The organism is Massilia sp. Dwa41.01b, from assembly GCF_014171775.1.
Classification (GTDB): domain Bacteria; phylum Pseudomonadota; class Gammaproteobacteria; order Burkholderiales; family Burkholderiaceae_D; genus Telluria.
The window spans coordinates 5,069,919-5,182,226 of the sequence record NZ_CP050454.1; the positions used below are offsets into that span (position 1 = coordinate 5,069,919).

Below are 112,308 nucleotides of genomic sequence, written 5' to 3' on the forward strand. Positions count from 1 at the left end.
CGCCGTACTCTTCGTACTTGGCGGCGTAATCGTCTTCCGACATGATCTGGCACTTCTTCAGCGGGGTCATGCCAGGATCGGTGACCACATATGCTTCGAAGTACAACACGCGTTCGATATCGCGCAGCGTCATGTCCAGGACCATGCCCAGGCGCGACGGCAGCGACTTCAGGAACCAGATGTGCGCGGTTGGCGAAGCCAGTTCGATGTGGCCCATGCGCTCACGGCGCACCTTGGCCAGCGTGACTTCGACGCCGCACTTTTCGCAAATGACGCCGCGGTGCTTCAGGCGCTTGTATTTACCGCACAGGCATTCGTAATCCTTGATCGGGCCAAAGATCTTGGCGCAGAACAGGCCGTCACGCTCCGGCTTGAAGGTACGGTAGTTGATGGTCTCGGGCTTCTTGACTTCACCGAACGACCACGAACGAATTTTTTCGGGCGACGCCAGGCCAATCTTGATGGCGTCGAAACTCTCATTTTGCTGTACTTGCTTGAATAGATCGAGCAGTGCTTTCATGTATCACTCCAGAGGTGACTAAATTTCTATTTCGGGTTGCAATTGTCGAAATTGCAGCCCAAACCAAGCGGCATTTCGAAAGGCGGATAGGAGTACTTTGGGACTCCTACCCGGAAAGCAAGGCACATTTTTCGTGTGCCCTGCTCCTTCCTTCTGCTTCTTAGTTACGCTCGAGGTCGATATCGATACCCAGCGAGCGGATTTCCTTGACCAGCACGTTGAACGATTCAGGCATGCCAGCGTCGATCACATGGTCGCCTTTGACCAGGTTTTCGTACACTTTGGTACGGCCATTCACGTCATCCGACTTCACAGTCAGCATTTCCTGCAGCACGTACGATGCGCCGTACGCTTCCAGTGCCCACACCTCCATCTCACCGAAGCGCTGGCCACCGAACTGGGCTTTACCGCCCAGCGGCTGCTGCGTCACCAGCGAGTAAGGACCGGTCGAACGCGCGTGCATCTTGTCGTCGACCAGGTGGTGCAGCTTGAGCATGTGCATGTAGCCAACCGTCACCTTGCGCTCGAAAGCTTCGCCGGTGCGGCCGTCGTACATGGTGACCTGGTTCTTCGACGGGGTCATGCCCAGGTGGGCCGCGATCTCGTCCGGGAAAGCCAGGTCCAGCATGCGATGGATTTCCGACTCGTGGGCGCCATCGAAGACCGGCGTCGCGAACGGCACGCCCTTCTTGAGGTTACCCGCCAGGGCCATGATTTCGCCATCGCTGAAGGCGTCGATGTCTTCCTTCTTGCCAGTTTCGTTGTAAATCTGGCCCAGGAAACCACGGACTTCTTCGACCGCCGACTGACGCTGCAGCATTTCGCCGATACGCAGGCCCAGGCCCTTCGCCGCCCAACCGAGGTGGGTTTCGAGGATCTGGCCGACGTTCATACGCGACGGAACGCCCAGCGGGTTCAGCACGACGTCGGCTGGGGTGCCGTCCGCCATGAACGGCATGTCTTCCACTGGCACAATACGCGAGACCACACCCTTGTTACCGTGGCGGCCTGCCATCTTGTCGCCCGACTGCAGGCGGCGCTTGACGGCCAGGTAGACCTTGACCATCTTCTGCACGCCAGGCTGCAGCTCGTCGCCTTGCGTCAGCTTCTTGCGCTTCTCTTCGAAGGCCAGGTCGTACTGGTGGCGCTTCTCGTTGATCGACTCCTTGATCGCTTCCAGTGCGTTGGCGGTCTCGTCGTCGGCCGGGCGGATGTCGAACCAGTGGAACTTGTCCAGGTCAGCCAGGTATTCGGACGTGATGACCGCGCCCTTCGCCAGCTTCTTCGGACCACCGTTGACCACTTTACCGACCAGCATGCGCTCCAGACGCTGGAAGGCATCGCCCTCCACGATACGCATCTGGTCGTTCAGGTCGAGGCGGAAGCGCTTGAGTTCATCGTCGATGATCTGCTGGGCGCGCTTGTCGCGCTGGATGCCTTCGCGGGTGAACACTTGCACGTCGATGACGGTGCCGACCATGCCCGAAGGCACGCGCAGCGAGGTGTCTTTCACGTCGGATGCTTTTTCGCCGAAGATCGCGCGCAGCAGCTTTTCTTCCGGCGTCAATTGCGTCTCGCCCTTCGGCGTGACTTTACCGACCAGCACGTCGCCGGCGGTCACTTCCGCGCCGATGTAGACGATGCCGGACTCATCCAGACGGGCCAGCTGGTTCTCGGCCAGGTTCGAGATGTCGCGCGTGATCTCTTCCGCACCGAGCTTGGTGTCGCGGGCGACAACCGACAGCTCTTCGATGTGGATCGAGGTGTAGCGGTCGTCCTTGACGACGTTCTCCGAGATCAGGATCGAATCTTCGAAGTTCAGGCCGTTCCACGGCATGAACGCGACCAGCATGTTCTGGCCCAGGGCCAGCTCGCCCAGGTCGGTCGATGCGCCGTCGGCAATCACGTCGCCACGGGCAACGCGGTCGCCAACCTGCACGATCGGACGCTGGTTGATGTTGGTGTTCTGGTTCGAACGGGTGTACTTGATCAGGTTGTAGATATCCACACCGACTTCGCCGGCTTGCGCCTCGTCGTCGTTGACGCGGATAACCACGCGGCCCGCATCGATGTAGTCGACCACGCCGCCACGCACCGCTTGCACGGTGGTGCCCGAGTCGACGGCGACAGTGCGCTCGATACCGGTACCGACCAGCGCCTTTTCAGGACGCAGGCAGGGAACGGCCTGACGCTGCATGTTGGCGCCCATCAGTGCACGGTTCGCGTCATCGTGCTCGAGGAACGGAATCAGCGAAGCTGCGACCGAAACGATCTGGCCAGGAGCGACGTCCATGTACTGGATGCGCTCTGGCGACACCAGGATGGTTTCGCCTGCTTCACGTGCCGAGACCAGTTCGTCGACCAGCTGGCCTTCTTCGTTGATCGCCGCATTCGCCTGGGCGATGATGTAGCGACCTTCTTCGATGGCGGACAGGTAATCGATCTTGTCGGTGACCTTCGAACCTTCGACCTTGCGGTACGGGGTTTCCAGGAAGCCGTATTCGTTCAGGCGGGCGTACAGGGCCAGCGAGTTGATCAGGCCGATGTTCGGGCCTTCAGGCGTTTCGATCGGGCAGACGCGGCCGTAGTGGGTCGGGTGCACGTCGCGCACCTCGAAGCCGGCGCGTTCGCGGGTCAGGCCGCCCGGTCCCAGTGCGGAAACACGACGCTTGTGCGTGATTTCCGACAGCGGGTTAGTTTGGTCCATGAACTGCGACAGCTGCGACGAACCGAAGAATTCGCGGATAGCCGCAGAGATGGGCTTCGAATTGATCAAATCGTGCGGCATCAGGTTGTCCGCTTCGGCCTGGCCGAGGCGCTCTTTCACTGCGCGCTCGACGCGGACGAGGCCTGCGCGGAACTGGTTTTCGGCCAGTTCGCCCACGCAACGCACGCGGCGGTTACCCAGGTGATCGATATCGTCGACTTCGCCGCGGCCATTGCGCAGCTCGACCAGGATCTTGATCACGGCCAGGATGTCGTCGTTCGACAGCGTCATCGCGCCGACGAGTTCGTCGCGGCCGATACGGCGGTTGAACTTCATGCGGCCGACAGCCGACAGGTCGTAGCGCTCAGGGCTGTAGAACAGGCCGTTGAACAGGGCTTCGACCGACTCTTCGGTTGGCGGTTCGCCAGGACGCATCATGCGGTAGATCGCCACGCGCGCGGCCATCTGGTCGGCGGTGTCGTCGGTGCGCAGGGTCTGCGAGATGTAGCCGCCCTGGTCCAGGTCGTTCGTGTACAGGGTCTGGATGGCGTCGACGTTGGCGTCGCGCAGTTTGCCCAGCAGCTCGTCGGTCAGCTCGTCGTTGGCGTTGGCGATGATTTCGCCGGTGTCCGCGTCAACGATGTTGCGGGCCAGGATACGGCCGATCAGGTAGTCTTCCGGCACCGAGATCGACTTGATGCCGGCCGCTTCGATGTCGCGCACATGCTTGGCATTGATGCGCTTGTCCTTCGTCACGATGGTCTTGCCGGTCTTCGGATCGACGATGTCGAAGCGCGCGACTTCGCCGCGCAGTCGCTCGGACACGAATTCGATTTCCCCGCCTTCCGAGCGCAGGGTGAAGTTGTCGAACACGAAGAAGTTCGCCAGGATCTGTTCCGGCGTCATGCCGATGGCCTTCAGCAGGATCGTCACCGGCATCTTGCGGCGGCGGTCGACGCGGAAGAACAGGATGTCCTTCGGATCGAACTCGAAGTCCAGCCACGAGCCACGGTAAGGGATGATGCGAGCCGAGAACAGCAGTTTGCCCGACGAGTGCGTCTTGCCGCGGTCGTGCTCGAAGAACACGCCTGGCGAGCGGTGCAGCTGCGAGACGATCACGCGCTCGGTGCCGTTGATGACGAACGAACCGTTGGCGGTCATGAGCGGCAATTCGCCCATGTACACTTCCTGTTCCTTCATTTCCTTGACGACCGGCTTGGTCGGCGATTCCTTGTCCAGGATCACCAGGCGCACTTTGGCGCGCAGTGGCGAGGCAAAGGTCAGGCCGCGCTGCTGGCATTCCTTGACGTCAAACGCGGGGTCGCCCAGCACGTAGGACAGGAATTCCAGACGCGCGAAGCCGTTGTGCGACACGATCGGGAAAATCGAGGTGAATGCCGATTGCAGGCCTTCGTTCTTGCGTGCCGACGGCACGCCGTCCGCTTGCAGGAAATTCTCGTAGGATTCAAGCTGGGTAGCCAGAAGATATGGAACGTTGTGAACGTTGGCGCGCTTCGCGAACGACTTGCGAATGCGTTTCTTCTCAGTAAATGAGTAGTGCATGGACACTCCGTGAGTGACAGAAAGGATGAGAATTCAGGGATTGCCAGTGGTGGAACGACCACATACAAGGCCTCAAGTCTCTTGCTGTTCTGCCAGATGAAAAGGACAAGCTACTGCTGTGTTACGATTTATTGCGGTGTTACGATGCTGCCGAACTGACGAACGACTGCGCGTATTGACGGCGCATATTTGTCGCAGGGACGACAAAAGAGCCAAAGCCGCAGCCCCCGCCTTCCGGCAGGGGTTTGCAAGCTTTGACTCCGGCTCAGGGCGCCGCGATGGCGCCCTTTGCTTTTGATTACTTCAGATCTGCTTTCGCGCCAGCATCTTCCAGCTTTTTCTTGGCTGCTTCTGCGTCGGCCTTCGGCATGGCTTCTTTCACGGTCTTCGGAGCGCCGTCGACGACGTCTTTGGCTTCCTTCAGGCCCAGGCCGGTGATTTCGCGGACGGCTTTGATGACGCCGACCTTGTTTGCGCCGACTTCGGTCAGAACGACGTTGAATTCGGTCTGCTCTTCGACAGCTGCTGCAGCAGCGCCGCCGCCAGCTGCCGGTGCTGCCATTGCAGCTGCCGACACGCCGAACTTCTCTTCGAATGCCTTGACCAGGTCGTTCAGGTCCATGACGGACATTTCGCTCACTGCGTTCAGGATATCGTCTTTGCTAATTGCCATTTGAAACTCCAGATGTATTTGTGTTTGTAGTACAGATTAGTTACTTGAGAAAAAAGGCTGCGCTTACGCTGCAGCGGTTTCTTCGGCTGCAGGAGCAGCTTCCGAACCTTCGCCTTTTTTCGCTGCCAGTGCAGCCAGGCCACGTGCAAAGCCCGACACAGGAGCCAGCATCACGCCCAACAGCTGCGAGATGAGGACTTCACGCGACGGAATGCTTGCCAACGCGGTAACGCCAGCTACGTCGAGCTGCTTACCTGCGTAGTTACCGGCTTTCACGACCAGCTTGTCGTTGGTTTTGGCGAAGTCATTGATGACTTTCGCTGCTGCAACGGCGTCGTCCGAGATCGAGTAGATCAGCGGACCGGTCATGGCGTCAGCCAGCGGGGCAAACTGCGTGCCTTCGACAGAGCGGCGCGCCAGCGTGTTCTTCAGAACACGCAGGTACACACCCTGGGCACGTGCGGATGCACGGAGCTTGGTCAAGTGACTAACCTGGATGCCACGGTACTCGGCCACGACGATCGTTTGCGCGGATGCTACTTTCGCGCTCACTTCTTCGACGACGGCCTTTTTGTCATTCAGATTAAGACCCACGGTCAATCTCCTTAATTAATGCAAACAAAAGCGTTTGCATCGGTTCGAACACGGCGTCCGAAGTTAAGAAGTCAAACTAACGCGGATGAATTCACGCAGCATGGACTACAAAACTTGTTCGGGTACACCATCTGCGTTGGGTGGCCTATTAACCTCCTGCCTGCCTGCTGCATTCGGCCCAACGGTCTTTGATTGCCTGCCGGAGCGGTGTTCATGCTCCGACAGCCCAAAGATGCGCCCCGCTGATGCTTTGCGGGGACTTGATTCTGTTATTGCTCAGCTACTAAATTAAGCAGCGGCGATCGAAGCGTGATCGACACGGACGCCAGCGCCCATGGTCGACGAGATCGCGACCTTGCGCAGGTACACGCCCTTCGAGGTGGCCGGCTTGGCCTTGTTCAGTGCTTCGATCAGGGCGCTCAGGTTCGACTTCAGTTGCTCATCGCTGAACGACTTGCGGCCGATGGTCGCGTGGACGATACCTGCCTTGTCGGTACGGTACTGGACCTGACCGGCTTTGGCGTTCTTCACCGCGCCAGCGACGTCAGGGGTGACGGTGCCGACTTTCGGGTTAGGCATCAGGCCACGTGGGCCCAGGATCTGGCCCAGGGTACCGACGATACGCATGGTGTCAGGCGAGGCGATGACGACGTCGAACGGCATGTTGCCCGCTTTGACCATCTCTGCCAGGTCTTCCATACCGACGATGTCGGCGCCGGCGGCTTTAGCAGCCTCGGCCTTGTCGCCCGAAGCGAACACGGCGACGCGCACGGTCTTGCCGGTGCCTGCTGGCAGGACGACCGAACCACGAACGACCTGGTCCGATTTCTTCGGATCCACGCCCAGCTGAACGGCGACATCGATCGACTCGTTGAACTTGGCGGTTGCGAATTCCTTGACGATCGACACTGCGTTGTCGAAGGCGTAGACCTTGTTACGGTCGACTTTCGCTTTCATTTCTTTGACGCGCTTGGAGATCTTAGCCATTACACACCCTCTACCGTGATGCCCATCGAACGTGCCGAGCCGGCGATGATACGCACTGCGGCGTCCATGTCGGCGGCGGTCAGGTCCGGCTGCTTGGTTTTTGCGATTTCTTCAGCCTGGGCACGGGTCAGCGTGCCAACCTTGTCGGTATGTGGCTTCGGCGAACCCTTGGTGATGCCAGCGGCTTTCTTGATCAGGTAGGTTGCCGGTGGGGTCTTCATCACGAAGGTGAAGGACTTGTCGGCGAACGCGGTGATCACGACCGGGATCGGCATGCCTGGCTCGACACCCTGGGTCTGGGCGTTGAACGCCTTGCAGAATTCCATGATGTTCAGGCCGCGCTGACCGAGTGCAGGACCGATCGGTGGGGATGGGTTTGCCTTACCAGCTGGGACTTGCAGCTTGATAAAGCCAATAATTTTCTTTGCCATGAATGGCTCCTAGATTGGCATTGAGTAGTAGCGCCCCACCGCGACTACTCGCTCGGCGGGGCTCCTCTTACCGGATTCCGCCTAGCTGCTGCGACGCTCCGATTTCAGCGTTTAGACTTTCTCTACCTGCCCGAACTCCAGTTCCACCGGAGTTGCGCGGCCGAAGATGGTGACAGTGACACGCACCTTCGATTTTTCGTAGTTGACTTCCTCGACATTGCCGTTGAAGTCGGTGAACGGGCCTTCCTTGATGCGGACTTGCTCGCCCACTTCGTACAGCACTTTCGGCCGTGGCTTCTCGACGCCTTCCTGGACCTGCTGCATGATCTTGTCGATCTCGCGCGCGGGGATTGGGGTTGGCTTGTTCGATTTGCCGCCGATGAAGCCGGTGACCTTGCTCGTGTTCTTGACCAGGTGCCAGGTCTCGTCGGTCATTTCCATCTCGACCAGGACGTAGCCAGGGAAGAAGCGGCGCTCGGTAACCGATTTGCTGCCATTCTTGACTTCCACGACTTCTTCGGTCGGCACCAGGATCTGGCCGAACTGCTCTTGCATGCCGGCGCGCTCGATGCGCTCGGTGAGCGCACGCATGACGCTCTTTTCCATGCCCGAGTAGACATGAACGACGTACCAGCGCTTGTTGCTGACCGGGACACTCACCGGGGCGCCGGCCGCCGGTGCGGCACCAGCGTCTTGCGCCGGGGTGTCGCCCGGCACCGATTCGCCGGCCGCGTTGTCTACGTTATCGTTCATCATTGCTTCCATTTCAGGATCACGTCGTACAACAGGAATTCCAACAGCTTATCCGTGCCCCACAGGAAAATCGCCATCACGACGACAAAGGCGAAGACGATCATGGTGATCGTGCGTGCTTCCTTGCCGGTTGGCCAGACGACTTTCTTGGTTTCGCGAACGGACTCTTTGGCGAAATTCAGGAAATCGCGGCCGGTGGCGGCGGTCGACAAAAGCAGGACGGCAAAAACTAAACCAGCCACGAGGGCGCCGGCGGCGACCAAGGCTGGTTTGTTTTGGCCCTTCAGGTAAAAGAACCCGATGACGCCTGCAATCGCGGCTACCACCGCCAGGATCACCTTAAACTTGTCATTCGAGGTGCTAACGGTTTGCACGGATTGATTAGACATTCTTCTTTACTTTCGGTGCTGCGCACCAGAATTCGGTGGCAGGGGCGGAGGGAATCGAACCCGCGACCTTCGGTTTTGGAGACCGACGCTCTGCCAATTGAGCTACACCCCTACGAAGACTTCAGCTGAATCGCGCATTCTACACCATGCGCGCGCATGGTGGGAATGTTTTTTCTGGGGAAGGAAATCAATTTCCCTCCCCGGAAGGTCTTGCTTACTACTTACTACAGACTACTTATTGCTTAGGCAATGATCTTGGCAACGACGCCGGCGCCGACGGTACGGCCGCCTTCGCGGATTGCGAAGCGCAGGCCTTCTTCCATCGCGATCGGGTTGATCAGCTTGACGGTGATCGACACGTTGTCGCCTGGCATGACCATTTCCTTGTCCGCTGGCAGCTCGATCGAGCCGGTCACGTCGGTGGTACGGAAGTAGAACTGCGGACGGTAGTTGTTGAAGAACGGGGTGTGACGGCCGCCTTCATCTTTCGACAGAACGTAGATCTCGCCGGTGAAGTGGTTGTGCGGCTTGATCGAGCCTGGCTTTGCCAGAACCTGACCACGCTGGACGTCTTCACGCTTGGTACCGCGCAGCAGCAGGCCGACGTTGTCGCCAGCTTGACCTTGATCCAGCAGCTTGCGGAACATTTCCACGCCGGTGCAGGTGGTCTTGACGGTATCGATGATGCCGACGATTTCGATTTCTTCGCCGACCTTGATGATGCCGCGCTCGACACGACCGGTGACGACAGTACCGCGACCCGAGATCGAGAACACGTCTTCGACTGGCATCAGGAAGGCGCCGTCGACTGCGCGCTCTGGCGTCGGGATGTAGGTGTCCAGGGCTTCAGCGAGCTTGACGATGCAATCTTCGCCCAGTTCGCCTGGCTGGCCTTCCAGCGCCATACGTGCCGAACCCTTGATGATTGGCAGGTCGTCGCCTGGGAACTCGTACTTCGAGAGGAGCTCACGCACTTCCATTTCGACCAGTTCCAGCAGTTCCGCGTCGTCGACCAGGTCGCACTTGTTCAGGAACACGATGATGTAAGGAACGCCAACCTGACGCGCCAGCAGGATGTGCTCGCGGGTCTGTGGCATCGGGCCGTCAGCGGCCGAGCACACCAGGATCGCGCCGTCCATCTGGGCAGCACCGGTAATCATGTTCTTGATGTAGTCGGCGTGGCCTGGGCAGTCGACGTGCGCGTAGTGACGATTCGCGGTTTCGTATTCGACGTGCGCGGTGTTGATGGTAATACCACGTGCCTTCTCTTCCGGAGCCGCATCGATCTGGTCGTATGCCTTGGCTTCGCCGCCGAACTTCTTCGACAGAACGGTTGCGATTGCAGCCGTCAGGGTGGTTTTGCCGTGGTCAACGTGACCGATGGTGCCGACGTTGACGTGCGGCTTGGTCCGTTCGAATTTACCTTTTGCCATTTGAGACTCCTAACGATTTTTTGAGAATTACAGGCACACCTGACGGACGAGTACTACGGACTGCCGCTTAGCTTAAATTCTGGTGCCCTTGACGTGGATTGAACACGTGGCCTCTCCCTTACCAAGGGAGTGCTCTACCACTGAGCTACAAGGGCTGATGTTTGCGCCGCACAGATTGCGGACACAGTACTGGAGCGGGTGAAGGGAATCGAACCCTCGTCGTAAGCTTGGAAGGCTTCTGCTCTACCATTGAGCTACACCCGCGAGGCACAACTTCAATTCGACTTCACGACTTCTTCATTTGGTGGTGGGGGCTGGATTCGAACCAGCGTACTCAGAGAGGGCAGATTTACAGTCTGCTGCCTTTAACCACTCGGCCACCCCACCGCGAAGAACCGCAGAGTATGAAGCAAGCTCAACATGCTGTCAACTATTTTTGCCAACCTTCCTGGCCTGGCTCAATAGCAGCGTTGCTTCGGGGCGTGATTGTAACCGGGGGGAGAACAAAACTGCAAGGGCTGTTTTGCGAGCGGTGCGCTGCGCTGGCGCGCCCTGCGGTACTGTACGGTTTCGGCCATGTAAATACTTCCACCCATGGATAACAAGGCGCCGCTTTATCCTCACTGGACGCGCACCCACGTGCTCGCGGCCAGCGTGTCGATTATTGCCGTGTATCTCGGCATGCGGTTGCTCAACAATCTGCTGGCCCTGCCCGCCGGCTATGCACTGCCCTTGTTCCCGCCCGCGGGCGTCGGCCTGGTTCTGGCCGCCGCCGGGGCATGCGCGTGCTGCCAGCGGTGGCCATCGGCGCGGCGCTGGCCGCCTTTCCCCTGCACCTGAACAATCCCGCCCTCTCCGCCGCGGGCGTGACCATTGCCACGCTGACGGGCATGCTGGGCGCTTCGCTGCAGGCCTGGCTGGGGGCGGACCAGTTCCGCCGCCACATGCGCCCGTGGATCGACACGGGACGCGACGTCGTCGCCTTCCCCGGTGCTTACCCCGCTGGTCTGCCTGACCAGCGCGTCGATCTCGATACCGACACTGTATGCGCTGGACGCGTTCGACAAGGTAACGCCGCTGCGCTTCTGGTTTACCTGGTGGGCGGGCGATACGCTCGGCGTGCTGCTGTTCGCGCCGCTGTGCTGGATCATCAGCGGCTCGCCGCGGCGCCTGTGGCGGCGGCGCGCGCCGCTGGTCGCGCTGCCGCTCCTGATCACCACGGGCGCCGTGGTGGCCATCTACCGGCTTGCGCTCGGCTGGGAGCACCAGCAGCACCTGCAGCCCTACCGCCTGAAGGCCCAGCAGACGGCCGACATGCTGCAAGCCGAGTTCAACGAACACGTGCGCTTTGTCGGCACCTTCGCGCGCACGCTGGGCGACACCGAACACATCCTCGACCGCGACAAGTTCATCCGCATCGCCGGCGGCTACGTCGACCACCGCGTCGAGATCCGGGGGTGAACTGGGCGGTACCAGTGTTCGATGGCGAGCGCGCCGGCTTCGAGGACTGGGTGCGGCGCACGCTCGACCCGGCCTTCCCGGCATCCTCGACGTCGACGGCAGCCGACGCATGACGCCGGCGGGCCAGCGCGAGCGCTACCTGCCGATGGTCTACGCCTGGCCGCGCTCGAGTTCGGTCATGCGCGGAGTCGATTTCCTGACCGCCCCGGGACGCGCCGCCGCCGCCGCGCAGGCGCTGGCCTCGCGACGCCCCGTCGCCACCGAGCCCTTCCAGCTGATGATGACCGACGACACGGGCATCAGCCTGTTCCGCGCCGTCGGGCCCGACGGCGCCGCCGCCGTGGGCATGGTCGGCTTCGTCCTGAACGCCGATCGCCTGGTGGAAGGGGCGATCGCCCGCTCCGGCTTCGACGGCTTTTCCGCCGCCCTGGTCGACGTTACCGACGGCAGCGCCTTGCCCGTGGTCGGTGCGCTCGGCAGGCCCGAGCGCGACGACTACCGCATCGGCCTGGCGTTTGCCGGGCGCGCCTACCAGCTGACCTTCCGTCCGACGCCGGCCTACATGAAGACGGAAACGGGCGCGGCCAGCTGGAGCGTGCTGTCGGCCGGGCTGCTGCTGACCGGCCTGCTCGGCGCGCTGATGCTGCTCATCAGCGGCGAACGCGCCGTGATCGAGGAGCAAGTCGCCGACCGCACGGCGCGCCTGCGCGACCGCGAAGCGCGCCTCGAGGCCATCCTCGACAACGCCGCCGACGCCATCGTCACGGTCGACGCGAGCGGCGTGGTGGTATCGGCCAATGCCGCCACCGCGCGCCTGTTCGGCTATCCCCCCGCCCACCTGAGCGGCCTGGCCTTCGCCACCCTGGTGCCGGCGGGTGCCGACAGCGATGCCGCGGCCCAGCTGGCGCGGCTGTCGACCGCGCCACCCGAGGAATGCGTGCTCGAGGGTCGCAATGCGCGCGCCGAACCGTTTCCCCTGTCGATTTCGGTGGCGCCCGTGCAGCTCGGACGCGAGGAGATCTTCGTCTGCATCCTGCGCGACCTGACGGAACAGCAGCGGGCCCAGGAACGCATCTACCGCCTGGCCCACCACGACGTGCTGACCGGCCTGGAAAACCGCTTCGCGCTCAACGTGCGCCTGGAACAGCAGCTGGCCATGGCACGGCGCCAGAACCAGCCGGCGGCAGTGCTGTTCATCGACCTCGACCACTTCAAGAAGATCAACGATTCGCTCGGCCACGCCGCCGGCGACCGCCTGCTGGTGGGCGCGGCCGAGCGCATGAAAGATTTATTGCGCGACGTCGACACCCTGGCGCGCCTGGGCGGCGACGAATTCATCATCGTGCTGGCAGGCCCCCTGACGCCCGACAGCGTGACCGGAGTGGCGGTGCGCGTGGTGGAAGCGCTGTCGCAGCCTTATCAACTGGGCGGCGCGACCGCACACAGCGGCTGCAGCGTGGGCGTGGCGCTGTTCCCCGACGACGGCGAAGACGCCTCCACCCTGATCCGCCACGCCGACATGGCGATGTACGCGGCCAAACGCGAGGGACGGGGCAACTTCCAGTTCTTCTCGCCGGCGATGAACGCCGCCACCCACGAACACCTGCTGCTGGAAAACCGCATGTGGGGCGCCCTCAATACGAACGGCTTCAAGCTGCACCTGCAGGCGCAGGTCTCGCTCGAGACCGGCCGCGTGATCGGCGCCGAGGTGCTGCTGCGCTGGCACGACCAGGAACTGGGCACGGTCGAACCGAGCCGCTTCATCCCCGTGGCCGAGGAAAGCGGGATGATCGTGCCGCTGGGCGACTGGGTGCTGGGACAGGCAATGGCCCTGCTGGCCGAGTGGCGGCGCGAAGGCCTGGACGACATCCGCCTGGCCGTGAACCTGTCGGCGCGCCAGTTTTCGGGCGCGTCACTGCTGAGCCGGCTCGACGAACTGGTGGCCTACCACGGCATCGATCCGGCGATGATGGAACTGGAAATCACGGAAACGGCCGCCATGCGCGACCCGGAAAGCACGCGCGAACAGCTGCGCCAGCTGCGCGCACGTGGCTTCAAACTGGCGATCGACGATTTCGGTACCGGCTACTCGTCGCTCGCCTACCTCAAATTGTTCGCGATCGACCGCATCAAGATCGACCGCGGCTTCGTGAAAGACATCGAACACAATCCGAACGACGCGGTGATCGTCGCCGCCACCATCGGTCTCGCCCATTCGCTGGGCCTGGCGGTGGTGGCCGAAGGGGTCGAAACCCACGCGCAATGGGGCTTCTTACGCGACAAGCACGGCGACGAGGCGCAGGGCTACCTGTTCGCGCGGCCGATGCCGGTTGCCGACTTCCGCGAATTCATCCGGCATCAAGAGCAGCCAGTACCTGGCGCTTGAGGGCGCGGATCAGGGCCGTCTCATCCGGCGGCACGCCTTCGGGCGCGGGCAGGGCGCGGTCGGCATAGAAAAAGCCCAGCCGCGCCTGGCCGACGGTCAGCGGCAACACGATGAAACTCTTCGCGTCCGGCAGCAGGCTGCGGTGCCAGCCTGGTAACAACTCGCGGATCTTCGGGGTGGCGGCGTCGGCAATCATGAGGTCGGCGTCGTTCTCCATCGCCAGCAGGAACAGGTCGCGCGCGGACGGCGTCGCGGCGGGGAAGGCAAAGCCGGCCTGCAGGCGCGCCTGCTCGGCACCAAACGAGACGCGGGCGCGGTACTGGCCCAGGCGCGCATCTTTCAGGCAGACGGTGGCGAAGCGAAAGCCAAGCGCCTGGTACAGCGTCTCGAGCACCGCCAGGGATCACCTCGTTGACGCGCGCGCGGCCGCCGGCGCGCAGCTGGGTGACATCCTGCACCCCGGCCAGCAGCAGTTCGCGCGCGTTCTTCGGTTTGCCGCTAGGGTGCACGCCGTCCTCGTCCCCGCCGCCCAGCGCGGCCAGCAGCAGCACGTCCGGCAGGCCGGTGCCCTCCTCGGCCGCGGGCGGAGGCAGGGGCCGCAGGTTCATGCTCTCCATCAGCGCCTGCATGCCAGCGGCCACGTTGTCGAAAATGCGTTCCAGGCCCGCCTGGTCGAGTTCGAACGCGGCGCCGTAGCGCGCCAGCAGCGCACGCGCCTCGGGCGTGGCACTGGGCGCCACCCCAGCGGGCGGACGCCCCAGCAGGCGCGCCACTTCGATGCTGAACGAGGCGACCTGGCGCATCCATTCGGCGCGGCTGGCGGCCACCTTCAGCGTACCGGACGGCAGCGTCGCCTGGGCGCGCACGATCACGTCGGGAATCTTCCACTCTCCCAGCACGGCGGCGGCCAGGGTGTCGTAGCTGCAGCCGAGGATGAGCTGCGAGGCCTGGCTGGGCGTGTGCTTGCCGGTGGCGACGAGCTGGCCGATCTCGCGGTAGCGCGCGTGCTCGTGCGAGGCGACCAGCAGCGCACCCAGGTTCTTGAAGAGCGCCCCGATCGCCGCTTCCTCCGCGCCCTGGTAGCACGACAGGCGCGCCATCTCGCGCCCGACCAGGCTGGCGCACAGGGCCGCTTCCAGTTCGACGCGTACGCTGCCGGCGTGCTGGCCGTTGTCGAGCGTATCGACCAGCAGCATCGCCAGCGCCGTGGTTTTCACGTTGTCGAAGCCCAGCAGCGCAATCGCGCGCGACACCGTCGTCACCGTGGTGCCGGAGACGGTGCGGTACTGCACCGTGTTCGACAGGCGCAGGATGCGCTGGGTCAGTGCGACGTCCGACAGCACGTAATAAGCCAGGTCGTGCGGGCCCGGTTCATCCGAGGAAGCCAGTTCGATCACGCGCGCCACCGCGCTGCCGAGGGCAAACATCTCGGCCTCGCCCGTCACCTTCTGCATCAGGGCGGCGCGCACGCGGCGGGTGGTACCCTCGTCGGGCACCGGGGGACTTGCTTCGGCCATCTTTGCTTATGCTTTCGTGGCGCGCGCGCCCTGGGGGTGATCCTTGCGATGTTTCTTCAGCACGCTCTGGTGCAGGGCGTTCAAGGCCGCCAGTTTCGGGTTGCGCGGGTCGAGCCGGCGCACGGCGCCCAGCTGGACCAGGGCCTGCTGGCCGAGCTTGTCGTCCCAGCCGGCATGCTCGAGGCAGCGCAGCAGCGCCAGCGCCGCATTGAAGGCCACCTGCGGGTTGCCGGGCATGCGCTGCGCCGCTTCCTGCATCAGGGTGGCCGCACCAATGTGGTCGCCGCTTCTTGCGCGCTCGGCGCCGCCGGCCACGAGGTCGACCACCTGCTGGTGCGTTTCGCGGGCCAGGGCCGTGCCCAGTTCGGCGTGGCCGGCCTGGGCCATCATGCTCATCGCCCGGTCCATGGCGGTGGCGTCGGCATTGCGCATGACGTCGCGCACCACCTCGGCGGCGCCCTCGGTCATGTCGTGCGCGAGACAGCTGCGCGCCAGTTCCAGTTTCAGGTCCGACGACATGGCAGGCAAGTCGCGGCTCGCTTCCAGCGCCGTGGTCAAGGACTGCAGCAGGCGCTCTTCGTTGCCGGTGTATTCGTGCAGCAGCGCCGAGGAGATGGCGCTGCAGGCATCGGCGTGGTTGCGCCCGCCCATCGAGCGGTCGAGGTCGCGGATGACGGCGGCGGCGGCAACCGGGTCGCCCTTGCGTACCAGCGTGCGCACCAGTTTGACGTGGTCTTCGGGGTCGCGGAACTCCGAATACTTCGCTTTCGCCACCACCTGCTTCATGACCTTTTCGGCGGTGGCGTCGTCGCCCGCCTCGAAGGCGACCTCGCCCAGCGTGCGCAGGCGCCGCACGGCGTGGGGCGAGACAGCCACCGCGCGCGCCAGCACGTCCTGCGATTTCTGCAGCTCGCCCATGGCGCCATGGGTGCGCGCCAGCCAGTCGTAGGCATCGACGAAGTTCGTGTTGGTCTCGACCAGGTCGGTCAGCAAGGCCTCGGCTTCGCCATACTGTTCGCGCAGGTACAGGGTTTTCGCCAGGCCCAGGCGCGCCCAGGCCACCGCCTTGGCCTCGGCCAGCTGGCGGTAGATCGGCTCGGCCTGGTCGGCTTCGCCAAGAAACAGGTGCAGCTCGGCGCGCAGGCGCAGGAAATCGATGGCGTAGCGGGGATGCGCGCTTGCGCCCTCGATGCAGCGGTTGACCGCTTCGTGCTGGGCACCCGCTTCCATCAGCTTGTAGACGGGCAGGAAGACGTTGCGCTTTTCCAATGCACGGGCGATGCGCTCGAGCAGGCGGTCGGCGGTAAAGGGTTTCAGGATGTAGTCCGTCGGCGCCAGCTCGGCGGCGCTGACCACCTTGCCGTAGTCGCCCTCGGCGGTGACCATGAAGAACATGGTCGACAGCGACACCAGCTTGTGGTGGCGCAGGTCCTCGAGCAGCTGCTGGCCATCCTGCCCGCCCTCGAGATCGTATTCGCACAGCACCAGGTCGAAGCTCTTCACGCCCAGCTGCTTGACGGCCTGGTTGGCGCTGCTGGCATGCTCGATGCGGGTCAGGCCGCACATGGTCAGCATGCCGTGGATGTTCGCCCGCATGCCCGCATGGGGCTCGATGAGCAGGGCACTGAGGCCTTCTAGTTCGTTCATGGCGAGTGGTTGTTCCGTACGGGCCCGCGGCAAGCTTCCGGCGCGGCTGCGCTGGCCGCTGCCGTCCGAGTATATTACGTCAGGGGAACAAATTACTTGAATCGACGGGCTTGACGCTCAAAAGCGGCGAGCCGATGGGAAAAAGCAACAGCTTACTGTCGGCGTCAGAAGCCAGCGTCGGCGGAACGCATGGGTGCACCCGGGGTGCAATCGGCACGCGCCGCGCCGCTGATGACGTTCTGGTAACGCACCTCGTACTTGCCGGCCGCGAGCGCATCGATGGTGAAGGTGGCATTCGCCAGCACATAGGCGTGGCGCACGTTGGAGCGGCGGTCGAGGTCGTGGATCTTGACGAACACCGGAGACGGATTGGCGCTGTTGTCGACCACGACCGTCATTTCCTTGCCGAGGTTGCCCATCGGGTAGCCGGAAATATAGCTGGACTCGGTCGGCCAGGGTTCGCCGTTCGGCGCGGCCAGGGTCGTCAGGTCGCTGGCGCAGTCGGGCTGGCGTGCCGGCACCTGCAGCTGCGTCACCGCCAGCGCCTTGACCAGGGGCCGGAGGGCGCTTCGGGCCGACGGCACCGGTCCAGGGGTCGGGATCGGGCGCCGACACCGGTGCCGGCAGGGACAGCGTGGCCTCGGCGGGCGCCGCCCGGTTGAAGGCAAGCGCCGCCGGCAAGAGGCGCGGCGGCTGGACCAGCAGCAGGACGGCGCCCGCGCCGGCGATCGCACCCAGACCGATGCCGAACCACCATTTCGGATCGCGCAGGGCGGAGCGGCGCGGCCGTGCCAGCGAAGGCGGCGCCTCCCAGCCTTCGCCGCGCGGGCGCGCACCCTCTTCGCCCGAACTCTCCAGCCACTCGACTTCCCATTCCTCGGCGGCGATCCACTCGTCATGCTCCTTGCGGCGGACCGGATCGGACAGGATGTTGTAGGCGGTGTTGACGATCGCCATGATGCGGGCGGCCTTTTCGTCGCCCTGGTTCTTGTCGGGATGGTATTTCTGGCTCAGCGCCTTGTAGGCCGCACGGATGACTTCCTGGGGCGCACCGCGCGCCACTTTCAGGTTGTCATAATGGGTGTGGATCTTGGCCATGGATTCGTTTCGGCGGCGCCTGGTGTCTGTTCGGAAAGGTTAGCCGATCCTGGGTGGTTGGCGCACGGGCCAACCGGCACAGCATAGCCGGGTTTGTATCCCCAGCGCAAGATGACAGGAAAGCTATAGCCGCGTGCTGCGATCGGCGCGCACGAATTCATCCGGCAAGTCAACGCCATTGCCCACCACCAGCACCTTGAACAATTCTCCCATCTCGCTGGGAGACACCAGCTTTTGCACGGCTTTCGATTGTGGCAAATAACGCACAACGTCTTCCGGATCGACGCGCAGCAGCAGCTCGCCGATGCCGCAGGCCAGCAGGAAGGAAGCCTGGTTCATGTAGGCCAGCACCTCCAGGCCGGCATCCTGCGCCGCCAGCGCCATCGCCGTGAAATCGACGTGGGCGGTGATGTCCTGCAGGCCCGGCAGGAAGAAGGGTTCCGGATGGGAATGGTGGCGGTAATGGCACATCAAGGTGCCGCCGCTGCGCTGGTCGACATAGAATTCGTGGGCCGGGAAGCCATAGTCGAACAGGAAAGCGGCGCCCTTCCCGCCCTTGAACATCGCTGCGAGCGAGGCCATGAAGCCGCAGGCAACCGGATGGATCTCGGTCAGGTAGCCGACCGGCAGGCTGCCGGCGTCGGGCACCTGGCGCAGCAGCTGCGCCCCCAGGTCCGCGTCCAGTTCGGCCTGTTCATAGGTAAAGCGGCCCTCGGCGATCGTCACCATCTGGCGGCGCCAGCCGTCCTCGGTTTTCACGACCAGCTCGATCGGCATGGCGTCGAGCACTTCGTTGGCCAGCACCACGCCGCTGAACCCCTCGGGGAAGCCGTCGCGCCAGTTCACTTGCGGGAAATCCCGCAGCGCTTCCTGCTGGCGGACGCGCAGTTCTCCCGACAGCTCGATGATGGTGTAGCTGGCCACCTGCACGCCATCAGCCGCCAGCGCGGTCAGCACGTCGCGCGCCAGCTTGCCGGTGCCGGCGCCGAATTCGATGATGTTGGGCGCGCTTTGGGCGATAATAGCGGCTGCCGCGCGCGCCACCGACTCGCCGAACAGCGGCGTGATCTCGGGCGCGGTGGTGAAGTCGCCGGGCGCGCCGAGCTTGGCCGCGCCGCCGCTGTAGTAGCCGAGCCGGGGCGCATACAGCGCCAGCTCCATGAAACGCGAAAACGGAATCGCTCCGCCGGCCGCCTCGATGGCGGCGGCAATCTGCTGTTGCAGGGCGTGGGACGCGGCCAGGGCGTCGCTGTCGGGAAGGGGCAAGGACATCCCGGCATTGTAGCCAGATCGGCACGGATCAACAATTTCAGCCAACGGTCTAAACATGACGCACATCACGCCGCACGCAGGCACGCCGCAGTCCGTCCCGCGATCCGCTCCGCAGTTCGCTCCAGTTGCGCTCGTGACCGGTGCCGGGCGCCGCCTGGGCCGTGCGATCGCGCTCGGCCTGGCTGCCGCCGGCTGGGATGTCGCGGTTCACTACCGCCATTCCGAACGCGAGGCGCAAGAGACCGCCGAGGCGATCCGGCAGCTGGGCCGGCGCGCCGCGCTGCTGTCCTGCGACCTGACCGACGAGGCGGCCGTGCGCCTGCTCCCCGGTCGCGTGGCCGATGCCCTCGGCCGGGCCACTTGCATTGTCAACAATGCTTCGTTGTTCGAATACGACAGCGCCACCACGTTTTCGCCGGCCCTGCTGGCCCGGCACATGAGCGCGAACGTCGCCGCGCCGCTCTTGCTGGCGCAGGCCCTGCATGCCGCTACCCCGGCCGGCAGCCAGGCCGTGGTGATCAACCTGCTGGACCAGAAACTGTACAATCTGAACCCGGATTTTTTGTCGTACACGCTGTCGAAAGCGGCACTCGACGCCGCCACCAAAATGCTGGCCCAGGCGCTGGCGCCGACGCTGCGCATCGTCGGCGTCGCGCCCGGCATCACGCTGGTGTCGGGCGACCAGAGCGAGGAAGGTTTTAGTAAAGCCCACACGGCCACGCCCCTGCAGCGCTCGTCGACCCCGCAGGACATCGCCGACGCCGTCGTCGTATGCGGCCTCGGCGCGCGCCCTGACCGGCACCACGCTGGTGGTCGACGGCGGCCAGCACCTGGTGCCCTTGACGCGCGACGTGATGTTCCTGACCTGATTTTCCCCATTTATCCTCAACCAATCACTTATCAAGGCTTGTTATGCTGTCCGCCCTGTCCCACCCGAGCTTGCGCGATTGCCGCCGGCTGTTCCTGCGCAATTACGAAGTGATGATCAACATCGGCGTGCACGATTTCGAGAAGAAGGGCGAGCAGCGCGTCTTGATCAATGTCGATTTATATATTCCACTGGCCGCATCGACCCCGAAGGCCGACCAGCTCGATGAAGTCGTCGACTACGATTTCATGCGCGAGACCATTGCCCAGCGCATGGCGCAAGGCCACGTGCACCTGCAGGAAACCCTGTGCGACGACGTCGTGCGTGCGATGCTGGCCCACCCGCGGGTGCGCGCGGCGCGCGTGTCGACGATGAAGCCGGACGTGTATCCCGACTGCGAAGGCGTCGGTGTGGAAGTGTTTCAAATTAAGGAAGAAGCATGAGTGCTGTACTGAACGACACTGTGGACGTCGACGCCAGGAAGCTGGAAAAGATCGCCCACGAGAACAACAAGCTCCATAAACGCCTGTGCCGCCTGGTCGGCCAGGCGATTGGCGACTTCAACATGATCGAAGACGGCGACAAGGTAATGGTCTGCCTGTCCGGCGGCAAGGACAGCTATGCCCTGCTCGACATCCTGATGACGCTGCGAGAGCGCGCGCCGATCCACTTCGATATCGTCGCGGTCAATCTCGACCAGAAGCAGCCGAACTTCCCGGCCGAGGTGCTGCCGGCCTACCTGGATAAACTCGGCGTGCCGTACCACATCGAAAACCAGGACACGTATTCGATCGTCAAGCGCCTGGTCCCGGAAGGGAAAACCACCTGCTCGCTGTGCTCGCGCCTGCGCCGCGGCATCCTGTACCGCGTCGCCGACGAACTCGGCTGCAACAAGATCGCCCTCGGCCACCACCGCGACGACATCCTCGAGACCTTCTTCCTCAACATGTTTTTCGGCGGGAAGCTGAAAGGCATGCCGGCGAAACTGGTGTCGGATGATGGCAAGCACATGGTGATCCGCCCGCTGGCCTATGTAAAGGAAGCCGATACCGAGCGCTATGCGGAAGTCAAAGGCTTCCCGATCATCCCGTGCGATTTGTGCGGCTCGCAGGAAAACCTGCAGAGGAAGCAGATCAAGGCGATGCTGCGCGGCTGGGAGAAAACGCATCCGGGACGCGTGGAAAACGTGTTCTCGTCGCTGTCGACGGTCGTGCCCTCGCACCTGCAGGACCGCAACCTGTTCGGCTTCATGGACCTGAAAACGGATGGCGTGGCCAATCCGAATGGCGATATCGCCTTCGACGAAGAGCCGTGCGGGGCGCCGGTGACGAACACGATTTCGCTCACCCAGCTTTAACTGCAGCTGTCAGCACCACCGGGCTGGTTGCGGGGCCTTGCAAGGCGGATAAGCCCTACACACCGGCCCGGCGCATCACCGCCAGACGAGCTGGCGCCCGCAGGTGGACGCGCCTGCTTCCCTGCCCTTAATCACCATGCCGGCGCAGCGGCGTCAGGCGGGGCAGGCGTGCCGAAAAGACCACGCCGTCGTCCTTGCTCGAGGTCACCGACACCTCGCCCTCGTGCGCGGTGACGATCTGTTTGACGACATACCGTCCCAATCCCAGATCGGGCGTCTTCGACACGACACGTTCGCTTGGCGGACGTATTGCGAAACGTTTGACAGGGTCAAACAGCGTGCGAAGCTTGGTCGACGGGATGACGTCGGCGTCGTTTCGGACTTCATGGATCACCTCAGCCGGGAAACCACGCATCGACACCTTGATCACGCTTTCCGGCTTGCCGTGCTGGATCGCGTTGGAAATCAGGTTGGAAAACACCTGGGCCATCCTCGCGCCCAGGCCCCGCTCGAATTGCCTTCCGCGATCAGCTCGATTTTACGGTCGGGATGGAAGGTTTTTGCTTCTTCGACGACGCCCTGGCATATTTCCAGGAGGTCGACCGTGTCAGGATCCACCGGTATGCCATCGCCCAGGTGCGAGGTCGAAAAATCGAGCAAATCCCGTACGATCCCATCCATGCGTTTCGAGCCACCGGGCCTGGCATGGTCTACGCTGCCGGGTTAGCGCTGCGGCAGGACAACGATCGTGTCGCCCGTGCGGCCTTTGTCGCCTTGTGCGCCATCGTCGCCGGTAGCACCAGTCGCACCCGTGTCGCCCGTTGCGCCGGTGTCGCCCGTGGCACCGTCATAGCCGGTCGCCCCGGTGACGCCGGTTTCGCCTTTGGCACCGTCATAGCCAGGGGCACCCGTAGCGCCGCTGCGGCCGGCCTGGCCTGTCGCACCGGTGGCGCCGGTAGCACCGGCAGCCGCCTGGGCGCCTGCTGCACCGGTAGCACCGGTGGCGCCCGGCGCGCCGGCTGGACCGGCGACGACCTGCACCATCGGTGGCGCGGACTCCGGCTGGCAAGCCGCGAGGGTGACGCTGGTGGCAAAGGCGAGCAAGATCAGGGTATATTTCATGGGGAATCCTTGTGTTGGGCGTACGCCGCTGGCGCAGAACAGCTCGACGGCGTCGGGCACGCGTCCTGCGTAGCGGGGAAATCGGTGGGCGCCGGCGCCAATTCAGAAGAGCGGGCGGGGGCAGAATCGAAGAGTGATCCCATCATGGTCTGCCGCTAGACCCAGTTCCGTTCGGAACCGAACACTCGGCACTACGCGTCGATGGTTTCTTCAGGGTGTCGCGTCGAGCCCCGCTATGGCATTGCGCCGACGCTGGCCCTGGTCCGGGATGGAACACCCGGGATGCGCAATGCCGCGCTGTCGCGCACGGTGCAGGCGCGGGCGCGGGCGCGGGCGTCCATGACGGCGCAGAGCAGCGTCCTCATGGAAGAGACTTCGGGGAATAATGAAGAAATGGAGCGGGGCCGAGACAGTTGCGCGTCCTGGTCTGTCCTGTCTGGATCAGAGTATCTTGCGCCCGCCGATCACGCGCAGCAGAACGGCAATCACCGCAATGACCAGCAGAATGTGGATCAGTCCACCGGCGGCCACCGAGGTGACCATTCCGAGCAGCCATAAGATGATGAGGACAACAGCGATGGTATATAGCATGAGTGACTTTCTGGTGTTGGTTGAAGCGTGAATCAGAGGACGCGGAGGATATTCCGCGCTGTCCCGATAACCCATCTTCTTCCTTTCCCTACGTCACTTCCGTTCGGTTCCGAACCAAACGTTTATTTTCTGGCAACGAACGCGTGATTGCCTCAGGCCCGCCGCATGCGTTCGCTCACATCCAGCCCGATGCCGCGATAGCCGGAAAAGGCGCTGGCGGTGTCGAACATGGGCTCGCCGCTGACCTGGAGATACTGGACGCGCGTATCGGCCAGGGTCCTGCTGTAGACAAAATCTAGAAACGGTTGCCGGTTCGCGATTTTTGCCTGGAGCGTTGCACGCTCCTCCATGTTCCAGCCGGCTGCGGCGAGTTCGTCGTTGCTGGCCTTGTCGCCGAGACCCAGCATTTCTTCCACCGGACCGGAAAACTGCGTCAGGCTGCCATTCGCATCCTGCTCCCAGTACCAGTCGGACGACAGTTCGGTGAAGCGCTGAAAACGCGCCTCGCTCTGACGCAACTCGGCGGTGCGCGCGAGTACGGCCTGCTCCAGCAAACGGTTCTGGTCGTTCAGCCTGCGATACAGCAGGCGTACTTCCAGCATGTTGTGGATGCGTGTCTGTACCTCGATGAAATCGAAAGGCTTGCTGACAAAATCCTTCGCCCCCGCCTTCAGGGCACGCAGTTTATGCGCCGGCTGCGCAGTAATGACCAGCACGGGCAGATAGCTGCCGTGCTCGATCTTCTTGAGCGCTTCGATCACCTCGAATCCATCCATCTCCGGCATCTGCAAATCCAGCAGGATCAGGTCGAAGCGGTGTTCCTTGTGCAGGTCGTACACCGCGCGTGGGGACTGGGTGGTGGTGATGTTCGTATAGCCCTCGTTGAGCAACATCTGCTCGAGCAGCATGACGTTCGCTTCCTGGTCATCGACGATCAGGATCGTCGCGTTCAGGATCTCACTGGATTCAAGCATGGCACTTCCTCGGAATATGCATCGACATCTTGTTATGGGCCGTGTTCGGCCGGCTGGACCAGGCTGGCTGAATGCAGCAAGGCTACGTCGAGCGCATTCATGAATTCGTGAACGCGGATCGGTTTTGTTAGATAACGGAAGAACCCTGCTTCCAGTCCCTTTTCGATGTCGCGGGGGACCGCATTCGCCGACAGCGCCAGCACCGGGATATGCGCGGTGGCCGGATCGTCGCGCAGGCATTTGAGTGCACCATAGCCGCTGATGCCGGGCAGGTTGATGTCCATCAGGATCACGTCCGGCAGGTAAGTGCGCGCCAGTTCGATGCCGAGTTGGCCGTCGATTGCAGTGAGCAGCTTCAAGTCGCCGCGGCGCGCGATCAGCTGCTCGACCAATGCGAGATTGGCGGGATTGTCTTCGACATACAGGAGTGTCGGCTGGTCGCCCGACCCAGGCGCCGCTGCGTGCCGGCGCACGAGCGATACTTCGTCGATATTGTCGAGTGCCAGCACTGGCGGAGTCGATGCAGCGAACTCGACCCAGAACACCGTCCCCACGCCGACCGTGCTTTCGACCCCGATCTGCCCGCCCATCAGCTCGACGAGCTGCTTGGTGACCACGAGACCGATGCCGGTGCCTTCTTCGACACTGTCGTGCTGGCCCAGGCGGTTAAATGGCTGGAACAACTGCGCCAGTTGGTCGGCCGGCAAGCCGGCGCCGGTGTCCTTGATGCTGATGCGTACCCGGCCGTTGCCGCTTTCGGTGCACGCGACCGTCACCGTGCCCGCCGCGCCGTTGTACTTGATCGCGTTCGAGAGCAGATTGATCATCACCTGCTTGATGCGGGTGCGATCGGCGTGCACATAGTAGACGTTGTCGAGCTCGGGGAAGGTCATGGCGATGCCGCGCTTGCTGGCCTGCGGCTCGATCATGCCCTTGCAGTCCTGCAGCACGTCGTTGATCGACATCGATTCCTGCGACATCGTCACCTTGCCGGCCTCGATCATGGACAGGTCGAGGATCTCGTTAATCAGGCGCAGCAGGTACCAGCCGCCCTTGAGGATCTGGTCGATGGAACGCTGCTGGCGCAGGCTCGGCGGCGGCAGTTCCGAAGCCATCAGCTGGGCAAAGCCGAGCACCGCATTGAGCGGAGTACGCAGTTCGTGGCTCATGCTCGACAGGAACTCGGATTTCGCGCGGTTGGCCTTTTCGGCCGCTTCCCTGGCCAGCTGCAGCGCGACGTTGGTCTCCTGCAGGGCGTCCTCGAAGTGCTTGCGCTCGGTGATGTCGCGCGCGGCGGCAAACACGCCCTGCAGGTTGCGGTCGCGGTCATGGAAGGTCGTGGCGTTGAACGAGACCACTGTCCTGGCGCCGTCGCAGGCCAGCGCCGTCAATTCATAATTGGTGACCTTGCCTTCCTGGAGCACCCGCGTGATCGCCTGCTCGGCGCGCTGCGGCTCGGTGAAGCAGCTCTTGAACGGCGCACCGATCAGCTCATCGCGGGTGCGGCCGGTCAGCAGTTCCATCTGCTGGTTGACGTCGCTGATCATGCCGCCCGGGTCGGTGGTGATCAGGGGGTCGATGTTCGATTCGATCAGCGAACGCGTATAAAAATGCTGGTCGCGCAGGCGCTGGTCGAGCAGGGCCTGTTCGGCCTCGACCCGCTTGCGCGCCGTGTTGTCGGTGCCGATCAGCAGGAAGCCGATCACCTCGTCCTCGGCGCCACGTAAGGCAGTGACCGACACGAGGGCCGGGAACGAGCTGCCGTCGGCACGGACATAGGTCAGTTCATAGATGTCTTCGATGCCACGCGAGGCCTTGTAGACGAGCGCATCGAAGCCAGGCTGGATCGTCGTGTCGAACTCGCTGCTGAGCGAGGCCGCACGTTCGATCAGCTCCTGCGCATCGGAAATGCTTGCCGGCGTCAGTTTGTCGACGACGTCTTCCGGTCCATAGCCGAGCATGCGTTGCGCGCCCACGTTGAACACCTGGATGACGCCATCGGCATCGGTGGCGATGCTGGAAAAATTGGCGCTGTTGAAAATGGCATCCTGCAGCGCGCCCGCTTTCAGCAAGGGCGCCGAGCGCAGCTTCGCCTGCGTGGCCTTGCGCAGGCGGGACTGGCGCCGTGCCAGCCACAGCAGGCCGCCAAGGAAAGCGAGCAGCAGCGCAATGATCAGCTTGATATGCATCGCCGCCGTGCCCCGGCCTAGCTGCTCGAGCGCGATGGCGGTCGTCAGCAGCACGGCAGCGAGCGTTGCGGCAAAGCCGATTGCCATCAGGCGCTCGAGAGAAGAATGTTTGATGTGTTGCATAGTGAGCGGTGCCCGGCCCTTGAGCCCAGGTCAAGGGCCGGCGGTAATGGAGGGTTGACGGCAGGCCGTGTCAGGCAGCGCGTTTCGACAAGCCCGCAGGCTGGCGCTGGCGTACGTCCGACAACAGCCGGGCGAATTCCTTTTTGACGACGTCGTAGCATTCGCAGACGTCCTGCTCGAGGCCGATGCGATCGAGCACGGTGATGTGGCCGCGCCGGTAACTGATGTGGCCGCGCCCCTGCAGCCGGCCAGCCGCTTCCGTCACCCCTTCGCGGCGCACGCCGAGCATGTTGGAAATGAGCTCCTGCGTCATCGTCAGTTCGCCCTCGCCCAGGCGGTCGAGCGTCAGCAGCAGCCAGCGGCACAGTTGCTGCTCCACGCTGTGGTGACGGTTGCAGACCGAGGTCTGCGACATATGGGTGAGCAGGGCCTGGGTGTAACGCAAGAGCAGGCGCATGACAGGGCCGGCCCGGTTGAATTCTTCCATCAGGATCCGCACGGGCAAGCGATAACCATGGCCGCCCGTCTGGATCACGGCCCGGCTCGGCGTACTGCCGCCGCCCATGAAGAGCGATACCCCGAGCATGCCTTCATTGCCGACGCCGGCGATTTCGGAGGAGCCGCCGTTTTCGAGCAAATAGTGGAGCGAGATGATCGCGGTTGTCGGGAAGTAGACGTAATCGAGCGTGTCACCGGACTCGCACAACACGTCGCCGAGGCGCAGCGCTACCGATTCGAGATGGGGGGACAAGCGGTCGAATTCCGCGTCCAGCATGGCAGCGAGCAGGTAGTTCTGGTTCGGGTCTTGCATACAGGTGCGCTGTAAATTGTTTCGTGATAAGTCAAAGCTAAGACAAACAAGCCTAACATGGGGACTTCATAACGCCTAGAAATATTGCAATTTTTTATTTTTTGTTACTGCTGTGCGTGCCACCGAACGGAGCGGGCTCCCGGACGGCGCAACAGTGCTGCATGGTGGCGCGGCAAACGTGCCACCCGGATTCCACCGTGCGCCCAGCCGGCAGGAATGCATCCCACAGAAAGTAACAATATGAATGTTGCACAGGATTATGCGAGCCTGATGGCCAGCTCGACGGGGTGGATCGGCATCCTCACCTCCCCCATCGCAGCGCTCAGCGTGGCCAAGCTTGCCACCCTGTTGTGGACCTTGCTGAGCCATGGTTGACTGCCGCCGCGTGCTCGCCCAGGCGCCCCGATGATGTACCTCCGTCCGATCCCGGGACCAGGCCGGCACCCCTACGGCGCAATGCGTGCATTCGCCCTGTGCCTGCTGTTGGGTTTGCTTGCCGGCTGCACCACCCTGCCCTCCCTCGACAACCGGCCTGCCTCGACAGCGGATGCGCATACGGGTAGCACCGGGCTGGGGCGCGCCGTTTCCGCAGGGGTAGCGGCGCATCCGGGAAAATCCGGCATTTACCCGCTTGCCGATGGACGCAATGCCTTCGCCGCGCGCGTGCTGCTGGCGCAGGCCGCCGAGCGCACGCTCGACGTTCAGTACTACATCTGGCACCAGGACATGACGGGCACCCTGTTGTTCGCGGCCCTGCGCGAGGCTGCCGAGCGCGGGGTCAGGGTCAGGCTCCTGCTCGACGATAACAACACGGCCGGACTCGATCCCTTGCTGGCGGCACTCGACGCACACCCGAACCTCGAAGTGCGCCTGTTCAACCCGTTCGTCATGCGCAGGGCTAGGGTGCTCGGCTATCTGAGCGACTTCAGCCGCGCGAACCGGCGCATGCACAACAAGTCCTTTACCGCCGATAACCAGATCACGATTGTCGGCGGCCGCAATGTCGGCGACGAATACTTCGGCGCCGACGACGACCTGCTGTTCGCCGACCTCGACGTGATGGCGATCGGGCCCGTCGTTGCCGATGTGTCGAAGGATTTCGATCGTTACTGGGGGAGCGGATCATCCTATCCGGTCACCGGCCTGCTGGATGAAGTGACTCCCATTGCGCTCGACGCACTGACGGCGGCGGCGCTGGAGATCGAGCGCAGTCCGCGCGCCCTCGCTTATACGCGCGCTCTGCGTGCCTCCACGTTTGCCGGTGACTTCCTGGAAAACCGCCTGGTCTTCGACTGGAGTGTCACGCGCATGGTCAGCGACGACCCTGGCAAAGGACTCGGACTGGAGCAGCCACGCACCCTGGTCGTCCACAAGCTCAAGAAGACGATGGGCGAGCCGGTGTCCGAACTGAACATGGTGTCGCCCTATTTCGTGCCCACGGACGAGGGGACCGCCGCCTTTGTCGAACTGGCCAACAGCGGGATCAAGGTCAGGGTGCTGACCAATTCCCTGGAAACCACCGATGTCGCCGCCGTGCACGCCGGTTACGCCAGACACCGCAAGGCCCTGCTTGCCGCCGGCGTGACGATCTATGAACTGCGCCGCATGACGCAGGCATCCGCGCGGAGAAGGATATTGGGCTTGCGCGGCAGTTCAGCCTCCAGCCTGCACAGCAAAACCTTTTCTGTCGACGATGCCCGCGTCTTCATCGGTTCGTTCAATGTCGACCCGCGCTCGGCCAGGCTGAACACCGAGATGGGCTTTGTGATCGACAGCCCGGTGCTGGCGCGCCGGATCTTCGATGCGTTTGCCCAAAGAATGCCGCTGGAAGCCTACGAAGTGCGCCTGTCGCCGGCAGGACGCTTGTACTGGCTGGAGCGCCGCGGCGCCGCGGTGTTGCGCCATGACGTCGAGCCCGGCACCAGCCCGGGCCTGCGTGCTGGCGTGTGGCTGATGTCGCTGCTGCCGATCGAGTGGTTGTTGTAGCACCCATTCCATGCGTCGGCGGGGCTGGACAGGTATTTCAGAACATTTATCTCGGAATTCAGCAAATAACTGGCGCTGTGCGCGGTACCGAACGGAGTGGAGGGTTCCGAAAGGTAATAGTGCGTTCCGAAGCCTGCATGACTGTCGGCCGCTGCCCCCACCCAGGGGACAGCCAGGCAACAACCTGATCACCACGTAACTCACCACCATAAAGAAAAACAGAACAATGAAAACTTCAAGCACCCTCGCCGCACTGATCGCCCTGGCCTGCGCCACCATGGTCGGCGCGCATGCGGCGCCGGCCGAGGCGGCTGCAGCCGGCTTCGTCAATCCGGATTGGGCCAACAGCGCCTGGTACATGGGAGCAAGCGTGGGACAAGCGCGCGCCGACATCGATGGGGCACGCATGACGCGCAACCTGACGGCCGATGGCTCCAGCCTCACTTCCTTCAGCAAGGACGAACGCGACCTTGGTTTCAAGCTGTTCGGCGGCAAGCAACTGAACCGGTATCTCGCACTCGAAGCCGGTTATTTTGACCTGGGCAAGTTCGATGCCGCGGCCACCACTTCCGGCAATGGCGCACTGCGCGGGGAGACAAGTTTGCGCGGCGTGAACGCCGACCTGGTGGGCCAACTGCCGCTGACGGAGCGCTTGTCGCTGCTGGGCCGCGCGGGCGTGCAATATGCACGTGCAAGCACCCACTACAGCGGCAACCGCCTCGATGCCCTGAGCAACCCGAACCCGCCAAGCGGAGGCCGCCGCGGCGCGAAGCTCGGACTCGGGCTGGAATACAAACTGAGCGAAGCCCTGGCGCTGCGCGCGGAAGTGGAACGCTACCGCGTCAATAACGTGGTCGGCAATCGCGGCGATGTCGACCTCGCTTCGGTCGGCCTGGTCTACAAGTTTGGCCGCCCGGCGGCAAAGGCCATCGTCGCCGCGCCTGTCGCCGCCCCGCAGGAAGAAATGCGCGCCGCCCCGCCGGCACCGGCGCCCGCGCCCGTGTCGGAAAAGGTCTCGTTCGCCGCCGAGGCATTGTTCGATTTCGACAAATCGGTGGTGAAAGCGGACGGCAAAGCCGCACTCGACGACCTGATGGCGAAGCTGCAGGGCATGAATACCGAAGTCATGATCGCAGTCGGCCATACCGACTCGGTCGGCTCGAACGCGTATAACGACAAGCTGTCGCTGCGCCGTGCCGATGCCGTCAAGGCGTATCTGGTATCGCGCGGGCTGGATCCGGCACGGCTGTACACCGAAGGCAAGGGCGAAACCCAAGCCATTGCCGATAATGCGACCGCCGAAGGCCGCGCCAGGAATCGCCGCGTGACCATCGAAGTCGTCGGCACCCGCAGCGTCCCCCGCTAATCCGGGAAGCCGATCGACAAACCGCCTGGCGCAAGCCCAGGCGGTTTTTTTGCGTCCGAACGAAGCAACCCGGCCGTCACGGACCGTTGTGTTCAAGCCCGCGGCACGATCACGGTGAATACGGTGCCCGTGGCATCATCCGACCGGACTTCGATGTCGCCGCCATGGACGACGGCGATTGGCTTTGCAATGAACAAGCCGAGACCAGGACTGCTGCGTGGACGCACGTCGCCATCGTGCTTCGGCAGCTGCACCAACGACGAAAACAGGGTGGGTAGCGCGTCTGCGGGAATGGTCGGGCCTTCGTTGCGCACGCTGATCAGCACGCGCTCCGGCTCGCCCGCAATCTCCACCAGGATCGGTTTTCCGCGCGTGCCGTACTGCGCCGCATTGGTGACCAGATTCGTGAGCAACTGCTGGAGCCGGGGCTGGTCGAATTACCCCATCAACTCATCCGAGCCGCGCCCCCATCTGCTCGACCTGATGCTCGAACGCGCCAGGGCGCCCGAGGTAGGCCCCTGCCGCCATGGTCGCAGCCGGGGACCGCGCAGATCCCAGGATGGCCGGGAACATCTCGCGGGTCTCGTTGAGCCTGTCGGGATAGGCGACCGCTGCTTGCGCGAGGGATTGGTCGATCGCGTCGTTGAAGCGTGTGATGTCGGCCGGCAGGTCGACACAGTGCGCCTCCCACAGCTTGAGCACGCTTGTGCGCAGGGCGCGATACTCGGCGATGAGCTGCAGCAGGGTAAATCCGCTGGCGTACGCAGCCTGCCCTGGGCGGATGACGCGCGCCTCGTCAGACGCGGGCCGTGGACCCAGGCCCTGCGATCTGGCATGTTGTTGCGCGTCGCCCGATCGGTGTAGTCAAGAATGCAATGCCTGTAGAGGCGGGCGTGTGCCCGGCGGCGCATTGGGGCAGGAAGCCTGGCCTCGCCGGCGCTGCTCCAGCCATCAATGGCTGTGGCGCACGTCGAGCTTGTCGGGGTCGACCTCGTTGTCCTGCACGGCCACGCGTTCGGCGCGCATGCTGTCGGAGAGCGAGGTCCCGTCCTCTTCGTCCACTTCCGGCGGGTCCAGCATGTCGGCCAGCATGGCCTGCAGCTCCGACGTTTCCCATGGCAGCCCACAACGTTGCCGGCCGTGGATGTAATGCCGGATCTCGCTGTCCTGTTCGGATGTCAGCGGCAGACCGCGAAAGGTAGTCGACCGTTCGGTTTTCATGATGGTGTCTCCTTTGAGACTTTTCTGGAGTTCCGACGCTACGCGGATTACCCCGACTCAGGCGCACGCGAAGGATCGGGCGACTGGGCTTCCTTCACGTTGCGCTCTCCTGAGATTTCCAGCGCCACGCCGGCCGAGGCTTCGGCGCTCATGCCGCCGGTGCGGCGCATGTATTCGGCCTCGCCGACGATGTCATTGCGGTCGGCGGTAACGTCGTCGGGCTGCGGTGTTTCGCCAGGCAGTCCCATCTTCAGCTCATCGGCCAGCATCAGCAGGGTCGCCGCCAGCGGCAGCGCCAGCAGGGCGCCGGCAATGCCGTACAGGGTGCCGCCGGTAATCAGGGAGAACAGCACCACCGACGAGGGCAAACGCAGCGCACGGCCGTAGATGAGCGGTATCAGGACCCGGCTTTCGAACTGCTCGTAGCACAGCAGAACGACGAACACGACGGTGGCCGCGACACTGCTGACGCCGAGTGCCGCGAGCACGGCCGGGATCATGGTCAGGAAGATGCCCACGAAGGGCAGCACGTCGGCAATGCCGCCGAACGCGGCAATGGCGATGGCGTTGGGCACGCCGCATGCGCTGAGCACGATGAACAGCAGGGTCGCCATCATGGCGCAGGTAACGATCTGGCCGCGGACATAGCCGCCCACGATCGTTTCCAGCTTGAGCATGATGCGCGAGAGCTTCATATGGTGCGCGCGCGGGACCACGGAAAACAGGGCGCCGCGCAGCCGGTCGCGGTCGATCATGATGTACAGGGCGAGGAAAATCGAGCCGGCGCCATAGGCCACGATTTCAAGCACGTCCCGCGAAAACGCGATCGCTTCGGTACTGTAGGACTTGAACAACTGGCCGTACTGCAGGTGGCGCAAGGTCTCGGCCAGCGAGGTGGTGAGCGGATAGGAGGCGAGGAACTTCACGAGCTTTATGCGTAATGCCGGTTCCTGCTCGACCAGGCTGCCGACCTGGACGACAAACGCGGGCACGGTAAACACCGCCAGCGCCCCGACCACCAGCAGCAGGGTCGCAAAGACGAGGGCGATGGCGCTCAGGCGGCCGAGCCGATGGCGCTCCAGCCAGGCGACGGGGGGACTGAGCGTTCCGACCAACATCAACCCAGTGATCAACACCAGGACCACCGGTATCAGATGGGTCAGCAAGGCGATACCGAGCGCAATCGCCACGATGGTAAACATGGTACGCGGCGCGATCTCGATACGGATAGTGCGTCTGCGCACCTGCGGCGGCCGCAGGGCCGCATGGTCACCCAGCCTTGCGACTGTCGGCCCCTCGGTGGGTGCCCGGCCGGCTCGCTCAAGGCAGGGCGATAATGGAGGTGGTTCGTGGGCGTGACAGGTATTCTGGGTCGACATGGCGCGGTGTAATCTGTGTTGGTGGGAGACGCGGGCTGCAAACGACACGGCCGCAGCACACCTCGAGGTGCGCTGCGGCCGTGCGTTACAAGCCGCGGCGCCCTGCTTTGCACAGGCACGCCGCGGCTTGTCATGGGGTGTTAGCCCCGCATCTGCACGATGCCGTTCACGATTTTTACCTGGTCGCCGTCATGCCATTCAGGGCGCACAGTCTGTGCAACCGTGCGCGTCGACCCATTGTTCATGTGGATCGTGGTTTCGTAGCTTTGCGTGGCACGGGCCCGCTTTTCGATCTGGTTCCCGGCAAACGCGCCGCCGATCGCTCCGACGACGGTCATCGCCTCTTTCCCGTGGCCGCCGCCGACCTGGTTGCCCAACAGGCCGCCAACGACGGCGCCGCCGGCCGCACCAAGACCGCTGCCATCGCCGCGGGTGTTGATTTCACGGATCGACGCGACAGTGCCGCAGTTCTGGCATACCGGTGCTTCGGTACGGCGTACAGGCTCCGCACGCGGCTGGCGGTACACGACCGGCGCCGCTGCGAGATGACGGGGTGCGGCATGATCGCCCGCTTGCCTGGCCGGCTTGTCAGGCGACACGGCGGCAGGTTGTGCCAGCGCCAGCGCTGCCTGTTCGGCAGTCGCGCCGGCAGAGGTCGGCAGCCATCCCATGATGGCGGCGGTGCCGACCAGGCACACGAGCACGACGGCGGAACCCGCTGCGAGCACGACCGGGTGGGTGCGGCGCTTGGCATCGTTATTGAGGGGCATGTTCATGATGTTCTTTCAGTGATGGAATCGGATGGTTCAGCGGTGAATACGGCCTGGTCTTGTTTTCTTGACCGCTGTTCTGCGACACGTTTCGTGCCGTCAACACCGTTATCCGCCTTTCGACGCCTGCGCTCTGTGGCTTACCGTACGTAGCGAAAAATAGAGTTGGATGAGCAGGCAACACGATCTCGCGGAGGCAGCCATCCGCCCTGTCCGCCCCGTCAAGCGAATTCCACGGCATACAGGCACAGGTCGGGCGCAGCGGGCATGCGCTCGAGCCTGCGTTCGTAGCGCAGGCCCAGCTTTTCCAGCAGCCTGATCGACGCAGCGTTATCCGGGCGCACCGTGGCGACCACGCGCCGCAAGCCGAGTTGGCGCGCATGCGCCAGCACGGCCTGCGCCGCCTCGTGGGCATATCCGCTTCCCCAATACTGCGGCAAAAAGGCATAGCCGATATCGACGTCGTCGAGGAAATCGCGCTTGGCCAGGCCGCAGACGCCGATCGGGCAGCCACCTCCTGCCAGCTCGACCACATCGAAACCGAAACCCAGGCGCGCCACCATCGCCAGCGGCCCGTTCACGATGTAATCGACCGCGCCCTCCAGGGTGCGTATGCCGCGGTCGCCGATGAAGCGGTGCCAGGACGGATCGTTCAGCAGCGCCAGCATGAAGGGAGCGTCGTCGACGCGCATGCGGCGCAGGCGCAGGCGTGGGGTCGACAGCACGGGTACCACTGGCGCCACTGCTATCGTGTCTTCTTGCCCGTCCGGATTGCGGTTCATATCATTCCCCTGCAGAGATCGTCCCTGTAAAAGGTAGCACAGGTCTGCCGGTGTGCTACCTTGTCGCCCGATGCGCTGCCAACATGACAGCAACCTGGCCACGAACTGGCACCCACCGCGACCGATGAAAGGAACACCATGTCACTGCTGACGCGCCTGTCCGGCGCTTGCGCCCTCGTCCTTGCCGTGCTCGCGCCAGGCGCGGCACTGGCCGAGCCATCGATGATCTACCTCGTGCGCCACGGCGAAAAGGCGCTCGAGGGCAAGGATCCGGAGCTGACGCCCCAGGGCCGGCAGCGCGCGCAGAACATCGCCACCATGCTGGGCAAGGCCGGCATCGCCCACATATTCAGCACGCCGACCAACCGCACGCAGCAGACCGCGCAGCCGCTGGCGCAGCACAGCGGTTTGCCGGTGCAGCTGTACGATCCGAAGACGCCGCAGGCCTTGGTGGCGAAAGTGAAAACCCTGAACGGTGCGGTGCTCGTCGTCGGCCACTCGAACACGCTGTCGGAACTGGTGCGCCTGTTCGGCGGCCAGCCAGGAAGCGACATTGCCGACAACGAATTCGACCGCCTCTACCAGCTGATACCGGGCGCCGGCGGTGCCATCACCACCGTCCTGTTCACGTCGCTGCCGGCCACCGGCGCGGCCCCGTAAGCGCTACAAATTGCGCTCGAGCGCCGCGCGCAGCGTCGCCACGCCATCGGCAGTGACGGCGCGCCGGATCGTGCCGCCATCGGCATCGCGGTAGCGCGACGCGCTGCGCCCGTCGCGGCCCAGCGCATTGGCTACGCTCAGCCGCAGGCGCCAGCCGGCGCCGACAGTGCTCAGCCAATAGGCATCGAGCAGCGCGCGTGCGCCGCGCTCGCCCCGTACGCCCGCGGCCGACACGCTGGCGTCGCTACCCTGATACGCCAGGCTGGTCCCGGCACTCCACAGCTTGCCGCGGTAGTCGATGCCGGCGTTGGCCGTAAAGCCCACCTGTTCGCCCAGCCGGTTGTCGGGACCGGGCACGCTGTCGAGCCAGGACCAGTTGCGGCCGGCGTTCAGGCGCAATTCCAAGGGCACCCCGGCCAGCACGGCCTGCGACTTGATATCGAACTCGATGCCCGCCACCCGGGCGCGGCCGCCATTGACCGGACGCGACACCCAGCTGGCGCCGTCGCGGTACAGCAGCTGCGTGGTCACGTCCTCGACGCGGCGCGCATAGGCCGAGACGCTGGCCACGCCATCCTTGCCGACATAGCGCTCCCAGGCCAGGTCGAGGCCCCAGCTCACTTCCGGGCGCAGGGCCGGGTTGCCTTCGACATCCGGATTGACGGCGCTATTGTTGTTATTGATGGTGTAGCGGCGCGGCACCAGGTCGCGCGTGAGCGGGGCTTTATAGGTGCGTGCCAGCGCCAGGCGCAGCTGGCGCTTTTCCGGCAGCTTCCACAGCAGTTGCAGGATCGGGCTGGCCGCGCCGCTCGAGCCGCTCACCTGTGCCAGGTCGCGTCCTTCGGTGGCGGTGCGCACGCCCTCCCAGCGCATGCCCGGGTAGGCCTGCAATGCGGGCGAGATCTCCCATTCGTCCTGCGCGAACAGCGCCAGGCGCTCGACCTGCGCCGTGTAGTCCTGCAGGCGCTGGGCGGCAGGTGCGCCGTTCACGGTATCGCGCTGGTGGCGCTGCTCGTCGCGCGTCGTATGGGCGGCCTCCCAGCCGAGCGCCAGGCTGTGCGCGCTGCCGAGCGGCGCCGGTATTTGCCGCTGAGGTTAGCGGTACGCTCGTCCGCGCCGGCCGCGACGAAGCGCGCCAGGCCCGCGCTGCCGTCCGGGCGCGCGCCTTCGAACAGGTAGCCGGAGCGGCGCCGGCTGGCGTCGACGCTGCCCTTCAGGGTGAGCTTGCCGGCCTCGCCGACGCGGCGTGCCCAGGGCGAGGTTGCTGCGCAGGCTGGCGGTGTGGGCCGATGGCGGCGACGCTGTCCGGGTAGGCGCTGGGGTCGCCCAGCAAGGCCGCTTCCCGGCTCGCCATGCCGCTGCGGATGCGGGTCGCCTCCAGCAGCGTTTGCCAGGCCAGGGTGTCGCCATCGGCCAGGTCCCAGTTCAGCGTGGGCGCGACATTGAGCCGCTGGATCCGGCCAGCCGCGCGTTCGTCGATCCGGCGCAGCACCAGCGGCCTGCCGTCGGGTCCATCGATGGCCTCGTCGGTGGCATACAGGTCGACCTCCGTGTTTTGTTCCAGCGTCGCTCCGACCGACCACGACAGGCTGCCATCGCGTCCGCCGAAGCGGGTCGAGACGCCGGGATTCCATTCGCTTCTCCGGTAGCCGAGCGTCGCCTTGTCTTCGCGCCCGGGGCCGGCGCGCTTGCGCAGCACGATGTTGATGCTGCCGGCCACGGCCTGCGTGCTCTGGTCCGCGCTGGCGCTGCGCGACACCTCGATCCGCTCGACCAGCTCGGGCGCGATGCTGTCGATCGAGAAGCCCTGCGGCGCCGGCTGGCCGTCGATCAGGATCTGCGTATAGCCCGCGCCCAGGCCGCGCATGCGCACCTCGCTGCCGACGATCGCGATGCCCGGCTGGCGCTTGAGCACTTGGGCCAGGCTGTTGTCGCCGTAGCGGGCGATGTCGGCGCGGCCGACGACCAGGCGGGCGACTGTCGCCTCGCGTCGCTGATCCTGCGTCGATGCGCCCTGGACCTCCACCCGGTAAGGCGCAGTGGGTGGCGGCTCCGCGCCCTGCTGGGCAAGGGCAAGCGAACAGGGGAACAGCAGCGACAGGGTCAGGAAGCGGGGCATCGGATCGGATCGGTGGTCGTCAAGGCTGTCAATGTGATGGTGCGGCGGCAGGGTGAAAACAGTCTTGTGACGAAACCCGGCAAGCGTGGGATGAAGCCGGGTGCCGCGCGTTTTTTGCCTCCAGGCGCGCTGTTATACTCGAACCCAGATGAAACAACAACAACGCAAGGCGGCGCGCATCGTCCTCACCCACATCGCCTTCTGGAGCATGCTCACCGGCGCCGGGGCGCTCGGCTCCTGGACCGACAAGATCGCGACCGGACATCCGCAATCGTACGCATTCCTCCTGCTCGACTGGTGGCTCGGCCATGTGCCGATGATGGTCCTGAGCAGTAGCCTGAGCCTGGCGCTGGCGTGGCGCCCGGCGCTGTTCACCGACCGCCTGCGTACGCTGGGCATCTACGCGGCGCTGGCGCTGTTCCTGCCGCTCGAGTGGCTGTATATCGGCAGTGTCGATGTGCTGCTGCGCGGCGAGGTGCTGACCCTCGCCAGTGCCTGGGCCGAATTCGTCAAGATGCGCAAGCTGACCTGGTTCAGCGAAACCGCCTGGACCAGTGGCACCTTCATTGCCATGGTCGCCCTCGGCAATCTGCGCGAAGCACGTGCCCGCAGCGAGGCCTTTGCCCAAGCCCAGGCGGAAAACCTGAACCTGCACCTGGCACTGGAACAGCAGCGCATGCTGGCCCTGCGCGCCCAGCTCGAGCCTCACTTCATCTTCAATGCCCTGAACGCCATCAGCGCCCTGGTGCGCGGCGGCGACAGGCCCGATGCGCTGGCCGGCATCGGCCGCCTGTCCGACCTGCTGCGCTATGCCTTGTCCGCCACCCAGCGCGAGCAGGCGACCATCGACGAGGAACTCGGCTTCGTGCGCGACTACCTCGCTCTGCAGCGCCTGCGCTACGGCGAGCGCCTGCGCATCCGCATCGAGGGCGACGACGAGACCGTGCGGCGCGGCCCCTGCCCGCCCCTGCTGCTGCAGCCACTGATCGAGAACGCCCTGCGCCACGACCTCGATTGCCACGATGGTCCGGGCGACATCCGCCTGTCGTTCGTACGCGAGAGCGAACGGCTCCTGATCCGCGTGATGAATCCGGTCAGCCCGGCGGCGTCGCCGAATCCCGGCACGGGACTGGGACTGCGCAACACGCGTGCGCGCCTGGCCCTGGCCGACCCGGGCGCGTCGCTGCGCACCGAGCGCGTCGGCGAGCACTTCCTGGCCGAGATCAGCCTGCCGCTGGCGGCGCAGGACTGAAGCATGCCGATCCGCTACGCCATCGTCGACGACGAAACGCCTGGCCGCACCAACCTGCGTCTGGCGATGGAGGCGCATCCCGACTGGCAGCTGGTAGCCGAGTGCGAGAGCGCCGCGCAGGCACGGGGCGTGCTGGCCGCCGGCGGGATCGAGGTGCTGTTCCTCGACATCCAGATGCCGCGCGAATCGGGCCTGCTGCTGGCGCGCGAGCTGGCGCGCATGGCTGAACCGCCGCTGGTGGTGTTCGTGACGGCCCACAGCGAGCATGCGGTCGCCGCCTTCGAGGTGCACGCGCTCGACTACCTGCTCAAGCCGCTCGACGACGCGCGCCTGGCGCAGGCCGTCGAACGCGCCGCGGCGATGCTGGCCGCCCGCCAGCGCGCTGCCTACGGCGCGGCCATGCGCGGCTATACGGAAAGTCCGCCCTGGGTCGAACAGATCAGCGTGCGCTCGGTGGGGCGCATCGATACGGTGGCGGTGCTCGATATCGCCTGGATCGAGGCCCAGGGGAACTACGTGGCCCTGCACCTGGGCGCGCGCACGCTGCTGCATCGGGTGGCGCTGAGCCGGCTGGAGGCGCTGCTGGATCCGCAGCAGTTTTTACGTGTGCACCGCAGTGTCATCGTGCGGCGGCGGGAAGCGATCGGCTTGTCCGTGGTCGGGGACGGAACTTATTTGCTGCGCCTGCGCGATGGGAGCGAGGTGGCGGTCAGCGAGCGGTATGTGGGCGCGGTGCGCGCGCTGCTGGGGGTTTCGTAGGGTGGATTTTGCATTGAAGCCCTCGGCTTCAATGCCCCACGCGGTATAGGACCGATGCATCGTCACACCGTAGTTCGTAGCCCGATGCGGTAGCGTTGAGGAATGGGCGTTTCGATTGCTCGACCGTGCTATACCGCGTGGGCGGAGCCCACCCTACGGATAGACGGCGCAAGCTGCCTGGCCAACGCCACCAATTAAAAAGGCCGGGATGTCCCGGCCTCTGCTTTTTACGGCGCGACGTCCGTGCGCAGCACCGGATACAGGTTCAGGCGCTCGTCCCAGGAGGCGTGGCGGCGGGCGAAGAACTCGAGGCGTTTATGGGCGTTCTTCGCGAACGCCGGGTCGCTCTCGACGCGGCGCTTGAACTCGGCGGCGAGGGCCGGGTCGGCGGCCATCTGTTCGCGTGCCACGTCCTCGGCCACGTATTCCTCCATGTACTCCTTCGGCTCGAAGGCATTGTTGAACAGGCCCCAGGCCAGCAGCGAGTCCGGTGCCTGCGGTTCCAGCATCGCCATCACCAGGCGCGCTTTGGGCTGGGCGACCGGCACGAACAGGGCGCCGCGGCCAACGCTGCGCGGCTCGCGCTTCCAGCCGCCTTCCACCGTCAGGCGCTGGTGCGACTCGAACGAGGTGGCACCAAACGTCGCCTTGTCGGCGCGGAAGGTCTCGGTGTCGACACCCTCGAGTGCCTTGTCGAGCTTGCGGAAGGCGATGCCATGCTGCGTCAGCTTGGCCGCGACCATCGCCGCATGCGCGGCCGGGACGATGTAGCCGGCACGCGGCGCCGTCACTTCCAGGTCGGCCACCACCTCGTCGCGCAGCGGCACGCGCCACACCTGCGGTTTGCTTTCGTCGTAGCGCGTCATCAGGATGCCGGAGACTTCGGACGGCGTGCGCGTGTACTCGTAGCCGTTGAAGTCCACCATCTTCGTCTTCTCGGTGGTCTTGTAGCTCAGGGCCACCGGCGTGCCCGCGAGCTGGCGTGCGCGCGCGTCGGCGCTGGCGGCCGCCTGCTGCCAGGCCTTGCCGTTCTGCGCCACCTGCTCCAGTACCGAGATCACGCTATTGTGGGTGATGCGCACGCGGGTCGGATAATCCTTCCACGAGTGGGTCTCGACCAGCATGGCCATGCGGTTACGCAGCGGGAAGTAGCCGGTCGAGAAGCGCGGGTCCGACACGCCATCGACGAAACCTGATTGCGGATCGTCCGTCTTGGCGAACGACATGTAGTAGGACTGCGGGGTCGAGCCCTGCCTGGTGATGTCGGCGATGACCTTGTCGCGCAGCGCCAGGCCGGCCTGGCGGAATTCGGGGTCGGCGGAATACACGGGTTCGACCTGGATCGAGACATCGTGCTGGAACTTGGCGCCGTCGGTGACGTGCAGGTCGACATAGGTCAGCGGGTCCCACTTGTTCACCAGTGCCAGCATCGCCTGCATCTCGGGCGAGTCGGCCTTGACGTAGTCGCGGTTCAGGTTGAAGTTCTGCGCCGTGGTGCGCCAGCCCATCTCGACCGGGCCGCGCTGGTTCGGGCGGTTCCACTTCTGGAAGCGCTCGTGGCCGTCGACATTGAAAACGGGGACGAACAGCAGCACCTGCTTGTCGAGGGCGCCCCGGGCCAGGCGGCCCTCGAGGATTTCGCGCAGCGCCAGGAAGCCGGCATCCTTGCCGTCGATCTCGCCGGCATGGATGCCGCCCTGGATCAGCGTCACCGGCAGGCCGGCCTTGCTTGCCGCCTGCGGGGTGAAGGCGCCGCTGGTGGTGGCCACCAGCGCCAGCATCGGGCGGTCTTCCGGCGTGCGGCCGAATTCGATGCATTTCACCGCTTTCGGATACGCCCTGGCAAACGCCGCGCACAGCTTGACGACTTCGTCGTAACGGCCCGTGGCCTGGAAGCCGGAACGCTCCGAGACGGTGGTCAGGTCAGGGGCGCTGTGGGCTGGCGCGGCGTGGGACAGCGGCATGGCGCCGAGCAGCGCAAGCAGTAACGCAGAACGAATCATCGATGTCACTCCGGCAGAAATGGTGAAGGCGAAAGGAAGAGGGGCAAAGCGGAAAATTATAGTCGCGTTTTCCCTTGCACAGGCGGCAGCTTGCCCGCTTTCGGCGCTATCGCCTGCGGGCGTATTGACACCCGGTGAAGTGGGAATACGGAACGCGCATGAAAAAGCGCCACCCGAAGGTGGCGCTTGCCGACATCCAGACCATGACGCGGCCGTGGCCGCGCCTGTCCTTAGCGTGGCTTGTTGTAGATCGCGATCTGGGAGACCGCCGAGCGCACCTGGTGCGGCGTTGCCAAGGCCATCGCCTGTGCCGAGGTACGGGCCGGGCAGGCACGGTTGGCGCGGTAGCTCAGTGCGGCCGACAACATCGCCTCGTTGGTGTCGCCCAGGTCGTGCGACAGGTCATCGGCCACCGAGCAGTTCGGGGCGATACCGTTGGCGTAGTCGCCGAAGCCCTTCGCGTTCACGCTCTGGAACTCGACCGAGAAATAGGTCGTGCCGCAGTTCGGGACCGGGGTGAAGCCATACGGCTTGCCGCAGGTGGTGGCGCCAATCACATTGACCTCGACATCGACGCCGCGCAGGCCGTTGATGATCGATTCGCTGGCCGAGCAGGTGCCCGAGGTGGTCAGCACCGTGACCTTGCTCAGGCCCAGATAAGGCAGCGGGGCGTTCTTGTCGACGGCATTCGCGCCGGTGCCATAGCCGTAGGGCTTCGACACGAAGCGGATGATTTCCGGCGTCTGGCGGGCTTCGATCTTGTTGTTGTACTGCAGGCGCGAGAACACCTTGTTCTCCGTCGTTGGGCCGGCAATCATGTACGACAGTTCGCCGGCAACGCCCAGCAGGCCGCCGCCGTTGTAGCGCAGGTCGAGGACGAGGTCGTTGATGCCCGCGTTGCGCAGGGTCGTGATCGACTCGATCAGCTGGCGCTCGGCTACCGCATTGTGGTTCTCGAAGCTCAGGTAACCCACCTTGCCGGTCGGGGTGTCGATGACGCGGGTGTACTTCACCGAGGACGCCGTCACGTCGGCCGCTTGCATCGACACGTTCAGGTCGACGCCGTTGCGCTTCAGGGTGAAGCTGTGCAGGCCGGATGCGCTCGGGAACAGGCCGGCATTGATCTTGTCGACCGTCGCGCCGTCGGAACCGTTGACGAAGTCGGCGCCGTCGACCACGGTCAGCTGGTCGCCACGGCGCAGGCCGGCGGCGGCGGCCGGCGAACCCGGCTCGACGATGGCCACGCGCCAGGTACGCGGTGCGCTCCCTCCGGCGCTGCTCCAGGTGATGCCATAGCCGAGTTCAATCCCGGAATTGCTCATCTTGTCCCACTCGTCCGATGGATAGGTGAAGTGGTACATGTCCTTGTCGTGGATCGGCGACATCAGCTTGTCGAAGTAGTCGACCGGATTGCTGAATTGCGACATCTGGAAGTCGGTCGGGATCTCGTTGTACCAGAGGTAGTACTGGTTCGACCAGGCGCGCAGGAAGGTCAGCTCGTCGCGCAGGCTGCCTTGGCGGTCCGGATATGGTTTGCCGGTGTAGGGATCGATGCCGGTGCGCGGCTTGGCGCAGCGGTTCCAGTAGGTGTCGAAAGCATCGCCCAGGGTGGAAAGGACCGGATCGGGACCTGCGTTCGAGTTAATCGGGGGATTGGTGACGTTGCCGGGTTCGCCGCCGCCACCGCCACAGGCGGCAAGCGTCAACGCGGCCGCGAGGCCAGTGCACATCAGGCGGAGCGAAGCGGTCAGTTGACCGCGTTGGGGTATCGACAATTTCATGAGCAATGTATCTAGGACAAGTTCGTGATGGAGGGAGAAGCCAGACCGCCCGCTTTGCAAAACGGTGCGTTTATTATTTGTTTTAAAATTTTTTCAACATAAATTATCCATGCTCTGAAGCAAAAACGCCAGAACCAGCTTACGGCCGGTCCTGGCGTGGTGCTTTATCGCCCAAAAAATGCTCAGGCGGCGCGGTTCAAGCCCTGCGGAGTGTGGAAAGCCGACAACAATTGGGCTTCCTTGGCTTTGGCCGCCTTCAGGTGGCGTTCCTTCACGTGGCCGTAGCCGCGGATGTCTTCCGGAATGCTGGCAATCGCCACCGCCTGCGCCAGGTTCTCGCTCGTCAGCTTCGGCAGCAGGCCGGCGACGGTGTCGCGGTACTGCTTGATGAGCGCGCGTTCGGTCTTGCGCTCTTCGCTGTAGCCGAAGATGTCGAAGGGGGTACCGCGCAGGCCTTTCAGCTTGGCCAGCAGGCCAAACGCACCCGTCATCCACGAACCGTATTCCTGCTTGATCGCGCGGCCTTCCTTGTCGTGCTTGGCCAGCAGCGGCGGCGCGAGGTGGTACTTGATCTTGATGTCGCCTTCGAACATGTTCGCGATCTTTTCCTTGAAGGCCGGATCGGTGTGCAGGCGCGCGACTTCGTACTCGTCCTTGTAGGCCATCAGCTTGTGGAAGTAGCGCGCGACGGCTTCGGTCAGGCGCGTGCCCTTGCCCAGCTTGGCTTCCTCAGCGCGCACCTGGTCCACGAACGACTTGTACTGCGCGGCGTAGGCGGCGTTCTGGTATGCACTCAAGAGTTCGACGCGGCGGTTGATGAGCTCGTCGAGCGTCTGCGTGCGCTTGAACTCGACTACCTTGGCCGGGGTCGTCACCTTCTTCACCGCTGCCAGGTCGTGCGCCGCGGTGCGGCCCCAGTTAAACGCGGCCTTGTTGAACGGTACCGATACGCCGTTGAGTTCGATCGCGCGCATCAGCGAGCTTTCCAGCAGCGGCACGCGGCCCTTCTGGAAGGCATAGCCGAGCATGAACATGTTGGTGGCGATCGCGTCGCCCATCAGGGCGGTGGCCATCTGGCCGGCATCGACGAAGTCGACATTGTCCGCGCCGCAGGCCAGCTGGATGGCGCCCTTCGAGCCCTCGGCCGGGAATTGCCAGTCGGGGTTCTTGACGAAGGCGGCGGTAGTCGAGCCGGTGTTGTTCACCGCGGCCCAGGTACGGCCTTCGCCCATGCGGCTCAAGGCATCGCGGCTGGCGGTGACGATCTGGTCGCAACCGATGACGAGGTCCGCGCTGCCGGTGCCGACGCGGGTCGAGTGCAGGTCCGTCTGCTTCTGCGCCAGGCGCACGTGCGACATCACCGGACCGCCCTTCTGGGCCAGGCCGGATTGATCGAGCACGATCGCGCCCTTGCCTTCGACGTGGGCCGCCATCGCGAGGATCTGGCCGACGGTCACGACACCGGTGCCGCCGACGCCGGCGACCAGGATGCCGAAGGGCGCATCGATGCCTGGGACGGCGGGCGCGGGCAGGACTGGCGGTGCACTATCCGTACCGCTAGCCGCTTTCTTTGGCTTTTTCAGGCCGCCGCCTTCGACCGTCACGAACGATGGGCAGAAGCCGGAGACGCAACTGAAATCCTTGTTGCAGGACGACTGGTTGATCTGGCGCTTGCGGCCCAGTTCCGTTTCCAGCGGCTCGACCGACAGGCAGTTCGACTGCACCGAGCAATCGCCGCAGCCTTCGCAGACGGCTTCGTTGATCACGGCGCGTTTTGCAGGGTCGGGGAATTCACCTTTCTTGCGGCGGCGGCGCTTCTCGGAGGCGCAGGTCTGGTCGTAGATCATGGCCGACACGCCTGGCATCTCGCGCAGCTCTTTTTGCACGTCCATCAGTTCGGAACGGTGGCGCACGGTCACGCCTTCGGCCCAGGCATAGTCGCTCGGGTATTTATCGGGCTCGTCGGTGACGACGATGATGGGTTTCACGCCTTCGGCGGCGATCTGGCGCGTGATCATGCCCGGATCGAGCGGACCGTCGACGTTCTGGCCGCCGGTCATCGCGACCGCGTCGTTGTAGAGAATCTTGTAGGTGATGTTCACCTTGGCCGCGACGGCGGCGCGGATCGCCAGGATGCCCGAGTGGAAGTAGGTTCCGTCACCCAGATTCTGGAAGACGTGATTCTCCTTGGTGAACGGCGCCTGGCCGATCCAGGTCGCGCCTTCCGCGCCCATGTGCGTGAAAGTGTCGGTCTCGCGGTCCATCCACAGCACCATGTAGTGGCAGCCGATGCCGGCCATGGCACGCGAGCCTTCCGGCACTTTCGTCGACGAGTTGTGCGGGCAGCCCGAGCAGAAGTAGGGAATGCGGTCGGTTTGCGGATTGGCCTTGGCTGGAATGTTCTTCAGTACCAGCTCTTTCGCTTCCAGGTAGGCGATGCGCTCTTTCACGCGTTGCTCGACCGGGTGGCCGGCGCAGTAGTGGGAGATGCGCGAAGCAATCGCCCGCGCGATCTGGGCCGGGCTCAGCTCATACGTCGCCGGCAGCAGCCAGTCGCCATGGCCCTTGCGGTCCTTGTTGCTCCACTCGCCGGTGTCGTCGAATTTACCCACCACGCGCGGACGCTCGCTGTCCGGCAGGTTGTACAGCGCTTCCTTCAGTGCGTATTCCAGCACTTGCCGCTTCTCTTCGATGACCAGGATCTCGTCCAGGCCGCGCGCGAATTCGTGCACGCCTTCGGACTCGAGCGGCCAGGTCATGCCGATCTTGTACAGGCGCAGGCCGATGTCGGCCGCTGCCTGCTCGTCGATGCCGAGGTCGGCCAGCGCCTGGCGCGTGTCGACATAGCTTTTACCGGCGGTGATGATGCCGATCTTTGGTGCCGGGCTGTCCCAGATAATCTGGTTCAGTTTATTCGCACGCGCATAGGCCAGCGCCGCATACCACTTGTGGTTGTTCATCCGCACTTCCTGGTCCAGCACGGCGTCCGGCCAGCGGATGTTCAGGCCGCCCTCGGGCAGTTCGAAGTCGGTCGGCAGCTCGATCTGGACGCGGTCCGGGTCGAGGTCGACCACGGCGCCCGATTCGATGACGTCGGTGACACATTTCATCGACACCCACAGGCCCGTGTAGCGGCTCATGGCCCAGGCGTGCAGGCCGTAGTCGATGTACTCCTGCACCGAGGAGGGGTACAGCACCGGGATGCCGCAGGCGGTCAGGATGTGGTCGGACTGGTGCGCGGTGGACGAGGATTTGGCCGCATGGTCGTCGCCGGCCAGCAGCAGCACGCCGCCGTGCCTGGCGGAGCCGGCGTTGTTACCGTGTTTGAACACGTCGCCGCAGCGGTCCACGCCCGGGCCCTTGCCATACCACATGGCAAACACGCCATCGTAATTGGCGTCCTTGTAGAGATTCGTTTGCTGGGTGCCCCAGACGGCGGTCGCCGCCAGGTCTTCGTTCATGCCCGGGTGGAATTTGACATGGTGGGCATCCAGGTGCTTCTTCGCCTTCATCGCGGTCTGGTCGACAGCGGTGACGGGCGAGCCGCGGTAGCCGGTGATGTAGCCGGCGGTATTCAGGCCGGCTTTCAGGTCGCGCTCGCGCTGCAGCATCGGCAGGCGGATCAGGGCTTGCGTGCCGGTCATGAAGGCGCGGCCGCGCTCGAGTGTCCACTTGTCGTCGAGCGTGATTTCGTGGTTCGGCTGTGACGGCTGCAGCTGGGAGCGGTCGAGGGGGGCGTTCATTGGTCAATCTCCGTTGTGTTGTGCCGGACGCAAGGCGGCAGCGATCGGGCCGGGCTGGCCGGGATGTCGCTGCAGCGTTCCTGATGCGTCCTTCGGGTTGCGGCGCGCTTGTTGTTGTTGGTCGCGCCGCGACGGAGATGTCTCCTCCGTGGGTGGCGACAGTATAGTCTTGTGCCCCCGGCATTAAATATCAATCAATTCCCCCCGCCGCGCCAGTTGCGCAATAAAATTGCGGTTCTAGTCAGTCGAAGGGAAATAAATGTCAAAGATCGAGTTGGATAAAACGGACCGCAAAATCCTGGAGATTCTGCAGGCCGATGGCCGCCTGTCGAACCAGGATGTGGCCGAGCGCGTGAACCTGTCGCCCTCGCCCTGCCTGCGCCGCATCAAGCGCCTCGAGGAAGCCGGCGTGATTCGCCAGTACGTGGCGCTGGTCGACCCGGACAAGATCGGCCTGGGCTTGCTGGCCTATGTAAATGTGCGCTTGGAAAAGCACAGCGAAGGGCCAGCCAATTCGCGCGTGCCGGCGACCTCGCCGCGTTTCGAATTCGCGCAGGCGGTGGCGGCCTGGCCGGAAGTGGTGGCCTGCTATGCGATGACGGGCGAGATGGATTTCCTGCTGCGCGTGCACGTGGAGGACATGGACCATTTCTCGCGCTTCATGATGGCCACCCTGCTGCGCCACCCGTCGGTGCTGGACGTGAAGTCGAGCTTTGCGCTGCAGCGGATCAAGGAGACGACGGCGCTGCCGATCGGGGAGACGCCGGCACGGTGATGCGCCCTGCCGTGCCTTGCGTAGGGTAGGCGGCTCTATCGAGAGCGCCGCGCATGGCAGGCGTGTGCGCCGCCTACGCGTTCAACCGGCTCCGGAAACCTCGCATCGTTTCGAGCGTGGTGTGAACGCGCAGGCGGCATGACGTGCGCGTATGCGCGAACGAACGGGTGGAGCCGCCTACCCTACGCCTCGCGAAGGATCAGGCGTGATGTGAACGCGCAGGCGGCATTGCGTGCGCGCGTGCGCGAACGAACGGGTGGAGCCGCCTACCCTACCGTTTGCGCGGCATGAACCATTTCACGGCTGCGCGCGCATTCGCCTTGACCGTGTAATCGATCACGGCGAACTGTTCCTCGAGCGCTTCGCGCATCACGCTGCCGGGGCTGGGCGGCGGCAGGTGCAGGTAGGCGTCGGCTTCGCCATATTCGCGCTTGATCTCCATGCCGGCCTTTTTGGCGATGTGCATCATCGTGCGGTTGCTGGTGAGGCATTGCATATACAGGGTGTCGACATCCGAATTGCGGCAGTGGATGGCGGCGCGCTGGAACAGCTTGCTTCCAACGCCCTGCCCCCGCGCCGACTTCGATACCGAGACGCCGAACTCGGCCACGCGGCCCTTGCTGGTGTTGGCCTCGCGTCCCGGGGCGACCGGGGCAAAGGCAAGATGGCCGACGCCAACCAGCTGGAAGAAACGGTTCACCACGCCAAAGACGATGTCGCGCGAAAAATCGATGCTGTCGACATAGGCGTGGATCTGCGCGTCCGGCAGCACCGTGCCGAAGCGCAGCAGGCGGTCATCCGCGTCGAGGGCAAGGAAGTGCCTGAGCATGCGGCGGCGATCGCGCCGGCCCAGGGCCTTGACCAGTACGGCCGGGCGCTCGGTGGCACCAAACAGGCTGGCGAACCAGTGCATCAGCGCGTTCTTGCGTGGCGGCTCGGGGGGCGTGGCGGGTGTGACAGGGAGTTTGTCGGGCATCGCCGATTCCGTATTGTGCAGTGCAACATATGTCCATTGTAGCGGATTCGCCGCCTGCCTTGCCTGGCGATTCCTCCCGTGCTCAACCAGGCACGGCCACTGCCTGGCTCGTCCATTGCGCATGTTCGCTGATGACGAAGGTGCCCTTGCCCGCCTGCTTCGCCGCGTACATCGCCTTGTCGGCATCGGCCAGCAAGGCGGCGGCACCGGCCTCGAGCCCCTGGCGGCCGCGCGCCGCGGCGATGCCGATACTGGCCGAAATCGATACCGGGTTGCCGTCGGCTTCCGGGATGCCCTCGATCTGCTCGAGCACCAGGCGCGCGATGCGCAGGGCGCCCTCGCGCGCACCGACGCCTTCGAGCATGACGACGAATTCGTCGCCGCCGAGTCTCGCCAGCACGTCCTCGGCGCGCAGCACTTTCTGCACCCGGCGCGCCACCAGTTGCAGCACCAGGTCGCCGGTGGCATGGCCCCGGTGTCGTTGACGCCTTTGAAACCGTCGAGGTCGATGAACATCGCCACTACCACGCTGTCGCGCCGCGCCGCGCGCACCAGCGCCAGCTCCAGCAGGCGCGTCAGCTGGCCATAATTCACCAGTCCGGTCAGGCTGTCGTGCTGGGCCAGGCGCGCCAGCTTGGCCGTTTGCTCCTCGAGCTCGGCGGTACGCTCGGCCACGCGGTGTTCGAGGGTGTCGTTGGCCGCCTGCAGGCGGTGGTTGACGTCGTTGATGATGCGGTAGCTGCGGCGCAGGCGCCAGCCGACCCAGGCGAGCAGGCCCAGCAGCAGGATCGAATAGGCGAACAGGAAGCCGCGGTAGCGCTGGCGCTCGAGCACCTCGGCCTGGAACGAGCGGTCCAGTTCGCGTCCGAGGCGGGTCATCGCCTCGCCAGTGCCGAGCGCGGCGATCTGCGCCTCGACCTCGTTCTCGCGCGGGCGGTTGGCCAGGATGGTGCGGGTGTCGCGCGCCGGGGGCGTCGATCTGGTTCGCCACCGCCAGCGAAAAGCGTCCTTTTTGCGCTTCGACCCGGGCCAGGTTGCCTTCGATGCGCTGGGCCAGCGCGGGGGACGGCGCCAGGTTGTAGCGCAGCGTGTCGGCCAGCAGGTCGTTCAGCAACGCGTCCAGGCGCACGACGACGCGGCCCGGCGCCAGCGCGCCCTCGATGCCGCCGAGTTCCGTCTTGAGGTCGACCAGCGCCGGCGGCAACGACAGCAAGGCCGCGCGCAGCGGCGGGTTCAGCACGCGAAAGCGCGCCGCCAGTTCGGCCTTGGCGCGCAGCGATTCGCTCAAGGCCGCATGCGCATGGCGCGCGGCGCGCCCGCGGGTCATGGGCAGGGCTTCGGCCAGGCGGGCGCTCAGTTCGTTCATTTGCGCGACGGGGGCGACCAGGCGGGCATCGGCCATGCCGCTGCCGATGTGGGCGCGCAGCAGATTGGCATCCCATTCGGCGTCGAGCTGCTGCAGTTCGTGCAGGTCGAACATGACACGGTTCTGGGTGTCGACGTCGACGCCGGTCGTGCGGGTGTAGAGAAAGGCGAGCAGGCCCACCAGGGCCAGCGCCGCCGCCACGCCCCAGCGCAGGCGTTGCCGTGGGTTCATTCGCTCGAGGCTGCGTATCCCCACCGCAAACCACCTGTCCATCCGCTGCCACATTCTGCTCATAGTCCAATGAGCATAACAAAACCGCCGCGCGCTTCGCGCACGCGGTACTTCTTGTAACAATTAATTTACATTGGTGCAAGTGCGGCTGGCCTTGGCGCGCAGTCTTGTCAGGATCAAGCCTGCGGCCAGAGCCGCGCGAAGATCCAGGCGTTCATCGCCGCATTGAAGGCGGCATGCGCGACGATCGCCGGCAGCAGCGAGCCCGATGCGCGCCGCAGCCACGCAAAACCCAGCGCCAGCAGGAACATCTGGCCAACCCAGAGCGCGGCCGAGGCGCCCTGCAGCACGGGGCCGGCCGCGCTCAGAACGATGCCGTGGTGGCACAGGTGAACGATGGCGAAGAGCGCAGCTTCGAGCAGGGTGGCGCGCCTGGCGCCGTGGCGGTCTTCCAGCACCTTCTGCAGGAAGCCGCGATAAAAGATCTCTTCGCCAATCGGGCTGAACAGGCAGGCGGCGATGGTGAAGGTCAGGTGCAGGCGCAGGGGGCTCCAGCCACTTGTCGGCTGCAGCTGGTAATTGTGCGCGATGCTGACAAAGGGGTGGCCGGGCCCGGCACCGTAGAGCATCGACCCCAGCCAGAAGCAGGCGCTCGCGGCCAGGACGCCCAGCAGCAATCCAGGCAGCAGCCAGCCCGGGTGGCGGGGACGGCACAGGCCGATCTGGCGGCGGCTGGCGCGGTCGAGGACGATCCAGGGGCAGCGCCGCCATCGCGATGCACATCACCATGAAGAGGGCGCGCCAGGCGGCCGGGCCGAACATCGCCGCAGCGCGGGCCGCGGTGGAGGCGAGTACGAACGCCGTTGTCAGCCCGACGATGCCGAAGGGGACGCTGCGCCAGCCGGGCTTGACCTCGATCGGATGCATGTTCCTGCCCTGATGCGTTAAAAACTTGACTATACGAAAGACCGGAGACGGCGTCCAGCCACGGCGCATAAGGGGGCGGCGCCGCTGCTATTCGATGCTGCCGGCGCCGGTGGTGCTGTAGACCCAGCGCGAGACGGCGTTCACGCGTTCGCGGTGCACCGCTTCCGGGATGCGCTCCCTGTTCTCGGCATGGCGCGCCGCGACTTCGCCGGCGTTGACGGCGCGCCGCAGCAAGCGCGCCGAGCAGGTAGGGCCGCTGCGGATACGGCGCGCTGCGCATGGCGTGGGTCTCATCGCCGCGTCCGCGCGCATCGCACTCGGCCGCCAGCAGCATGTCGGCAAAGCGCTCGGTTTTACGGAAGGCGTCGCAGCGCTCGAACAGGGTGACGATGGTGTTTGGACGCAGCTCGCGCGCGCGGCTGACGTTGCCGTGTTCGCGCGCGGTGATCAAGGCCAGGTCGCGGCAATCGTTGGGCACCTTCAGGCGCCGGCAGACGGCAGTGATGAGTCTGGCGCCCATGCCCTCGTGGCCATGGTGAGCCGGCCAGTTGTCGGACGGTGTGATGCCCTTGCCGAGGTCGTGCATGAGCGCGGCGAAGCGCACCGCCAGCGTGTGGCCCTGTTCGGCCGCGTAATCGATCACCAGCATCATGTGGACACCCGTGTCCACTTCCGGATGGTGCTTCGGCGGCTGCGGCACGCCCCATAAGGCGTCGAGCTCGGGCAGGATGCGCGCCAGCGCGCCGCAGTCGCGCAGCACGGCCAGCATCCGCGACGGACGCCCTTCCATCAGGCCACGTGCAAGCTCCTGCCAGACGCGCTCGGGCACGAGGGCATCGACTTCGCCCGCTTCGACCATCTGCCGCATCAAGGCGAGGGTGTCATCGGCGACGCGAAAGTCGGGGAAACGCGCGGCAAAACGGGCCAGGCGCAGGATGCGCACCGGGTCTTCGGCGAAGGCGTCCGACACATGGCGGAACACGCGCGCTGCGAGGTCGCGCTGGCCGCCATACGGGTCGACGATGGTGCCGTCCTCGCCGCGCGCCATCGCATTGATGGTCAGGTCGCGCCGTATCAGGTCCTGTTCCAGCGTGACGTCGGGCGCGGTGTGGAAGACGAAGCCGTGGTAGCCCGCCGCGGTCTTGCGTTCGGTGCGCGCGAGCGCGTATTCCTCCTGCGTGTCCGGGTGCAGAAACACGGGAAAATCCTTGCCGACCGGGCGGAAGCCCGCGGACAGCATCTGATCGGGCGTGGCGCCGACGACGACGTGGTCGCGGTCCTGGACCGGCAGCCCGAGTAGCTCGTCGCGCACGGCGCCGCCGACGACGTAACTGCGCATCGCCATCAGCCCGGCAGTTCGCTGTCGTGCAGCGGCGTCGCGTCGGTCTCCGCCATCGCCTCTTCCACCCAGCGCGCCACCGCCGGATGGGCCAGCATGCGGTCGCAATAGGCCTGCAGCGCCGGCGCCAGCGCCACGCCGTAGGTCCTGAAGCGCATCACGACCGGTGCATAAAAGGCGTCGGCGATGGAAAAATCGCCGAACAGGAAGCCGCGGTGGCCGAAGCGCGCCAGGCACTCTTCCCAGATCTCGCAGATGCGGCCGATGTCGGCCTGGGCGCCGGGCGTGCGTCCGCGGCCCGGCAGGCGTGCCTGGATGTTCATCGACATGTCGTTGCGCAGGGCCCCGAAGCCCGAGTGCATCTCGGCGACCACGGAACGTGCCAGCGCGCGCGCGGCCACGTCCTGCGGCCACAGGTGTTTATCCGGGAACTGTTCGGCCAGGTATTCGCAGATGGCGAGACTGTCCCAGACCGTCATCTCGCCGGCCAGCAGCACCGGCACCCGGCCCGCGTGCGAATAGCGCGCGATGTTGGCGGCGGTGTCGGGCTGGTCGAGCAGCACGCGCACTTCGGTGAACGGAATGTTGAAGGCAACGGCCGCCACCCAGGGCCGCATCGACCACGACGAGACATTCTTGTTGCCGATGACGAGCGTGAGGCCGGGCTTGCGCGCCTGTTCCAGCGTGTTCGAGAGGGTCGGGTCGAGTTCCGTGGTCTGCATGGCTTTCCTGGTTGAGATGCCGCCCGCGCGCTGGGGGCGCGGGCCGGCCGGTTAAGGTAAAACAGCAAATGGGGAGCAGAAGCTCAGCGCCCGGCGCGGGTGCGCAGGCGATCGAGCGGTTCGCCCTGCGCCGGTAATGCGGCGCCACCGCTTCCAGCGGGGTGAGCTTGATTCCCAGCGAGGCCGCTGTCAAGTCCCCGATGGCGGGGTCGAGCACGTTGTCGACCTTCATCGAGTCGAGGTTGTCGCGCGTGAGCAGCGGTTCTCCCGGCAGCAGCTCGAAGAGGGCCGCCTGCAGGCGCGCCAGCGGCGGCGGCAGCTCGACGACCTTGCGTTCGCAGCCCGCATAGCGCCCGGCCAGGCGCACGAGTTCAGCCAGCGTGTAGATGTTCGGCCCGCCCAGCTGGTAGACCAGGTGGCGCGTGTGGTCGTCGCGCAAGGCGTGCAGGAAGGCCGTGGTGACGTCCCCCACGTACACCGGCTGGAATACCGCCGAGGCACCCGCCAGCGGCACGACCGGCAGGTGGCGCTGGAGTTTGGCGAACATCGTCAGGAAATGGTCCCCCGGGCCGAACACGACCGAGGGCCGGAAGATCGTCGCGGCCACCTCCGGGCGGCTGCGCGCGGCCAGTTCGCCGTCGGCCTTGGAGCGCGTACATCGACGGCCCCTGCGCGTTCGCCCCCAGCGCGCTCATGTGCAGGTAGCGCGGCACGCCGGCCGCGAAGCAGGCATCGACGATGCGCCGCGGCAGGTCGACGTGGGCGCGCCGGAATTCGGCGCCATAGGGCTGGCCGCGGCCGCCGTGCAGCACGCCGACCAGGTTGATCGCGGCCGTGCGCCCGGCCAGCAGGGTGCGCAGCGTGGCGCCGTCGTGAATGTCGGCTTCGACCACGTCGACCCCTGGCAGCATCGTGAGGTGGCGCACGCGCGCCTCGTGGCGCGTCGGCACCGTGGTGGGAATACCCTCCTGCGCCAGCAGCGCCACCAGGTGGCCGCCGATGAAACCGGAACCGCCGAATACCACCACTTGCGGATCACGCATGGGTTCCTCGCCAGGGTCGACAATGGAAAATCAAGGCAGGCCGCTGCTGGCGCCGCGCGGCGCGATCGTGCCCAGGCGCGCCTTGAGCGATTGCGGCCGCCGTTCGAACAGTGCAGCGTAGTTGGTAGCGTTCGACATCACATTGCGTACATAGGTTCGGGTTTCCGAATACGGGATCGATTCGACGAACACCGCCCCTTCCATCGGCGCTTCGAGCAGGCCGCGCCAGGTGCGCGAGCGGGTCGGGCCGGCGTTGTAGGCGGCGGTGGCCAGCACCTGCGAGCCGCCGGCGTTTTCCAGCACCATGTTCATGTAATTGGTGCCGAGGGTGATGTTGGTGCGCACGTCATGCAGCATGCTGTGGACGAAGTCGCCCAGGCCGATTTTCGCTGCCACCCACTTGCCGGTGGCCGGCATCACCTGCATCAGGCCGGCCGCGCCGACGCCCGAGCGGGCTTCGCTGATGAAGCGCGATTCCTGGCGGATCAGGCCGTAGACCCAGGCCGCATCGAGCGACAGGTTGCGCGCGGTCGGCTGCAGGATCTCGTTGTGCGGCGCCGGGAAACGCTGGCTGTAGTCGAATTCAGTGCGCGTGCGCAGCGAAGTTTCGACCATCCGCTCGAGCAGCTCGTTGCGGCGCGCGTACTCGGCCGCGGCCAGCAGCTGGCGCTCGGACAGCGAACGCAGGGCCCAGTTCCACTCGCGGTTGCCTTCGGGGCGCAGCCGCAGCTGGTAGAACTTCATGGCCTGGCGCATGGCCGGCAGCGCTGCGACCGCATTGATTTCGGCCTGGGTGGGCGGCGCGGCGGCCGGGGAATCGTCACCAGCTCGCCCAGCTCTTCCATCGCCAGCTGGCCATAAAAATTGTTCTGGGTGGCGACGCGACGGAACAAAGCCTCGCCCTCCTCGCGCCGCCCTTGCGCCACGTGGGCGCGCCCGAGCCAGTAGACCCAGCCGGACTCGTCGCGCAATGGCGTCGGCATCGATTCGATCGTGGCCGCCACGGTACGCCAGTCGCCGCGGCGCAGCGCCATGCGGGTTTTCCATTCGCGCTGGAAGTTCGTCAGCGGCGCGCCTTCGGCCCGCTGCCAGTAATCGTGGGCTTCGGGAGAAAGCGTGATCGAGGCGGCCAGCGCCACGTTGGCCCAGCCGATCGCGCGTTCCTCGGCCGTGAGCTTGTCGCTGTTCTTGTTGAGGGCGACGCTGGCCAGCCTGAGGCTGGTACGGGCCATGCGGCCGAGCGCGACCAGGTAGATTTCGCGCTCGGCGCGCGTGGTGCCGATGCCGCGCGCCATCGCCACCGCCGGCACGTCGACGGCCTGGGCCGCGCGGGTGTCGGAGGCGCCCAGCAACAGGGCAATGCGGCGCGACGGCCCGGTGGCGCCCATCTCGCCGGCCAGGCGCAGTTGCGCCAGTAATTCTTCCTGGCTGAGCTGGCCCGTTTGCGCCAGCTGCGCCATCAGGGCGGCGCAGGCTTCACCATAGGCCGGTGGATTGACCAGCAAGCCGCGCGCTTCAGGCGCGACGCGCTCGCCGCGCATGGCACGCGCCAGCAAGGCATAGCAGCGTACCTGCAGGTCGTCGCCGCGGTTGACGAGCGCCAGCTCGCGCTCGAAATTGCTCCAGTCGCGCTGGCGGCCCAGTTCGAGCAACCAGTCAAGGCGCAGGCGTTCCGCCACCGCGCTGCCCCGTCGTGGCGCAGCAGCGCGCGGATTTCCTCGGCGCCGGCCTCGCGCAGGCGCGGTTTGAGACGATAATAGTCGACATACGCGGCCAGCACGTAATTCGGCAGGCGCGATGCCAGCGCGTTGGCGCGGGCGCTGTCGTTCTGGCGCGCGGCTTCGCGCAACAGCAGGAAGTTGTCGTCGTCGGCGCTGGAGGCATTCATCGCGGGCGGCAGGCCGGGCGCGGCAGGCACCGTGGCGGCACCGGGTACGGGCGGAATGGTCGACGGAGCGGTGGCGGCCGGCGCGGCAGGCCGGAAGACAGGCGCCGGCGGTGGTGCCTCGGCCAGGACAGCGGCGTTGGAAGCAGCCAGGACTGCGCCGGCGAATAATTTCCACGGAAACTTCAACACAGCAATTACACCCTTCATTGGATCATGACCGGCGAATCAAGAATACCATGCGCATCCGTTGCGCAACCGGGCAGGCCTCTGGCGTAGCGGGGCTCCCGGACGGCGCGCCGGAAGCGCCATCCACCCATAGCGTCGCACAGGCAGGCCCCGCGCAATCGCGCGATCAGCAGGGTAAAGGCGGCGATGGTGCAGGAACGCAACAACTTCACGACAGCGCAGCGGCACAGGACGCGAAAGCGGCCAAGGCGGCACTGCGCAAAGCGCTCAAGGCAGGCCGCGCCGCGCTCGACGACGCGGATAAAGCCGCACACGATGCCCGCATCGGCGCGCAGGTGCTGGCCTGGTGGCGCCGCACCCGTCCGCCGCTATTGGCCGTCTACTGGCCCCTGAGCGGCGAGCCGGACTTGATGGAAGCTTACCGGGCGCTGGCAGCCGAGGGCGCCGCGTTGGCGCTGCCGGTGGTGGTGGAGCGCCATGCGCCGCTGGCGTTTGCCGAATGGCTCCCCCGGGAGCGATGGCGCTCGATCCGCTCGGGGTGACGGTGCCGGCGCAGCTGCGCCTTGTCGCGCGTCCACCGGCGCTGCTGGTGCCCTGCCTCGGCTACAACGAACACGGCTACCGGCTCGGCTATGGCGGCGGCTTCTATGACCGCACGCTGGCGGGCGGCGTTCGTCCGGCAACGCTGGGCGTGGCCTATGCTTGCCAGCTGGCGGCATTCGATGCCGACGTCCACGATGTGCCGCTCGACCTGATCGTCACCGAGGATAGCGCGCTCGAATGACAGGATGATGAAGGCGTAAAAAAAACCGGCAACGCGTTTGCGCTGCCGGTTTTTCCATGCCCGCGCCTGCTTTAGCGGCTGGCGAGGCGCTGCCAGATCGCCGTGGTGGCGGCGGCCTGGTTCATGCTGTAGAAGTGCAGGCCCGGCGCGCCGCCGGCCATCAGGCGCTCGCACAGGTTCGTGACCACGTCGAGACCGAATGCCTTGATCGATGCGCTGTCGTCGCCGAAACTGGCCAGTTTCAGGCGTACCCAGCGCGGAATCTCGGCGCCGCACATGTCGGAAAAGCGCGACAACTGCATGTAGTTGGTGATCGGCATGATGCCGGCGACGACAGGCACGTCGATGCCGAGCTTGCGCGCATTGTCGACGAACTGGAAATAGGCGTCGGCGTTATAGAAATACTGGGTGATGGCGCCATTCGCGCCGGCCCCGATCTTGCGCGCGAAGTTCTGCAAGTCGTCCTGGGGCGACCGGGCTTGCGGGTGCATTTCCGGATACGCCGCCACTTCGATATGGAACCAGTCGCCGGTTTCACCCCGGATGAACTCGACCAGTTCATTCGCGTAGCGCAGCTCGCCCGCCCCGCCATAGCCGCTTGGCAAATCGCCGCGCAGGGCCACCAGGCGGCGGATGCCCTTGTCCTGGAACTGCTTCAGGATGGTGCGGATGGAATCGCGCGTGGCACCGATGCAGGACAGGTGGGGAGCGGCCAGGTGGCCGTCGGCCATGATGTCGAGCACCGTGTCGAGCGTGCCCTGCTGGGTGGAGCCGCCGGCGCCGAAGGTGACCGAAAAATATTTCGGATTCAGTTCCGCCAGTTGGCGCCGGGTGGCGCGCAGCTTGTCCGCGCCCTCGGGCGTTTTCGGCGGAAAAAACTCGATGCTGAAATTATGCGTGTCCATCGTCTTTGAGGAGCAAGGTGGAAAGCGCCCACGAAATCACGCTGTACAGGATCGCCGCCAGGAAGGCTGACCAGAAACCATCGACATGGAAGCCATCGATCCAGCTCGCCACCACCCAGAACAGGACGGCATTGATGACCAGGATGAACAGCCCCATCGACAGCAGCGTGACAGGCAAGGTCAACAATACCAGCAGGGGCCGGATCAGCGTATTGACCAGGCCCAGCACGAGTGCCGCGACCAGGGCGGTGACGAGGTTGTCGACGACGACGGAATGCATCAGGTAAGGCAGGGCCATCAGCGCGGCGGCGTTGATCAGCCAGGTCAGGAGCAGGCGCATGTGCAGCTTTCGTGTGCGTTTTCTTGTTGTTGGGTACGGTCAGGGCGCACGCGGCGCCCTGCCGTGCTGGCGATGAGTTGCCGAAGGCGTCCCCGGCAGCGGCGAAGCCGGCCGGGGACGCGCTAAGTACTCGACCGGAAATTAACGTGAATTTTGACAAACAGAACCGGACGTGCCGGTTCGGATGCGGTGCAAGGCGGCGAGCGCGCCAAGGCGGCGCGCCGCAGTGCGAGCACTGCCCCGCAAGCGGACGCGAGCCAACGCAGCAACGCGCCGGTTCTGGCAGCCAAAAACACGTTTATTTCTCGGCGAGTACTTACACCTTACCGATCAATAACGGTAGTGATCCGGCTTGTACGGACCTTCCTGCTTCACCGAGATGTAGGCAGCCTGTTCTTCGGTCAGGGTGGTCAGTTGCGCGTTCAGCTTCTTCAGCTGCAGGCGTGCAACCTTTTCGTCCAGGTGCTTTGGCAGCGTGTAGACGCCGACCGGGTACTGCTCGGTATTGGCGAACAGTTCGATCTGGGCGATGGTCTGGTTCGCGAACGACGAGCTCATCACGTACGACGGGTGGCCGGTACCGCAGCCGAGGTTCACCAGGCGGCCTTCGGCCAGCAGGATGATGCGGCGGCCCGACGGGAAGATCACGTGGTCGACTTGCGGCTTGATGTTTTCCCACTCGTACTTCTTGAGCGCCGCGACTTCGATTTCGTTGTCGAAGTGACCGATGTTGCAGACAATCGCCTGGTCCTTCATCTTGAGCATGTGCTCTTCGGTGATGACATGGTAGTTGCCGGTGCAGGTGACGAAAATGTCGCCGTGTTCGGCAGCATAGTCCATCGTCACGACGCGGTAGCCTTCCATCGCGGCCTGCAGCGCGCAGATCGGGTCGATTTCGGTGACCCAGACTTGCGCCGACAGGGCGCGCATCGCTTGCGCCGAACCTTTACCGACGTCACCGTAACCGGCGATGACGGCGACTTTGCCGGCGATCATGACGTCAGTGGCGCGCTTGATGCCGTCGACCAGCGACTCGCGGCAACCGTACAGGTTGTCGAACTTCGACTTGGTGACGGAATCATTGACGTTGATTGCCGGGAAGGCGAGTTTGCCTTCCTGGTGCATCTGGTACAGGCGGTGCACGCCGGTGGTGGTTTCCTCGGTCACGCCCTTGATACATGGCAGGCGCTTCGAGTACCACTGCGGGTCGGTCGCGAGGCGGCCCTTGATGGCATTGAACAGGCAGATTTCTTCTTCCGAACCCGGGTTGGCCAGGACGGAGATATCCTTCTCGGCGCGCGTGCCCAGGTGCAGCAGCAGCGTGGCATCGCCGCCATCGTCGAGGATCATGTTGGCGTGCTTGTCGCCCGGCCATTCGAAGATGCGGTGGGTGTATTCCCAGTATTCGTCCAGCGTTTCGCCCTTGATGGCGAACACCGGCGTACCGACCGAAGCGATGGCGGCGGCGGCGTGGTCCTGGGTCGAATAGATGTTGCACGAGGCCCAGCGCACTTGCGCGCCGAGGGCTTCCAGCGTGCGGATCAGCACGGCGGTCTGGATGGTCATGTGCAGCGAACCGGCAATGCGCGCGCCCTTCAGGGGCTGGGTGGCGGCATATTCTTCGCGGATTGCCATCAGGCCCGGCATCTCGGTTTCGGCGATGCGGATTTCCTTCTCGCCCCAGGAGGCCAGGGAGATGTCGGCAACGAGGAAGTCTTGGGTTTGTTTCAGTACGGCGCTCATCACGCCCTCCTTTCAATTGAAAAAAGTAACGTGAGCGCGGTTGCTGGATATCCGAGCCTGGCGAAAAGGAATCTTTTCGTCGCAACGCTCCTCGGAACGGGGTAGTTTAGCACGTCTGCGCGGCGGTGTTGGTCGCCGGGTCTTTTCACGATGCGGTGGTGTGTGCGCTTGCAACAAAGCTTCAACGGCCACGCATCGTAGGGTGGGCTCCGCCCACGCGGTATGGACGCATGCATACCGCCAGTGTCGCAGCGCAAGAAACCTCAAGCATTGAGTTCGACATCAGGAATGCCGTGATCGCTGCTTCGATCACTATCCCGATAGTCATCGGCCGCATACCCGCGTGGGCGGAGCCCACCCTACAACTGCGAGCATCGACCCTCGTGGCCAATGCCCACTTTTACTACATTACGACAGGCCCGCTTCGGCGCGCAGCAGCGCGGCCTTGTCGGTGCGCTCCCACGTAAACTCCGGCTCTTCGCGGCCGAAGTGGCCGTAGGCGGCCGACTTGGCGTAGATCGGCCGCAGCAGGTCGAGCATCTGGACGATGCCTTTCGGGCGCAGGTCGAAATGTTCCATCACCAGCTGGGCGATTTTCTCGTCGGAGATGACGCCGGTGCCTTCGGTATAGACCGTGATGTTGATCGGACGCGCGACGCCGATGGCATAGCTGACCTGCACCTGGCACTGGCGCGCCAGGCCGGCAGCGACGATGTTCTTGGCGACATAGCGTGCGGCATAGGCGGCCGAACGGTCTACCTTGGAAGGGTCCTTGCCCGAGAAGGCGCCGCCGCCGTGCGGGGCTGCGCCGCCGTAGGTATCGACGATGATCTTGCGGCCGGTCAGGCCGCAGTCGCCCTGCGGGCCGCCGATGACGAAGCGGCCGGTCGGGTTGACCAGGTATTTCGTGTTCTGCAGCCATTCGCGCGGCAGCACCGGCTTGATGATTTCCTCGATCACCGCTTCCTCGATCTGCGAGTGCGAGACGTCCGGATGGTGCTGGGTCGAGAGCACGACGGTATCGACCGAGACCGGGCGGCCGTCGACATAGCGCAGCGTGACCTGGCTCTTCGCGTCCGGACGCAGCCACGCCAGGCGGCCATCCTTGCGCAGTTGCGACTGGCGCTCGACGAGGCGGTGCGCGTAGTGGATGGCGGCCGGCATCAGCTCGGCGGTTTCGTCGCAGGCATAGCCGAACATCAGGCCCTGGTCGCCCGCGCCCTGGTCGAGGTCGAGGCCGGCGCCTTCGTCGACGCCTTGCGCGATGTCCGGCGACTGCTTGTCGTAGCAGACCATGACGGCGCAACCTTTGTAGTCGATGCCGAAATCGGTGTTGTCGTAGCCGATGCGCTTGATGGTGTTGCGTGCGACGCCGATATAATCGACGTTGGCGTGGGTCGTGATCTCGCCGGCGAGGACGACCAGACCGGTGTTGCACAGCGTTTCAGCGGCAACACGGGCACGCGGGTCTTGCTCGAGGATGGCGTCGAGGATCGCGTCCGAGATCTGGTCGGCGACCTTGTCGGGATGGCCTTCCGAAACGGATTCGGAAGTAAAGAGGTAATCGTTGGACATGAAGGCTCCAGTTACTGTTCAAAAATAGCCGCAGCAACCTTGCCTGCGACGCTTTAGCGACATTTATATTCCGCTTCGCAAGTTGTCTATTAACTCGGCGGATCCTGCATAAAGTGGTATTTTACGCTCCTTTGAGAAATTTTTGGTGGCGCAGGCCGGCTCGACCTGAACCCCGATCAATCGCATGCTAGTTATTCTATTCAGAGTCCTGTCAGTCTTTCCATTACATAGTTTGCATGCCCTCGGCGCCGCGCTGGGCTGGCTGGTCTACCTGTTGTCGCCCTCGTATCGCCGCCGTCTCGACGCCAACCTGGCGCAGGCCGGCTTCAGCGCCTACCGCCGCGCCGCCGTTGCCGAGGCCGGCAAGGCCATCGTCGAACTCGCCTTCGTCTGGTGCGGCAAACCGGAGCGGGTTGCCCGTCATGCCACTGTTGAAAACTGGGACATGGTGCAGCGCGTGCTCGACGCCGGGCGCGGGATTGTCTTCCTCACGCCACACCTGGGTTGTTTCGAGATGACGGCGCAGCAAATTGCGCTGCATACCGCGCTGACCGTCATGTACCGTCCGCCGCGCAAGAGTGCGCTCAAACCCCTGGTCGAAGGTGCCCGTGCACGCCATAACCTGCACCTGGCACCGGCTACCCTGTCGGGCGTGCGCATCCTGGCGAAGACCCTGAAGGGCGGCCAGCCGATCGGCTTGCTGCCGGACCAGGTGCCGCAGGAAGGCGAAGGGGTGTGGGCGCCGTGGTTCGGCCGCAGCGCCTACACGATGACACTGCCTGCGAAGCTGGCACAACTGGGACGCGCCGACATCCTGCTGGTCTATGCCGAACGCCTGCCGCGCGGACGCGGCTACACGGTGCGCTTCGTGCCGTTCGAGGGCGACCTGGGCGGGAATGCCGCCGAGCAGGCGGCCAGCATCAACCGCGCCATGGAGCAACTGATCGCACGTTGCCCTGCCCAGTATTTCTGGAGCTATAACCGCTATAAACAACCCGACGGCGTGGCCGCGCCCCAGGCCGAGGCCGTCGCATGAGGGTCCTGATCGCTTTCTTGTGGCTGCTGCATTGGCTCCCATTACCTGTGCTCGGGCGTTTTGGCGAAGCCGTCGGCAGCCTGATGTTCCTGGTACTGGGTAAACGCCGCCATATTGCCCTTACCAATTTGCGCCTGTGCATGCCGGAACTGGGGAAAGAGGAACGGCGCCGGATTGCGCGCGACCATTTCCGCGGCTACTCGCGCAGTATTTTCGAGCGTTCGATCCTGTGGTGGGCGCCGGAAGCGCGGGTGCGCAAGCTGATCCACGTCGAGGGAAGCGTGCCGCAAGCCGAGATGGAAGCGGGACCGACCATCCTGCTGTGCCCGCACTTCGTCTGCCTGGACGTGGCCGGTGTTGCCGCGCGCGTCATTCCTGTCTGCAGCATGTACGTGCCGCAAAAGAATGCCGCCTTCGACAAATTGCTGCGCCACGGGCGCGAGCGCTATGGTCCGGTACGCCTGGTGACGCGCAAGGAAGGCATCAAGCCGATCCTGCGTGCCCTGCGCGACGGCCTGCCCTACTTCATGCTGCCGGACATGGATTTCGGCGAAAAGGATGCCGAGTTCGTGCCCTTCTTCGGCGTGCCTGCCGCGACCCTGACGGCGCTCGGCCGCATCGCCGGCACGACTGGCGCCAAGGTGATTCCGGTGATCGCCACCTTCCTGCCGAACTACGGGGGCTGGCGCGTGCGCTTCTATCCTGCATGGGACAACTATCCAGGCGACGACATGATCGCGGCAACGCGGCGCATGAACGCCTTCATCGAAGAGCGCGTGCGCGAAGCCCCCGCCGAATACTTCTGGACGCATAAACGCTTCAAGACCCGGCCGCCCGGCGAGCCTTCGCTGTACGACTGACGATTTTTAATTATGAAACTCAAGTTCACCAAGATGCATGGCGCCGGCAACGATTTCGTCGTCATTGACGCCATCCACCAGGCCATCGATTTCAGTACCGAACAATGGCGCCGGCTGGGCGACCGCCGCTTCGGTATCGGCGCTGACCAGATCCTGGTCGTCGAGCGCCCGACCGAAACGGGTTGCGATTTCCGCTACCGCATCTTCAATAGCGATGGCGGTGAAGTCGAGCAATGCGGCAATGGCTCGCGCGCATTCGTTCGCTTCGTTATCGACAAAGGCTTGACCGACAAGCGCAGCATCCGTGTCCAGACCATGGCCGGCATCATCGAACCGCGCCTGGAAGAGGACGGCAGCGTCACGGTCGACATGGGCGCGCCGACACTGGATCCAGAGCGCGTGCCTTTCGACAGCGCCGGACTGAGCAGCCAATCCCAGAACCGCGAGACCCTGTGGCCCCTGCAGTTGCCTCTTGAAGGCGGCGGCGCGACGGTGCTGGTATCGGTCGTATCGATGGGCAACCCACACGCCGTCCAGGTAGTCGATGACGTCGAGACGGCCCCCGTTGCCGCAACCGGACCGCTGATCGAGCGGCATCCACGTTTTCCGAAACGCGTGAATGCGGGCTTCATGCAGGTGATTGATCGGAGCCACGTCAAGCTGCGCGTGTATGAACGCGGGGCGGGTGAAACCCTGGCCTGCGGCACGGGCGCCTGCGCCGCTGTCGTTGCCGGCATCCGGCGCGGCCTGCTCGATTCGCCGGTGCGCGTGTCCGCGCGTGGCGGCGAATTGTCGATAGCCTGGGCGGGCGAAGGCGAGTCGGTGTACCTGAGCGGTCCGGCAGTCACCGTATTCGAAGGCGAGATCGAGCTCTAGGCGCAGCCGCCTCTGATCGACCCGGCCAAAGGCGTAAGGGGACGCTGCTATCCTCAGGCAGCGATTCCGTACGCGCTGCCGCCCCCTCGGGTGCACCAGGCAGGCGCGCCCCGCCGCCGGCCGATGCCGCCTCGTCCCCGCGGCAACATCGGCGACCAGTGTACGCAAACGATACAAGCGCTGGCGGTAATTTCCTTCCGGCCCGCCTGGCCCGCAATCGACATCGTCGAACAGGCGCACGATGCGGTCGAGTGCCTGGCGCTCCTGGGCCGTTTCCACCATGACCAGCCGACGTTTGCTGCGTCCATAACTGGCGCGGATATCGATCACAAGGCAATGTCCCTGGTCGGCGGCCGGGACATCGAGCAGCAGGGTTTCCGCACGCGTCAGCCCGAACAGCGCGGCCAGTTCGAGCCGAGCCGCCAGCAGCGGATGGGCCGACAGGTCGACGCCGCAAGCGAGCAAGGCACCGGTTTCGGTATGCAGGGCGTCATCGGGACGTGGCGCAATCCTGCGCAGCGCCGACTGTGCCTCGGCATCGCCCTGTGCGGCAGCTTGCTGCAGCCAGAATACGGCGCGTACATCGTTGTTCTCGTTCTCGCGGCGGGCACGCCAGGCGTTGTTGCCGCACTCGAGCTGCGCGACCCGGTAACCCATTTCGGCAGCCCGCTCGAGGTAACGCTGGGCGTCTGCCACGTTACGTTGCGAAAACTCGGGTTTCAGATAGATACGCGACAGGGCGTACCAGGCGTCGGCCAGGCCTTGTTCGCCCGCCAGCAGCAGCCAGCGAATCGCCTTCTTGAAATTGGCGGCCCCGCTGCTGCCCTGCACCCGGGTGCCGTCGACCTGCATGCGCGCGTACCAGAGCCCCAAGGCAAGCTGTGCATGGCGGTCGTGCTCGGCCGCTGCGAGTTCCCAGAAAGCAAATACTTCGGCGGCGTCGGCGGGTGCCGCGACTGGTGCCGATGCCGCGGCAGGCCCCGCATCCACGGCGGGATCGCTCAACAGGCGTGCCGTACGCGACAGCAACTGGACCTCGGCCGGTGCCAGACGCTGCGTACGCCGTGTTGCCGCTCCGATCAGGCCGCGTGCCAGCGGCAAGGCGCGCTCGAGGTAATCGCCCCAGGCGCCGGCCTGCCAGCTTTGTTCCAATATGGCGAACTGGGCTTCGGCGAGGCCGTTGTCGGCGGCGCGGCGCAGCCGGGGCTGGGCTTCCAGGCGTGCCGGCGCAGCAGCCGGGACGATCGGCGCAGCGGTTGCCGGCGCTTGCAGTGGCGGCAGGGCCGCGCGGCCGTTTCGGCCAGTATTCGGGTCCGGACGGCCATGCGCACCCGCAGCATTTGGAAGCACGCCCGAGCCGGACGAGGCTGCTGCCGGCTGGCGTGCAAGTAGCCATTGGGCCTCGGCGAAACCGGCTTGCGCCGCGTCTTCGAGGGCGCGCAAGGCCTTCGCGCGCGCAGTCTCGGAAACGGCCGCGCCGTCTTCCAGCAGCAGCTGGGCCAGCACCAGGCCGGCGCGCACGTTGCCGGTATCGTAGGCACGCTCGTACCAGGGCGACAAGGGCGCGCCGTGCGCTCGGGCCAGTTCGAGCGGGATATGGCTGCCGATCAATTCGCACGACTCGGCGGAGCCCTGGCGCGCTGCGCGGTCGAGCCAGTGCAGCGCGGTTGGCAGGCTGCGCGGCAGGCCGGCGCTGCCGAACAGATAGCGCTTGCCAAGCTCGAGTTGGGCGTCGGCGCGGCCGTTGCGGGCGCCACGGATGATCGCCAGTTCTTCACGATTAGCCATTGTTGGGTCTTGTCTGTCGGTGGGCGGACGTGGCGCGGGCGACGATGGGCGAGTTCGTTGGCAAGTTTGGCAGGCAGCGACGGGCAGGCTGTCGCAGTCAAACTTGCTAATATACAAGAACTCAAAAAATCGCGCCCGCACCGCAGGGTTCGAGGAAAGTCTAAGCCAGCACTAGGGGCCCTAGCTTCCGAACAGCCCGATGATTGATATCGAACAAGAGCTCTGAAACGGAACGGAACTCGTGCACGCTGCAGTGCACAAGCACAGCCGCCTGACAGGCGGTCTCGACGTTTCGAAAATACAACAGCACGATTGGTTAAATTGGCTTTCCACCAACTCACGCAGTCATAATTAACCAATCCGGCAATCTTGACGCATTAAGCAATTAAGGTTCACTCATCCGAGTGTTCAGCAAACTACAAAGTCTCAATGCTCCTGGATTCCGATTCATCTCATAAGGATACAAATAAATGAAAAAATCTTTGATGGCAGTCGCTCTCATCGGCGCATTCGCCGGCGTTGCCCAGGCTCAGACCTCTGTCCAGATCTACGGCAATATCGACGCAGGCGTGACCAAGCAAAGCGGCCAGACGCTGTCGATCGGCAAGCGCGCTTCGAACACCCTGGGCTTCAAAGGTACCGAAGAGCTGGGCACCGGCCTGAAAGCGCTGTTCCAACTGGAAATCCGTTACGAGCCGGACACCGGCACCAACGAAACCGGCCGTGGCCCTGGCGGCGTTGCCGTCCAGCGTCCGCTGTTCCAGGGCCAGAGCCGCGTCGGCCTGCAGGGTGATTTCGGTATGGTCCGCATCGGTCGCGGCCTGACCCCGTACCAGGAAACCATCGGCGCCTTCGAGCCGTTCCACTCGCTGCCGTTCCAGGGCGGTTTCTACACCGACCTGGCTGTCGCAGGCTACAACTCGGCTCCGCTGGATCCACAGGGCTACTCGAACAACCGCTGGTCGAACGCCTTCTGGTACAACACCCCGGTCGTCAGCGGCTTCCAGCTGAACGCGGCCATCGCCACCAAGGAAACCAACGGCGGTTCGGTCCAGGGCCGCAACGCCACTGGCACGCCGGCGCAATACCCGGTCGGCGCGCAAGCAACCGCCAACCCGTTCTCGGTCTCGGCCACCTACAACAACGGTCCTGCGGCCGTCATGCTGGGCTACGAGCGCAACGCCGTCGAAACGAAGGTCATGTCGATCGGTGCCTCGTTCATGGCAACTCCGGAACTGAAGCTGACCGCACTGGCTTCGCGTCAAGACCAGGAAAACATCGTCCTGACCAACCCGAAGACCAAGGCATGGGTGCTGGGCGCCAACTACGCGCTGGGCCCAGGCAAGGTGCTCGCCGGTTACGGCCAGAAAGATCCGGACGGCCAGGTCAAGACCAAGCAGATGTCGCTGGGCTACGAATACAGCCTGTCGAAGCGTACCTACCTGTACGTCGATGCATCGCGCAAGAAAGCAGCAACCAGCGTCAACTACTACGACCTGGGCGTGAACCACTCGTTCTAAGCTGATGCGGGCCCTGGCCTGCACCGCAGGCGATAGATAAAAAAGGGCGGATACCGGTAAGGGCATCCGCCCTTTTTTCGTCCGTATGTTGTTTTTGTGCCACTCCGATGCCGTCAGAGCACTTGCCATGTATACAGTGCCCAGCGTCAATGGCATATTGGCAAGACGGATCTACCTAGCTTCCGAAGATCAACAATAGTGGAGATGTAATGAATAAATGTTTGCTCGCCGGCCTGATCGGCACCTGCTTCGCCCTCCCGGCCATGGCCGAAACCAGTGTCCAGATCTACGGTATTCTCGATGCCGGCGTGCTGGCGCAAAAGGGTGGCCCGACCAAGATCGTCAGCGGCGGCGCCGACGGTTCGCGTCTGGGCTTCAAGGGTAGCGAAGACATTGGCAACGGCTACAAGGCGATCTTCAACCTGGAAGCACGCGTCGAAGTCGACACCGGCACCCAGCAACCGACCCTGGTCAACGACAATCCAGGCCTGTACCTGGTGCGCGGCCTGGAAGCGCTCAATGCCTTCAGCCCGGCTATCGCCCCAGCCCTGCGCGCCAACCTGAATGCCCCGGGCCAGGTCGCCGTCAACCGCGAACGCGCGCTGTTCGACCGTACCGCGATGGTCGGCCTGGTGACCCCGGTCGGCGCAGTGCTGCTGGGCCGCATGTACACCCCTGGCTACGAAGTGTTCGCCGCTGCCGATGCCTTCGAATCGGGCATGACCGGCACCTGGGGCCACGTCACCGGCGGCACCGCTGGCTTTACCGCACTGGGCGCGGACATCCGCTCGCAGGAAGCAATCCAGTACCGCATCGCCCTGCCATCGGGCCTGGGCGGCTCGCTGATGTACGGTGCACGCGGTTCGGGCTACCTCGGCCGTTACAACAAGTTCCGCGCGGGCGCCGTCACCTACAAGGCAAACGGCTTCGATGTCGGCATCGGCTATAACCACGGCTACGACCAGCAGAACCGTCCAAGCCTGCGCACCACCACCGTCGGTGGTTCGTACACCTGGAACGACTTCAAGTTCTTCGCCGGCTTCCACAGCCAGCGTAACTCGAACTCGGTCCTGATCGCCGATTACCTGGCTGCCTGGGACACCTCGATCGCGCCAGCGCTGGCCGCGGCACCGGCACCGGTTCGTACCCTTGCGCGCAACACCTTCGAAGGCGTCATGCGCAACAACACGATCCAGGATGCGAACAGCTACCAGCTCGGCATGCACTACAAGATCGGCAGCGGCCGCATCATGGGTTCGTACTCGCACCAGAACGACCGTACCGCGTCGAACAGCGACGCCGACATGTTCGCACTGGGCTACGACCACTTCCTGTCGAAGCGCACCGACGTGTACGTCTCGGCATCGGTCATCAAGAACGACAACCTGGCCCAGTACTCGCCAGGCATCTCGGGCGCTCCAGGTGGTTTCACCCGTGCAGCGGGTGAAGACGGCCGCGCCCTGCTGGTCGGCATTCGTCACCGCTTCTAAGCGATGGGACGGCGCGAGCGCCGTCGTAGCCGCGTGAGTTGCATGCAAGGGCGCCCTCGGGCGCCCTTTTTCTATCCGCCGCCCGCCTCCCCGCTCGGGTAAAATTGCGCTCACCCAAATTTATGCAAGCCACTCCCATGACCGTTTCCCTGGACTCCGCCGCCGTCGCCCAATTCCTGGCGGACAACCCGTCCTTTTTCGAAGAACACGCCGGCCTGCTGGGCGAAGTCAAGCTGTCGAGCCCGTTGACCGGGAAGGCCGTGTCGCTGCAGGAACGGCAAATGGAAGTCATGCGCGCCAAGTACCATGCGCTCGAGTTGCGCATGACCGAACTGATGCGGGTCGCCAGCGAAAACAACGCCATCCTCGACCGTTTCCACGCCTGGCACCTGGCCCTGCTGAAGTCGCGCGGCGGTGCCGCCATTGCGCGCGACCTGGTCGATGGCCTGGTCGAACACTTCGGCGTGCCGCAGGCCACGCTGCGCCTGTGGCATCTCGCCCCCGACTACGCAGGCGAGCCCTTCGCCGCGGACGTCGGCGAGGATGCGCGCCTGTTCGCCGCCGGCTGCGCGCGCCATATTGCGGACCAAACAAGGATTTCGAGGCGGTGCGCTGGCTCGATGACGCGGAAAACGTGCGCTCGACCGTCCTGCTGCCGCTGGTGGCCGGGGATGGCCAGACCTTCGGCTTGCTGGTGCTCGGCTCGCCCGATGCGGAGCGCTTCAGCCCGGCGATGGCCACCGATTTCCTGGTCCAGCTCGGCCAGAGTGCCAGCGCCGCGCTCGCTTCACTGCGCGGCTGATGCCATGGACACGGCGCGCGCGGATTGGGCCGGACGCTACCTGAGCGAACTGGCAACCCAGCGCCAGCTGTCCGCGCACACGATCGCCGCCTACCGGCGCGACCTGGCCGAACTGGCGCGTCTTGCCGGCCATGAAGACTGGCCGACGCTGACCCATGCCGACATGCGCCGCTTCGCCGCCCGCCTGCACGCCGAGGGCCACCAGCCACGCTCGATCGCGCGCAAGCTGTCCGGCTGGCGAGGCTTCTATGGCTGGCTGTCGCGCCATGTCAGCCTTGCAGCCAATCCGGTCGAAGGCGTGCGCGCTCCGCGCCGCGCCAGGACCCTGCCCAAGGCGCTGGCGGTCGACGCCGCCGTCCAGCTGCTGGAAGCGAACCGCCATGGCCACCCCGAACCTGCCGAACTGTGCGACCGCGCGATGTTCGAGCTGCTCTATTCGAGCGGCTTGCGGGTGTCCGAACTGGCGGGACTCGATCTCGTGTACACGCATGCCGATGGCGCCGTCTCGCTCGGCTGGCTCGACCTGGAGCAAGGTGAAGTCGTGGTCACCGGCAAGGGCAACAAGATGCGCCGCGTTCCTGTCGGCGGTCCGGCACGGGAAGCGCTGGTAGCCTGGCTGGCAGTGCGGCCGGGAGCGAAAGACGGCAGTGCCGCCCTGTTCCTGTCGAACCGCGGCACCCGCATCACGCCGCGCGTGGTGCAGCAGCGCCTGAAACAGCATGCGATCAAGGCAGGCGCGTCCGTGCACGTGCACCCGCACGTGCTGCGCCACTCGTTCGCTTCGCACCTGCTGCAATCCTCGGGCGACCTGCGCGCCGTGCAGGAACTGCTGGGCCACGCCAGCATCACCTCCACCCAGGTGTATACGGCGCTCGACTTCCAGCACCTGGCGGCCGTATATGACCGAGCTCATCCGCGAGCGAAAGCGAAGTAAGCAAGTCTTCGCCTGAGCTGGCGCAAAGGCCGGTACGGTTGATGGTGGCAGATTGCAAATTACGGCATAATCCTCCGATTCTCCATGCCCCACCGGGCGGAACCGAATCGCACACCACATGTCACCGATCCCTACCACCATCCTGACGGGCTTTCTCGGCGCCGGCAAGACCACCCTCCTCAACCGCATCCTGCGCGAGGAACACGGCCTGCGCATCGCCGTCATCGAAAACGAGTTCGGCCAGGAAAACATCGACAACGAAATCCTGGTGCAGGACAGCGGCGAGCAGATCGTCGAAATGAACAATGGCTGCATCTGCTGCACCGTGCGCGGCGACCTGATCGTGGCGCTGACGCACCTGGCGCAGAAGCGCGCAGCCGGCGAGATCGCTTTCGACCGCGTCGTCATCGAAACGACGGGTCTTGCCAATCCGGGGCCGGTGGCGCAAACCTTCTTCGTCGACGAGGAAGTGGGCGCCCACTACATGCTCGACGCGGTGGTCACCGTGGTCGACGCCCGTCACGCGATGGACCAGCTCGACCGCCACGAGGAAGCCCAGCGGCAGGTCGGCTTTGCCGACAAGATCCTGCTGTCGAAGCTGGACCTGGTCGATGCCGCCGCCATTGACGCGTTGAAGGAGCGGCTGGTGCGCATCAACCCGCGTGCGCCGATCTCGACTTCCGACTTCGGCCGCGCGCCACTGACCGATGTGCTCGACCTGCGTGGCTTCAACCTGAACGACAAGCTCGAACTCGACCCCGACTTCCTGCGCGCGGACGAGCACGATCACGATCACGGCGAGCATGACCATTGCGGCCACGACCACGCGCATGGCGAAGCCTGCGGCCACGACCACGCTCACGACCACGCTCACGATCACCATCGCGCCCACCATAGCGACGACATCGCCGCCTTTGTCTATAAAGCGCAGCGGCCGTTCGACCCCGAGCGTCTCGATCAATTCCTGGGCAGCATGGTGCAGGCCTTCGGTCCCAGCATGCTGCGCTACAAGGGCGTGCTGTGGATGGACGGGGCGGAACGCAAGGTGGTGTTCCAGGGCGTGCATCAAATCATGGGCAGCGACCTGGGGGCAAAGTGGGACGCGGCCGAAGCCCGCGGCAGCAAAATGGTCTTTATTGGTAAAAATTTACCAAAAGACGTATTTATCCGCGGACTGGAACAATGTTTGGTATAAACTATCCCGGTTTCACGGTAGCCACCGCGCCCCACGGGACGCGACAGGTACCGGCGATTGACCGCTGTCGGCCCGGCAGCGAGACGGCAGGAAGGCCTGGACCGTCATGGCAGCAGCTGAGGCGCACCCTTGGCATTTGGGTGGTGCGGCTGAGCTAGCTGATAAAATGAAAACCTCTGTCGTATCGAAGGTAAGTGAAGTCATGACTAAAACAACGAAATCCAATACCGCCGCGCAGGCCGAAGAACGCCTCCTGACGGAGGACGAAATTCGGGCGATGGGCGAAGACGACTACATGAACCCGGCCCAGCTCGCGTTCTTCAAGGACCGCCTGCAGCAGCTCGAAAAGGAACTGCTGAAGAACGCCGGCGAGACCACCGAGCACCTGCGCGAAACCGTGCTCGTTCCCGACCCGGCCGACCGCGCCACCATCGAGGAAGAACACGCCCTCGAGCTGCGCACCCGCGACCGCGAGCGCAAGCTGCTGAAAAAAGTGCAGCAATCGCTGGCCGCCATCGAAGCGGGCGACTACGGCTGGTGCGAGGAAACCGGCGAACCGATCGGCATTCCGCGCCTGATCGCCCGCCCGACCGCTACCCTGTCGCTGGAAGCCCAGCAGCGCCGCGAGCTGAAGCAGAAGCTGTACGGCGACTGATTCCGCACCGGCACATGCCCCGCGGTATCCCGCAAACCAGAAAAGCATGCGCGTGACGCATGCTTTTTTGTTGGAGGCAGCCATTCGATTATGCATATGCTCGGCGAGAAACTTTCCCATGGGATACACTGGCGTCCGCCCGCACAGGCTTTGCGCGGGCGCACGTGTGCGCAGGACGCCGCGGGCGCGTCCGTGCTACCGTCATGGATGAGCGTCTCGTAGCGACTGCGCCTGAGAAGACGGAAACGACGTGGGCATATTTTCCTTCCTGAAGAAAAAAACCGACGAGCCGGATGCACCGGAGGCGTCGACACGTCCTGACGAAGCGGAACGCTCGGGCAAATCGTCGCGCCGGCCGAACGAGGCCGAGCGCGAACGCCAGCGCGAAATCGCGCGCGTCACCGCCGCCAAGATCGATGCGATCGAACTGGTCATGACCACCGACCTGCTCGACGACACTGGCTGGGGCAACACCCGCCGTGCGCCGGCAGCCGCCGCCACCACGCTCGACGAAGGCGGCGAAACCCTGCTGGTCAGCCCGCACGACCAGCCCGACGCCGCCGCCATGCCGGCCAGCACGCCGCTGGTCGAGGAGAGCGCCATCCTGTATGCCAACGGCCAGGCAGTTCTTGCTGAACAGATGTTGCGCGACAGTTTGAGCGACCTTGGCCGCAGCGAGCGGCTGCCCCGTGGATGCTGTTCGACCTGTACCAGCTGCAGGGCCGCGAGGCGGACTTCGAGAGCATTGCCATCGACTACGCCAGCCATTTCGAAACCTCGCCGCCGACCTACACCGAGCGGCTGCCGCGCGCCGCCTCGGGCACGAAAACAGCACAGCGGAGCGGCGCCGCGGCGGCGCCGGGCGTGTCGCAGGTCGCACGCTTCAGCGGCCTGCTCGACGCCGGCGCCAGCGTACGCCTGCAGGCGCTGCCGGCGGCCGCCGGCGCGCCCGTGCGCCTCGACTTCGGCGCGGTGACCGGCGCCGATGCCGCCGGCTGCGCAGCGCTGCTGGCCACCCTGCAAAGCCTGCGCGCAGCCAAGCGCGAAGTCGTGCTGGCCGGCGCCGACACCCTGCTCGCGGTATTGCGCCCGATGCTGGCGATCGGCGAGCGCAGCACTGGCGAAGCGCCCTGGCTGCTGCTGCTCGAACTGTTGCTGCTGCTTGGCCGCGAAAAGGATTTCGAGGAAACGGCGATGGATTATTGCGTCACCTTCGAAGTCTCGCCGCCCTCGTTCGAAGCGTCGGCGGCGCACACGACCAGCGTGGTACCGACGGCCGCTGGCGATGGTGCCGCGGCTGCGGCCGCAGGTTCGCCAGCAGGAGCGTCTACCCTTGCCGCCCCCACCGCCGAGCAGCGTTTCGTGCTGCCAGTCGACATCGACGGCGACATCGCCCCTCTGCTGGCCGCCCTGGAAGCCCATGCCGCGACCGATCCTTCGCAGCCGCTGGTTCTCGACTGCGGGCGCGTGGCACGCATCGGCTTCGGTGCCGCCGGTTCCCTGCATGCCGGACTGCGCCGTCTGGCAGTCGACGATCGCCGCATCGAACTGCGCGAACTGAACCACCTGGTCGCGGCGCTGCTGCGCCTGCTGAACTACAACGACTGCGCGCGCCTGTACGCGCACAAGTACTAGCCAAACTGCACGGTCCCGGCGCGCTCGCCCGGCAACGCCTGGCATACCGCCGGGTAAGGCACCGGCAGCCGGGCTCGCGCCTGGCGGCGGCGCCCGTAACTCATCCTGTCTTGCAATTTCATACAACACCCCCACTTGCGGGGGGCTAGTTAATCATGAGGCAGATATGGAACAATTTCACGGCACCACCATTGTGAGCGTACGCCGCGGCGAGAAGGTCGCCTTGGGCGGAGACGGCCAGGTCACACTGGGCAACGTCGTCATGAAGGGCTCGGCGCGCAAGGTGCGCAAGCTCTACCAGGGCAAGGTCCTGTGCGGCTTCGCCGGCGCCACCGCCGACGCGTTTACCCTGCTCGACCGCTTCGAGGCGAAACTGGAAAAACACCAGGGCAACCTGCTGCGTTCCTCGGTGGAGCTGGCCAAGGACTGGCGTACCGACCGCATGCTGCGCAAACTCGAGGCCATGCTGCTGGTGGCCGACAAGGAAAGCACCCTGATCATCACCGGCAATGGCGACGTGCTCGAGCCCGAGGACGGCATCGGCGCGATCGGCTCGGGCGGCATCTATGCCCAGTCGGCCGCCAAGGCCTTGCAGGAAAACACGGACCTGCCCCCTGCCGAGGTCGTCAAGAAGGCACTCACCATCGCAGGCGAGCTGTGCATCTACACGAACCTGTCCCACATCATCGAAACGCTGGACTGACCGGCGCGCACACCATGAACATGACTCCCCTCGAAATTGTCTCGGAACTGGACAAGCACGTCGTTGGCCAGGGCAAGGCCAAGCGCGCCGTCGCCATCGCCCTGCGCAACCGCTGGCGCCGCCAGCAGGTGGCCGAACCGCTGCGCCACGAGATCACGCCGAAAAACATCCTCATGATCGGCCCGACCGGTGTCGGCAAGACGGAAATCGCGCGGCGCCTGGCGAAACTCGCCGACGCTCCCTTCATCAAGATCGAGGCGACCAAGTTCACCGAGGTCGGCTATGTCGGCCGCGATGTCGACACCATCATCCGCGACCTGATCGACATCGGCGTGAAGCAGACGCGCGCGAGCGAAATGAAGAAGGTGCGCCAGCATGCCGAGGACGCGGCCGAAGACCGCATCATCGACATCCTGGTGCCGCCGGCACGCGACTTCGGCTTCAATGTCAGCGCCGCGGCGGAAGCGAAAGAAGGCGACAGCACGCGCCAGACCTTCCGCAAGCGCCTGCGCGAAGGTTCGCTCGACGACCGCGAGGTCGAGATCGAAGTGCTTGACGCCCCGCCGCAGATGGAAATCATGGCCCCGCCCGGCATGGAAGAAATGACGGAACAGATCAAGTCGATGTTCGCCGGCGTCGGCGGCGCGCGCAAGAAGGCGCGCAAGATGAAGATCAAGGATGCAATGAAGGTGCTGGCCGAGGAAGAAGCGGCGCGCCTCATCAATGAAGACGAGATGAAGCAGAAGGCGATCCACAACGTCGAGAACAACGGCATCGTGTTCCTCGACGAGATCGACAAGATCGCCTCGCGCTCGGAGCACGGCAGCGCCGACGTCTCGCGCGCGGGCGTGCAGCGCGACCTGCTGCCGCTGGTCGAAGGCACCACCGTAAACACGAAGTACGGCATGATCAAGACCGACCACATCCTGTTCATCGCCTCGGGCGCGTTTCACCTGGCTAAACCGTCGGACCTGATTCCCGAACTGCAGGGCCGCTTCCCGATCCGGGTCGAGCTCGAGTCGCTGTCGATCGACGATTTCAAACGCATCCTGACCAGTACCGATGCCTGCCTGACGACGCAGTACGAGGCCCTGCTGGCGACCGAAGACGTGCAGTTGACCTTCTCCGAGGACGGCATCCACCGCCTGGCCGAGATCGCCTTTGCCGTGAACGAGCGCACCGAGAATATCGGCGCACGGCGCCTCTACACGGTGATGGAAAAGCTGCTCGAAGAGATCTCGTTCACGGCAAGCGATACTCAGGACAAGGCGATCACGATCGACGGGGCCTATGTCAATGAGCGACTCGACGTGCTGTCGGCGAACGAGGACCTGTCGCGCTACGTGTTGTAAGGCGCGGCCCGGCATCCCAAGGAGAAAGGTATGGCAAACAAGGCACTCGCCAGGCAGCAAAAGATGATGCTGCGTGTTCAACCGCCTCAACAGCTGAGTAAACCACGCAACCCGCTGGCGGCGTTGGCCAAGGCCCGGTCTGCCGGTCCGCACGCCAAGCCGCTTTCGACCGAACGGCAGGCTGCCAAGCGCCAGCTCAAGAAGGCGCCGCTGGTGCCCGAAGACGACTGATCCCACGGGGCGGCCCCGGCCGCCCTTCCCTACCCGGGCAGCAGCACCTTGCCCGTCTCCCCATTCGCCTGTACATTGGCAGCGCATTGTTGCCACAAGTACAGGAAACCCATGAGCTCGCCCGAGCAGATCATCGACGTGCTGCGCGCCGAACTGCGCGCCGCCAATCTCACCTATAAAACCCTGGCCGAGCGCATCGACATGAGCGAGTCGAGCGTCAAGCGCCTGTTCGGCCAGAAGGACATGCCGCTGTCGCGCCTGGCACAGATCTGCCAGGCGGCAGGAATCGCTTTTGACGACGTGTTGCGCCGCGCGGCTGACGTCCGGCCCCAGACCGATGCGTTGACCCTGCCCCAGGAAACATCGCTCGTTGCCAAGCCCCGCCTGTTGCTGGTGGCGATCTGCTGCCTCGGTTACTGGAGCCTGGAACAGATTGTCGAGACCTATCGCCTGAGCGAAGCCGAGTGCATCGGCTGCCTGGCCGAGCTCGACCGGCTCGGCGTGATCGAACTGCGTCCGCTGAACCGCTATACGCTGCGCGTGTCGAACGCCTTCCACTGGCTGCCGGACGGACCGGTGCAGCATTATTTTCGCGAGCACATCGTGCCCGATTATTTTACCGGCCGCTTCGACGGGCCCGGCGAGACCTTGATGTGTTTGCCGGCGCGGCTGTCGCCGGCCAGCGCGGCCGAGCTGCAGCAGAAGATCGTCCAGCTCACCGCCGAACTGACGCGCCTGCATCGCCATGACCGGCGCTTGCCGCCCGAAGAGCGCGAGGGCATGACCTTGTTGGTGGGATTCCGTTCACGGGAGTTTGCGGCGTTCACGGCCTTGCGCCGCTGAACGCCGCCGGCCGCGGCGAGAAGATAAGGCTTACTGCGACACCGGCTGGTCGCTCACCGGGCTGCCGATCGAACGGGTCGGCGGCGGCATCTGCGGCTGGTTCGGTGGCGGTGGGGCTGCACGTCCGACGGCGGGCCTTCGGGCGGCGGTTCCCGGGCCTTGCGGCACCACCGGATTGACTTCACCCGGCGGCGGGGCCGGCTGGACGGCGCCGGGCGACGTTTGCGGTTCGGTGGTCGGCAGCGCGCCGGCCGGCGCCACGGTCGGGCGTCCCATCTGTGGCGGCATCGGCGCCGGCGCGGCGGGCGTGGCCTGCATCGGCATCGCCGCGGCGCCGCCCGAGAGCGCAATGGCGGGACGGGTATCGGCTACCAGGTCGACGCGGCGCATCACGCCGCCTTCGGACAGCATCACGTAGCGCGGGTGGACTTCGCTGACGCTGATGCCCGGCGCCAGTTCGCGCCCGACCTTCAGGGCTTTCGGCGGCTGGCCCTCGGCCACCGGGATGGCGACGCTGTCGCGTCCGGCGGCGACAATGCCGGTCAACTGGTAGTTGCTGGCGACCGCCGTCACCGCCTGGCCGCCGAACAGGGTAGCGGCCGCGTCAGGTGAAGGATCCGGCAGGCTGGCCATCGGCACCGGCGCCATGTCGTGCTTCTGGTGCGTGTAGAGCTGCATGACCCAGTAGGTGGCCGACACCACCAGGAAGATCATGGCAAGCAGGGTCAAAAGGAGAGGCAAACGCTTCATCGTGTTCCTTGTTAGCGCACCAGCTGGTTGATTTCAATGATCGGCATCAGCACCGCCAGCACGATCAGCAGCACGACCAGGCCCATCGCCAGGATCAGGACCGGTTCGAGCAGGCCGGCAATGGTCAGCGTGCGCCGCTCGAGGTCGGCCTGCTGGGAATTGGCCGCGCGCTCGAGCATGGCCGGCAGTTCGCCGGTGATTTCGCCGGCGCGGATCATGTGGACCAGCATCGGCGGGAAATGTTTTTGCGCGGACAGGGCACGCGCCAGGCTGACGCCTTCGCGCACGCTGCCGGTTGCCTGTTCGACCAGTTCGCGCATGGCGACGTTCGACAGGGTATCGCGGCTGGTGTCGAGCGCGCGCAGGATCGGCACGCCCGAGCCGGTGGTGATGGCCAGCGTGCTGGCGAAACGCGCCGTGTTCAGGCTGCGCTCGAACTTGCCGTAGACGGGCGCGTTCAGCAGCCAGGTATGCCAGCGCCGCTTGAGTACCGGGTTCTGCAGGGCCCGGCGCCAGGCAAACCAGGCGGCAATCAGGATGGCGCCCAGCAGCAGGCCCCAGTCCTTGAGGAAGTCCGATATGGCCAGCATCATGACGGTCAGCAGCGGCAGCTTCTGCTTGGTGTTGGCGAACACCGAAACGATTTGCGGCACCACGTAGGTGAGCAGGAAGATCACGATCGCGAAAGCCACCACGGTGACGATCGCCGGATAGGTAAACGCCAGCCGCACTTTCTGCACCAGCGAGTTGCGCCGTTCGATATAGTCCGCCAGGCGCGACAGCACGCGCGCCAGCTGGCCGATCTGTTCGCCGGACGAGACCAGGCCGCGGTAGATCTGGTCGAAGTCGCGCGGATGGTGCGAGAGCGCGTCGGAGAACGAGATACCGCCCATGACTTCCGAGCGGATCGAGGCGATCAGGTCGCGCACATAGGGGCGCTCGGCCTGTTCCAGCAGCGCCGTGAACGCCTGCTCGAGCGGCAGGCCCGCTTCCAGCAGGCTGGCCAGCTGGCGGGTGAACAGCGCCAGCTCGACTGTCGAGAGGCGCTCGCCGAAGCCGCGCGCGCGGGTGGCGCCGCTGGCGTCGACCTGGGCGGCAATGGCCTCGACATTGAGCGGCGTGAGGCCCTGCACGCGCAGGTCGGCGCGCGCGGCGCGCGGGCTGTCGGCGTTGACCACGCCCTTGCGCGTGGCGCCGCCCGTATCGACGGCTTCGTAGCGAAATGCCGGCACTTAGTGAGTCCTCACTTATTGGTTCCCATCGCTCAGTCCTTGGTCACGCGCAAGAGTTCCGCGCGCGTGGTGGTGCCGTCGAGCAGCCAGCGTTCGCCATCCTCGCGCATGGTCTTCATGCCGCTCTTCTGGGCCGCCTCGCGGATTTCCGCCTCGGATGCCTGGTTGTGGATCTGGGCGCGGATGTGTTCGTTTGTTTCGAGCAGCTCGTAGACACCGACGCGGCCGTGGTAGCCGGTATGGCCGCAACGCTCGCAGCCGACCGCATGCCATTCCTTGCCGTCGCTCTTTTTACATTGCGAGCAGAGTTTGCGCACGAGGCGCTGCGCCATCACACCCAGCAGCGAGGACGACAGCAGGAAGGGTTCGATCCCCATGTCGAGCAGGCGGGTAACGGCGGCAGCGGCATCGTTGGTGTGCAGGGTCGCCAGCACCAGGTGGCCGGTGAGCGAGGCCTGTACGGCGATCTGCGCCGTTTCCAGGTCGCGGATCTCGCCGATCATGATGACGTCCGGATCCTGGCGCAGGATGGCGCGCAGGGCTTTCGCGAAGGTCATGTCGATACGCGCGTTCACCTGCGTCTGGCCGACGCCGTTCAGGTCGTATTCGATCGGGTCTTCCACCGTCATGATGTTGGTGGTCGAGGCGTTCAGGCGCGACAGCGCGGCGTACAGGGTCGTCGTCTTGCCGGAGCCGGTCGGCCCGGTGACGAGCACGATGCCGTGCGGCTGGTTGATCAATTTGTCGAATTGTGGCAGCAGCGTCGGGGCCATGCCCAGGTGCGACAGGTCGAGGCGCCCGGCTTCCTTGTCGAGCAGACGCAGCACGGCGCGTTCGCCGTGGCCGGTCGGCAAAGTGGAGACGCGCACGTCGACCGGTTTGCCGCCCACGCGCAGGGTGATGCGGCCATCCTGCGGCAGGCGTTTTTCCGCGATGTCGAGCTGCGACATGATCTTGATACGGGAAATGAGCGAGGCGTGGATGCCCTTCCTCGGGCGCACGATGTCGCGCAGCGCGCCGTCGATGCGGAAACGCACGACCGAGGTTTGCTCGAACGGTTCGATGTGGATGTCCGAGGCCCCTTCGCGCAGCGACTGCGTGAGCAGGGCGTTGATCATGCGGATCACCGGCGCATCGTCGGAGGATTCGAGCAGGTCTTCGATGGCCGGCACGTCCTGCAGCAGGCGCGTCAGGTCGAGCTCGGCATCGAATTCGTCGGCGACCTGGTTGGCGTCGCCGCCGGCCGACGCGTAGGCGGCGGCGATCGCATCGTCGAGCTCGCCGCGGTCGAGGCGGCGCAACTGGATGCGCCCAAAGCGGCGCGACACCTCGGCGATGACCGCCGGCGGCGTTGCGCTGGAGACCAGCACTTCGACGCTTTGCGCCGGGTCGTCGCCGGCGCGCGCCAGCACCCCATGGTCGCGGGCGAAAGCGTAAGGCAACAGGTTCGTCATGGTGTCGTCACTTCTGGTTCGGCGGGGTCGCGGGCCGGAACTCAGGGGTAGTCTGAGTGCTGGGCTGAGACCCGGGCGCCTGGTTTTGCTGTACAGGTTGCCCAGCGCGGTTCGGCTGGCTCGTGCCGGGGCCGGTAGCGGCGCCAGGACGGGCCGCTACCGGAGCCGGCGGCGGCATGGTGGCCAGGGTGCCGCCGGCAGGCGGCTGGCCGTTCGTCAGCGGCGGCAGCTCCGGCGCGCCCGGTTGCGCATCAGGAGAGTGTCGTCTTGCGGACGGGTCGTCGTCCCGAGCGCACGCATGTATTCGTAGCGGTCGAGCGAGATGCTGTTGTTCTGCTCCTTGCTGCGCACCACGACCGGACGCAGGAAGACCATCAGGTTGGTCTTGTTGCGGGCACGGCTGCGGTACTTGAACAGGTTACCCAGCACCGGGATATCGCCCAGGCCACGCACTTTTTCCTGGTCGTGGCTTTCGTCATCGGAAATCAGGCCGCCCAGCACAATGATCTGGCCATCGTCTGCCAGGACATTGCTTTCGATCGCGCGCACGGTGGTCACGATGCCTTCCGAACGGACAACGGAATTGTCGATACCCGAATTCTCGTGGTAGATCGACAGCTTGATCACGCCACCCTCGGAAATCTGCGGACGCACTTTCATCAGCAGGCCGATGTCCTTGCGGTCGACGGTCTGGAACGGGTTGCCTGCGCCGCTGCTGCCGGTCGTGAAGGAACCGGTGATGATCGGGATGTTCTGGCCCACCTTGATCGTCGCCAACTCGTTATCGAGGGTGATCATGTTCGGTGTGGACAAGATGTTGGCGGCGCCCTCGTTTTCAAGGGCACTGGCAACCGCGCCCAGGCCGAGCTGGCCATTGATCTGCTTGAAGATACCGAGCGTAAAGCCTGGCAACGAAGGCGGCGTGGTGGTGGTGCCGAGCCCGGCGCGCGCGGCGGCCGCCAGGTTGATCAGGTTATTCGCCTTGCCCGAATTGAAGGACTGCAAGCCACCCACGCGGTAGCGGCTGGTGTCGTCGCCCGACAGGCCCAGCCACTGGACGCCGAATTCGGAGGCTTTCTGCGAATTCATCTCGACCACCAGCGCCTCGATATAGACCTGGGCACGGCGCACGTCGAGCTGGTCGATGACGCCGCGCAGGTTACGGTAGATGGCGTCCGGCGCCGTGATGATCAGGCTATTGGTGGAAGCGTCGGCCTGGATGAAGCCGGAACCCTGGCCGCCGCCGGCGCCACCGGCCGTTGCCTGGCTCTGCTGGCTGAAGGTGTTGCCGGTGCCGCCCATGCCGATGCTGCTCTGCTGGCCCTGCTGGCCGCCGAGGTTGCCGCCGCCGGCACCACCCTGGGCACCGGCCTGGATCGAACCGCCCGAGGTGCCCTGCTGCTGGGTTGGGACCGCCGAGGCATCCTGCGACACGACGGCGCGCAGGGTTTGTGCGACGCGGCTGGCGTCGGCGTTCTTCAGGTAGACGACGTGGATATTGCCTTTTTCGGTGGTCTCCTGGTCGAGCTTGGCGATCAGGGACTTGGCCAGGTTGGCGCGTGCCCGCGACGGCGCGCGCACGATCACCGAATTGGTACGCGGATCGGCCAGCACCGAGACGCGGCCGGAGTCGCCGCCGGCGGCCGGTTCCATCATGCGCGACACCAGGGTCGCGATGTCGCTGGCGATGCCGTTGCGGATTGGCACGACGTCGAGGTCGGATGCCACCGGCGCGTCGAGTGCGGAGATGATGCGCGCCAGGCGGCGCAGGTTATCGGCGTAGTCGGTGATCACCAGGCTGTTGTTGCCCGGATTGGCCATGATCGAATTGTTCGGCGAGATCAGCGGGCGCAGCACGGCCGTCAGGTTGGCGGCCGACTCGTAGGAAAGGTGGAAGATCTGGGTGGCGATCTGGTCCCCCTGGACGCGGGTGCCGCGCTTGCCGACCTGGGTCGGCGAGGATTGCAGCTTCGCTTCCGCTTCCGGCACCACCTTGGCATAGCCCTCGCCGGTGGTGACGACGGCAAAGCCCTGCAGGCGCAGTGCCGAGGTCAGCAATCCAAAGGCCTGGCTCTTGGTCAGCGATTTTTCCGACACGAGCGTCAGGGTTCCCTTTACGCGCGGGTCGACGATGAAGGTCATGCCCGTGTAGTGGCCGACGGCCTTGATCACCGACTCGATATCGGCATTCACGAAGCTCAGCGCGGCCGCATTTTCCTCGCCCTGGCTTTGAGCCAATGCCGGTGCCGGCGGCAGGGCCGTGGCGACGGCGCAGCACAGCATGGCGCCGGCGGCAATACGGCGCAGGGTGGGGAATTCGTAGGTGCTACGGAAAGTTGTTTTCATTATCTGAACTCTAATGCGATTATGTTTTTACCGTTCACCATGCGGCGCTGCCCCAGCAGGTTCAGCAAATTGCCCAGGGTCTCTTCATATCCTTCGCCGGCCATCGCCTGCCCGGAAAAGCGCAGGCGTCCGTTCTGCAATGTCCCATTTCCCGACAACAACAACGCGCCACGCACCGTGCGCAGCACCAGATCGGCCTGCTGGCCGCGCCAGTCCATGGCCATCTCGTAGCTGCCCAGCGGCTTGATCGGCGACATGCGCGAACCCATGTCGGCCATCGACAGGACCGTGCGCCCGTTGACCGCGACGCTGTTCGGCACGCGCGCCAGGTCGAGCCGGTTCCAGGAGAGCCGGATCACGCCCGAAGGCGCCAGCGTGTTCAGTGGCGCGCCCAGGCCGGCGAGCCCCTCGGCCGGCAGCAGCAGCTGGCCCTCGCTCACCTGCCACGCGCTCCAGCTGCCTTCGATGTGGACGGGCTGTGCCAGCGCCAGCGGATTTTCCAGGTTCATGTCGACGCGGCCGAACAGCACCAGCGGCGACAGGCGCCAGCTGAAGCGGCCCGGCAGCAGCGGCGTCACCGCCCCGCCCGCGTTCGGCGCGCCGCCCACAAAGGCTGAGCCGTTCCAGAGCGTACCTTGCGCATCCCCCAGAGTCAAACGGCCGCCGGTCTGGCGCTCCACCATCGTGCCGAGCCAGGTCGCCGGCAGGAAGACGAGCACCGTCAGCGCCACCACCAGCGCGGCGGCGGTCAGCCAGGCCAGCATGCGCCTCATCGGGCGCCGGTCCCGGTATCCTGGCGCAGCGTCAGGTTGGCGTCGACATTGCCGACCGGATCCTGGGCGCTGAAGGTGCCTTCCGGACGGCGATGCGGTTCTCGCGGCGCTGGGCATCGAGCCAGGCCACCAGGTTCGCAAACGACACGCCGTTCACCTGCAGCCGTGCGTATTCGCCGGTCAGCGTGAGCGAGGCCGGCGTGATGCTGCGCGCACCGAGGCTGGCCTTCAGGCTGGCCTCGGTCATGGGCGTCACCGGCACCGGCTGCTGGCCGGCGAGCCCGCGCGCGACCTGCGCCATGCCCGCCAGCTGCGCGGCCTGCTGGCGCAGCTCGGGAAGCGAACGCTGCAGCTGGGCACGGCCCTCGACCGCCGGCTCGATCAGCCCCATGTACACCAGCGCCAGCAGGACGACGCCAAAACCGACGCCGAGATAACGCCGCTCCTGCTCGCTGCGCGCGATCCAGTAAGCCGTGGCACGTTCGCGCGTACCGCCGAAAATGTTACCCAGGTTCATTGCGTAGCTCCCGTGCTGCGGATCCGCCAGTTGGCGGGCGCAATTGCTTCCAAGGTGAGGCTGCGCGCCGACAGGGCCGCCTGCAGTTGCCGGAGCGCGGTCGGATCGACCGTCTCTGGTTTGACGCGCACGTTAAGCGCGCGTTCCTTGTATTCGATTGATGTAATGCCGGGCGGGCTCGCCAGTTGACGGCTGGCGTCGCCCAGGGCCGCGGCCAGGTAGATGAATTCGTCGGTGCCGATCTGGCCGCTGCCGGCCTGGGCGCGCGCAATGTTCTGGCGCATTTGCGCTACCGGATCGACCATCGGCGTGTTCGGGTAGACCGACTGGAAGGTCTGGTTCATCTGCTGGCGCACGGCGTTCGCTTCGCCGCGCAGGCGCAGCCATTCGATATTGATGCCGGCCAGGTTGACGACCACGCCCAGCAGCGCCAGCGCGATCGGCACGCGCCAGCGGCGCCAGTCGCGCTGGCGCGCGCCGGCCGCGCCCAGGCCCGGCAGCAGGTCGAAGCCGGCGCTGTTGGCGCCGGCGATCCAGTGCGCCCAGTCGTCGGCTTCGAGCACGGTGCCGGGGCCGGCCTCGGCCAGCAGCACGCCGTATTCGCCGAGCTGCGCGTGCGGTACATACAGCGTCAGTGGCGCGTCGCCGGCCAGCGCGCGGGCGGTTTGCAGGGCCACCGCCGGGTTGGCGTCGAGCGCCAGGCCGAAGCCGGAATACGGACCCTGCGCAGCAGCAGTTCGCCGGCGCCGATCGTGGCGCTGACGCCGCCCGGCTGCAGGGGCAGGCACAGTTGCGCCGGCACGACCGCCACGGCGCGGGCGCCCGGGCCAGCAGCGTACGCACCAGCGGCTCGAGCCAGTCGCGCTGCACCACCGCGACCGGGCGGGTGCCGTCCGCCGCGACGGGACCGGCGACGAGCACGCAGTCGGCCGGGTCGCCCAGGACATGTTCTTCGACCAGGTCAGGCAAGGCGGCGCGCAGTCGCGCACCGGCCAGCGGCGGCATCGACAGCGACAGCAGGTTGACGTCGGCGCCGGCGAGCAGCAACACCACGCGGCGGCTGGCGGCAACGACATCGGTGAGATTGCGCAGCAGGCCTTCGCCCTGCTGGGCGATGCCGCCGCCGTCATTGACGACGGCAAAACGGCACAGGGCGCCTTCGCCTTCGGCGCGCGCTGGATGCCGGATATAAAGTGTAGTCAAACCGTCTCGCTTTCTTTTAATTTTGACGAACCCAGACCACCGACACGCCGCCGCCGATCACGCCCGGCTGCCGCTTGATCAGCGACAGCGCGTTCAGGGCGGCGCGGTCGAGGCGGATGCGGCTGTTCACCAGGAACCAGTCGCTGTGCACGCTCGCCGAATCGGCCACCAGCGGGCGGTTGCCGACTTCCTGCTGAAACTTGCCGATGTCGTCCCAGGGCACGTTGCGGCGCCGCGCCAGCAGCGCGTTCGCTTCCGACAGCGAATAATTCGGAATTACCGCCGACAGCACCTCGGCCGACGCCGTATTCACGTTCACCGGCGTGCGCTCGGGCAGCACCACCACGTAGGGGCGCAACCGCTCGAGCATGTCCGGCGTAAATCCTTTTACTGCCAACAAATCCTCGACTTCGAGGAACTTGATCGGCGTACCGAGCCCCTCGCGCGTGACCGCCAGCGTCTCGGGCCCGCTCACGCCGCTGCCGCCGCCGTCGGCGCCGCCGCCGCCATCGACGCCCCCACGCCGCCCTGGCCGACCTGCCCTCCTTGCCACCGCCATTGCCGCCACCGGCTTCGCCCTCGCCGCCTTCGCCATTGCCGCCGCTGCCCGGGTCGAGCTCCTGGCCGCCGACTTCCTGGCCCGTGATCGGGTCGACCTGGCCGACTGGCACCACTACCGGCTGGCTGCCCGCGATCAGGTTGGCCGTGGTACGAGCCAGCACCGGATTGATTTGCAGGTTGCGCAGCAGGCGTTCGAAGATTTGCAACTGAGCAACATCAATGCGGGTGCCGCGCGCCAAATTACGTAGATTGTAACGCGAGGTGGCGTCCGAGATGTTGCCAGAAAGACTAGCATCGAAGGTTTCTCCTTCGACCCGTTCGCGTTCAATGTACTGGTCGAGCCGGGTTTCAGCCAGTGGCGTGGCCCAGACCGCGGTCAAGGCGGTGTAGCGTGGATTGTCGTAAGCATCCTGGCGCAGCACCAGGCTGGCCCAGTCGAGCGCCCCGCGCAGGATCCAGCGCGTCTGCAGGTTCAGGCGCTGGTTTTCCATCGAGCGTACTTCGACCTGCTGCTGCCAGAACAGGCTGGCCACGATCGTGATCGCCAGCGTGGTCAGCAGCAAGGCGGTGATGACGGCGACGCCGCGCTGGCGCCGCTGGGTGGGTGCACGTCGCATCAGATGCTCCCCAACAGGAAGGATTTGGTGAGCGGCTGCGGGTAGCCGCGCGTGGCCAGCACCACCTGCAAGCCGCCGATCGGCTGGGCGATGCCGCCCTGCGCCGCCGCCTCGGCTTGCCGGCGCCAGCCGTTGTTTTGCCAGACCAGCACCCCCATCGATTCGACGTTGCGCTGCAGCGTGACGGCACCGGTGGTGTCGAGGTCGCTGACGGACGCCTGCCACAAGGCATCGAGCTGGAGCAGGTCGCGGGTGGCGATCGATTCTCGCCGCAGCAGGGCGCCGTTCACCAAACGGTAGGCAATCACCTGCAGCCGCGCCGGTTCGTTTTCGTTGAAGACGGTGCGGACCAGGGTCAGGCGGTTGTCCTCGCCGAGCAGGAAGGGCCGGCGCCCGAGCACGCTGGCGCTGGCCGCATGTTCGCAGTCGCTCTGCATCTGGGCAAAGGCCAGCTGCATGCCGCGCGTCATTTCCATTTGATCGGTCAGGGCGGCGCGGGCGCGCACGATGCCGTCCAGGCCGCGCCAGCCGAGCACGGCCACCATCGCCAGGATGCCGATCGCCACCAGCAGCTCGACCAGCGTGAAACCGCGATTCCGTTTCATGGACGCGGCCTCAGGACCAGCTGGACCAGCTTGAGAATGCGCCGGTCGGGACGGTCGAGGTCGAATACGGATACCTCGACCCGGCGCAGTTGCGGATTCGGGCTGGCCAGCACTTCTTCCTGGCACATCAGTTTCAGGTCGCCCTGGGGGCAGGCATAGCTGCGCTTGCCGATTTCGGGGAATTCCTTGCCGAGGCGAATTTGCACGAGCCGGTTCTCGGCCGACCAGGTGGCCATCATCGAGGCGCGCAGGCCGGCACTGTTCGAGGCCAGGCTACCTACCGCGCGCAGGCCGGCGCCGAGCGCGGTGCCGACGATAACGAGCGCCACCAGCACCTCGAGCAGGGTAAAGCCCTGGATTGTCGCCAGGCGTGGGCAGGGAGACAGCATCTTTATTCCACAGTGAAATGGCCGACGCCATCGGCGCGGATCGCCACGCGGTTGTCGCCGCTGGCCAGGGTCAGGACGAAGGGTTTGTCGACCGGTTCGCGGCCGAAGGTGACGCGCACGATGTCACCGGTTCCGGTACCAGCCGTGGGCGGATCGAGCAGCAGCCGGATCGGTGCATGGCGGAAGGCGCGCTGGCGCAACAGGTCGTCCTGGGTGACGGCCTCCCAGCCCTGTTCGCCGCGCACCAGGAAGCTGTAGCGTTCGGGAGTGGCTTCGAAGGCGACCTGCCGGTTGCGCACGATCGCTTCGTCGCGCGCCAGCTGCAGCAGCAGGGTCAGGCGCTTGGCTTCATCGACGAGGTCCTGGCGCGGGCTCGGGATCGCGTTCACAGAGACGAGCCCGAGCGTGATGCCGATGATGACCATCACCACCATGATTTCGACCAGGGTGAAGCCGGCGGCGCGGCGAGGTGCGGCCAGCGGCGCGACGGCGGTCATGGTCGAGGCTTAATCCTGCCAGGAGCCGATGTCGGCGTCTTCGCCCTGGCCGCCGGCCTGGCCGTCGGCACCGTAGGAGAAGATGTCGAGCTCCTTGCCGTGGATGCCGGGCTGCAGGTACTGGTAGGGGTGGCCCCACGGGTCCTTCGGCAGCTTGTCGATATAGCCGCCTTCCTTCCAGCCGTTGGCCGCCGGGCCCGAACTCGGGCGCTCGACCAGGGCCTGCAAGCCCTGCTCGGTGGTCGGATAGCGCTGGTTGTCCAGTTTGTACATCTTGAGCGCCGACATCAGGTTGCCGATGTCGGTCTTGGCCGCGACCCCGCGCGACTCGCCGACACGGCCCAGCAGCTTGGGTACGACCAGCGCGCCCAGGATGCCGATGATGACCACGACAACCATGATTTCAACAAGGGTGAAGCCGCGCGCGGAACGGCGGCGAAGTGCGCGTTGCGAAACGATGTGCATAGTCAATCTTGGGTAGGTGGATCAGGTGGATCGGAACAAGCGGAGCGCCTAACAAAACCTCCATAGCTGCGTTACATCGTCTCGCCGTACAGGTGTACTGTCTTCGACGATGCGCCTTGCTCTGAAGCTTGTGTTAAGCGCTCATAGTATAAGGCCGTTTGGCGGCAGCGGCCACCGGCGGCGGTGCGCCATTGTAAGGCAGAGCAGCGCTACATCGCAGCTCAAATGTGTGCACCCCTATTCGAGCAGACAGGGCAGTCCGGATTGCGCGCTGCAGCAATCCCGGTCCACTCCATCGCCCGACCGTCGAGCAGCAGCAGGCGCCCGCGCAGCGGCGTACCTACCCCCATGATCAGCTTCAGCGCCTCGGCCGCCTGCATCGCGCCGACCACGCCGACCAGGGGCGCGAACACCCCATCGTGCTGCAGGCGGCGTCCTCGAAACCGCTGTCCTCGGGGAACAGGCAGGCATAGCAGGGGCAGTCGGCCGTGCGCATGTCGAACACGGATAACTGCCCGTCGAAGCGGATCGCGGCGCCCGCCACCAGCGGCACGCGAGCCTCGACGCAGGCCCGGTTCAACGCGTGACGGGTAGCGAAGTTGTCGCTGCAGTCGAGCACGACCGAGGCGCCCCGTGCCAGTTCCAACAGGCGCGCGGGGCCGGCCCGTTCGCGCAGTGCAATAACTTCGACCTCGGGATTGAGCGCCTGCAGTGCCGCCTTGCCGGATTCGACCTTGGGCTGGCCGATGCGCGCATCCGTGTGCATGATCTGGCGCTGCAGGTTGGTGAGGTCGACCGCGTCGTCGTCGACCAGGGTGATGCGGCCGACGCCGCTTGCCGCCAGGTACAGCGCGGCCGGCGAACCGAGGTCGCCGGCACCGATGACCGGGGCGTGGGCCGCCAGCAGGCGCGCCTGCCCCTCGATGCCGATGTCGTCGAGCAGGATGTGGCGCGAGTAGCGCAGGAGCTGGGTGTCGTTCATGGGTGGATAACAGTGCCGTGGCCGTAGGGTGGGCACTCCGTGCCCACGCGTAAGCGCGTTCGGTGTTGGCGTGGTTTTACTCGGAAACGTGAGCAGGTAAAGGTATCGCTGCAAGGACGCGGTATCGCTGCAAGAACGCGGTATCGCTGCAAGGACGCGGTATCGCTGCAAGAACGCGCCCTGCGGGTCCGGTGCCAGGCGCCCCACAATGCCGCCATCCGCGTGGGCACGGGGTGCCCACCCTACGTGATCATCCTACTTTTTCGCGCCCTTCAGCTCGGGCGGTTTCGTCTCGGAACCCGGCACCGCTTTCGCTTCCGGCGAGGTCACTTCGACTGCCTCGGGTTTCGCCAGTTTGACGGGCAAGCCCTTGAAATGGTTCAGGGCCTGGGCCAACTGGAAGTCGTCCTTGCCGCCCAACTCCAGCGGCTTGCGGTTCTTCAGCAGGGCCAGCGCGCGCTGTTGCTGCTCGGCGCTGTCGCGTGCATCCTTGGCCGCGCCCGCCTTTTCGTTCTCGCCCGTCAGGTGGCGCTGCAAATCGACTTCGCGCACGCGCAGCGCGTTCAGGCCGTCGCCTTCCGCCGTTTCGTCCACGGCCAGGTCCGGATTGATCCCGTTGGCCTGGATCGCGCGGCCCTTCGGCGTGTAGTAGCGCGCCGTGGTCAGCTTGATGGCGGTGTCGGGGGACAACTGGCGCAGCGTCTGCACCGAGCCCTTGCCGAAGCTCTGGCTGCCCATCACGATGGCGCGCTTGTAGTCCTGCAGGGCGCCGGCGACGATTTCCGAGGCCGATGCCGAGCCGCCATTGATCAGCACCACCATCGGCACGGTTTTCAGCTGGGCCGGCGCCTTGGCCAGCGGATCGCCGCCGCGCTCGGCGTAGAACTCGCGCCGGCCGTAGTAACTCTTGTTCGAGTCGGGCAACTGGCCCTTGGTGGAAACAATCAGCTCTTCCTTGGGCAGGAAGGCGCTCGACACGCCAATGGCGCCGGGCAGCAGGCCGCCCGGGTCGTTGCGCAGGTCGAGCACCAACCCCTTGATCTCGGGGTTGTCCGCGTACAGCGCTGCCGTTTTGCCGGCCAGCTCTTCAAGCGTGGCTTCCTGGAACTGGCTGATGCGCACCCAGGCGTAACCAGGCTCGACCATCTTGGCCTTGACGCTCAGCACCCGGATTTCCTCGCGCGCGAGCGGCACCACCCAGGGGCGGTCGTCGCCGCGGCGGGCAATCGTCAGCGTCACCTTGCTGCCGGGCTTGCCGCGCATTTTCTTGATCGCTTCGTCGAGTGACAGGCCCTTGACCGGGACGTTGTCGATGCGGGTGATCAGGTCGCCGGCCTTGATGCCGGCGCGGTAGGCCGGCGAATCCTCGATGGGCGAGACGATCTTCACGTAGCCGTCCTCGGAAGCGACCTCGATGCCGACCCCGACGAACTTGCCGCGCACGCTGTCGCGCATTTCCTTGTAGGCCTTCTGGTCGAGGTAGACCGAGTGCGGGTCGAGCGAGGCGACCATCCCGCCGATGGCTTCGGACAGGAGTTTCTTGTCCTCGACCGGCACCACGTAGTCGCTCTTGATCAGGCCATAGACGTCGGCCAGCTGGCGCAGTTCGTCCAGCGGCAACGGGCCGTCTCCCTTTTGTGCCCAGGCCGAGACCTGCGCCGTCAAGGCCACCCCGGCCACCAGGCCCAGGCCGACCAGCCCCATGTTTTTCGCTTTGTTGCCCATCGCTGCCCCTAGAATCCTAGAATTTGATCCAGCTTGCCGGATCGAAGGCCTTGCCCAGATGCCTGAGCTCGAAGTATAGCCCCGATTCCTCGTTACCGCCGGTGTTGCCGGCGCTCGCGATCGGCTCGCCGGCGCGCACCGCGTCGCCCAGGCGCTTGAGCAGCGTCTGGTTGTTGGCATAGATCGACAGGTAGTCGCCGCCGTGGTCGATGATGATCAGGTTGCCGAAGCCGCGCATCCAGCCCGAGTGCACCACGCGCCCCAGCGCCACGGCGCGCACCTCGGTGCCTTCCGGCGCCTTGATGAACATGCCCTTCCAGCTTGGGCCGTCGCCGCCGCGCTTGGCGCCGAAGCGCGCCGCGATCGTGCCCGACACCGGCGCCGTCAGCTTGCCGCGCATGCTGGCGAAGGCCCCGGCGGTGCAGCGGGCGCCAGCGAGATGTCGGGCGTGCGTTCTTCCGGCTCGGCCGGCTTCGGTGCCTGCACCACTTTCGGTTCTTCCGGCGGCAGCGGTTTCGGTGCCGGCTTGCCGGCTTTCGCCGCTTCGCGCGCCAGGCGCTCGCGCTCGGCCTTGGCTTCGGCTCGCGCCAGCGCGCGCCCTTTCCGCCGCTTCCGCTTCGGCCTTGGCCTTGGCGCGGGCAGCGGCGAGCGCTTCCCGGCGCTTGCGTTCGGCTTCGGCCTGTTCGCGGATCAGGCGCGTCAGGCTGTCGACCAGGCCGCTCAGGCGCTGTTCGTCGCGCTCCAGGCTGTCGACCTGCTTGCGCTGGCTGACCAGGCGGCTCGACAGCTCGCCCAGCAGGGCGGCACGTTTCGCCTTTTCCTTCTCCAGCACGGCCTTCTGGTCGCGCTGCTCCTGGGCGATTTCTTCGAGTTCGGTTTTGGCGTTCTCGACCTTCTCGCGATTCTGCTCGACCTGCGCCAGGTTGGCGTTCAGGGCGGACAGCAATTTCGCTTGCGCCTGCGAGACATAGGCCATCATCTGCAGGTCGCGGTTGATCCGGTTCGGGTTATCTCCCGAGAGCAGCAGCTTGATGCGGTCTTCGTTGCCGGCGACATAGTGCTCGCGCAGCAGGGCCGACAATTGTTTCTTCTGTGCCGCAATTGTTTGTGCGAGGCGTTCCTGTTCGGTACCCAGGTCCTGCAGGCGCAGGTTGGTCTCGCGCTGTTCGTCGGCGAGGTCGCGCAGCGCGCGGTTGGCGTTCGAGATCGCCTCTTCCGACTCGGCCAGGTTGTCGGCCACGTCTTCCTTCTCGCTCTCGGTGCGGCTGATTTCCTTCTTGAGTGCGGTCAGCTTTTGCTGGATGCCGGCGCGCTTGGCCTCGGCCGCCGCTTTTTGCCGGCTGCGTTCGGTCGGCTTGGCTGCACCGGTCGCGCAGGCGGGTGCTACCAGGCCGCTTGACAGGCACACCGCCAGCAGGCCGCACAGCAGGGCGCTGCCGGCCGACTTCTTGATTGGGAAACGCAAGACTTACTTCGCCTTCCCTTGATTGGCAACCGCTGCCATGGCGGCGGCGATCGCTTCCTGGTCGCCCAGGTAGTAGTGGCGGATCGGCTTCAGGTCGGCATCGAGTTCGTAGACCAGCGGCTGGCCGTTTGGAATGTTGAGGCTGACGATGTCGCTGTCGCTGATGTTGTCGAGCATTTTGATGATGGCGCGCAGGCTGTTGCCGTGGGCCGAAATCAGGATCTGCTTGCCGGCGCGGATGGCCGGGGCGATTTCGTCGTTCCAGGCGGGCATCACGCGCGCCACCGTATCCTTCAGGCACTCGGTAAGCGGGATCTGCGATTTGTCCAGGCTGGCGTAGCGCGGGTCCTTGAACGAGGTGCGCTCGTCGGCTTCTTCCAGCGCCGGCGGCGGCGTGTCGTAGCTGCGGCGCCAGACCAGCACTTGCTCGTCGCCATACTTCGCGGCCGTCTCGGCCTTGTCCAAACCTTGCAGGCCGCCATAGTGGCGTTCGTTCAGGCGCCAGTCGTTCTTGATCGGCAGGTACATCTGGTCCATCTCGTCGAGCGCCAGCCAGAGGGTGCGGATGGCGCGCTTCAACACCGAGGTGTAGGCCAGGTCGAAATGGAAACCGGCTTCGCGCAGTACGCGGCCGGCGCTGCGCGCCTCGTTGACACCCTTCTCGGTCAGGTCGACGTCGGTCCAGCCGGTAAAGCGGTTTTCCAGGTTCCAGGTCGATTCGCCGTGGCGCATGAATACGATTTTGTACATAAGCTCTTCTCTACTCTATATAAAAGTCTGCGAAGGGACCCCGGGTCGATCTCGAGGTGCCAAAAGATTCCTGTCCGCCTTCTATTTTATAATGCGCGGATTGCGTTCAACCATTGGAAACCTTGTGAAATTCATCCTCGATAATATCTTCATTGTTGCAATCGCCCTCGTTTCCGGTGGCGCACTGCTGTTCCCCGCCCTGCTGCCGAAGGGCCGCCGCGCCACCGCGGTCCAGGTTACCCAGCTCATCAACCGGGGCAAGACCACGGTCGTGGACGTCCGTACTGCCGAGGAATTTGCCGCTGGCCACGTGCGCGACGCAAAAAACATTCCGCTGGCAGACTTCGGGAATCGCATCGGCGAACTGGAAAAAGCGAAAAGCCGTACCGTCGTCGTGATTTGCCAGAGCGGCGCGCGCTCGGACAAGGCCGTGCGCCTGCTGAAAGCCGCCGGCTTTGCCGATGCCCTGAGCCTGGAGGGCGGCATGACGGCCTGGACGGCAGCCGGTTTGCCGGTGACCAAGTAAAAGTGCCTGATCAAGTCGTTCGCCACGCGTTGCAGGTGCGCCTTCCGGGGAGGCGCTGCAGCGCGGCGATGCAGGTTTGTCAGGTGCGCTAAATCAAGACAGGAAGGAATTCAAATGACTGCCCATGTTGTGCTCTACCACACTGCCAGCTGCCCCTATTGCGTGCGCGCCGAGCGCCTGCTCGAAGCGAAAGGCGTGACCGACATCGAGCGCATCCGCGTCGACCTCGACCCGGAACAGCGCCAGATCATGATGCAGAAGACGGGCCGGCGCACGGTGCCGCAGATCTACGTGGGCGAGACCCACGTCGGCGGCTTCGACGACCTGTACGCGCTCGACCAGGCTGGCCGCCTCGACCCGCTGCTCAAGGGCGAGTAAGGAAAAGTTCAGGCAAATCAAGGCAAGACAGCGTCTGCGCAAGGTGGAGAGCGGTTATATCGCCCCTCTCTCGCCGGAGCTATTGCATCCAAATTGATTTTGATACAATTGCCGCTGCGTTTGACGCCAGCCCATCAGGGACGGCGCTGGCCGTCCCTTCTACTTCATAACGAAAGCGTTCCATGTCTGACGAAAATCTGCAACCAGTCTTCCAAATCCAACGCGTCTATCTGAAGGACATGTCGCTGGAACAACCGAATTCCCCGGCCATCTTCCTCGAGCAGGAAGCCCCGACCATCGAGGTGTCGCTGGACGTCGGCGCCGAAGCCATCGCCGACGGCATCTACGAGTCGACCGTGACGATCACCGTGACGGCCAAGGTCAAGGACAAGGTCGCTTTCCTGGTTGAAGGCAAGCAAGGCGGCATCTTCGAAGCACGCAACATCCCTGCCGAGCAGATGGATCCGCTGCTGGGCATCGGCTGCCCGAACATCGTTTATCCTTACCTGCGCAGCAACATCGCCGACGTGATCACCCGTGCCGGCTTCCCGCCTGTGCACCTGGCCGAGATCAACTTCGAGGTGTTCTACCAGCAGCGTCGCCAGGCGATGGCCGAAGCCGCTGCCGGCGCACCGGCGAACTAAGCAAGACTGACGTTGGCACTCGGGTAGTAGCCGGTCCATGCGATCGGATCCTGCCCCGACGTGCCCCGCAGTTCCGTGACGGGCATTCGTGTTGCGCTGCTAAAGCGCGGTGCGGATGCCCTTCCTGCCATCTAGGCATCGGTTTACCGCGCCAAGGCCTGCCATGACCATTCCTCGCCCGTTCGCCGCCGCCCTGTTGCTACTGGCATGCGCCAGCGCCAGCGCCTTCGACTTCCGTTCGGTCGGCGCACCCTCCGTGCTGCTGTACGACGCTCCCTCGGCCAAGGGCGGGAAGCGCTTCGTGGCGCCGCGCGGCATGCCGGTCGAAATCCTGGCGCGCTATGGCGACTGGGTCAAGGTACGCGACGCCGATGGCGACCTGACCTGGACCGAGGCGAAGGGCTTGTCGGCGCGCCGCAATGTGGTCGTGAAAGTACCGCTGGCACGCCTGCGCGCGGCGCCCGAGGACAACGCCCCCATCCTGATGAACGCCGACAAGGGCGTGCTGCTCGAACTGGTCGATCCGCAGGCGACCGGCTGGGTACGTGTACGCCACCAGGACGGCATTGGCGGCTATGTACGGGCCGCCGATGTCTGGGGCATCTGAATCGACACCATGCAAGAATTGAAGAAAATGAACAAGATCACTGTCCTCGGCGCCGGCGCCTGGGGTACCGCTGTCGCCATCGCGGTAGCGGCCCGCCACGACGTGCTGCTGTGGGGCCGCAATCCCGAGCAGATGGCGGCCACTGCCGCGGCACGCGAGAACACCCATTACCTGCCGGGCCAGCCTCTGCCCGCCGCCCTGCGCGTGAGCAGCGACTTCGAGGAGGCGCTGGCCCACGTCGAGGGGGGCAAGCGAGGACGAGGCGCCGCTCTTGATCGCGGCCTGCCCGGTGGCCGGCCTGCGCCCGCTGCTGGCCAGCCTGAAAGGCCGGGCAATCCCGAACGTGGTCTGGCTCTGCAAAGGCTTCGAATACGGCACCGGCCTGCTGCCGCACCAGGTGGTGCGTGAAGTGCTGGGCGACACCGTGCCGGGCGCGGCCCTGTCGGGCCCCTCGTTCGCCCAGGAAGTCGCGCGCGGCCTGCCCTGCGCGCTGACGGTGGCATCGACCTCGCCCACCCTGCGCGAGCGCGTCGTCGCCGCTGTCCACGGCGGCAAGGTCCGCGTGTACGCCTGCGACGACGTAGTGGGCGTGGAAGTGGGCGGCGCCGTCAAGAACGTGCTGGCGATCGCCACCGGCACCGCTGACGGCCTCGGCCTTGGCCTGAACGCGCGCAGCCCTGATCACGCGCGGCCTGGCCGAAATCACCCGTCTCGGCACCGCGCTCGGAGGACGCGCCAGTACTTTCATGGGCCTGACCGGCATGGGCGACCTGATCCTTACCTGCACCGGCGACCTGTCGCGCAATCGCCGCGTCGGCCTGGCGCTGGCGCAGGGCAAGCCGCTGGACACGATCGTTGCCGAACTGGGCCACGTGGCCGAAGGGGTGCCGTGCTCGAAGGCGGTGCGCGAACTGGCGGCGAAGATGGGCGTGGAAATGCCGATTACCGACGCGGTGGCGGCCGTGCTGTTCGATGGCTACGATGCGGCGGAAATGGCGAAGCAGCTATTGGCGCGCGATCCGCGCGATGAGCTGGCGTAGTTTGTACGCGTAATGGCACGCGACGCGTGCCAACCCCAGGGTGAACGTGGCCGGCCACGTCCCCCCAGGCCAGGTCAAGCGGCCTGTCCGCGCGGGTCGTTGGTCGGTCCGCCGGTACGCACCTGCCCCAGCAGGATCGTCATCAGGGCCACGCCGTCCTGGTTGGCGCGGATCGCGTGCGGTTCGCCGCCGGCCAGGTACACCATTTCATTCGGCCGCAGCACGATGGTGCGGCCATGCGCATCGACGGCGAGTTCGCCTTCCAGGCACAGCAGCGTGATTTCTCCCTCGACCCGGTGTTCCGGCATCGGCTTGTCCTTGGTGACGACCAGCCGGATCAGTTCCATGTGTTCGGTCTTTGCCAGCGCAATCGACGTGAAGTTCGCGATGTCGTCTTCGCCGCGTTGCAAGGCGATCCGTTCGCCCGATGCTGCATGTTGCAAGGCCATGTCGCCCCCTTTCTACTCGTCTTCGGTTGTATGCGGAACCGCGCGCAGCCATTTCACCAGCGCAAAGGCATCCTCGAATCCGCGCGCCAGGCGCGGCACCAGTTCGTCGGGCGCATTCAGCGTCAAGGGCACTTCGGTCCACACGAAAAAGCTTTTCAGCTTGATGTGCTCGATATGCGGATGGGCCGGATCGAAACCTTTTGGCGGACGCTGCAGCTTGTCTTCGTCGAGCAGGTCGCCATAGGTCGCGCGCAGGTGTTTATTCTTTAACATTTTTGCGAAACCTGTCGCATCGTTGACGACGTGTTCGCGGATCGCCTTCAGGCGCGCGGCCGGCGGCAGGTATTCCCCCGCGCCGAAACCGAGGGTGCCGTCGCCCTCGATCTGGAAGTAATAGGTCGAGCCGCCGCCCTCGCTGGGACGGCGCCGGTTGTTCGGCGTGATGCCGGCCGAGAAGCGGGTTTTATAGGGGGTCTTGTCGTTCGAAAAGCGGATGTCGCGATTAATGCGGAACATCGCCTTCTTTGGATCGACGGCAGCGACGTCGCGATCAAAACGGGACAATTCACGGATCAGCTCGGTCACCACGGCCTGGAATTCTTCGCGCAGGATGTCGTAGCGCGGCTTGTTCATGATGAACCAGGGACGGGTGTTGTTTTCCTTGAGTTCGGTAAGGTATTGCGTCAGGTCGCGCAGGTGCATGGGATGTCGATCAAGGTTACTGGAGAGCGCGTGGACGCTTGCCGACGGTGACGGCGACCGTGGACTCGCGATTCTGGCGCATCAGCGTCAGGCGCGCCTTGGCGCCGGGTGCCAGCCCGGCAATGAGGTTGAGCATCTCGCCGGTATTGGCCACCTTCTTGCCTTCTACGGCAAGGAGGATGTCGCCCGGACGTACGCCGGCGCGGTCGGCGGGGCCGTTGCGCACCACGCCGGCGATGATGGTGCCGCTCTTGCGGGCCAAACCAAAACTGTCGGCAAGTTCCGGGGTGATGTCCTGCGACTCGATGCCGATCCAGCCGCGCACGACCTGGCCGCTCTTGATGATCGATTCGAGCACGTTGCGCGCGGTGGAGACGGGGATGGCAAAACCGATCCCGACCGAGCCGCCGGTCTGCGAGTAGATCGCCGAATTGATGCCGAGCAGGTTACCGTGGATGTCGACCAGTGCCCCGCCCGAGTTACCGAAGTTAATCGCCGCATCGGTCTGGATGAAATTCTCGAAGTGGTTGATGTGCAGGTTGTTGCGTCCCACGGCCGAAATGATGCCCATGGTAACGGTCTGGCCGACACCGAAGGGGTTGCCGATGGCCAGTACGACGTCGCCGACGCGCGCCTCGTCCGGCTTGGCCAGCACCATCACCGGCAGGTTCGGAGCGCCGATGCGGATCACGGCCAGGTCGGTCTCGGGGTCGGTGCCGACGATTTTCGCACTGGCCTTGCGTCCATCGGCCAGGCCGACCTCGATCTGGTCGGCACCTTCGACGACGTGGAAATTGGTCAATATATAGCCTTCGCTGCTGACGATCACGCCCGAACCGAGGCTCGACATCTGTTCCTCGGGCGGCATGCGGTCGCCGAAGAAGCGGCGGAAGAAGGGATCCTTCAGGATCGGGTGGGCTTCGCGCGAGGTCTTGCTGGTGAGGATGTTCACCACTGCCGGCATGGCGCGTCCGGCCGCTTCCCGGTAGCTGCCCGCAGGGGGGCTCGACTGCGCCTGCAGCAGCGGCACCGCGCCCGCGCCGGGGCCGACCGGCACCTGCACGGGTGCGCGCTTGAACCAGTCGGGGCGCAGGGTCGCGGCGACAAAATACAGGGCCAGCGCAACCGTCACCACCTGGGCGAACAGCAGCCAGAGGCGGCGCGCGGCGCCTGGACGGGAGATGACGACGTCGTCTTTCACTTTGTCCGCGTCAGGGTTTTTTTGTCAGGGCGTCGCGGATTTCGCGCAGCAGCACGATGTCTTCCGGCGTGGCGGGGGCTTTCGCCTGCTCTTCGGGCATGACACGCTGGCGCATGCGGTTCATCAGGCGCACCATCTGGAAAATGATGAAGGCGAGAATGACGAAATTCAGGAGAATCGTCAGGAAATTGCCGTACGCAATGACCGCACCGGCTTTTTTTGCTTCGGCCAGCGCCAGGCCGGGAGCCTGGTTATTCAAGGGTATATAGTAATTGGCGAAATCGAGTCCGCCAAACAGTTTCCCGATTGGCGGCATGATGACGTCTTGCACCAGCGAGTCGACGATGCGCCCGAACGCCCCTCCGATGATGACGCCGACTGCCAGGTCGACCACATTGCCACGCATGGCAAACCGTTTGAACTCCTCCAGCATCGCCATCCTGGCTCCCGATTGATCGATTTAGCTCGTGTGATGATACCGCAAGGGTTGCGCGACCGTTCGCACGCCCTGTTGGGGCCTGCCGCGGGCCTGCCGGCGCAGGGCGAAAACGGCCGCGCTCATGCAGGTTGGGCACTCGACAGCAGGCCCATGCCACGCCAAGCGCACACTGCATATATTTTTCTCCAATAAAGATTGCCATTCACATATAATTTTGTGTTGCTGCAAGCTCTTAATTGATTCTCAAGATTCGTAAATTCACGGAGTGGGGTTGGTATGAGTAATGAAAAGCAGGTCGATTCAGGCCGGCGTGGGCTGCTCGTCGCCACATGTGCGGCGGGTGGCGTCGTCGGTGTGGCCACGGCAGGTGCACTGGTCAGTACGTTCCAACCGTCCGAGCGCGCCAAGGCCGCCGGCGCTCCGGTCGAAGTCGATATCTCCGACGTCAAGCCGGGAGAGATGAAGGTCGTCGAGTGGCGCGGCAAGCCGGTGTGGATCTTGCGCCGTACGCCGGAAATGCTCGCCAGCATCCCGAAAAACAACGACCTGGTGGCCGACCCGAACTCCGAGAAGGTCTACCAGATCGATATGCCGGAATACGCGAAAAACGAATTCCGTTCCCGCAAGGAGCACCAGGAAGTCCTGGTCACCGTCGGCATCTGCTCGCACCTGGGCTGCTCGCCCTCCTCCCGTTTTGCCGAAGGCCCGCAGCCGAACCTGCCGGACAACTGGCACGGCGGCTTCCTGTGCCCCTGCCATGGCTCGACCTTCGACCTGTCGGCACGCGTGTTCAAGAACAAGCCGGCGCCGACGAACCTGGACATCCCGCCTTACATGTACATGACCGACACCCGCATCGTGATCGGCAAAGACGAGAAAGGCGAGGCATAACATGGGCGGCCCATTCAAGGAAACCAAGCTGCCGGCCGCCGCGCCGGCCGGCCACAAGGCGCTGGCCTGGATCGACGACCGCTTCCCGCTGTCGAAGCTCTGGAATGACCAGTGGGGCAAGTACTACGCCCCGAAGAATTTCAATATCTGGTACCTGTTCGGCTCGCTGGCGATGCTGATCCTGGTACTGCAGATCGTCACCGGCATCTTCCTGACGATGCATTACAAGCCGGACGCCAACCTGGCCTTCGGTTCGGTCGAATACATCATGCGTGAAGTACCGTCGGGCTGGCTGGTGCGCTACATGCACTCGACAGGCGCATCGGCGTTCTTCATCGTCGTCTACCTGCATATGACCCGTGGCCTGCTCTACGGTTCCTACCGCAAGCCGCGCGAGTTGATCTGGCTCTTCGGTTTCGCAATCTTCCTGTGCCTGATGGCCGAGGCCTTCTTCGGCTACCTGCTGCCATGGGGCCAAATGTCGTACTGGGGTGCGCAGGTGATCGTCAACCTGTTCGGCGCCATCCCCGTGATCGGCCCGGACCTGTCGCTGTGGATCCGCGGCGATTACGTGGTGTCGGATGCGACCCTGAACCGCTTCTTCGCCTTCCACGTCATCGCCCTCCCGCTGGTGCTGCTGGGCCTGGTTGCAGCGCACTTGATCGCCCTGCACGAAGTCGGCTCGCTGAACCCGGACGGCATCGAAGTAAAAGAAAACCTGGGCCCCGACGGCCATCCGCTGGACGCCATTCCGTCGCATCCGTACTACACGACGAAGGACTTGTTCGGCGTCTCGATGTTCCTGCTGATCTTCTCGGCGGTCGTGTTCTTCGCGCCTGAGATGGGCGGCTACTTCCTCGAGTACAACAACTTCATCCCGGCCGATTCGATGAAGACGCCGCCGCACATCGCGCCGACCTGGTACTTCACGCCGTTCTACTCGGTGCTGCGCGCGACGACCGAGGATTTCATCCTGATCCTGATCGCCGCGATCGTGCTGTACGTCGCCTTCGTCTGGATGAAATCGCGTCTGTCCTTCATGAAAAAGGTGCTCGTTGCCGCGATCGCCCTGGTACTGATCATCGGCATGCTGACGCTGGAAGCGAAATTCTGGGGTGTGGTCCTGTTTGGCTCCTCGGTCGTGATCCTGGCCCTCCTGCCGTGGCTGGATCATTCGCCGGTGAAGTCGATCCGCTACCGTCCGAGCTGGCACAAGTGGGTGTACCTGGTGTTCGGCGCTGCTTTCGTGACGCTGGGCTACCTCGGCACCCAGGCGCCGACCCCGGCCGCTGGTGTCGTGTCGCAGGTGTGCACGCTGTTGTACTTCAGCTTCTTCCTCCTGATGCCATGGTGGAGCGCCGCCGGCCAATTCAAGCCGGTTCCGAAGCGCGTGACTTTCCAGCCGCATTGATTCCAGGACTCGAGCACAAGGACAACCATGAACTTCATGAAGAAACTGATCGCAGTCCTGGCGCTGGTGCCGGGACTGGCCTGCGCGAGCGAAGGCGGCTTCCCGCTCGACCGCGCCCCTGAACGTAGCGACATGGCGTCGCTGCAAAACGGCGCCAAGCTGTTCGTCAACTATTGCCTCAATTGCCACTCGGCATCAGCGATGCGCTACAATCGCCTGCGCGATCTTGGCCTGAGCGACGACCAGATCAAGGCAAACTTGTTGTTTTCAGCAGACAAGGTTGGCGAGATGATGACCACGGCAATGCGCCCGGCCGATGCGAAGGCCTGGTTCGGCGCAGTGCCACCGGACTTGTCGGTGATCGCCCGTGCGAAATCGTCGCCGGCAGGCAGCGGTGCCGATTATCTGTACACCTACCTGCGTACCTTCTACAAGGACGACACGCGTCCGACCGGGTGGAACAATATGGTCGTGCCGAACGTGGCGATGCCGCACGCGATGTGGCAGCTGCAGGGCGTGCGTACCCCAAAGATGACGGAAATGCCGGACCCGCACGAGCACGGCAAGACCATCCACAAGTTCGCCGGCTGGGAACAGGTGGCACCGGGTGCGATGAATGCGCAGGAGTTCGACACCGCAACGGCTGACCTGGTTGCTTACCTCAGCTGGATGGCTGAGCCAGCGCAAGGAACGCGCAAAAAACTGGGGGCGATCGTCGTGATTTTCCTGGCAATCTTCTCCTTCCTGGCCTGGCGTTTGAACGAGTCGTACTGGAAAGACGTGAAGTAATTCGTTTTCATTGCCCGCTTGGCTATAATACGGGCAATCATTTTTCGGGGTGAGTCGCTTGGCGCTTCACCCCTTTGTTTCTTAAGGAACTATAAACCATGATGGTTCTCTACTCCGGCACCACGTGCCCGTTCTCCCAACGCTGCCGCCTGGTCCTGTTCGAAAAGGGCATGGACTTCGAGGTCCGTGACGTCGACCTGTTCAACAAGCCGGAAGACATCTCCACGATGAACCCGTATGGCCAGGTACCAATCCTGGTCGAGCGCGAACTGATCCTGTACGAATCGAACATCATCAACGAGTACATCGACGAGCGTTTCCCGCACCCGCAGCTGATGCCGGCCGACCCGCTGATGCGCGCCCGTGCCCGCCTGATGCTGTTCAACTTCGAGAAAGAACTCTTCGTTCACGTGCACGTCCTCGAAGGCGACCGCAACAAGACGAACGAGAAGGCCCACGACAAGGCACGCGCGGAAATCCGCGACCGCCTGACCACGCTGGCCCCGCTGTTCCTGAAGAACAAGTACATGCTGGGCGACGAGTTCTCGATGCTCGACGTCGCGATCGCGCCGCTGCTGTGGCGCCTGGACCATTACGGCATCGAACTGTCGAAAACGGCAGCCCCGCTGATGAAGTATGCCGAGCGCATCTTCTCGCGTCCGGCCTATATCGAAGCGCTGACCCCGTCCGAAAAGGTCATGCGCCGCTGATTCCAGGGCAGTCAGGCGTGGTGCCGCATGCCGCGGCGCGCGCCTGTCGTATCCGTACTTCGTTTTACCCGCGTCACTGTTATTGTTACCCCAACCCGCAGGCGGCGACGCCTTGCGGTGAATCGCAGTAGACTGGCCCTACGCATCTTGCATAGCGCATCTTGCAGCAGCCTGCGCACGGCAGGCTTCAGGGCGACAGTCACGGCCCTTACCCGTTTGCCGGTTCATCCGCGGATCCTTGTTTACTGATTGCACATGCCTGATATTTCCACCAAACCCTACCTGCTGCGCGCCATTTACGAATGGTGCACCGACAGTGGTTTCACGCCGTATCTCGCAGTGAAGGTTGACGCGGCCACGACGGTTCCGATGGAATACGTCAGGAAAGGCGAGATCATCCTGAACATCAGTTATGGCGCGACCTCGGGCCTGAAAATGGACAACGACGCCATCCAGTTCCGTGCCCGCTTTGCCGGTGTCTCGCGCGAAATCTATGTGCCGGTACAAAATGTGCTGGCGATCTACGCCAACGAGAATGGCCAGGGCATGGCCTTCGACGTCAGCACCACCGCCGCCGAGATGCCGCCACCCGCCGAGGAAGCTGCCGCCTCCCCTGGCCTGTCGGCCGTGCCTGGTGTGACGAGCGAGACGCCGTCCACGACGCTGTCGCATTCCCCCGACGGCGACGACGAGCCGCCGAAAAAAGGCGGCCGCCCGACGCTGACTCGGATTAAATAGCGTTATAATTCCTGCCGTACAGATTACGCCGGCTTAGCTCATTTGGTAGAGCAGTTGATTTGTAATCATCAGGTGGCCAGTTCGAAACCGGCAGCCGGCACCACTAGCGTAGTCAAAAAGCCCAGCCCTTACCGGCTGGGCTTTTTGCTTATAGGGCTGCGCGCTTTCCTTAGCGCGGCAGGTACAGGTGGCTGGGCAGTACGAGGGCAGCGGCTGTGCGGGCTGTGGGGCAAATTCGGATGCTCGATCGTCGATACCGGGTATATCGTTTACGCAGCTCACGCCGCATATTGTGCAGCCCGTCGCACGGCGCGCGCAGCGCGCAAGGTAGCCCTTTACAGTGTTTCCATCGATTCCCATACGGAGACCACCATGAACAAACTGCTCGGCACCACCCTGATGGCATCGCTTTTCACGCTGAGTGCGGGCGCTGCCTGCGCGGCTGACCTGGTGCGCGAGACACGCGCCGTCGACACCCGCGTCACGCGAGTCAAGCTCGACGGCGTGGTCGACCTGCTTGTGCGGCAAGGCGCGCAGGCCTCGCTCGTGGTGGCGGGCGAGCGTGCCGATGTGGCGCGCGTGACGACCCGCCAGCGGGGAGAGACGCTGGAAATCGGCACCGAGAAACGCAACAACTATAGCCTTGGCCGCAATCCAAAACTGCGTGCCGAACTGACAGTGCCGAACCTTGCCGAGTTCGTCTCGGAAGGCGTGGGTGCAAGCACGGTCAGCGGTTTCGGCGGCGACAAGATCGTCGTCTCCCTGGACGGAGCCGGCGCTATCACGCTCAATGGCAACTACCGGAATATCGACGCCCGCCTGGGTGGCGTGGGCAGCATGACGATCGACGCGGCCAAGGCCGAGCGTATGGACCTGGCACTGCGCGGCGCGGGGCAGCTGGCCGTGACCGGGCAGACGCGCACCTTGCACGCCACCCTCGCCGGCGTAGGGAACCTCGATGCGGAAAAGCTGCGCGCCGATACCGTGAACCTCGACCTGAGCGGCCTCGGCGGCGCAAGCGTGTATGCCAGCACGGCGGCGAACCTGAACCTGAGCGGCATGGGTTCGGCCACGGTGTACGGCAAACCGGCGCAGCGCAATGCCACGACCGATGGCATGGGCAAGGTGAGCTGGCGCTAAAGGCCCGCGTGGCGGCAGCTCCTGCAGTGTGAATGCAGCCCGCAAGGCCGGGCTGCCGCTGCGCTCGCCGCCATCCTGCGGTACGGCTATTTCAGCACGGTATTATTTCGCACCTCGCTCACGCCCTTGACCTGACGGGCGATCTGGACAGCGCGCTGCGCGCTTTCGCGCGAGGAAACGAAACCGCTCAGCTGGACCGTTCCTTTAAAAGTCTCGACCTGCACTTCGGTGGCCTTGACGGTGGGATCGGCCGCGAACGCGGCCTTGACCTTGCTGGTGATGAGGGCATCATCGATGTACTCGCCGGTGCCCTCGCGGTGCGCGGTTGGCGCGCAGCCGGCCATCAGGCACATCAGGCAGCCGGCCAGGATGGTGGTGAAACGCTGTGCAATTTTCATGGCAACGCTCCCGTGAGATGAATGGATATCGTCCCATTTTCGGAAGGGCGCGTCGACCGCGTTTGGTACTGAACAGAGGTACCAGCCCGGATGGCGGGTCAGGGCGCTTTGGGCACCGCATCGGCGGCGGCGAACCTGTCGCTGTCACGCAACGGCGTGCGCAGGACGAGTTTGCCGCGTGCCATGTCCTGGCCGAGGACCAGCCGCAGGTCGGTCGACGTACAGGTGACCACTTCGACCAGCTGAACATCGTCGAAGCGTTCAGCCAGGCGCTGTGCGGCATCGCGATGGGCGGGGCCGTGCTCGATGCGGGTGCGGCGTACCTTGAAGCCTTTTTCATTGCTCAGCCGCGTTACCTGCAGCCCATCGCCGTCGACCTGGCGCGACAGCGCACGTGCCATGCCGGTCACGCCGTTGCCGTTACGGATTTCCACCAGCACGACATCCGGCCGCGTACGCGGTGGCGGCGCCGGCAGCGGATCGGGCTCACGGGCTGGCAACGCTTGCGCGATCGCGCGCTGCGACGGCAGCCTTACCAGCTCGAGCATGCCGTCCGCCGTCGTGCGCACCTCGGTGGCGGCCCACTCGCGCTCGGCACGCACGGGTGCTGCCACCGCGACCTGGATCGCCGCCACGGCCGTACCGCCGGCAACCGTGTAGTCGCGTTGGAAATCGTGGTCGCGCAGTGCACTGGCCTGGCGGAACATCCGTTCGGCGCGCTCGTCCTGCCCGAGGCGACGCAGCGTTTCGCCCAGGTTGTGCCAGGCGCGGTGATCGAGCGGATCGAGCACGCAGGCTTTTTCGAGTGCGACAACGGCATTCTGGTAGTCGCCACCGAGCAGGTAGGCGTAGCCGAGGTTGGCAAACAGGTAGGCGCCGCCGGGGCCGCCGTCAGGCTTTAACTCGGCGGTGAGGCCTTGCCAGATCGGGATGGCGCGGGCGAATTCGCCCTGGCGGGCAAACGCGGCGGCCAGTGCGTTGCGGGCCTGCACGTGATGGGGAGCCGTCACCAGCGCTGCACGGTAGGACGCGATGGCGTCGTCGTAGCGGCCGGCGACATGGTGCGCGCGGCCCTGGTCATAAGCCAGATTGGCATCGACGCCGACCACGGGCTGTTCGACCTGGTGCGACATGTCGGCACAGGCAAGCAGCATGGCGCCGGCGCACAATACGGACATTTTCTTGAGGATTTTGCAGCTGGACATGATGGAGCTCCTGGTCGGTTCAACGCACACCGCTGACGTTGGCCAGCGTACGGCTCAGCTGGATCATTGCTGGTCCCAGCAGGACCATCAGCAGCGTCGGGAAGATACAAAAGATGAGCGGGAACAGCAGCTTCAGGCCGATCTTCGCGGCGCACTCCTCGGCCAGCAGGCGGCGCTTGTTGCGCAGGTTGTCGGCATACACGCGCAGCGAGTCGCCCACGCTGGTACCGAAGCGTTCGGACTGGATCAGCATTGCCACCAGCGTGTCGATGTCGTCGACACCGCTGCGCAGGGCGAAGTTGCGCAGCGCCTTTTCCTTGCTGAAGCCGGCGCGCATTTCCATCAGCACCAGCTGCAGTTCCTGCGCCAGCGTCACGCTTTTGATGTGGATTTCGCCGGCCACTTTGACGAAGGCGCGTTCCAGGCTCAGCCCGGCCTCGACGCACACGGTCAGCAAATCGAGCGCATCGGGCAGGGTTTCGAAGATCTCGCGTTTGCGCCGGCGCACGATGCGATTCAAGGTCATGTTCGGCAGGTAGTAGCCGACAGTGGCTGTCAGCAGCAGCAGGAACAACAGCTTGCCGCCCGAGAGCAGGATCACCGATGTCGCCACCAGCACGCCGACCGTGGCCGGACCGATCAAGGCGAGCAGCGTCTTCGATGCGAAGAACAGGGTCGGCGCCACGGGACTGCGCCAGCCCGCATTCATGAAGCGGGTGCGCAGCGCCGACTTTTCCCAGCCCTCGTCCGGCACCGACAGCTTGGTCAGCGGCTGCGAGACCTTGGCCACGCGCTCGACCCAGCCGTCGGACTCGAGCTGGGTGGTGTCGGACTTGCCGATGAAACGGCGCAGGCGTGTACGCAGCGCCCCTGGCGCGAACAGCATCATCGCCAGCCAGGCCAGCGCGCAAACGATGCCGAAGACGATCAACAGAAAGGATAATTGTGCGGCATTCATGGCAGCTCCTCAGATGCGGATCCGGATGACCCTGCGCAGCCAGACAACGCCGAACAGGATCATGCCGGCCGCGTACCAGAGCAGGCGTACCCCGCTGGGGTCGGTCCACAGCATGCTCACGTACTTCGGGTTGACCAGCACCAGCATCAGCATCACGCCAAACGGCAGCAGGCCCAGGATCCAGGCCGACATGCGCCCTTCCGCCGAGAGCACGCGCACCTGGGCCACCAGCTTCAGGCGGCCGCGGATGATGGTACTGATATTGCCGAGGATTTCGGCCAGGTTGCCACCGGACTCGCGCTGGATCAGCACCGCGATGATCAGGTAGCGCAGGTCGGTGAGCGGAATGCGCGCGGCCATGTTGTGCAGCGCCTCGCCCATCGGCACGCCGTAGTTGATTTCCTCACGCGCGATCCGGAATTCGCTGCTCAGCGGCTCGGGCAACTCGTTGCCGACGATCTGCAGGACGTTGGTGAACGAATGGCCCGCGCGCAGCGCACGGGCGATGAAATCGGCGGCGTCGGGTAACTGGTGTTCGATGCGGCGCAGGCGGCGCGTGCGCGCGCGCCGCACCAGGCAATACGGCACGCTCAGCGCCAGCAGCATCAACGCGAACCGTACCGGCCAGGGCATCGGCCAGCGCGCGCTGAGCAGTGCAACGAGCAGGAAGGCAGCCAGCGAGCAGCCGAGGAAGCGCGCGACCGTCAAGCCGCTGCCGGCCTGCACCAGCAAGGCATCGAGCCGCTTCAGCAAGCTGACCCGGTGCAGCAGACGATCGAAGCCTTCATGGGCACTGAATTTGCGCTGCTTGAGAATCGAGATGCGCTCGCCCGAACGTCCAGGTCCGCCCGACATGACCTGCAAGCGGCGCGCGATCCGCTGCGCTGCCTTGCCGTGGGTGCTCGACCACCACAGGTAGACGCCTTCGATCAGCAGGATCACGGCGGCGAACAGGAAGACGGTGAAGCTGTAGAAAAGCAGGTCCATGAAGCGGCTCCACTGCAGGCAAGGCCCGCAGATTCATTGGTAGATGCGGTCGGGATCGAAGGTGTCGTCCGGGATTTCGGCGCCGTACATTTTCAGGCGGTCGGCAAAGCGCGGACGCACACCGGTGGCGCTGAAACATCCCTGTACCTTGCCGTCGCGGTCGACACCCGTCTGCTCGAAGCGGAAGATTTCCTGCATCGAGATGATGTCGCCCTCCATGCCGGTGATCTCCTGGATGCTCACCACCTTGCGGCAGCCGTCGATCAGGCGCGACGCCTGCACCACCACCGTCACGGCCGAGCAGATCTGCTGGCGGATGGCGCGCGGGGTCAGGTTGGCGCCCGCCATGCCGACCATGTTTTCCAGACGTGCCAAGGCGTCGCGCGGCGTGTTCGAGTGGATCGTCGCCAGCGAGCCTTCGTGGCCGGTGTTCATCGCCTGCAGCATGTCGAGCGCCTCGGCGCCGCGCACTTCGCCGAGGATGATGCGGTCCGGACGCATGCGCAGGGCGTTCTTGACCAGCGCGCGCTGGGTGACTTCGCCCTTGCCCTCGATGTTCGGCGGGCGGGTCTCGAGACGCACCACGTGCGGCTGGCGCAGCTGCAATTCAGCCGCGTCTTCGATGGTGACGAGGCGCTCGTTGGCCGGAATGAAGCCCGACAGCAGATTCAGCAAGGTGGTCTTGCCGCTGCCGGTACCGCCCGAGATCAGGATGTTGATCTTGGCGATACCGAGGCCCTCGAGCACCTTGATCATCGGCGGCGTCATGCTCTTGTAGTCGAGCAGGTTCTGCACCGTCAGCGGGGTGGCGCTGAAGCGCCGGATCGACAGGATCGGACCGTCTACCGCGAGCGGCGGAATGATGGCGTTGACGCGTGAGCCATCGGGCAGGCGGGCGTCGACCATCGGGCTCGATTCGTCGACCCGGCGGCCGACGCGCGAGACGATCTTCTCGATGATCTTCATCAGGTGCGCATTGTCGTGGAAGGCGACGTCGGTCAGTTCCAGCTTGCCGCGGCGCTCGACATAGACGCGGTTCGCGGTGTTGACCAGGATATCGGACACGCTCGGGTCGTTCAGGAGCGGCTCGAGCGGGCCGAAGCCGAGCATCTCGTGCTGGATGTCGAGCACCAGGTTGTGGCGCTCGTGCTGGTTGAGGACGATGCGCTCTTCCTCGATGATGCGCTGGATCAGCAGCGCCAGCTCGTGCTTGAACTGCTCGGCGGTCAGGCGCTTGAGGCGCTCCAGGTCGATCCGGTCGAGGATCATCTGGTGCATCGACTTCTTCAGTTCCTGGTAGGCCTGGTTATTGGCCTCGGCCGGCAGGACGCCGGCCTTGCGGTCGTCTTCGGATACGGACAGGCGTTCACGCAGCGACATGGTCTCTCCTTCGTTTTCAGTAGTCGGCTTCGCTGCGGCCGAACAGGCGGTCGAACAAGCCACGCGACTCGGGCGGACGCCGCGCCGTCACCAGTTCGACCAGGTCGGCCAGGCTGCGCGCGGCCGCGCTCGAGCGCGACAGTTCGAGCACCGGGACACCCTGGTTGACCGAGTCGGTGACGGCCACGTAATCGTTGGGCACTGTATGGACGACTTCGCAGCCGAGCGCCGCGTGCAGGTCCGGCAGGCGCAGGCGCCCGCCCTTTTCGTAGCGATTGACGATCAGGCGGATGCTCTCGATCGGGTAGCCGAGCGAGCGGAAGATGTCGAGCAGGCGGCGGGCATCGCGGATATCCGGCAGCGCCAGCTGCAGCACCGGGTAGATGATGTCGGTACTGTCGAGCGCGCGCAGCGAGACGGCGTCGATCTGGCGTCCGACGTCGAGCACGATGTAGTCATAATGCTGGCGCGCCACGCGCAGGATGGTGTCGATGTGTTCCGGCTTGGCTTCCTTTGCATGGGCCGGATCGTCGGCTGCGGCCAGCACGCCGAAACCCTGCGTCACGTGCACCAGGCACGAATCGAGAAAGGGGCCGTCGATGCGTGCGATCTGTTCGCACACGTCAGACAGCGTCATGGTCGGCTTCTGGTCCGATACGTAGAGTGCGGCGTCGCCGAACTGTCCGTGCAGGTCGATCAGCAGCACCTTCTTCTCGGCCAGGGTCGCCAGCGCATAGCCGAAGTTGGTGGAGATGAAGGTGGCGCCGCTGCCGCCCTTGCAGGCGATGAAGGCAAGTACCTTGCCGTCGCGTAGCTGGGCGACGCCAGCGGCGGTGGAGATGCGGTCCATCGCCTCGTGGAAGGCACGGTGCACGAGCGGCAGTTGCAGCACCTCGCGCACGCCGGCGCGCATTGCCCGAATCAGGAATTCGGGCTGGTGCTGGCTGGTCAGCAGCATGAACTGGGCTTCTGGATACTGGCGTGCCAGGCGCTCGAGCAGATCGGCGTCATCGGGTGCACCGTCGCCCGCATCGACGATCACGAGGCCCGGCGCTTCACCCAAGGGGCGGTCGAGCGCCTCGCGCATCGAGACACGGCTGTTGGCCACGTTCAGCGGCGGCACCCGGGCCGCGCCTTGGGACGCAAGCTCGGCAAACAGCAGGCTGTCGCGGCTGATCAAAAGGGCTTTCATGACGATCCTCGTTGAGGCACTGATGGGGAAACGACGCTGCGGCCAGGCTCGACCCGCGAGCCCGGCGGGTGAGACCTAGCGTCCGCTGCCGAGCGTGTTGAGCATGGGGGCGCTGGCGGCGCTTTCGGGTTGGACGAACGAACGCTGGTAGCGTTCCTGCGCCGCCAGCGCGGCCGGTCCGTCGA

The 112,308-nt window shown here is 64.9% G+C and carries 105 protein-coding genes, 5 tRNA genes, 12 pseudogenes and 1 riboswitch (2 of these 123 running past the window's edge); of the genes and pseudogenes, 43 read left to right on the plus strand and 79 right to left on the minus strand.

Annotation, left to right across the window (positions count from 1 at the left end; translation table 11 throughout):
• The 13 genes from rpoC to G4G28_RS23405 all read right to left on the minus strand — a co-directional run.
• Positions 1-520, minus strand: partial view of a DNA-directed RNA polymerase subunit beta' gene (gene rpoC / locus G4G28_RS23345; protein WP_182990149.1) — the start only. 3,728 nt of this gene lie to the left of the window's left edge; only the first 520 of its 4,248 coding nucleotides appear in the window; the start codon lies at positions 518-520; the stop codon falls past the left edge of the window.
• A gap of 160 nt (positions 521-680) precedes the next feature.
• Positions 681-4,790, minus strand: a complete 4,110-nt coding sequence (gene rpoB, locus G4G28_RS23350) for a DNA-directed RNA polymerase subunit beta (RefSeq protein ID WP_182990150.1) — start codon at positions 4,788-4,790, stop codon at positions 681-683.
• 298 nt (positions 4,791-5,088) lie between these two features.
• The gene (gene rplL, locus G4G28_RS23355) at positions 5,089-5,463 is read right to left on the minus strand and encodes a 50S ribosomal protein L7/L12 (RefSeq protein ID WP_182990151.1); all 375 of its coding nucleotides are present in this window, start codon (positions 5,461-5,463) and stop codon (positions 5,089-5,091) included.
• 63 nt (positions 5,464-5,526) lie between these two features.
• Positions 5,527-6,057 (minus strand): 50S ribosomal protein L10, encoded by a 531-nt coding sequence (gene rplJ, locus G4G28_RS23360; RefSeq protein WP_182990152.1) that lies wholly within the window; start codon positions 6,055-6,057, stop codon positions 5,527-5,529.
• A 288-nt stretch (positions 6,058-6,345) separates the two neighbouring features.
• Entirely contained in the window at positions 6,346-7,044 is a 699-nt protein-coding gene (gene rplA, locus G4G28_RS23365) for a 50S ribosomal protein L1 (RefSeq protein ID WP_182990153.1), read from the minus strand.
• Positions 7,044-7,475, minus strand: coding sequence for a 50S ribosomal protein L11 (gene rplK, locus G4G28_RS23370; RefSeq protein ID WP_182990154.1), 432 nt, complete (start codon positions 7,473-7,475; stop codon positions 7,044-7,046). The genes rplA and rplK overlap by 1 nt, the downstream gene beginning before the upstream one ends.
• A gap of 111 nt (positions 7,476-7,586) precedes the next feature.
• A complete protein-coding gene (gene nusG / locus G4G28_RS23375; protein WP_229425287.1) occupies positions 7,587-8,228 on the minus strand; it encodes a transcription termination/antitermination protein NusG in 642 nt (213 codons plus the stop codon).
• Entirely contained in the window at positions 8,228-8,617 is a 390-nt protein-coding gene (gene secE / locus G4G28_RS23380; protein WP_182990155.1) for a preprotein translocase subunit SecE, read from the minus strand. The genes nusG and secE overlap by 1 nt, the downstream gene beginning before the upstream one ends.
• A 36-nt stretch (positions 8,618-8,653) precedes the next feature.
• Positions 8,654-8,729, minus strand: a tRNA-Trp gene (locus tag G4G28_RS23385).
• Positions 8,730-8,859: 130 nt separating this feature from the next.
• A complete protein-coding gene (gene tuf / locus G4G28_RS23390) occupies positions 8,860-10,050 on the minus strand; it encodes an elongation factor Tu (RefSeq protein ID WP_182990156.1) in 1,191 nt (396 codons plus the stop codon).
• Between the two features lie 80 nt (positions 10,051-10,130).
• A tRNA-Thr gene (locus G4G28_RS23395) sits at positions 10,131-10,205 on the minus strand.
• Positions 10,206-10,240: 35 nt separating this feature from the next.
• Positions 10,241-10,314, minus strand: a tRNA-Gly gene (locus tag G4G28_RS23400).
• A gap of 38 nt (positions 10,315-10,352) precedes the next feature.
• Positions 10,353-10,437, minus strand: a tRNA-Tyr gene (locus tag G4G28_RS23405).
• Positions 10,438-10,644: 207 nt separating this feature from the next.
• On the opposite strand from G4G28_RS23405, the gene G4G28_RS23410 reads away from it, so the two are divergent.
• From G4G28_RS23410 to G4G28_RS23420, 3 genes are all read left to right on the plus strand, one after another.
• A complete protein-coding gene (locus G4G28_RS23410) occupies positions 10,645-10,890 on the plus strand; it encodes a hypothetical protein (protein WP_183107876.1) in 246 nt (81 codons plus the stop codon).
• A gap of 150 nt (positions 10,891-11,040) precedes the next feature.
• Complete coding sequence (locus G4G28_RS23415) at positions 11,041-11,511, plus strand: MASE1 domain-containing protein (protein WP_183107877.1); 471 nt, start codon at positions 11,041-11,043, stop codon at positions 11,509-11,511.
• A 109-nt stretch (positions 11,512-11,620) separates the two neighbouring features.
• Positions 11,621-13,897 carry an EAL domain-containing protein gene (locus G4G28_RS23420; RefSeq protein ID WP_183107878.1) on the plus strand — a complete coding sequence of 759 codons (2,277 nt, stop codon included), beginning with the start codon at positions 11,621-11,623 and terminating at the stop codon, positions 13,895-13,897.
• Between the two features lie 20 nt (positions 13,898-13,917).
• On the opposite strand, the gene G4G28_RS23425 is transcribed toward G4G28_RS23420, so the two are convergent.
• The 5 genes and pseudogenes from G4G28_RS23425 to G4G28_RS23440 all read right to left on the minus strand — a co-directional run bounded on the left by G4G28_RS23425 (position 13,918) and on the right by G4G28_RS23440 (position 19,431).
• The gene (locus G4G28_RS23425) at positions 13,918-15,414 is read right to left on the minus strand and encodes an HDOD domain-containing protein (RefSeq protein ID WP_308601436.1); all 1,497 of its coding nucleotides are present in this window, start codon (positions 15,412-15,414) and stop codon (positions 13,918-13,920) included.
• A 6-nt stretch (positions 15,415-15,420) separates the two neighbouring features.
• The gene (locus tag G4G28_RS23430) at positions 15,421-17,061 is read right to left on the minus strand and encodes a response regulator (protein ID WP_183107879.1); all 1,641 of its coding nucleotides are present in this window, start codon (positions 17,059-17,061) and stop codon (positions 15,421-15,423) included.
• Between the two features lie 164 nt (positions 17,062-17,225).
• Positions 17,226-17,645 carry a hypothetical protein gene (locus tag G4G28_RS27160; RefSeq protein WP_229508131.1) on the minus strand — a complete coding sequence of 140 codons (420 nt, stop codon included), beginning with the start codon at positions 17,643-17,645 and terminating at the stop codon, positions 17,226-17,228.
• A 370-nt stretch (positions 17,646-18,015) separates the two neighbouring features.
• Positions 18,016-18,159, minus strand: a pseudogene (locus tag G4G28_RS27165) (DnaJ domain-containing protein); the annotation flags it as partial.
• Between the two features lie 123 nt (positions 18,160-18,282).
• Positions 18,283-19,431, minus strand: a complete 1,149-nt coding sequence (locus G4G28_RS23440) for a class I SAM-dependent methyltransferase (protein WP_182990162.1) — start codon at positions 19,429-19,431, stop codon at positions 18,283-18,285.
• Between the two features lie 55 nt (positions 19,432-19,486).
• Between G4G28_RS23440 and G4G28_RS23445 the strand changes: the two are divergent.
• The 3 genes and pseudogenes from G4G28_RS23445 to ttcA all read left to right on the plus strand — a co-directional run bounded on the left by G4G28_RS23445 (position 19,487) and on the right by ttcA (position 21,656).
• Positions 19,487-20,300: pseudogene (locus G4G28_RS23445) on the plus strand (SDR family oxidoreductase).
• 43 nt (positions 20,301-20,343) lie between these two features.
• Positions 20,344-20,742: a dihydroneopterin aldolase gene (locus G4G28_RS23450; protein WP_182990164.1), complete on the plus strand. Its 399-nt coding sequence runs from the start codon at positions 20,344-20,346 to the stop codon at positions 20,740-20,742.
• Positions 20,739-21,656, plus strand: a complete 918-nt coding sequence (ttcA, locus tag G4G28_RS23455; RefSeq protein ID WP_182990165.1) for a tRNA 2-thiocytidine(32) synthetase TtcA — start codon at positions 20,739-20,741, stop codon at positions 21,654-21,656. Before G4G28_RS23450 ends, ttcA begins: the two co-directional genes overlap by 4 nt.
• A gap of 127 nt (positions 21,657-21,783) precedes the next feature.
• Here the strand turns inward: ttcA and G4G28_RS23460 are convergent, their stop codons facing one another.
• From G4G28_RS23460 to G4G28_RS23490, 7 genes are all read right to left on the minus strand, one after another.
• Positions 21,784-22,137, minus strand: coding sequence for a sensor histidine kinase KdpD (locus tag G4G28_RS23460; protein ID WP_182990166.1), 354 nt, complete (start codon positions 22,135-22,137; stop codon positions 21,784-21,786).
• Positions 22,122-22,337 carry a HAMP domain-containing histidine kinase gene (locus G4G28_RS23465; protein ID WP_182990167.1) on the minus strand — a complete coding sequence of 72 codons (216 nt, stop codon included), beginning with the start codon at positions 22,335-22,337 and terminating at the stop codon, positions 22,122-22,124. The genes G4G28_RS23460 and G4G28_RS23465 overlap by 16 nt, the downstream gene beginning before the upstream one ends.
• Positions 22,338-22,379: 42 nt before the next feature.
• Positions 22,380-22,778 (minus strand): collagen-like protein, encoded by a 399-nt coding sequence (locus tag G4G28_RS23470; protein WP_183107881.1) that lies wholly within the window; start codon positions 22,776-22,778, stop codon positions 22,380-22,382.
• A gap of 441 nt (positions 22,779-23,219) precedes the next feature.
• Positions 23,220-23,369 (minus strand): lmo0937 family membrane protein, encoded by a 150-nt coding sequence (locus G4G28_RS23475; protein WP_182990170.1) that lies wholly within the window; start codon positions 23,367-23,369, stop codon positions 23,220-23,222.
• 152 nt (positions 23,370-23,521) lie between these two features.
• Positions 23,522-24,343, minus strand: a complete 822-nt coding sequence (locus G4G28_RS23480) for a response regulator (protein ID WP_182990171.1) — start codon at positions 24,341-24,343, stop codon at positions 23,522-23,524.
• Positions 24,344-24,375: 32 nt separating this feature from the next.
• Positions 24,376-26,655: a PAS domain-containing hybrid sensor histidine kinase/response regulator gene (locus tag G4G28_RS23485; protein ID WP_229425292.1), complete on the minus strand. Its 2,280-nt coding sequence runs from the start codon at positions 26,653-26,655 to the stop codon at positions 24,376-24,378.
• A gap of 70 nt (positions 26,656-26,725) precedes the next feature.
• Positions 26,726-27,466, minus strand: a complete 741-nt coding sequence (locus G4G28_RS23490; RefSeq protein ID WP_229425293.1) for a Crp/Fnr family transcriptional regulator — start codon at positions 27,464-27,466, stop codon at positions 26,726-26,728.
• A gap of 240 nt (positions 27,467-27,706) precedes the next feature.
• Here G4G28_RS23490 and G4G28_RS27695 point away from each other — a divergent pair, with 240 nt between their 5' ends.
• From G4G28_RS27695 to G4G28_RS23500, 3 genes are all read left to right on the plus strand, one after another.
• Positions 27,707-27,841, plus strand: a complete 135-nt coding sequence (locus G4G28_RS27695; RefSeq protein ID WP_267873645.1) for a hypothetical protein — start codon at positions 27,707-27,709, stop codon at positions 27,839-27,841.
• A gap of 33 nt (positions 27,842-27,874) precedes the next feature.
• Entirely contained in the window at positions 27,875-29,452 is a 1,578-nt protein-coding gene (locus G4G28_RS23495) for a phospholipase D family protein (protein ID WP_374011340.1), read from the plus strand.
• Between the two features lie 226 nt (positions 29,453-29,678).
• Positions 29,679-30,818: an OmpA family protein gene (locus tag G4G28_RS23500; RefSeq protein ID WP_229425295.1), complete on the plus strand. Its 1,140-nt coding sequence runs from the start codon at positions 29,679-29,681 to the stop codon at positions 30,816-30,818.
• A 92-nt stretch (positions 30,819-30,910) separates the two neighbouring features.
• On the opposite strand, the gene G4G28_RS23505 is transcribed toward G4G28_RS23500, so the two are convergent.
• The 6 genes from G4G28_RS23505 to G4G28_RS23530 all read right to left on the minus strand — a co-directional run bounded on the left by G4G28_RS23505 (position 30,911) and on the right by G4G28_RS23530 (position 34,970).
• Positions 30,911-31,231 (minus strand): sensor histidine kinase KdpD, encoded by a 321-nt coding sequence (locus G4G28_RS23505; RefSeq protein ID WP_182990172.1) that lies wholly within the window; start codon positions 31,229-31,231, stop codon positions 30,911-30,913.
• Between the two features lie 37 nt (positions 31,232-31,268).
• The gene (locus tag G4G28_RS23510) at positions 31,269-31,520 is read right to left on the minus strand and encodes a hypothetical protein (protein ID WP_182990173.1); all 252 of its coding nucleotides are present in this window, start codon (positions 31,518-31,520) and stop codon (positions 31,269-31,271) included.
• Between the two features lie 249 nt (positions 31,521-31,769).
• Positions 31,770-32,039: a hypothetical protein gene (locus tag G4G28_RS23515; RefSeq protein ID WP_182990174.1), complete on the minus strand. Its 270-nt coding sequence runs from the start codon at positions 32,037-32,039 to the stop codon at positions 31,770-31,772.
• A 47-nt stretch (positions 32,040-32,086) separates the two neighbouring features.
• Positions 32,087-33,283, minus strand: a complete 1,197-nt coding sequence (locus G4G28_RS23520; RefSeq protein ID WP_182990175.1) for an AI-2E family transporter — start codon at positions 33,281-33,283, stop codon at positions 32,087-32,089.
• A gap of 275 nt (positions 33,284-33,558) precedes the next feature.
• The gene (locus G4G28_RS23525; RefSeq protein ID WP_182990176.1) at positions 33,559-34,194 is read right to left on the minus strand and encodes a glycine zipper 2TM domain-containing protein; all 636 of its coding nucleotides are present in this window, start codon (positions 34,192-34,194) and stop codon (positions 33,559-33,561) included.
• Between the two features lie 215 nt (positions 34,195-34,409).
• Positions 34,410-34,970 carry a GNAT family N-acetyltransferase gene (locus G4G28_RS23530; protein ID WP_182990177.1) on the minus strand — a complete coding sequence of 187 codons (561 nt, stop codon included), beginning with the start codon at positions 34,968-34,970 and terminating at the stop codon, positions 34,410-34,412.
• A gap of 138 nt (positions 34,971-35,108) precedes the next feature.
• Between G4G28_RS23530 and G4G28_RS23535 the strand changes: the two genes are divergently transcribed.
• A complete protein-coding gene (locus G4G28_RS23535) occupies positions 35,109-35,630 on the plus strand; it encodes a histidine phosphatase family protein (protein WP_182990178.1) in 522 nt (173 codons plus the stop codon).
• Between the two features lie 3 nt (positions 35,631-35,633).
• Here the strand turns inward: G4G28_RS23535 and G4G28_RS23540 are convergent, their stop codons facing one another.
• Positions 35,634-36,713: a TonB-dependent receptor domain-containing protein gene (locus G4G28_RS23540; protein WP_308602565.1), complete on the minus strand. Its 1,080-nt coding sequence runs from the start codon at positions 36,711-36,713 to the stop codon at positions 35,634-35,636.
• Positions 36,714-36,843: 130 nt separating this feature from the next.
• Entirely contained in the window at positions 36,844-37,749 is a 906-nt protein-coding gene (locus G4G28_RS23545; protein ID WP_183107883.1) for a TonB-dependent siderophore receptor, read from the minus strand.
• 148 nt (positions 37,750-37,897) lie between these two features.
• Between G4G28_RS23545 and G4G28_RS23550 the strand changes: the two genes are divergently transcribed.
• Both G4G28_RS23550 and G4G28_RS23555 read left to right on the plus strand, forming a co-directional pair.
• On the plus strand, positions 37,898-39,001 hold the full coding sequence (locus G4G28_RS23550; RefSeq protein WP_183107884.1) for a sensor histidine kinase: 1,104 nt from the start codon (positions 37,898-37,900) through the stop codon (positions 38,999-39,001).
• A 3-nt stretch (positions 39,002-39,004) separates the two neighbouring features.
• A complete protein-coding gene (locus tag G4G28_RS23555; RefSeq protein ID WP_182990182.1) occupies positions 39,005-39,760 on the plus strand; it encodes a LytTR family DNA-binding domain-containing protein in 756 nt (251 codons plus the stop codon).
• Positions 39,761-39,987: 227 nt separating this feature from the next.
• Here the strand turns inward: G4G28_RS23555 and G4G28_RS23560 are convergent, their stop codons facing one another.
• The 3 genes from G4G28_RS23560 to G4G28_RS23570 form a co-directional block, all read right to left on the minus strand.
• On the minus strand, positions 39,988-41,763 hold the full coding sequence (locus tag G4G28_RS23560; RefSeq protein ID WP_183107885.1) for a M14 family metallopeptidase: 1,776 nt from the start codon (positions 41,761-41,763) through the stop codon (positions 39,988-39,990).
• Positions 41,764-41,993: 230 nt separating this feature from the next.
• Positions 41,994-43,493 carry a S41 family peptidase gene (locus G4G28_RS23565; protein ID WP_182990183.1) on the minus strand — a complete coding sequence of 500 codons (1,500 nt, stop codon included), beginning with the start codon at positions 43,491-43,493 and terminating at the stop codon, positions 41,994-41,996.
• Between the two features lie 233 nt (positions 43,494-43,726).
• A complete protein-coding gene (locus G4G28_RS23570; protein ID WP_182990184.1) occupies positions 43,727-47,287 on the minus strand; it encodes an indolepyruvate ferredoxin oxidoreductase family protein in 3,561 nt (1,186 codons plus the stop codon).
• A 259-nt stretch (positions 47,288-47,546) separates the two neighbouring features.
• Between G4G28_RS23570 and G4G28_RS23575 the strand changes: the two genes are divergently transcribed.
• Complete coding sequence (locus G4G28_RS23575; RefSeq protein WP_182990185.1) at positions 47,547-48,062, plus strand: Lrp/AsnC family transcriptional regulator; 516 nt, start codon at positions 47,547-47,549, stop codon at positions 48,060-48,062.
• A 271-nt stretch (positions 48,063-48,333) separates the two neighbouring features.
• On the opposite strand, the gene G4G28_RS23580 is transcribed toward G4G28_RS23575, so the two are convergent.
• From G4G28_RS23580 to G4G28_RS23590, 4 genes and pseudogenes are all read right to left on the minus strand, one after another.
• Positions 48,334-48,975 (minus strand): GNAT family N-acetyltransferase, encoded by a 642-nt coding sequence (locus G4G28_RS23580; RefSeq protein WP_182991654.1) that lies wholly within the window; start codon positions 48,973-48,975, stop codon positions 48,334-48,336.
• A 145-nt stretch (positions 48,976-49,120) separates the two neighbouring features.
• Positions 49,121-49,917 (minus strand): annotated as a pseudogene (locus G4G28_RS29545) (diguanylate cyclase).
• A 169-nt stretch (positions 49,918-50,086) separates the two neighbouring features.
• Positions 50,087-50,698 (minus strand): annotated as a pseudogene (locus G4G28_RS27180) (DAHL domain-containing protein); the annotation flags it as partial.
• A gap of 113 nt (positions 50,699-50,811) precedes the next feature.
• Positions 50,812-51,264 carry a CPBP family intramembrane glutamic endopeptidase gene (locus tag G4G28_RS23590; RefSeq protein ID WP_229508122.1) on the minus strand — a complete coding sequence of 151 codons (453 nt, stop codon included), beginning with the start codon at positions 51,262-51,264 and terminating at the stop codon, positions 50,812-50,814.
• 158 nt (positions 51,265-51,422) lie between these two features.
• On the opposite strand from G4G28_RS23590, the gene G4G28_RS23595 reads away from it, so the two are divergent.
• Positions 51,423-51,575 (plus strand): hypothetical protein, encoded by a 153-nt coding sequence (locus G4G28_RS23595; RefSeq protein ID WP_182990187.1) that lies wholly within the window; start codon positions 51,423-51,425, stop codon positions 51,573-51,575.
• Between the two features lie 74 nt (positions 51,576-51,649).
• On the opposite strand, the pseudogene G4G28_RS23600 reads toward G4G28_RS23595, so the two are convergent.
• The 5 genes and pseudogenes from G4G28_RS23600 to G4G28_RS27190 form a co-directional block, all read right to left on the minus strand.
• Positions 51,650-52,901, minus strand: a pseudogene (locus G4G28_RS23600) (multifunctional CCA addition/repair protein).
• A gap of 5 nt (positions 52,902-52,906) precedes the next feature.
• A complete protein-coding gene (locus tag G4G28_RS23605) occupies positions 52,907-53,623 on the minus strand; it encodes a glutathione S-transferase family protein (RefSeq protein ID WP_182990188.1) in 717 nt (238 codons plus the stop codon).
• Positions 53,624-53,756: 133 nt separating this feature from the next.
• Positions 53,757-54,666, minus strand: a pseudogene (locus G4G28_RS23610) (complex I NDUFA9 subunit family protein); the annotation flags it as partial.
• Positions 54,667-54,696: 30 nt separating this feature from the next.
• Complete coding sequence (locus tag G4G28_RS27185) at positions 54,697-55,422, minus strand: transglycosylase SLT domain-containing protein (RefSeq protein ID WP_229507791.1); 726 nt, start codon at positions 55,420-55,422, stop codon at positions 54,697-54,699.
• Positions 55,407-56,345 carry a hypothetical protein gene (locus G4G28_RS27190; RefSeq protein WP_229507792.1) on the minus strand — a complete coding sequence of 313 codons (939 nt, stop codon included), beginning with the start codon at positions 56,343-56,345 and terminating at the stop codon, positions 55,407-55,409. Before G4G28_RS27190 ends, G4G28_RS27185 begins: the two co-directional genes overlap by 16 nt.
• 445 nt (positions 56,346-56,790) lie before the next feature.
• Between G4G28_RS27190 and G4G28_RS28705 the strand changes: the two genes are divergently transcribed.
• The gene (locus G4G28_RS28705) at positions 56,791-57,282 is read left to right on the plus strand and encodes a hypothetical protein (RefSeq protein ID WP_308601447.1); all 492 of its coding nucleotides are present in this window, start codon (positions 56,791-56,793) and stop codon (positions 57,280-57,282) included.
• The gene (locus G4G28_RS28710; RefSeq protein WP_308601449.1) at positions 57,240-57,524 is read left to right on the plus strand and encodes a 5-formyltetrahydrofolate cyclo-ligase; all 285 of its coding nucleotides are present in this window, start codon (positions 57,240-57,242) and stop codon (positions 57,522-57,524) included. The genes G4G28_RS28705 and G4G28_RS28710 overlap by 43 nt, the downstream gene beginning before the upstream one ends.
• Before the next feature lie 71 nt (positions 57,525-57,595).
• On the opposite strand, the gene metF is transcribed toward G4G28_RS28710, so the two are convergent.
• From metF to metK, 4 genes are all read right to left on the minus strand, one after another.
• Complete coding sequence (gene metF / locus G4G28_RS23625) at positions 57,596-58,429, minus strand: methylenetetrahydrofolate reductase [NAD(P)H] (RefSeq protein ID WP_182990190.1); 834 nt, start codon at positions 58,427-58,429, stop codon at positions 57,596-57,598.
• A complete protein-coding gene (locus tag G4G28_RS23630; RefSeq protein ID WP_182990191.1) occupies positions 58,416-58,769 on the minus strand; it encodes a phage holin family protein in 354 nt (117 codons plus the stop codon). Before G4G28_RS23630 ends, metF begins: the two co-directional genes overlap by 14 nt.
• Before the next feature lie 330 nt (positions 58,770-59,099).
• Positions 59,100-60,512, minus strand: a complete 1,413-nt coding sequence (ahcY, locus tag G4G28_RS23635; protein WP_182990192.1) for an adenosylhomocysteinase — start codon at positions 60,510-60,512, stop codon at positions 59,100-59,102.
• Between the two features lie 25 nt (positions 60,513-60,537).
• A riboswitch (S-adenosyl-L-homocysteine riboswitch) is annotated at positions 60,538-60,611 on the minus strand.
• Positions 60,612-60,920: 309 nt separating this feature from the next.
• The gene (gene metK / locus G4G28_RS23640; RefSeq protein ID WP_182990193.1) at positions 60,921-62,087 is read right to left on the minus strand and encodes a methionine adenosyltransferase; all 1,167 of its coding nucleotides are present in this window, start codon (positions 62,085-62,087) and stop codon (positions 60,921-60,923) included.
• Between the two features lie 184 nt (positions 62,088-62,271).
• On the opposite strand from metK, the gene G4G28_RS23645 reads away from it, so the two are divergent.
• Genes G4G28_RS23645 through dapF form a run of 3 tightly spaced genes read left to right on the plus strand, consistent with a single transcriptional unit; the run spans position 62,272 to position 64,859 of the window.
• The gene (locus tag G4G28_RS23645; protein WP_182990194.1) at positions 62,272-63,123 is read left to right on the plus strand and encodes a lysophospholipid acyltransferase family protein; all 852 of its coding nucleotides are present in this window, start codon (positions 62,272-62,274) and stop codon (positions 63,121-63,123) included.
• Positions 63,120-63,983: a lipid A biosynthesis acyltransferase gene (locus G4G28_RS23650; protein WP_182990195.1), complete on the plus strand. Its 864-nt coding sequence runs from the start codon at positions 63,120-63,122 to the stop codon at positions 63,981-63,983. Before G4G28_RS23645 ends, G4G28_RS23650 begins: the two co-directional genes overlap by 4 nt.
• A 12-nt stretch (positions 63,984-63,995) precedes the next feature.
• Positions 63,996-64,859: a diaminopimelate epimerase gene (dapF, locus tag G4G28_RS23655; protein ID WP_182990196.1), complete on the plus strand. Its 864-nt coding sequence runs from the start codon at positions 63,996-63,998 to the stop codon at positions 64,857-64,859.
• A gap of 144 nt (positions 64,860-65,003) precedes the next feature.
• On the opposite strand, the pseudogene G4G28_RS23660 reads toward dapF, so the two are convergent.
• Positions 65,004-66,647, minus strand: a pseudogene (locus G4G28_RS23660) (tetratricopeptide repeat protein); the annotation flags it as partial.
• Positions 66,648-67,117: 470 nt separating this feature from the next.
• Between G4G28_RS23660 and G4G28_RS23665 the strand changes: the two are divergent.
• The 6 genes and pseudogenes from G4G28_RS23665 (at position 67,118) to dksA (ending at position 73,243) form a co-directional block, all read left to right on the plus strand.
• Complete coding sequence (locus G4G28_RS23665) at positions 67,118-68,167, plus strand: porin (protein WP_182990198.1); 1,050 nt, start codon at positions 67,118-67,120, stop codon at positions 68,165-68,167.
• 209 nt (positions 68,168-68,376) lie between these two features.
• On the plus strand, positions 68,377-69,657 hold the full coding sequence (locus G4G28_RS23670) for a porin (RefSeq protein ID WP_182990199.1): 1,281 nt from the start codon (positions 68,377-68,379) through the stop codon (positions 69,655-69,657).
• A gap of 137 nt (positions 69,658-69,794) precedes the next feature.
• Positions 69,795-70,459, plus strand: a pseudogene (locus tag G4G28_RS23675) (DUF484 family protein).
• A gap of 4 nt (positions 70,460-70,463) precedes the next feature.
• Positions 70,464-71,393 (plus strand): tyrosine recombinase XerC, encoded by a 930-nt coding sequence (gene xerC, locus G4G28_RS23680; protein WP_183107888.1) that lies wholly within the window; start codon positions 70,464-70,466, stop codon positions 71,391-71,393.
• Positions 71,394-71,511: 118 nt separating this feature from the next.
• A complete protein-coding gene (locus G4G28_RS23685) occupies positions 71,512-72,588 on the plus strand; it encodes a GTP-binding protein (RefSeq protein WP_182990201.1) in 1,077 nt (358 codons plus the stop codon).
• A 202-nt stretch (positions 72,589-72,790) separates the two neighbouring features.
• Positions 72,791-73,243 (plus strand): RNA polymerase-binding protein DksA, encoded by a 453-nt coding sequence (gene dksA, locus G4G28_RS23690; RefSeq protein WP_182990202.1) that lies wholly within the window; start codon positions 72,791-72,793, stop codon positions 73,241-73,243.
• 201 nt (positions 73,244-73,444) lie between these two features.
• Here dksA and G4G28_RS27195 read toward each other — a convergent pair whose 3' ends face one another.
• The gene (locus G4G28_RS27195) at positions 73,445-73,846 is read right to left on the minus strand and encodes a hypothetical protein (RefSeq protein ID WP_229507793.1); all 402 of its coding nucleotides are present in this window, start codon (positions 73,844-73,846) and stop codon (positions 73,445-73,447) included.
• 90 nt (positions 73,847-73,936) lie between these two features.
• Between G4G28_RS27195 and G4G28_RS23695 the strand changes: the two genes are divergently transcribed.
• The 5 genes from G4G28_RS23695 (at position 73,937) to G4G28_RS23715 (ending at position 78,007) form a co-directional block, all read left to right on the plus strand.
• Positions 73,937-74,878 carry an STAS domain-containing protein gene (locus G4G28_RS23695; protein ID WP_229507794.1) on the plus strand — a complete coding sequence of 314 codons (942 nt, stop codon included), beginning with the start codon at positions 73,937-73,939 and terminating at the stop codon, positions 74,876-74,878.
• A 166-nt stretch (positions 74,879-75,044) separates the two neighbouring features.
• On the plus strand, positions 75,045-75,581 hold the full coding sequence (gene hslV, locus G4G28_RS23700; protein WP_182990204.1) for an ATP-dependent protease subunit HslV: 537 nt from the start codon (positions 75,045-75,047) through the stop codon (positions 75,579-75,581).
• 14 nt (positions 75,582-75,595) lie between these two features.
• A complete protein-coding gene (gene hslU, locus G4G28_RS23705; RefSeq protein WP_182990205.1) occupies positions 75,596-76,933 on the plus strand; it encodes an ATP-dependent protease ATPase subunit HslU in 1,338 nt (445 codons plus the stop codon).
• Positions 76,934-76,963: 30 nt separating this feature from the next.
• Positions 76,964-77,164: a hypothetical protein gene (locus tag G4G28_RS23710; protein ID WP_182990206.1), complete on the plus strand. Its 201-nt coding sequence runs from the start codon at positions 76,964-76,966 to the stop codon at positions 77,162-77,164.
• A gap of 111 nt (positions 77,165-77,275) precedes the next feature.
• A complete protein-coding gene (locus G4G28_RS23715) occupies positions 77,276-78,007 on the plus strand; it encodes a helix-turn-helix domain-containing protein (protein ID WP_182990207.1) in 732 nt (243 codons plus the stop codon).
• 30 nt (positions 78,008-78,037) lie between these two features.
• Here G4G28_RS23715 and G4G28_RS23720 read toward each other — a convergent pair whose 3' ends face one another.
• The 8 genes and pseudogenes from G4G28_RS23720 to G4G28_RS23755 form a co-directional block, all read right to left on the minus strand.
• On the minus strand, positions 78,038-78,757 hold the full coding sequence (locus tag G4G28_RS23720) for a hypothetical protein (protein ID WP_183107889.1): 720 nt from the start codon (positions 78,755-78,757) through the stop codon (positions 78,038-78,040).
• A gap of 11 nt (positions 78,758-78,768) precedes the next feature.
• Positions 78,769-79,989 carry a type II secretion system inner membrane protein GspF gene (gene gspF, locus G4G28_RS23725; RefSeq protein WP_182990209.1) on the minus strand — a complete coding sequence of 407 codons (1,221 nt, stop codon included), beginning with the start codon at positions 79,987-79,989 and terminating at the stop codon, positions 78,769-78,771.
• A 32-nt stretch (positions 79,990-80,021) separates the two neighbouring features.
• Entirely contained in the window at positions 80,022-81,443 is a 1,422-nt protein-coding gene (gspE, locus tag G4G28_RS23730; RefSeq protein ID WP_229425302.1) for a type II secretion system ATPase GspE, read from the minus strand.
• Between the two features lie 216 nt (positions 81,444-81,659).
• Positions 81,660-83,789, minus strand: a complete 2,130-nt coding sequence (gene gspD / locus G4G28_RS23735; RefSeq protein WP_308601459.1) for a type II secretion system secretin GspD — start codon at positions 83,787-83,789, stop codon at positions 81,660-81,662.
• Complete coding sequence (gene gspN, locus G4G28_RS23740) at positions 83,789-84,562, minus strand: type II secretion system protein N (protein ID WP_183107890.1); 774 nt, start codon at positions 84,560-84,562, stop codon at positions 83,789-83,791. The genes gspD and gspN overlap by 1 nt, the downstream gene beginning before the upstream one ends.
• Before the next feature lie 31 nt (positions 84,563-84,593).
• On the minus strand, positions 84,594-85,079 hold the full coding sequence (gspM, locus tag G4G28_RS23745) for a type II secretion system protein GspM (RefSeq protein WP_229425303.1): 486 nt from the start codon (positions 85,077-85,079) through the stop codon (positions 84,594-84,596).
• Positions 85,076-86,282: pseudogene (gene gspL, locus G4G28_RS23750) on the minus strand (type II secretion system protein GspL). Before gspL ends, gspM begins: the two are co-directional and overlap by 4 nt.
• Positions 86,283-86,298: 16 nt before the next feature.
• Positions 86,299-86,757, minus strand: a complete 459-nt coding sequence (locus G4G28_RS23755; RefSeq protein WP_229507795.1) for a general secretion pathway protein GspK — start codon at positions 86,755-86,757, stop codon at positions 86,299-86,301.
• Here G4G28_RS23755 and G4G28_RS28715 point away from each other — a divergent pair.
• Entirely contained in the window at positions 86,729-87,091 is a 363-nt protein-coding gene (locus G4G28_RS28715) for a hypothetical protein (protein WP_308601463.1), read from the plus strand. The two genes, G4G28_RS23755 and G4G28_RS28715, sit on opposite strands and share 29 nt — an antisense overlap.
• Here the strand turns inward: G4G28_RS28715 and gspK are convergent.
• From gspK to gpmA, 9 genes and pseudogenes are all read right to left on the minus strand, one after another.
• A pseudogene (gene gspK / locus G4G28_RS23760) lies at positions 87,014-87,460 on the minus strand (type II secretion system minor pseudopilin GspK); the annotation flags it as partial. The gene G4G28_RS28715 and the pseudogene gspK overlap by 78 nt on opposite strands.
• Positions 87,460-88,065, minus strand: a complete 606-nt coding sequence (locus G4G28_RS23765; RefSeq protein ID WP_182990211.1) for a type II secretion system protein J — start codon at positions 88,063-88,065, stop codon at positions 87,460-87,462. The gene G4G28_RS23765 and the pseudogene gspK, both read right to left, overlap by 1 nt.
• Positions 88,062-88,454 carry a type II secretion system minor pseudopilin GspI gene (gspI, locus tag G4G28_RS23770; protein ID WP_182990212.1) on the minus strand — a complete coding sequence of 131 codons (393 nt, stop codon included), beginning with the start codon at positions 88,452-88,454 and terminating at the stop codon, positions 88,062-88,064. Before gspI ends, G4G28_RS23765 begins: the two co-directional genes overlap by 4 nt.
• A gap of 2 nt (positions 88,455-88,456) precedes the next feature.
• Positions 88,457-88,951, minus strand: a complete 495-nt coding sequence (locus G4G28_RS23775) for a GspH/FimT family pseudopilin (protein WP_182990213.1) — start codon at positions 88,949-88,951, stop codon at positions 88,457-88,459.
• 9 nt (positions 88,952-88,960) lie between these two features.
• The gene (gene gspG, locus G4G28_RS23780; protein ID WP_182990214.1) at positions 88,961-89,416 is read right to left on the minus strand and encodes a type II secretion system major pseudopilin GspG; all 456 of its coding nucleotides are present in this window, start codon (positions 89,414-89,416) and stop codon (positions 88,961-88,963) included.
• A 221-nt stretch (positions 89,417-89,637) separates the two neighbouring features.
• A pseudogene (locus G4G28_RS23785) lies at positions 89,638-90,398 on the minus strand (ThiF family adenylyltransferase).
• 255 nt (positions 90,399-90,653) lie between these two features.
• Positions 90,654-92,123: a S41 family peptidase gene (locus tag G4G28_RS23790; protein WP_182990215.1), complete on the minus strand. Its 1,470-nt coding sequence runs from the start codon at positions 92,121-92,123 to the stop codon at positions 90,654-90,656.
• 16 nt (positions 92,124-92,139) lie between these two features.
• Positions 92,140-93,588 carry a peptidoglycan DD-metalloendopeptidase family protein gene (locus G4G28_RS23795; RefSeq protein WP_308601466.1) on the minus strand — a complete coding sequence of 483 codons (1,449 nt, stop codon included), beginning with the start codon at positions 93,586-93,588 and terminating at the stop codon, positions 92,140-92,142.
• A gap of 3 nt (positions 93,589-93,591) precedes the next feature.
• On the minus strand, positions 93,592-94,338 hold the full coding sequence (gene gpmA / locus G4G28_RS23800) for a 2,3-diphosphoglycerate-dependent phosphoglycerate mutase (protein WP_182990216.1): 747 nt from the start codon (positions 94,336-94,338) through the stop codon (positions 93,592-93,594).
• Positions 94,339-94,462: 124 nt separating this feature from the next.
• On the opposite strand from gpmA, the gene G4G28_RS23805 reads away from it, so the two are divergent.
• The 5 genes and pseudogenes from G4G28_RS23805 to G4G28_RS23825 all read left to right on the plus strand — a co-directional run bounded on the left by G4G28_RS23805 (position 94,463) and on the right by G4G28_RS23825 (position 97,533).
• Entirely contained in the window at positions 94,463-94,864 is a 402-nt protein-coding gene (locus tag G4G28_RS23805; RefSeq protein ID WP_182990217.1) for a rhodanese-like domain-containing protein, read from the plus strand.
• 114 nt (positions 94,865-94,978) lie between these two features.
• The gene (gene grxC / locus G4G28_RS23810) at positions 94,979-95,242 is read left to right on the plus strand and encodes a glutaredoxin 3 (RefSeq protein ID WP_182990218.1); all 264 of its coding nucleotides are present in this window, start codon (positions 94,979-94,981) and stop codon (positions 95,240-95,242) included.
• A gap of 182 nt (positions 95,243-95,424) precedes the next feature.
• On the plus strand, positions 95,425-95,886 hold the full coding sequence (secB, locus tag G4G28_RS23815; protein WP_182990219.1) for a protein-export chaperone SecB: 462 nt from the start codon (positions 95,425-95,427) through the stop codon (positions 95,884-95,886).
• 163 nt (positions 95,887-96,049) lie between these two features.
• Positions 96,050-96,493, plus strand: a complete 444-nt coding sequence (locus G4G28_RS23820) for an SH3 domain-containing protein (RefSeq protein WP_182990220.1) — start codon at positions 96,050-96,052, stop codon at positions 96,491-96,493.
• 9 nt (positions 96,494-96,502) lie between these two features.
• Positions 96,503-97,533 (plus strand): annotated as a pseudogene (locus tag G4G28_RS23825) (NAD(P)H-dependent glycerol-3-phosphate dehydrogenase).
• A gap of 74 nt (positions 97,534-97,607) precedes the next feature.
• Here G4G28_RS23825 and G4G28_RS23830 read toward each other — a convergent pair.
• The 4 genes from G4G28_RS23830 to mscL are packed head-to-tail and all read right to left on the minus strand — an operon-like array spanning position 97,608 to position 100,324.
• Complete coding sequence (locus G4G28_RS23830) at positions 97,608-97,982, minus strand: cupin domain-containing protein (RefSeq protein WP_182990221.1); 375 nt, start codon at positions 97,980-97,982, stop codon at positions 97,608-97,610.
• A gap of 12 nt (positions 97,983-97,994) precedes the next feature.
• Positions 97,995-98,684, minus strand: coding sequence for a DUF2461 domain-containing protein (locus G4G28_RS23835; protein ID WP_182990222.1), 690 nt, complete (start codon positions 98,682-98,684; stop codon positions 97,995-97,997).
• A gap of 16 nt (positions 98,685-98,700) precedes the next feature.
• Complete coding sequence (locus G4G28_RS23840) at positions 98,701-99,885, minus strand: trypsin-like peptidase domain-containing protein (RefSeq protein ID WP_229425306.1); 1,185 nt, start codon at positions 99,883-99,885, stop codon at positions 98,701-98,703.
• Between the two features lie 10 nt (positions 99,886-99,895).
• Positions 99,896-100,324, minus strand: coding sequence for a large conductance mechanosensitive channel protein MscL (mscL, locus tag G4G28_RS23845; protein WP_182990223.1), 429 nt, complete (start codon positions 100,322-100,324; stop codon positions 99,896-99,898).
• 276 nt (positions 100,325-100,600) lie between these two features.
• Here mscL and petA point away from each other — a divergent pair, with 276 nt between their 5' ends.
• The 7 genes from petA (at position 100,601) to G4G28_RS23880 (ending at position 106,003) form a co-directional block, all read left to right on the plus strand.
• Complete coding sequence (gene petA, locus G4G28_RS23850; protein ID WP_182990224.1) at positions 100,601-101,215, plus strand: ubiquinol-cytochrome c reductase iron-sulfur subunit; 615 nt, start codon at positions 100,601-100,603, stop codon at positions 101,213-101,215.
• 1 nt (position 101,216) lies between these two features.
• Positions 101,217-102,626 (plus strand): cytochrome bc complex cytochrome b subunit, encoded by a 1,410-nt coding sequence (locus G4G28_RS23855; RefSeq protein WP_182990225.1) that lies wholly within the window; start codon positions 101,217-101,219, stop codon positions 102,624-102,626.
• 27 nt (positions 102,627-102,653) lie between these two features.
• Entirely contained in the window at positions 102,654-103,415 is a 762-nt protein-coding gene (locus G4G28_RS23860) for a cytochrome c1 (RefSeq protein WP_182990226.1), read from the plus strand.
• Between the two features lie 98 nt (positions 103,416-103,513).
• Positions 103,514-104,125, plus strand: coding sequence for a glutathione S-transferase N-terminal domain-containing protein (locus G4G28_RS23865; RefSeq protein ID WP_182990227.1), 612 nt, complete (start codon positions 103,514-103,516; stop codon positions 104,123-104,125).
• A 255-nt stretch (positions 104,126-104,380) separates the two neighbouring features.
• Complete coding sequence (locus G4G28_RS23870) at positions 104,381-104,863, plus strand: ClpXP protease specificity-enhancing factor (RefSeq protein ID WP_182990228.1); 483 nt, start codon at positions 104,381-104,383, stop codon at positions 104,861-104,863.
• A gap of 27 nt (positions 104,864-104,890) precedes the next feature.
• A tRNA-Thr gene (locus tag G4G28_RS23875) sits at positions 104,891-104,966 on the plus strand.
• Between the two features lie 269 nt (positions 104,967-105,235).
• Positions 105,236-106,003 (plus strand): GIN domain-containing protein, encoded by a 768-nt coding sequence (locus G4G28_RS23880; protein WP_183107892.1) that lies wholly within the window; start codon positions 105,236-105,238, stop codon positions 106,001-106,003.
• 86 nt (positions 106,004-106,089) lie between these two features.
• Here the strand turns inward: G4G28_RS23880 and G4G28_RS23885 are convergent, their stop codons facing one another.
• The 7 genes from G4G28_RS23885 to G4G28_RS23915 all read right to left on the minus strand — a co-directional run.
• Positions 106,090-106,401 (minus strand): BON domain-containing protein, encoded by a 312-nt coding sequence (locus G4G28_RS23885; RefSeq protein ID WP_182990229.1) that lies wholly within the window; start codon positions 106,399-106,401, stop codon positions 106,090-106,092.
• A gap of 98 nt (positions 106,402-106,499) precedes the next feature.
• Entirely contained in the window at positions 106,500-107,606 is a 1,107-nt protein-coding gene (locus G4G28_RS23890; RefSeq protein ID WP_182990230.1) for a LytR C-terminal domain-containing protein, read from the minus strand.
• A gap of 19 nt (positions 107,607-107,625) precedes the next feature.
• Positions 107,626-108,564 (minus strand): type II secretion system F family protein, encoded by a 939-nt coding sequence (locus tag G4G28_RS23895; RefSeq protein WP_182990231.1) that lies wholly within the window; start codon positions 108,562-108,564, stop codon positions 107,626-107,628.
• 9 nt (positions 108,565-108,573) lie between these two features.
• The gene (locus G4G28_RS23900; RefSeq protein WP_182990232.1) at positions 108,574-109,551 is read right to left on the minus strand and encodes a type II secretion system F family protein; all 978 of its coding nucleotides are present in this window, start codon (positions 109,549-109,551) and stop codon (positions 108,574-108,576) included.
• A gap of 33 nt (positions 109,552-109,584) precedes the next feature.
• The gene (locus G4G28_RS23905; protein WP_182990233.1) at positions 109,585-110,931 is read right to left on the minus strand and encodes a CpaF family protein; all 1,347 of its coding nucleotides are present in this window, start codon (positions 110,929-110,931) and stop codon (positions 109,585-109,587) included.
• A 16-nt stretch (positions 110,932-110,947) separates the two neighbouring features.
• Positions 110,948-112,123, minus strand: a complete 1,176-nt coding sequence (locus tag G4G28_RS23910; RefSeq protein WP_182990234.1) for an AAA family ATPase — start codon at positions 112,121-112,123, stop codon at positions 110,948-110,950.
• A 75-nt stretch (positions 112,124-112,198) separates the two neighbouring features.
• Positions 112,199-112,308 carry the 3' portion of a hypothetical protein gene (locus G4G28_RS23915; protein WP_182990235.1) on the minus strand. The gene runs 163 nt beyond the window's last position, so only the last 110 of its 273 coding nucleotides appear in the window; the start codon falls outside the window, past its right edge — the gene reads right to left on this strand; the stop codon is at positions 112,199-112,201.

Bases quoted from the DNA above. Each gene is read 5' to 3' on its own strand.
- G4G28_RS23865 (WP_182990227.1), top strand. From the start codon at position 103,514: ATGATGGTTCTCTACTCCGGCACCACGTGCCCGTTCTCCCAACGCTGC.
- G4G28_RS23890 (WP_182990230.1), bottom strand. From the start codon at position 107,606: ATGTCCAGCTGCAAAATCCTCAAGAAAATGTCCGTATTGTGCGCCGGC.
- G4G28_RS23470 (WP_183107881.1), bottom strand. From the start codon at position 22,778: ATGAAATATACCCTGATCTTGCTCGCCTTTGCCACCAGCGTCACCCTC.
- hslV (WP_182990204.1), top strand. From the start codon at position 75,045: ATGGAACAATTTCACGGCACCACCATTGTGAGCGTACGCCGCGGCGAG.
- G4G28_RS23560 (WP_183107885.1), bottom strand. From the start codon at position 41,763: ATGATTCGTTCTGCGTTACTGCTTGCGCTGCTCGGCGCCATGCCGCTG.
- G4G28_RS23665 (WP_182990198.1), top strand. From the start codon at position 67,118: ATGAAAAAATCTTTGATGGCAGTCGCTCTCATCGGCGCATTCGCCGGC.
- gspG (WP_182990214.1), bottom strand. From the start codon at position 89,416: ATGCACATCGTTTCGCAACGCGCACTTCGCCGCCGTTCCGCGCGCGGC.
- G4G28_RS23900 (WP_182990232.1), bottom strand. From the start codon at position 109,551: ATGGACCTGCTTTTCTACAGCTTCACCGTCTTCCTGTTCGCCGCCGTG.
- G4G28_RS23480 (WP_182990171.1), bottom strand. From the start codon at position 24,343: ATGCTTGAATCCAGTGAGATCCTGAACGCGACGATCCTGATCGTCGAT.
- G4G28_RS23910 (WP_182990234.1), bottom strand. From the start codon at position 112,123: ATGAAAGCCCTTTTGATCAGCCGCGACAGCCTGCTGTTTGCCGAGCTT.
- G4G28_RS28710 (WP_308601449.1), top strand. From the start codon at position 57,240: ATGGCTCCCCCGGGAGCGATGGCGCTCGATCCGCTCGGGGTGACGGTG.
- G4G28_RS23645 (WP_182990194.1), top strand. From the start codon at position 62,272: ATGCTAGTTATTCTATTCAGAGTCCTGTCAGTCTTTCCATTACATAGT.
- G4G28_RS23855 (WP_182990225.1), top strand. From the start codon at position 101,217: ATGGGCGGCCCATTCAAGGAAACCAAGCTGCCGGCCGCCGCGCCGGCC.
- G4G28_RS23570 (WP_182990184.1), bottom strand. From the start codon at position 47,287: ATGAACGCCCCCCTCGACCGCTCCCAGCTGCAGCCGTCACAGCCGAAC.
- hslU (WP_182990205.1), top strand. From the start codon at position 75,596: ATGAACATGACTCCCCTCGAAATTGTCTCGGAACTGGACAAGCACGTC.
- G4G28_RS28705 (WP_308601447.1), top strand. From the start codon at position 56,791: ATGCGCATCCGTTGCGCAACCGGGCAGGCCTCTGGCGTAGCGGGGCTC.
- gspE (WP_229425302.1), bottom strand. From the start codon at position 81,443: ATGACGAACCTGTTGCCTTACGCTTTCGCCCGCGACCATGGGGTGCTG.
- G4G28_RS23765 (WP_182990211.1), bottom strand. From the start codon at position 88,065: ATGAAACGGAATCGCGGTTTCACGCTGGTCGAGCTGCTGGTGGCGATC.
- G4G28_RS27695 (WP_267873645.1), top strand. From the start codon at position 27,707: ATGAATGTTGCACAGGATTATGCGAGCCTGATGGCCAGCTCGACGGGG.
- G4G28_RS23885 (WP_182990229.1), bottom strand. From the start codon at position 106,401: ATGAAAATTGCACAGCGTTTCACCACCATCCTGGCCGGCTGCCTGATG.
- G4G28_RS27185 (WP_229507791.1), bottom strand. From the start codon at position 55,422: ATGCGCCAGGCCATGAAGTTCTACCAGCTGCGGCTGCGCCCCGAAGGC.
- G4G28_RS23550 (WP_183107884.1), top strand. From the start codon at position 37,898: ATGAAACAACAACAACGCAAGGCGGCGCGCATCGTCCTCACCCACATC.
- G4G28_RS23490 (WP_229425293.1), bottom strand. From the start codon at position 27,466: ATGCAAGACCCGAACCAGAACTACCTGCTCGCTGCCATGCTGGACGCG.
- G4G28_RS23905 (WP_182990233.1), bottom strand. From the start codon at position 110,931: ATGTCGCTGCGTGAACGCCTGTCCGTATCCGAAGACGACCGCAAGGCC.
- gspN (WP_183107890.1), bottom strand. From the start codon at position 84,562: ATGAGGCGCATGCTGGCCTGGCTGACCGCCGCCGCGCTGGTGGTGGCG.
- rplA (WP_182990153.1), bottom strand. From the start codon at position 7,044: ATGGCTAAGATCTCCAAGCGCGTCAAAGAAATGAAAGCGAAAGTCGAC.
- gspM (WP_229425303.1), bottom strand. From the start codon at position 85,079: ATGAACCTGGGTAACATTTTCGGCGGTACGCGCGAACGTGCCACGGCT.
- rplL (WP_182990151.1), bottom strand. From the start codon at position 5,463: ATGGCAATTAGCAAAGACGATATCCTGAACGCAGTGAGCGAAATGTCC.
- G4G28_RS23450 (WP_182990164.1), top strand. From the start codon at position 20,344: ATGCTGTCCGCCCTGTCCCACCCGAGCTTGCGCGATTGCCGCCGGCTG.
- G4G28_RS23650 (WP_182990195.1), top strand. From the start codon at position 63,120: ATGAGGGTCCTGATCGCTTTCTTGTGGCTGCTGCATTGGCTCCCATTA.
- G4G28_RS23695 (WP_229507794.1), top strand. From the start codon at position 73,937: ATGCTGTTCGACCTGTACCAGCTGCAGGGCCGCGAGGCGGACTTCGAG.
- G4G28_RS23630 (WP_182990191.1), bottom strand. From the start codon at position 58,769: ATGCGCCTGCTCCTGACCTGGCTGATCAACGCCGCCGCGCTGATGGCC.
- G4G28_RS23575 (WP_182990185.1), top strand. From the start codon at position 47,547: ATGTCAAAGATCGAGTTGGATAAAACGGACCGCAAAATCCTGGAGATT.
- ahcY (WP_182990192.1), bottom strand. From the start codon at position 60,512: ATGAGCGCCGTACTGAAACAAACCCAAGACTTCCTCGTTGCCGACATC.
- G4G28_RS23530 (WP_182990177.1), bottom strand. From the start codon at position 34,970: ATGAACCGCAATCCGGACGGGCAAGAAGACACGATAGCAGTGGCGCCA.
- G4G28_RS23465 (WP_182990167.1), bottom strand. From the start codon at position 22,337: ATGGATGGGATCGTACGGGATTTGCTCGATTTTTCGACCTCGCACCTG.
- grxC (WP_182990218.1), top strand. From the start codon at position 94,979: ATGACTGCCCATGTTGTGCTCTACCACACTGCCAGCTGCCCCTATTGC.
- tuf (WP_182990156.1), bottom strand. From the start codon at position 10,050: ATGGCAAAAGGTAAATTCGAACGGACCAAGCCGCACGTCAACGTCGGC.
- G4G28_RS23440 (WP_182990162.1), bottom strand. From the start codon at position 19,431: ATGTCCTTGCCCCTTCCCGACAGCGACGCCCTGGCCGCGTCCCACGCC.
- G4G28_RS23485 (WP_229425292.1), bottom strand. From the start codon at position 26,655: ATGCAACACATCAAACATTCTTCTCTCGAGCGCCTGATGGCAATCGGC.
- secB (WP_182990219.1), top strand. From the start codon at position 95,425: ATGTCTGACGAAAATCTGCAACCAGTCTTCCAAATCCAACGCGTCTAT.
- G4G28_RS23500 (WP_229425295.1), top strand. From the start codon at position 29,679: ATGAAAACTTCAAGCACCCTCGCCGCACTGATCGCCCTGGCCTGCGCC.
- G4G28_RS23425 (WP_308601436.1), bottom strand. From the start codon at position 15,414: ATGGCCGAAGCAAGTCCCCCGGTGCCCGACGAGGGTACCACCCGCCGC.
- G4G28_RS23895 (WP_182990231.1), bottom strand. From the start codon at position 108,564: ATGAATGCCGCACAATTATCCTTTCTGTTGATCGTCTTCGGCATCGTT.
- G4G28_RS23830 (WP_182990221.1), bottom strand. From the start codon at position 97,982: ATGGCCTTGCAACATGCAGCATCGGGCGAACGGATCGCCTTGCAACGC.
- G4G28_RS23605 (WP_182990188.1), bottom strand. From the start codon at position 53,623: ATGCAGACCACGGAACTCGACCCGACCCTCTCGAACACGCTGGAACAG.
- dapF (WP_182990196.1), top strand. From the start codon at position 63,996: ATGAAACTCAAGTTCACCAAGATGCATGGCGCCGGCAACGATTTCGTC.
- G4G28_RS23475 (WP_182990170.1), bottom strand. From the start codon at position 23,369: ATGCTATATACCATCGCTGTTGTCCTCATCATCTTATGGCTGCTCGGA.
- G4G28_RS23835 (WP_182990222.1), bottom strand. From the start codon at position 98,684: ATGCACCTGCGCGACCTGACGCAATACCTTACCGAACTCAAGGAAAAC.
- G4G28_RS23670 (WP_182990199.1), top strand. From the start codon at position 68,377: ATGAATAAATGTTTGCTCGCCGGCCTGATCGGCACCTGCTTCGCCCTC.
- G4G28_RS23595 (WP_182990187.1), top strand. From the start codon at position 51,423: ATGAAGAGGGCGCGCCAGGCGGCCGGGCCGAACATCGCCGCAGCGCGG.
- rpoB (WP_182990150.1), bottom strand. From the start codon at position 4,790: ATGCACTACTCATTTACTGAGAAGAAACGCATTCGCAAGTCGTTCGCG.
- ttcA (WP_182990165.1), top strand. From the start codon at position 20,739: ATGAGTGCTGTACTGAACGACACTGTGGACGTCGACGCCAGGAAGCTG.
- gspD (WP_308601459.1), bottom strand. From the start codon at position 83,789: ATGAAAACAACTTTCCGTAGCACCTACGAATTCCCCACCCTGCGCCGT.
- G4G28_RS23590 (WP_229508122.1), bottom strand. From the start codon at position 51,264: ATGCTCTACGGTGCCGGGCCCGGCCACCCCTTTGTCAGCATCGCGCAC.
- secE (WP_182990155.1), bottom strand. From the start codon at position 8,617: ATGTCTAATCAATCCGTGCAAACCGTTAGCACCTCGAATGACAAGTTT.
- G4G28_RS23710 (WP_182990206.1), top strand. From the start codon at position 76,964: ATGGCAAACAAGGCACTCGCCAGGCAGCAAAAGATGATGCTGCGTGTT.
- G4G28_RS23545 (WP_183107883.1), bottom strand. From the start codon at position 37,749: ATGCCCCGCTTCCTGACCCTGTCGCTGCTGTTCCCCTGTTCGCTTGCC.
- G4G28_RS23555 (WP_182990182.1), top strand. From the start codon at position 39,005: ATGCCGATCCGCTACGCCATCGTCGACGACGAAACGCCTGGCCGCACC.
- G4G28_RS23420 (WP_183107878.1), top strand. From the start codon at position 11,621: ATGACGCCGGCGGGCCAGCGCGAGCGCTACCTGCCGATGGTCTACGCC.
- gspI (WP_182990212.1), bottom strand. From the start codon at position 88,454: ATGCTGTCTCCCTGCCCACGCCTGGCGACAATCCAGGGCTTTACCCTG.
- mscL (WP_182990223.1), bottom strand. From the start codon at position 100,324: ATGGCGATGCTGGAGGAGTTCAAACGGTTTGCCATGCGTGGCAATGTG.
- G4G28_RS23535 (WP_182990178.1), top strand. From the start codon at position 35,109: ATGTCACTGCTGACGCGCCTGTCCGGCGCTTGCGCCCTCGTCCTTGCC.
- G4G28_RS23525 (WP_182990176.1), bottom strand. From the start codon at position 34,194: ATGAACATGCCCCTCAATAACGATGCCAAGCGCCGCACCCACCCGGTC.
- rplK (WP_182990154.1), bottom strand. From the start codon at position 7,475: ATGGCAAAGAAAATTATTGGCTTTATCAAGCTGCAAGTCCCAGCTGGT.
- G4G28_RS23790 (WP_182990215.1), bottom strand. From the start codon at position 92,123: ATGGGCAACAAAGCGAAAAACATGGGGCTGGTCGGCCTGGGCCTGGTG.
- G4G28_RS23410 (WP_183107876.1), top strand. From the start codon at position 10,645: ATGGATAACAAGGCGCCGCTTTATCCTCACTGGACGCGCACCCACGTG.
- G4G28_RS23870 (WP_182990228.1), top strand. From the start codon at position 104,381: ATGCCTGATATTTCCACCAAACCCTACCTGCTGCGCGCCATTTACGAA.
- G4G28_RS23515 (WP_182990174.1), bottom strand. From the start codon at position 32,039: ATGAAAACCGAACGGTCGACTACCTTTCGCGGTCTGCCGCTGACATCC.
- G4G28_RS23880 (WP_183107892.1), top strand. From the start codon at position 105,236: ATGAACAAACTGCTCGGCACCACCCTGATGGCATCGCTTTTCACGCTG.
- G4G28_RS23860 (WP_182990226.1), top strand. From the start codon at position 102,654: ATGAACTTCATGAAGAAACTGATCGCAGTCCTGGCGCTGGTGCCGGGA.
- G4G28_RS23495 (WP_374011340.1), top strand. From the start codon at position 27,875: ATGTACCTCCGTCCGATCCCGGGACCAGGCCGGCACCCCTACGGCGCA.
- nusG (WP_229425287.1), bottom strand. From the start codon at position 8,228: ATGAACGATAACGTAGACAACGCGGCCGGCGAATCGGTGCCGGGCGAC.
- gpmA (WP_182990216.1), bottom strand. From the start codon at position 94,338: ATGTACAAAATCGTATTCATGCGCCACGGCGAATCGACCTGGAACCTG.
- dksA (WP_182990202.1), top strand. From the start codon at position 72,791: ATGACTAAAACAACGAAATCCAATACCGCCGCGCAGGCCGAAGAACGC.
- G4G28_RS23820 (WP_182990220.1), top strand. From the start codon at position 96,050: ATGACCATTCCTCGCCCGTTCGCCGCCGCCCTGTTGCTACTGGCATGC.
- G4G28_RS23580 (WP_182991654.1), bottom strand. From the start codon at position 48,975: ATGCACTGGTTCGCCAGCCTGTTTGGTGCCACCGAGCGCCCGGCCGTA.
- petA (WP_182990224.1), top strand. From the start codon at position 100,601: ATGAGTAATGAAAAGCAGGTCGATTCAGGCCGGCGTGGGCTGCTCGTC.
- G4G28_RS23430 (WP_183107879.1), bottom strand. From the start codon at position 17,061: ATGAACGAACTAGAAGGCCTCAGTGCCCTGCTCATCGAGCCCCATGCG.
- metF (WP_182990190.1), bottom strand. From the start codon at position 58,429: ATGGACACGCATAATTTCAGCATCGAGTTTTTTCCGCCGAAAACGCCC.
- G4G28_RS23720 (WP_183107889.1), bottom strand. From the start codon at position 78,757: ATGAAGCGTTTGCCTCTCCTTTTGACCCTGCTTGCCATGATCTTCCTG.
- xerC (WP_183107888.1), top strand. From the start codon at position 70,464: ATGGACACGGCGCGCGCGGATTGGGCCGGACGCTACCTGAGCGAACTG.
- G4G28_RS23685 (WP_182990201.1), top strand. From the start codon at position 71,512: ATGTCACCGATCCCTACCACCATCCTGACGGGCTTTCTCGGCGCCGGC.
- G4G28_RS23715 (WP_182990207.1), top strand. From the start codon at position 77,276: ATGAGCTCGCCCGAGCAGATCATCGACGTGCTGCGCGCCGAACTGCGC.
- G4G28_RS27195 (WP_229507793.1), bottom strand. From the start codon at position 73,846: ATGGCGCTCTCCTCGACCAGCGGCGTGCTGGCCGGCATGGCGGCGGCG.
- metK (WP_182990193.1), bottom strand. From the start codon at position 62,087: ATGTCCAACGATTACCTCTTTACTTCCGAATCCGTTTCGGAAGGCCAT.
- G4G28_RS23565 (WP_182990183.1), bottom strand. From the start codon at position 43,493: ATGTGCACTGGCCTCGCGGCCGCGTTGACGCTTGCCGCCTGTGGCGGT.
- G4G28_RS23775 (WP_182990213.1), bottom strand. From the start codon at position 88,951: ATGACCGCCGTCGCGCCGCTGGCCGCACCTCGCCGCGCCGCCGGCTTC.